Source organism: Dyella sp. BiH032 (genome assembly GCF_031954525.1).
Taxonomy (GTDB): domain Bacteria; phylum Pseudomonadota; class Gammaproteobacteria; order Xanthomonadales; family Rhodanobacteraceae; genus Dyella_D.
The window spans coordinates 4735131-4848352 of the sequence record NZ_CP134867.1; the positions used below are offsets into that span (position 1 = coordinate 4735131).

General features: G+C 67.8%; 94 protein-coding genes, 1 pseudogene and 1 riboswitch (1 of these 96 only partly in view). Of the genes and pseudogenes, 52 read left to right on the forward strand and 43 right to left on the reverse strand.

Annotated elements, in window-relative coordinates; all coding sequences use genetic code 11:
- Nucleotides 1-56 precede the first annotated feature (56 nt).
- The 6 genes from RKE25_RS20925 (at nt 57) to ppa (ending at nt 11213) form a co-directional block, all read left to right on the forward strand.
- Nucleotides 57-2108 carry a sodium-translocating pyrophosphatase gene (locus RKE25_RS20925; protein ID WP_311840010.1) on the forward strand — a complete coding sequence of 684 codons (2052 nt, stop codon included), beginning with the start codon at nt 57-59 and terminating at the stop codon, nt 2106-2108.
- Nucleotides 2109-2551: 443 nt separating this feature from the next.
- Nucleotides 2552-5689: a TonB-dependent receptor gene (locus RKE25_RS20930; protein ID WP_311840011.1), complete on the forward strand. Its 3138-nt coding sequence runs from the start codon at nt 2552-2554 to the stop codon at nt 5687-5689.
- Between the two features lie 183 nt (nt 5690-5872).
- Nucleotides 5873-7414, forward strand: a complete 1542-nt coding sequence (locus RKE25_RS20935; protein WP_311840012.1) for a TIGR00341 family protein — start codon at nt 5873-5875, stop codon at nt 7412-7414.
- 79 nt (nt 7415-7493) lie between these two features.
- The gene (locus tag RKE25_RS20940) at nt 7494-9596 is read left to right on the forward strand and encodes a prolyl oligopeptidase family serine peptidase (protein ID WP_311840013.1); all 2103 of its coding nucleotides are present in this window, start codon (nt 7494-7496) and stop codon (nt 9594-9596) included.
- A 111-nt stretch (nt 9597-9707) separates the two neighbouring features.
- The gene (locus RKE25_RS20945) at nt 9708-10544 is read left to right on the forward strand and encodes a 2OG-Fe(II) oxygenase (protein ID WP_311840014.1); all 837 of its coding nucleotides are present in this window, start codon (nt 9708-9710) and stop codon (nt 10542-10544) included.
- Nucleotides 10545-10673: 129 nt separating this feature from the next.
- Nucleotides 10674-11213: an inorganic diphosphatase gene (gene ppa, locus RKE25_RS20950; RefSeq protein ID WP_311840015.1), complete on the forward strand. Its 540-nt coding sequence runs from the start codon at nt 10674-10676 to the stop codon at nt 11211-11213.
- An 80-nt stretch (nt 11214-11293) separates the two neighbouring features.
- Here ppa and RKE25_RS20955 read toward each other — a convergent pair whose 3' ends face one another.
- From RKE25_RS20955 to RKE25_RS20970, 4 genes are all read right to left on the reverse strand, one after another.
- Nucleotides 11294-12085 (reverse strand): SDR family oxidoreductase, encoded by a 792-nt coding sequence (locus tag RKE25_RS20955; protein WP_311840016.1) that lies wholly within the window; start codon nt 12083-12085, stop codon nt 11294-11296.
- 28 nt (nt 12086-12113) lie between these two features.
- Entirely contained in the window at nt 12114-12827 is a 714-nt protein-coding gene (locus tag RKE25_RS20960; protein ID WP_311840017.1) for an SDR family oxidoreductase, read from the reverse strand.
- Nucleotides 12828-12840: 13 nt separating this feature from the next.
- Nucleotides 12841-13665, reverse strand: coding sequence for a polysaccharide deacetylase family protein (locus tag RKE25_RS20965; RefSeq protein WP_311842453.1), 825 nt, complete (start codon nt 13663-13665; stop codon nt 12841-12843).
- A 191-nt stretch (nt 13666-13856) separates the two neighbouring features.
- Nucleotides 13857-14420, reverse strand: coding sequence for an ester cyclase (locus tag RKE25_RS20970; RefSeq protein ID WP_311840018.1), 564 nt, complete (start codon nt 14418-14420; stop codon nt 13857-13859).
- A 204-nt stretch (nt 14421-14624) separates the two neighbouring features.
- Here RKE25_RS20970 and frmR point away from each other — a divergent pair, with 204 nt between their 5' ends.
- The 3 genes from frmR to RKE25_RS20985 all read left to right on the forward strand — a co-directional run bounded on the left by frmR (nt 14625) and on the right by RKE25_RS20985 (nt 16873).
- Nucleotides 14625-14900 (forward strand): formaldehyde-responsive transcriptional repressor FrmR, encoded by a 276-nt coding sequence (gene frmR / locus RKE25_RS20975; RefSeq protein WP_311840019.1) that lies wholly within the window; start codon nt 14625-14627, stop codon nt 14898-14900.
- A 47-nt stretch (nt 14901-14947) separates the two neighbouring features.
- Nucleotides 14948-16057, forward strand: coding sequence for an S-(hydroxymethyl)glutathione dehydrogenase/class III alcohol dehydrogenase (locus RKE25_RS20980; protein WP_311840020.1), 1110 nt, complete (start codon nt 14948-14950; stop codon nt 16055-16057).
- 96 nt (nt 16058-16153) lie between these two features.
- Nucleotides 16154-16873 (forward strand): hypothetical protein, encoded by a 720-nt coding sequence (locus tag RKE25_RS20985; RefSeq protein ID WP_311840021.1) that lies wholly within the window; start codon nt 16154-16156, stop codon nt 16871-16873.
- A 148-nt stretch (nt 16874-17021) separates the two neighbouring features.
- Here the strand turns inward: RKE25_RS20985 and RKE25_RS20990 are convergent, their stop codons facing one another.
- The 3 genes from RKE25_RS20990 to RKE25_RS21000 form a co-directional block, all read right to left on the reverse strand.
- Entirely contained in the window at nt 17022-17864 is an 843-nt protein-coding gene (locus RKE25_RS20990; protein WP_311840022.1) for a hypothetical protein, read from the reverse strand.
- A 612-nt stretch (nt 17865-18476) separates the two neighbouring features.
- Entirely contained in the window at nt 18477-19343 is an 867-nt protein-coding gene (locus tag RKE25_RS20995; RefSeq protein WP_311840023.1) for a hypothetical protein, read from the reverse strand.
- Between the two features lie 59 nt (nt 19344-19402).
- Nucleotides 19403-20311, reverse strand: coding sequence for a LysR family transcriptional regulator (locus RKE25_RS21000; RefSeq protein ID WP_311840024.1), 909 nt, complete (start codon nt 20309-20311; stop codon nt 19403-19405).
- Between the two features lie 133 nt (nt 20312-20444).
- On the opposite strand from RKE25_RS21000, the gene RKE25_RS21005 reads away from it, so the two are divergent.
- The gene (locus RKE25_RS21005; protein WP_311840025.1) at nt 20445-21182 is read left to right on the forward strand and encodes an SDR family oxidoreductase; all 738 of its coding nucleotides are present in this window, start codon (nt 20445-20447) and stop codon (nt 21180-21182) included.
- Between the two features lie 31 nt (nt 21183-21213).
- Nucleotides 21214-22110 carry an SDR family NAD(P)-dependent oxidoreductase gene (locus tag RKE25_RS21010; protein WP_311840026.1) on the forward strand — a complete coding sequence of 299 codons (897 nt, stop codon included), beginning with the start codon at nt 21214-21216 and terminating at the stop codon, nt 22108-22110.
- A gap of 88 nt (nt 22111-22198) precedes the next feature.
- Here RKE25_RS21010 and dkgB read toward each other — a convergent pair whose 3' ends face one another.
- The gene (gene dkgB, locus RKE25_RS21015; protein WP_311840027.1) at nt 22199-23002 is read right to left on the reverse strand and encodes a 2,5-didehydrogluconate reductase DkgB; all 804 of its coding nucleotides are present in this window, start codon (nt 23000-23002) and stop codon (nt 22199-22201) included.
- 28 nt (nt 23003-23030) lie between these two features.
- Nucleotides 23031-24248 carry an MFS transporter gene (locus RKE25_RS21020; protein WP_311840028.1) on the reverse strand — a complete coding sequence of 406 codons (1218 nt, stop codon included), beginning with the start codon at nt 24246-24248 and terminating at the stop codon, nt 23031-23033.
- A 100-nt stretch (nt 24249-24348) separates the two neighbouring features.
- Between RKE25_RS21020 and RKE25_RS21025 the strand changes: the two genes are divergently transcribed.
- Entirely contained in the window at nt 24349-25239 is an 891-nt protein-coding gene (locus RKE25_RS21025; RefSeq protein ID WP_311840029.1) for a LysR family transcriptional regulator, read from the forward strand.
- 163 nt (nt 25240-25402) lie between these two features.
- Here RKE25_RS21025 and RKE25_RS21030 read toward each other — a convergent pair whose 3' ends face one another.
- The 3 genes from RKE25_RS21030 to RKE25_RS21040 all read right to left on the reverse strand — a co-directional run bounded on the left by RKE25_RS21030 (nt 25403) and on the right by RKE25_RS21040 (nt 29330).
- Entirely contained in the window at nt 25403-26416 is a 1014-nt protein-coding gene (locus tag RKE25_RS21030) for a DUF2333 family protein (RefSeq protein WP_311840030.1), read from the reverse strand.
- A gap of 143 nt (nt 26417-26559) precedes the next feature.
- Nucleotides 26560-28440, reverse strand: a complete 1881-nt coding sequence (gene thiC / locus RKE25_RS21035; RefSeq protein WP_311840031.1) for a phosphomethylpyrimidine synthase ThiC — start codon at nt 28438-28440, stop codon at nt 26560-26562.
- 82 nt (nt 28441-28522) lie between these two features.
- Nucleotides 28523-28616, reverse strand: a riboswitch (TPP riboswitch).
- 63 nt (nt 28617-28679) lie between these two features.
- Nucleotides 28680-29330: a TetR/AcrR family transcriptional regulator gene (locus tag RKE25_RS21040; RefSeq protein ID WP_311840032.1), complete on the reverse strand. Its 651-nt coding sequence runs from the start codon at nt 29328-29330 to the stop codon at nt 28680-28682.
- A gap of 89 nt (nt 29331-29419) precedes the next feature.
- On the opposite strand from RKE25_RS21040, the gene RKE25_RS21045 reads away from it, so the two are divergent.
- The 3 genes from RKE25_RS21045 (at nt 29420) to RKE25_RS21055 (ending at nt 31931) form a co-directional block, all read left to right on the forward strand.
- The gene (locus RKE25_RS21045; RefSeq protein WP_311840033.1) at nt 29420-29755 is read left to right on the forward strand and encodes a hypothetical protein; all 336 of its coding nucleotides are present in this window, start codon (nt 29420-29422) and stop codon (nt 29753-29755) included.
- 168 nt (nt 29756-29923) lie between these two features.
- Nucleotides 29924-30583, forward strand: coding sequence for a protein-L-isoaspartate O-methyltransferase (locus tag RKE25_RS21050; RefSeq protein WP_311840034.1), 660 nt, complete (start codon nt 29924-29926; stop codon nt 30581-30583).
- Between the two features lie 31 nt (nt 30584-30614).
- Nucleotides 30615-31931, forward strand: a complete 1317-nt coding sequence (locus RKE25_RS21055; protein WP_311840035.1) for a TolC family outer membrane protein — start codon at nt 30615-30617, stop codon at nt 31929-31931.
- Between the two features lie 76 nt (nt 31932-32007).
- On the opposite strand, the gene waaA is transcribed toward RKE25_RS21055, so the two are convergent.
- Nucleotides 32008-33273, reverse strand: coding sequence for a lipid IV(A) 3-deoxy-D-manno-octulosonic acid transferase (gene waaA, locus RKE25_RS21060; RefSeq protein WP_311842454.1), 1266 nt, complete (start codon nt 33271-33273; stop codon nt 32008-32010).
- A gap of 92 nt (nt 33274-33365) precedes the next feature.
- On the opposite strand from waaA, the gene lpxL reads away from it, so the two are divergent.
- Nucleotides 33366-34292, forward strand: a complete 927-nt coding sequence (lpxL, locus tag RKE25_RS21065) for an LpxL/LpxP family Kdo(2)-lipid IV(A) lauroyl/palmitoleoyl acyltransferase (RefSeq protein ID WP_311840036.1) — start codon at nt 33366-33368, stop codon at nt 34290-34292.
- 85 nt (nt 34293-34377) lie between these two features.
- A complete protein-coding gene (locus tag RKE25_RS21070; protein WP_311840037.1) occupies nt 34378-35292 on the forward strand; it encodes a DUF535 family protein in 915 nt (304 codons plus the stop codon).
- On the opposite strand, the gene RKE25_RS21075 is transcribed toward RKE25_RS21070, so the two are convergent.
- The 4 genes from RKE25_RS21075 to RKE25_RS21090 all read right to left on the reverse strand — a co-directional run bounded on the left by RKE25_RS21075 (nt 35293) and on the right by RKE25_RS21090 (nt 38839).
- Nucleotides 35293-36078, reverse strand: coding sequence for a glycosyltransferase family 2 protein (locus tag RKE25_RS21075; RefSeq protein ID WP_311840038.1), 786 nt, complete (start codon nt 36076-36078; stop codon nt 35293-35295).
- Nucleotides 36068-37330: an O-antigen ligase family protein gene (locus tag RKE25_RS21080; RefSeq protein WP_311840039.1), complete on the reverse strand. Its 1263-nt coding sequence runs from the start codon at nt 37328-37330 to the stop codon at nt 36068-36070. The genes RKE25_RS21075 and RKE25_RS21080 overlap by 11 nt, the downstream gene beginning before the upstream one ends.
- Before the next feature lie 75 nt (nt 37331-37405).
- The gene (locus RKE25_RS21085) at nt 37406-38533 is read right to left on the reverse strand and encodes a glycosyltransferase (RefSeq protein ID WP_311840040.1); all 1128 of its coding nucleotides are present in this window, start codon (nt 38531-38533) and stop codon (nt 37406-37408) included.
- Between the two features lie 96 nt (nt 38534-38629).
- Nucleotides 38630-38839 carry a zinc-finger domain-containing protein gene (locus RKE25_RS21090; protein ID WP_311840041.1) on the reverse strand — a complete coding sequence of 70 codons (210 nt, stop codon included), beginning with the start codon at nt 38837-38839 and terminating at the stop codon, nt 38630-38632.
- A gap of 190 nt (nt 38840-39029) precedes the next feature.
- Between RKE25_RS21090 and RKE25_RS21095 the strand changes: the two genes are divergently transcribed.
- Nucleotides 39030-40232, forward strand: a complete 1203-nt coding sequence (locus tag RKE25_RS21095) for a Yip1 family protein (protein ID WP_311840042.1) — start codon at nt 39030-39032, stop codon at nt 40230-40232.
- Nucleotides 40233-40317: 85 nt separating this feature from the next.
- Here the strand turns inward: RKE25_RS21095 and RKE25_RS21100 are convergent, their stop codons facing one another.
- Nucleotides 40318-40902 (reverse strand): YceI family protein, encoded by a 585-nt coding sequence (locus RKE25_RS21100; protein ID WP_311840043.1) that lies wholly within the window; start codon nt 40900-40902, stop codon nt 40318-40320.
- Nucleotides 40903-40996: 94 nt separating this feature from the next.
- Nucleotides 40997-41593, reverse strand: a complete 597-nt coding sequence (locus RKE25_RS21105) for a malonic semialdehyde reductase (protein ID WP_311840044.1) — start codon at nt 41591-41593, stop codon at nt 40997-40999.
- 132 nt (nt 41594-41725) lie between these two features.
- On the opposite strand from RKE25_RS21105, the gene RKE25_RS21110 reads away from it, so the two are divergent.
- A complete protein-coding gene (locus RKE25_RS21110) occupies nt 41726-42703 on the forward strand; it encodes a mitochondrial fission ELM1 family protein (protein ID WP_311840045.1) in 978 nt (325 codons plus the stop codon).
- Nucleotides 42704-42708: 5 nt separating this feature from the next.
- On the opposite strand, the gene glnE is transcribed toward RKE25_RS21110, so the two are convergent.
- Nucleotides 42709-45567: a bifunctional [glutamate--ammonia ligase]-adenylyl-L-tyrosine phosphorylase/[glutamate--ammonia-ligase] adenylyltransferase gene (gene glnE, locus RKE25_RS21115; RefSeq protein WP_311840046.1), complete on the reverse strand. Its 2859-nt coding sequence runs from the start codon at nt 45565-45567 to the stop codon at nt 42709-42711.
- A 237-nt stretch (nt 45568-45804) separates the two neighbouring features.
- Between glnE and RKE25_RS21120 the strand changes: the two genes are divergently transcribed.
- A complete protein-coding gene (locus RKE25_RS21120; protein ID WP_311840047.1) occupies nt 45805-47727 on the forward strand; it encodes an LTA synthase family protein in 1923 nt (640 codons plus the stop codon).
- Nucleotides 47728-47935: 208 nt separating this feature from the next.
- Nucleotides 47936-48328 (forward strand): hypothetical protein, encoded by a 393-nt coding sequence (locus RKE25_RS21125; RefSeq protein WP_311840048.1) that lies wholly within the window; start codon nt 47936-47938, stop codon nt 48326-48328.
- A 233-nt stretch (nt 48329-48561) separates the two neighbouring features.
- Here the strand turns inward: RKE25_RS21125 and groL are convergent, their stop codons facing one another.
- Together groL and groES are read right to left on the reverse strand one after the other, a co-directional pair.
- A complete protein-coding gene (groL, locus tag RKE25_RS21130; protein WP_311840049.1) occupies nt 48562-50205 on the reverse strand; it encodes a chaperonin GroEL in 1644 nt (547 codons plus the stop codon).
- A 51-nt stretch (nt 50206-50256) separates the two neighbouring features.
- A complete protein-coding gene (groES, locus tag RKE25_RS21135) occupies nt 50257-50550 on the reverse strand; it encodes a co-chaperone GroES (RefSeq protein ID WP_311840050.1) in 294 nt (97 codons plus the stop codon).
- Between the two features lie 242 nt (nt 50551-50792).
- On the opposite strand from groES, the gene cutA reads away from it, so the two are divergent.
- Nucleotides 50793-51119, forward strand: a complete 327-nt coding sequence (gene cutA, locus RKE25_RS21140; RefSeq protein ID WP_311840051.1) for a divalent-cation tolerance protein CutA — start codon at nt 50793-50795, stop codon at nt 51117-51119.
- On the opposite strand, the gene RKE25_RS21145 is transcribed toward cutA, so the two are convergent.
- The 3 genes from RKE25_RS21145 to RKE25_RS21155 form a co-directional block, all read right to left on the reverse strand.
- Nucleotides 51080-51502 carry a cupin domain-containing protein gene (locus RKE25_RS21145; protein WP_311840052.1) on the reverse strand — a complete coding sequence of 141 codons (423 nt, stop codon included), beginning with the start codon at nt 51500-51502 and terminating at the stop codon, nt 51080-51082. The genes cutA and RKE25_RS21145 overlap by 40 nt on opposite strands.
- Before the next feature lie 21 nt (nt 51503-51523).
- The gene (locus RKE25_RS21150) at nt 51524-52537 is read right to left on the reverse strand and encodes a TlpA disulfide reductase family protein (RefSeq protein ID WP_311840053.1); all 1014 of its coding nucleotides are present in this window, start codon (nt 52535-52537) and stop codon (nt 51524-51526) included.
- A 91-nt stretch (nt 52538-52628) separates the two neighbouring features.
- Nucleotides 52629-54065, reverse strand: a complete 1437-nt coding sequence (locus tag RKE25_RS21155; RefSeq protein WP_311840054.1) for a PLP-dependent aminotransferase family protein — start codon at nt 54063-54065, stop codon at nt 52629-52631.
- 201 nt (nt 54066-54266) lie between these two features.
- On the opposite strand from RKE25_RS21155, the gene RKE25_RS21160 reads away from it, so the two are divergent.
- From RKE25_RS21160 to prmA, 8 genes are all read left to right on the forward strand, one after another.
- Complete coding sequence (locus RKE25_RS21160) at nt 54267-54968, forward strand: glutathione S-transferase N-terminal domain-containing protein (RefSeq protein ID WP_311840055.1); 702 nt, start codon at nt 54267-54269, stop codon at nt 54966-54968.
- Between the two features lie 70 nt (nt 54969-55038).
- Nucleotides 55039-55965, forward strand: a complete 927-nt coding sequence (locus RKE25_RS21165) for a DMT family transporter (protein ID WP_311840056.1) — start codon at nt 55039-55041, stop codon at nt 55963-55965.
- Between the two features lie 114 nt (nt 55966-56079).
- Nucleotides 56080-58281, forward strand: coding sequence for a protein-disulfide reductase DsbD (locus tag RKE25_RS21170; RefSeq protein WP_311840057.1), 2202 nt, complete (start codon nt 56080-56082; stop codon nt 58279-58281).
- A gap of 16 nt (nt 58282-58297) precedes the next feature.
- The gene (locus RKE25_RS21175; protein ID WP_311840058.1) at nt 58298-58843 is read left to right on the forward strand and encodes a TlpA disulfide reductase family protein; all 546 of its coding nucleotides are present in this window, start codon (nt 58298-58300) and stop codon (nt 58841-58843) included.
- A 153-nt stretch (nt 58844-58996) separates the two neighbouring features.
- Entirely contained in the window at nt 58997-59455 is a 459-nt protein-coding gene (gene aroQ / locus RKE25_RS21180) for a type II 3-dehydroquinate dehydratase (protein WP_311840059.1), read from the forward strand.
- Nucleotides 59456-59517: 62 nt separating this feature from the next.
- A complete protein-coding gene (accB, locus tag RKE25_RS21185) occupies nt 59518-59976 on the forward strand; it encodes an acetyl-CoA carboxylase biotin carboxyl carrier protein (protein ID WP_311840060.1) in 459 nt (152 codons plus the stop codon).
- A 20-nt stretch (nt 59977-59996) separates the two neighbouring features.
- On the forward strand, nt 59997-61367 hold the full coding sequence (accC, locus tag RKE25_RS21190; protein WP_311842455.1) for an acetyl-CoA carboxylase biotin carboxylase subunit: 1371 nt from the start codon (nt 59997-59999) through the stop codon (nt 61365-61367).
- A gap of 125 nt (nt 61368-61492) precedes the next feature.
- Nucleotides 61493-62395: a 50S ribosomal protein L11 methyltransferase gene (prmA, locus tag RKE25_RS21195; RefSeq protein ID WP_311840061.1), complete on the forward strand. Its 903-nt coding sequence runs from the start codon at nt 61493-61495 to the stop codon at nt 62393-62395.
- 39 nt (nt 62396-62434) lie between these two features.
- Here prmA and RKE25_RS21200 read toward each other — a convergent pair whose 3' ends face one another.
- Complete coding sequence (locus tag RKE25_RS21200; protein ID WP_311840062.1) at nt 62435-62965, reverse strand: hypothetical protein; 531 nt, start codon at nt 62963-62965, stop codon at nt 62435-62437.
- Nucleotides 62966-63168: 203 nt separating this feature from the next.
- Here RKE25_RS21200 and RKE25_RS21205 point away from each other — a divergent pair, with 203 nt between their 5' ends.
- The 4 genes from RKE25_RS21205 (at nt 63169) to purH (ending at nt 66577) form a co-directional block, all read left to right on the forward strand.
- Nucleotides 63169-63960 (forward strand): zinc-ribbon and DUF3426 domain-containing protein, encoded by a 792-nt coding sequence (locus tag RKE25_RS21205; RefSeq protein WP_311840063.1) that lies wholly within the window; start codon nt 63169-63171, stop codon nt 63958-63960.
- A gap of 168 nt (nt 63961-64128) precedes the next feature.
- Nucleotides 64129-64416: a helix-turn-helix domain-containing protein gene (locus RKE25_RS21210; RefSeq protein WP_311840064.1), complete on the forward strand. Its 288-nt coding sequence runs from the start codon at nt 64129-64131 to the stop codon at nt 64414-64416.
- A 42-nt stretch (nt 64417-64458) separates the two neighbouring features.
- A complete protein-coding gene (locus RKE25_RS21215) occupies nt 64459-64908 on the forward strand; it encodes a GNAT family N-acetyltransferase (RefSeq protein ID WP_311840065.1) in 450 nt (149 codons plus the stop codon).
- A 58-nt stretch (nt 64909-64966) separates the two neighbouring features.
- Nucleotides 64967-66577 carry a bifunctional phosphoribosylaminoimidazolecarboxamide formyltransferase/IMP cyclohydrolase gene (purH, locus tag RKE25_RS21220; RefSeq protein WP_311840066.1) on the forward strand — a complete coding sequence of 537 codons (1611 nt, stop codon included), beginning with the start codon at nt 64967-64969 and terminating at the stop codon, nt 66575-66577.
- Between the two features lie 277 nt (nt 66578-66854).
- Here purH and RKE25_RS21225 read toward each other — a convergent pair whose 3' ends face one another.
- The gene (locus RKE25_RS21225) at nt 66855-67856 is read right to left on the reverse strand and encodes a bile acid:sodium symporter family protein (RefSeq protein ID WP_311840067.1); all 1002 of its coding nucleotides are present in this window, start codon (nt 67854-67856) and stop codon (nt 66855-66857) included.
- A gap of 95 nt (nt 67857-67951) precedes the next feature.
- On the opposite strand from RKE25_RS21225, the gene RKE25_RS21230 reads away from it, so the two are divergent.
- Nucleotides 67952-68878 carry a LysR family transcriptional regulator gene (locus tag RKE25_RS21230; RefSeq protein WP_311840068.1) on the forward strand — a complete coding sequence of 309 codons (927 nt, stop codon included), beginning with the start codon at nt 67952-67954 and terminating at the stop codon, nt 68876-68878.
- A gap of 43 nt (nt 68879-68921) precedes the next feature.
- Nucleotides 68922-69626 carry a glutathione S-transferase gene (locus RKE25_RS21235; RefSeq protein WP_311840069.1) on the forward strand — a complete coding sequence of 235 codons (705 nt, stop codon included), beginning with the start codon at nt 68922-68924 and terminating at the stop codon, nt 69624-69626.
- 30 nt (nt 69627-69656) lie between these two features.
- Here the strand turns inward: RKE25_RS21235 and RKE25_RS21240 are convergent, their stop codons facing one another.
- Together RKE25_RS21240 and RKE25_RS21245 are read right to left on the reverse strand one after the other, a co-directional pair.
- Nucleotides 69657-70088: an EamA family transporter gene (locus tag RKE25_RS21240; RefSeq protein WP_311840070.1), complete on the reverse strand. Its 432-nt coding sequence runs from the start codon at nt 70086-70088 to the stop codon at nt 69657-69659.
- 13 nt (nt 70089-70101) lie between these two features.
- Nucleotides 70102-70575, reverse strand: coding sequence for a DUF2782 domain-containing protein (locus RKE25_RS21245; protein WP_311840071.1), 474 nt, complete (start codon nt 70573-70575; stop codon nt 70102-70104).
- 175 nt (nt 70576-70750) lie between these two features.
- On the opposite strand from RKE25_RS21245, the gene polA reads away from it, so the two are divergent.
- The gene (gene polA, locus RKE25_RS21250) at nt 70751-73486 is read left to right on the forward strand and encodes a DNA polymerase I (RefSeq protein ID WP_311840072.1); all 2736 of its coding nucleotides are present in this window, start codon (nt 70751-70753) and stop codon (nt 73484-73486) included.
- Nucleotides 73487-73821: 335 nt separating this feature from the next.
- The gene (locus RKE25_RS21255) at nt 73822-74856 is read left to right on the forward strand and encodes a LacI family DNA-binding transcriptional regulator (protein ID WP_311840073.1); all 1035 of its coding nucleotides are present in this window, start codon (nt 73822-73824) and stop codon (nt 74854-74856) included.
- A gap of 163 nt (nt 74857-75019) precedes the next feature.
- On the opposite strand, the gene RKE25_RS21260 is transcribed toward RKE25_RS21255, so the two are convergent.
- The 6 genes from RKE25_RS21260 to RKE25_RS21285 form a co-directional block, all read right to left on the reverse strand.
- Nucleotides 75020-76501, reverse strand: coding sequence for an MFS transporter (locus RKE25_RS21260; RefSeq protein ID WP_311840074.1), 1482 nt, complete (start codon nt 76499-76501; stop codon nt 75020-75022).
- A complete protein-coding gene (locus RKE25_RS21265; protein ID WP_311840075.1) occupies nt 76498-78693 on the reverse strand; it encodes a Six-hairpin glycosidase-like protein in 2196 nt (731 codons plus the stop codon). The genes RKE25_RS21260 and RKE25_RS21265 overlap by 4 nt, the downstream gene beginning before the upstream one ends.
- Nucleotides 78694-78739: 46 nt before the next feature.
- The gene (locus RKE25_RS21270; RefSeq protein ID WP_311840076.1) at nt 78740-80761 is read right to left on the reverse strand and encodes a glycoside hydrolase family 13 protein; all 2022 of its coding nucleotides are present in this window, start codon (nt 80759-80761) and stop codon (nt 78740-78742) included.
- An 85-nt stretch (nt 80762-80846) separates the two neighbouring features.
- Nucleotides 80847-83216, reverse strand: coding sequence for a TIM-barrel domain-containing protein (locus tag RKE25_RS21275; RefSeq protein ID WP_311840077.1), 2370 nt, complete (start codon nt 83214-83216; stop codon nt 80847-80849).
- A complete protein-coding gene (locus tag RKE25_RS21280; protein ID WP_311840078.1) occupies nt 83213-84793 on the reverse strand; it encodes an alpha-amylase family glycosyl hydrolase in 1581 nt (526 codons plus the stop codon). The genes RKE25_RS21275 and RKE25_RS21280 overlap by 4 nt, the downstream gene beginning before the upstream one ends.
- 170 nt (nt 84794-84963) lie before the next feature.
- Nucleotides 84964-87852, reverse strand: coding sequence for a TonB-dependent receptor (locus tag RKE25_RS21285; RefSeq protein WP_311840079.1), 2889 nt, complete (start codon nt 87850-87852; stop codon nt 84964-84966).
- 450 nt (nt 87853-88302) lie between these two features.
- On the opposite strand from RKE25_RS21285, the gene RKE25_RS21290 reads away from it, so the two are divergent.
- The 3 genes and pseudogenes from RKE25_RS21290 to RKE25_RS21300 all read left to right on the forward strand — a co-directional run bounded on the left by RKE25_RS21290 (nt 88303) and on the right by RKE25_RS21300 (nt 91605).
- Complete coding sequence (locus RKE25_RS21290; RefSeq protein WP_311840080.1) at nt 88303-89922, forward strand: alpha-glucosidase family protein; 1620 nt, start codon at nt 88303-88305, stop codon at nt 89920-89922.
- 74 nt (nt 89923-89996) lie between these two features.
- Entirely contained in the window at nt 89997-90215 is a 219-nt protein-coding gene (locus RKE25_RS21295) for a hypothetical protein (RefSeq protein ID WP_311840081.1), read from the forward strand.
- A 325-nt stretch (nt 90216-90540) separates the two neighbouring features.
- A pseudogene (locus RKE25_RS21300) lies at nt 90541-91605 on the forward strand (IS30 family transposase).
- 896 nt (nt 91606-92501) lie between these two features.
- Here RKE25_RS21300 and uvrD read toward each other — a convergent pair.
- Nucleotides 92502-94709 carry a DNA helicase II gene (gene uvrD / locus RKE25_RS21305; RefSeq protein WP_311840082.1) on the reverse strand — a complete coding sequence of 736 codons (2208 nt, stop codon included), beginning with the start codon at nt 94707-94709 and terminating at the stop codon, nt 92502-92504.
- A 169-nt stretch (nt 94710-94878) separates the two neighbouring features.
- Here uvrD and RKE25_RS21310 point away from each other — a divergent pair, with 169 nt between their 5' ends.
- Nucleotides 94879-95214 carry a hypothetical protein gene (locus RKE25_RS21310; protein WP_311840083.1) on the forward strand — a complete coding sequence of 112 codons (336 nt, stop codon included), beginning with the start codon at nt 94879-94881 and terminating at the stop codon, nt 95212-95214.
- A 21-nt stretch (nt 95215-95235) separates the two neighbouring features.
- Here RKE25_RS21310 and RKE25_RS21315 read toward each other — a convergent pair whose 3' ends face one another.
- The 3 genes from RKE25_RS21315 to RKE25_RS21325 all read right to left on the reverse strand — a co-directional run bounded on the left by RKE25_RS21315 (nt 95236) and on the right by RKE25_RS21325 (nt 98399).
- Nucleotides 95236-96495, reverse strand: coding sequence for a heme biosynthesis HemY N-terminal domain-containing protein (locus RKE25_RS21315; protein ID WP_311840084.1), 1260 nt, complete (start codon nt 96493-96495; stop codon nt 95236-95238).
- Nucleotides 96492-97583 (reverse strand): uroporphyrinogen-III C-methyltransferase, encoded by a 1092-nt coding sequence (locus tag RKE25_RS21320; RefSeq protein ID WP_311840085.1) that lies wholly within the window; start codon nt 97581-97583, stop codon nt 96492-96494. Before RKE25_RS21320 ends, RKE25_RS21315 begins: the two co-directional genes overlap by 4 nt.
- Nucleotides 97584-97652: 69 nt before the next feature.
- The gene (locus RKE25_RS21325; RefSeq protein ID WP_311840086.1) at nt 97653-98399 is read right to left on the reverse strand and encodes a uroporphyrinogen-III synthase; all 747 of its coding nucleotides are present in this window, start codon (nt 98397-98399) and stop codon (nt 97653-97655) included.
- Between the two features lie 186 nt (nt 98400-98585).
- Between RKE25_RS21325 and RKE25_RS21330 the strand changes: the two genes are divergently transcribed.
- The 3 genes from RKE25_RS21330 (at nt 98586) to RKE25_RS21340 (ending at nt 100061) form a co-directional block, all read left to right on the forward strand.
- Nucleotides 98586-99050: a YiiD C-terminal domain-containing protein gene (locus RKE25_RS21330; protein ID WP_311840087.1), complete on the forward strand. Its 465-nt coding sequence runs from the start codon at nt 98586-98588 to the stop codon at nt 99048-99050.
- A gap of 68 nt (nt 99051-99118) precedes the next feature.
- Nucleotides 99119-99526 carry a hypothetical protein gene (locus RKE25_RS21335; RefSeq protein ID WP_311840088.1) on the forward strand — a complete coding sequence of 136 codons (408 nt, stop codon included), beginning with the start codon at nt 99119-99121 and terminating at the stop codon, nt 99524-99526.
- Between the two features lie 91 nt (nt 99527-99617).
- Nucleotides 99618-100061, forward strand: coding sequence for a rhodanese-like domain-containing protein (locus tag RKE25_RS21340; RefSeq protein ID WP_311840089.1), 444 nt, complete (start codon nt 99618-99620; stop codon nt 100059-100061).
- Nucleotides 100062-100137: 76 nt separating this feature from the next.
- Here the strand turns inward: RKE25_RS21340 and RKE25_RS21345 are convergent, their stop codons facing one another.
- Nucleotides 100138-101196, reverse strand: coding sequence for a 2Fe-2S iron-sulfur cluster-binding protein (locus tag RKE25_RS21345; RefSeq protein ID WP_311840090.1), 1059 nt, complete (start codon nt 101194-101196; stop codon nt 100138-100140).
- A gap of 63 nt (nt 101197-101259) precedes the next feature.
- On the opposite strand from RKE25_RS21345, the gene RKE25_RS21350 reads away from it, so the two are divergent.
- Together RKE25_RS21350 and RKE25_RS21355 are read left to right on the forward strand one after the other, a co-directional pair.
- On the forward strand, nt 101260-101703 hold the full coding sequence (locus RKE25_RS21350; protein ID WP_311840091.1) for a hotdog fold thioesterase: 444 nt from the start codon (nt 101260-101262) through the stop codon (nt 101701-101703).
- 620 nt (nt 101704-102323) lie between these two features.
- Nucleotides 102324-103268: a serine/threonine protein kinase gene (locus RKE25_RS21355; protein ID WP_311840092.1), complete on the forward strand. Its 945-nt coding sequence runs from the start codon at nt 102324-102326 to the stop codon at nt 103266-103268.
- Between the two features lie 21 nt (nt 103269-103289).
- On the opposite strand, the gene RKE25_RS21360 is transcribed toward RKE25_RS21355, so the two are convergent.
- Entirely contained in the window at nt 103290-106286 is a 2997-nt protein-coding gene (locus RKE25_RS21360; protein ID WP_311840093.1) for a LysM peptidoglycan-binding domain-containing protein, read from the reverse strand.
- A 237-nt stretch (nt 106287-106523) separates the two neighbouring features.
- On the opposite strand from RKE25_RS21360, the gene RKE25_RS21365 reads away from it, so the two are divergent.
- The 4 genes from RKE25_RS21365 to RKE25_RS21380 all read left to right on the forward strand — a co-directional run bounded on the left by RKE25_RS21365 (nt 106524) and on the right by RKE25_RS21380 (nt 110117).
- A complete protein-coding gene (locus tag RKE25_RS21365) occupies nt 106524-107111 on the forward strand; it encodes a DUF1190 domain-containing protein (protein WP_311840094.1) in 588 nt (195 codons plus the stop codon).
- Nucleotides 107111-108292, forward strand: a complete 1182-nt coding sequence (locus tag RKE25_RS21370; RefSeq protein ID WP_311840095.1) for a glutathionylspermidine synthase family protein — start codon at nt 107111-107113, stop codon at nt 108290-108292. Before RKE25_RS21365 ends, RKE25_RS21370 begins: the two co-directional genes overlap by 1 nt.
- A gap of 156 nt (nt 108293-108448) precedes the next feature.
- Nucleotides 108449-108886: a hypothetical protein gene (locus tag RKE25_RS21375; protein WP_311840096.1), complete on the forward strand. Its 438-nt coding sequence runs from the start codon at nt 108449-108451 to the stop codon at nt 108884-108886.
- A gap of 55 nt (nt 108887-108941) precedes the next feature.
- Nucleotides 108942-110117, forward strand: coding sequence for a class I SAM-dependent rRNA methyltransferase (locus RKE25_RS21380; RefSeq protein ID WP_311840097.1), 1176 nt, complete (start codon nt 108942-108944; stop codon nt 110115-110117).
- Between the two features lie 75 nt (nt 110118-110192).
- Here RKE25_RS21380 and RKE25_RS21385 read toward each other — a convergent pair whose 3' ends face one another.
- The gene (locus tag RKE25_RS21385; RefSeq protein WP_311840098.1) at nt 110193-110846 is read right to left on the reverse strand and encodes a hypothetical protein; all 654 of its coding nucleotides are present in this window, start codon (nt 110844-110846) and stop codon (nt 110193-110195) included.
- 206 nt (nt 110847-111052) lie between these two features.
- Here RKE25_RS21385 and rmuC point away from each other — a divergent pair, with 206 nt between their 5' ends.
- Complete coding sequence (gene rmuC, locus RKE25_RS21390) at nt 111053-112495, forward strand: DNA recombination protein RmuC (RefSeq protein WP_311840099.1); 1443 nt, start codon at nt 111053-111055, stop codon at nt 112493-112495.
- Between the two features lie 574 nt (nt 112496-113069).
- Here the strand turns inward: rmuC and RKE25_RS21395 are convergent.
- On the reverse strand, nt 113070-113222 hold the 3' portion of the coding sequence (locus RKE25_RS21395; RefSeq protein WP_311840100.1) for a shikimate 5-dehydrogenase. The gene runs 663 nt beyond the window's last position; the window shows 153 of its 816 coding nt (coding positions 664-816); the start codon falls outside the window, past its right edge; its stop codon occupies nt 113070-113072.

Genomic DNA, 113222 nt, shown 5'->3' on the forward strand with positions numbered 1-113222 from the left:
ATACTCGCCGGAACCGCCTGCAACAGGCGGCCACTACAACCGATGGGGAGGCTCCGATGCTGCAGCAGTATGGCTTGTGGATCGTGCTCGCGTGTGCGGTCGTGGCAGTTCTGTATGGCGCGCTCTCGGTGCGCTGGATATTGGCGAAATCACCGGGCAATGAGCGCATGCAGGAGATCGCCGCGGCGATCCAGCAAGGTGCACGGGCCTACCTCAACCGGCAGTACACCACCATCGGCGTGGTCGGCGTGGTGCTCTTCATCGTCATTGGCCTCGCGCTGGACTGGGGCACGGCCATCGGCTTCGCCGTCGGCGCAGTGCTTTCCGGCGCCACCGGCTACATCGGCATGAACGTCTCGGTGCGCGCCAACGTGCGCACGGCGGAAGCGGCGCGCGGCGGCCTGGCCGCGGCGCTCAACGTCGCGTTCCGCGGCGGCGCGATCACCGGCATGCTGGTGGTCGGCCTGGCCCTGCTGGGCGTGGCGGCGTACTTCGCCGTGCTGCGCAGCATGGGCTACGAAATCATGCACGCCTTGCATGCACTGGTCGGCCTGGCCTTCGGTTCCTCGCTGATCTCGATCTTCGCGCGCCTGGGCGGCGGCATCTTCACCAAGGGCGCCGACGTCGGCGCTGACCTGGTGGGTAAGGTGGAAGCGGGCATTCCCGAGGACGATCCGCGCAATCCGGCGGTGATCGCCGACAACGTGGGCGACAACGTAGGCGATTGCGCCGGCATGGCCGCCGACCTGTTCGAGACCTATGCGGTGACCCTGATCGCCACCATGCTGCTCGGCGGCGTCATGGCCGAGCAGACCGGTAGCAACGGCGTGCTCTATCCGCTGCTGCTGGGCGGCGCCTCGATCATTGCCTCGGTCATCGGCACGTTCTTCGTACGCTCGCGACCAGGCGGCAAGATCATGAACGCCCTGTACGCGGGCGTGGCGGTCTCCGCGGTGCTGGCAGCGATTGCGTTCTGGCCGATCACCAGCCAGCTGATGTCCGAGTCGGCCTATGGGGTGGGCAAGCTCTACGGCTGCGCTCTCATCGGCCTCGCCCTCACCGGCGCCATGGTGGTGATTACCGAGTACTACACCGCGACCGAGTACGCACCGGTGCGACACGTCGCGCAGGCGTCCACCACAGGGCACGCAACCAACATCATCGCGGGCATCGGCGTGTCGATGAAATCCACCGCGCTGCCGGTGCTGGCGGTGTGCGCAGCGATCTGGGGCGCCTTCGCCCTGGCGGGCCTCTACGGCATCGCCATCGCGGCGACGGCCATGCTGAGCATGACCGGCATGGTGGTGGCGCTGGATGCCTACGGCCCCATCACGGACAACGCCGGCGGCATCGCCGAGATGGCCGAACTGCCGCCGGAAGTGCGCGGCGTCACCGATCCGCTCGACGCGGTGGGCAACACGACCAAGGCGGTGACCAAGGGCTACGCGATCGGTTCTGCCGGCCTCGCCGCCCTGGTGCTGTTCGCCGACTACACGCACAACCTGAGCCAGCACCTGGCGGTGAGCGACTTCCGCTTCGACCTGTCGAATCACTACGTGATCATCGGCCTGCTCATCGGCGGCCTGATCCCGTATCTCTTCGGTGCGATGGCGATGGAAGCGGTCGGCCGCGCGGCCGGCTCGGTGGTGGAGGAAGTGCGTCGCCAGTTCCGCGAGATCAAGGGCATCATGGAAGGCACGACCAAGCCTGACTATTCCCGCGCGGTGGACATGCTCACCAAGGCGGCGATCAAGGAGATGCTGGTGCCGTCCCTGCTGCCCGTGCTGGTCCCGGTGCTGGTGGTATTCGGCTTCAAGTGGCTGGGCGGCGCCGAGGCCGGCGCGCAGGCGCTCGGCGGCGTGCTGATCGGCACCATCGTCACCGGCCTGTTCGTGGCCATCTCCATGACCACCGGCGGCGGCGCCTGGGACAACGCCAAGAAGTACATCGAGGATGGCCACCATGGCGGCAAGGGTTCGGACGCCCACAAGGCGGCGGTCACCGGCGACACGGTGGGCGACCCCTACAAGGACACCGCCGGTCCGGCGGTGAATCCGCTGATCAAGATCATCAACATCGTGGCGTTGTTGCTGATCCCGTTGCTCTGACTTTGCTTAGCGAGTCGGAAACACCAGGCATCCATTTAGACGTCCAAATCTCTTCAAAGGCGGCCTTTTCAGGCCGCCTTTTTTTGTCCGTCACATTCGCGCAAGCGCCATGCAAGGCTGGCGCAAGTTTCAACGAAAGCCACGCCGGCGTTCGTGCGTACTTGCAGAGCCGCAAGTTCTTGAAGTGAAAGCGTTGTGAAAAATACCTAGAAATTCTCGTTAGAAATCGGTTGACGCGCCTTGGGGCAGTCGAATAGAAGCGCAGTAGGCCGGAAGTCATCCGGCCACAGGGGAAAACACGATCGACGCACGGCTCTGGTTCCTGGGGAGGAACCGGGACAGGTTCTTGCGGCCTGCGCCGACCCGGATCGTTTCTTCTTTCGACCGCGCGGCTCGCCCAAAAGCCGCGCTTTTTCGCTCAACTCCTGGGGGAGAAAGTTGTAATGACCATCACCAGCTTTACGGCGCCGCGTCTGCGCTATTCCGCATTGGCGCTCGCCATGGGGCTCGCGTTCGCCAGCACGGGCGCGCTCGCGCAGTCCAACACCACCGGCTCCATCTTCGGCCAGGTGGCCGCGCAGCCGGGCAGCACGGTCGTCGTCGAAAACACCGAGACCGGCTTCAGCCGCACCGTCACCGTAGACGAGAGCGGCCGCTATCGTTTCTCCACGTTGCCGGTTGGCAAGTACAAAGTGACGCTGCAGAACAACGGCAGCGCCGTCAGCACGCGCAACGACATCGTCGTCACGATCTCCGGCGGTACCGAGGTATCGTTCGGAGCCGCTGCGGCTGCCAATGATGCGAAGAACCTGGAAGGCGTCTCGGTGGTGGCCTCCGCGCTGCCGGCGATCGACGTGTCCTCGGTCGATACCCGCACCGTGCTCACCTCCGAACAGCTCAACAAGCTGCCGATCGCCCGCAGCGTCGGCGCCGCCGCCCTGCTCGCGCCGGGCGTGGTCGACAACTCCAGCTACAGCACCACCGGCTTCGGCAATATCCCGAGCTTCGGCGGCGCGGCTTCCTCGGAGAACGCGTACTACATCAACGGCTATGCGGTGACCAATCCGCTGCAGTCGCTCGGCTCGACCACTCTGCCGTTCGACGCGATCGACCAGGAGCAGGTGCTCACCGGCGGCTACGGCGCCGAGTTCGGCCGGTCCACCGGCGGCGTGATCAACATCGTCACCAAGCGCGGCTCCAACCAGTGGAAGGCCGGCGTCTACGCCATCCTGCGTCCGGAAGCGCTGCGCGCCAACCCGCGCAACAACTACTTCCCGAATACCGGCTTCTACGGCCCGAACACGGCGCAGCACACCGACGGCACGCTGTACTGGTACCGCAACAAGAACCAGTACTCGTACAACACCTACGGTGCCTATGCCAGTGGCCCGCTGATCAAGGACAAGCTGTTCTTCTACGTCGACGGCGAGATGACCAAGCAGAGCGGCAACTCGGTCGCATCGTTCTCCAACTCCTCGGCCCCCACGGCCAAGACCGGCTGGAACGACTACACCTACAAGATGCCGCGCTGGACCGCCAAGGTCGACTGGAACATCACCGACAGCAACATCCTTGAGCTGACCGGCGTCCAGGACAACATCGTCTACGATTCCAGCCGCTACTCCTTCAACTACAACAATCTCTCGCACGGCGACGTCAAGACCGGCGGCGTGCACCAGAAGGACGCCAGTCGTCTCTACATCGCCAAGTACACCGGCTACATCACCGACGACCTGACCGTATCCGCGCTGGTCGGCAAGCAGAACATCAAGCATTTGCAGGAGCCGTTCGGCTATGACCCGAGCTGCCCGTACATCTCGTCCACGGCCCTCGTACAGGCTCCGGGCCTGACCTATGGCGCCTGCCAGCAGGGCGCGGTGTCTTCGCTGCTGATTCCCGGCGCCAACGACAAGACCCATGGCTGGCGTCTGGACGTCGAATATCGCCTCGGCGACCACGACCTGCGCGCGGGTGTCGACGACCAGACCGCCCAGTCGCTCACCGGCCAGTCCTATCCCGGCGGCTACGCCTGGGTCTACGGCTGGCAGGCCAACCCGAATGTCGCCATCGACGCCAACGGCACCGGCACGCCGGCGTCTGGCGGCGGCCTCGGCACCAAGGGCTACTTCGTCTCGCGTGCCTACAACACGCAGAACGCCAAGGTGAAGACGGAACAGCAGGCCCAGTTCATCGAGGACCGCTGGCAGATCACCGACCGCTGGCTGCTGTCCATCGGCCTGCGTAACGAGCAGTTCACCAACTACAACGGCGACGGCAAGCCCTACGCCCGCCAGCGCCACCAGCTGGCACCGCGCATCGGCGCCGCCTGGGACGTGTTCGGCGATTCTTCGCTGAAGCTGTACGCCAATGCCGGCCGCTACCACCTGGCGATGCCGAACAACGTCGCGGTACGCGGCGCTTCCGGTTCGCTGATCACCAACGAGTACTTCACCTACACCGGCGTCGACCCGAAGACCGGCGCGCCGACCGGTCTTACTCCGATCGCCGTGGACCGCAGCCTGGGCCACGCTTGCGGCAATACCAACGCCGTCTCCACTAACCTGGAGTGCGGTACGGCACCGGATCCGCGCACGGTGGCGGCGAAGGGCCTGAAGTCGCACTACCAGGACGAATACATCGCCGGCATGGAGCAGCAGGTCAGCCCGACCTTTAACTGGGGTGCCAAGCTGACCTACCGCAAGCTGCGCAGCGCGATCGACGACACCTGCGCCCAAGCGCTGGGCGGCTCGTGCTTCCTGTTCAACCCGGGCGAGACCAATACCTTCCTGCAGGCGCAGGACGACGGCAGCTACAAGGAAGTGACCTACACCCGCCAGCAGCTGGGTCTACCGGAACTCAAGCGCAAGTACTACGCGCTCGACCTGTTCCTGGAGCATCCGTTCGCCGACAAGTGGTACGGCCGCGTGGACTACACGTTCTCGCGCAACTACGGCAACACCGAAGGCCAGCTGGCTTCCGACCTGGATACCGGCAACGGCGGCCAGGCCGACGTGTCCACCACGCAGGACTGGGACCTGCCGCAGCTGATGGTCGGCTCCAACGGTCTGCTGCCTAACAACCGCAAGCACCAGATCAAGGCGTACGGCTACTTCCAGGCCACCGAGGAATGGCGCTTCGGCGCCACGCTGGTCGCCGCCTCGGGTCGCCCGAAGAACTGCACCAGCCACTACCCGACGGCCGACGCCGGCCTTTACAGCGGCGCTGCGTACTGGTTCTGCGGCCTATCCGGCTCGGGCACGAAACCGGGTCAGCTGGATTCGAAGGGCAAGCCGATCACCTACGTCCCGGCCGCCGCCGACTACGCCTTCTCCCCGCGCGGCTCGCACGGCACCGCCCCGTGGACCTACCAGCTCAACCTCAACGTGGCCTATCAGCCGGCCTGGCTGAAGGACTTCACGCTGCAGCTGGACGTGATCAACGTGCTCAACCGCCAGGTGGCGACGGCCTACAACTATCGCTACGAAACCAGCGCGCGCAATACGCCGAACCAGCTCTACCTGCGTGAACTGAACGTGTCCGACCCGCGCTATTTCCGCATCACGGCGCGCTACGACTTCTGAGCACATCGCATTACACAACTACCGAGCCCGGCGCCAGCGGAACGGCGCCGAGGACCTCGGATCTCCCCAAGTGCCGCCGGTACCAACCGGCGGCTTTTTTGTGGGCCCGCATCTCAGGCCGGCGAGTAGCGGCGGCGCGGTTCCCCGGCATAATTCCCCCGTCAGAACACGCGAGGGACAGCCATGCTCGATGCCATCCGCCGCTGGTTAAAACGCACGGTCGCCACAGTCGATCGCGGCGCCATCGCCACCGACATCGATGACAACGGCGAGCTGGAGGGAAGCTACCTTTTCATGTGCGCGATGGCCGCTGGCATCGCCACCATCGGCCTGCTGTGCAACTCGGTATCGGTGATCATCGGCGCCATGCTGGTGTCGCCGCTGATGGGTCCGATCGTACGGCTGGGCCTGGGCATCGCCACGCTGGATATCCGGCGGGTGTTCCGCGCACTGGGCACGCTGCTGGCCGGCATGGGGTTGGCGCTGCTGGTGTCCATCCTGATCGTGCGCCTGTCGCCCCTGCGGGTGCCGACGCCCGAGATCCTTGCGCGGACCACGCCCAACCTCTTCGACATGATCGCCGCCACCCTCTCCGGCCTGGCCGGCGGCTACGCGATGATCCGCCAGCGCGGCGGCACTATCGTGGGCGTGGCGATCGCCACCGCGCTGATGCCGCCGATGGCGGTGGTCGGCTTCGGCCTGGCGGTGGCTCAATGGAGCATCTCGCAGGGCGCGCTGCTGCTGTTCGCCACCAACTTCGCCACGATCGCGCTCAGCGCCACGCTGATGTGCACCTGGTACGGCTTCAGCGGACGCGATACCCGCGCCGCGGTGGCTTGGCAGATGGTCGTCGGCTTCGCCGTACTGCTGCCGCTGGGCTGGCCGCTGGCGCACGCCCTGGGCGACATCGCGCGCCAGACCAGCCTGCTCGGCACCGTGCGCAGCACGCTCACCAGCACGCTCGGTGGACAGAGCGTGCGCGTCCTCGACCTGCAACTGGACAACCGGCAGCGTACGATCGAGGTCACGTTCGCCGCGCAACACTACGACAGGGACGATGACAGACGGCTGCACCAGGCGTTGGATGACGCGCTTCCCAAGGGCCTGGAATTGCGGCTGTCGCCAGTGATTACGGCGGACCCGGCGGCAACCGAGCTTCCGCGTTCGGCGCTGGGCGGCAATCTCAATGCGGTAGCTGCCGCACCCGGCCCCGGTGACGGCGCCGCCGCCGTGGTGGCGAACTTCCCCTTGCCGTTGCTGGGCTCGCACATCGATGCCGCCACGCGTCGGCTTACCCTTACCGTCGCGCCCGGCGCGGAGGCCTCGCTGGCTTCGCTCAGGCAGATGGAAGACATGCTGAGCACGCGCCTTGGCGGTTGGCAGGTAAGCATCGTGCCGCCACCGCACCCCCTGCCGCCGGTGCTCTTTCCGCGCGGCTCTGCCGAGCTGGGTGAATCGCAGCGCGCAACGCTGGCTGTGATCGATTGGGCCACGCAGCGCTGGAACACGCGCCGGCTGCTGCTGGAAGGCCGCGCCAGTTCCGACGGCGGCGGCACGCCCGCGCTGGCGGGGCAACGGGCCGATGCCGTTCGCGGCTGGCTGGAAGGCCACGGCCTGCAAGCCACCGTCGGCAACAGCTACCCCCTGCCAGCCCAGGCCCAGGCCGAGGCCGAACAAGGCGCGGATCCTTTCCGCAGCGTGTTCGTGCAGGTGATCGGCGAGTGAAGTCCCAGGCTCCCGCCGTTCCTGTTCGTGGCCAAAGCTGCTTGAATGCCCCGACTGCTTCCCTCAGAAGGAACTCCCGGTGAAGAAGCTTTCCCTGTCCCTGCTAATGGCCTTTTCGATGACCGGCATCACCCATGCAGCCACGTCGACCGTCCCCGGCGACGCACCCGACCCCAACCTCTGGCTCGAAAACATCGACGGTGCCAAGCAGCTCGACTGGGTGCGCGCGCGCAACGCCGAGACGGTGAAGCAATATGCGGAGACGCCCGACTTCAAGCTGCTGGATGCACGCATCCTCGAAGTGCTCGACTCCAACGCACGCATTCCGTTCGTGGCCAAGCTCGGCGACCACTACTACAACTTCTGGCGCGACAAGGAGCATCCGCGCGGGTTGTGGCGGCGCACCTCGCCGGCCGAGTACCGCAAGGCCCAGCCCGACTGGGAGACGGTGATCGATCTCGATGCGCTGGCCAAGGCAGAGAACGAGAACTGGGTCTGGCACGGCGCCGAGTGCCTTAAGCCGGACAACCGCCGCTGTCTGGTGATGCTGTCCCGCGGCGGCGCCGATGCCGACGTGATGCGCGAATTCGACCTGCCCACCAAGCAGTTCGTGAAGGACGGCTTCACCCTGCCCGAGGCCAAGACCCAGGTGTCCTGGAAGGATCGGGACGCACTCTACGTCGCCACCGATTTCGGCCCCGGCTCGATGACCGCGTCGAGCTACCCCCGCATCGTCAAGGAATGGAAGCGCGGCACGCCGCTGTCCACGGCGACCGTGGTCTACGAAGGCAAGCACGAGGACATGAGCATCTCGGCTTACCGCGACCACACGCCAGGCTTCGAGCGCGACTTCGTTCACCGCCAGATGGCCTTCTACGACAGCGAGAGCTTCCTGCGCAGCAAGGACGGCAAGCTGGTCAAGATCGACGTCCCCAGCGACGCGACCACCGACGTGCACCGTGAGTGGCTGCTGGTCACGCCGCGCAGCGACTGGAGCGTGGGCGGAAAGACCTACAAGGCCGGCTCGCTGCTCGCCGCGCGGTTCGACGACTACATGGCCGGCAAGCGGGAACTGCTGGTGCTGTTCGAACCCACGCAGACCACGGCGCTGGACGCCTATTCGTGGACGCGCCACCACCTCATCCTCAATGTGATGGACAACGTGGTGAACCGGCTGGAAGTCCTCACGCCACAGGCCGGCGCATGGAAGCGCGAGAGCCTGGGCGGTGCGCCGGCGCTGTCCACCATCGCTGCCGCCGGCGTCGATGCGGACGAGAACGACGAGTACTTCCTCACCGTCAGCGGCTTCCTGCAACCGACCACGCTGTACGCGGGCACACTGGGCCAGGGCGAGCCGCAGGCGATCAAGCACAGCCCGAGTTTCTTCGACGCATCCCGATACCAGGTGAGCCAGCACTTCGCGACGTCCAAGGACGGCACGCGCGTGCCCTACTTCGAGATCGCGCCCAAGGGCCTGAAGGCGGACGGCAAGAACCCCACTTTGCAGTACGGCTATGGCGGTTTCGAAATCTCGCTGCAACCGACGTACAGCGGCACCATCGGCCGCGCCTGGCTGGACAAGGGCGGCGTCTACGTCATTGCCAACATCCGCGGCGGCGGCGAGTACGGTCCGCGCTGGCACAAGGCCGCGCTCAAGGCCGAGCGCCTCCGCGCCTACGAGGATTTCGCCGCGGTCTCCGAGGACCTGATCAAGCGCGGCATCACCTCGCCGGCGCACCTCGGCGCCATGGGCGGCAGCAACGGCGGCCTGCTGATGGGCAACATGCTGACGCTCTATCCGCAACTGTACGGCGCCATCGTCAGCCAGGTGGCGCTGCTGGACATGCAGCGCTACACGCATCTTTCGGCCGGGGCCTCGTGGATCGCCGAGTACGGCGACCCGGACAAGGCCGAGGAATGGGCGTGGATCCGGACCTTCTCGCCCTACTTCAACGCAAAGGCGGGCCAAAAGTACCCGCCCGTGCTGTTCACGACGTCGACACGCGACGATCGCGTCGGCCCCGTGCACGCGCGCAAGATGTACGCCAAGCTGGCCGGGCTGGGTTACGACACGGCCTTCTACGAGAACATCGAGGGCGGCCATGGCGCCGCCGCGGACAACAAGCAATCGGCGTTCATGAACGCGCTTGGCTACACCTATCTCTGGGAACACGTGAAATAGGGCGAAGCGGGAACGGCAGTCGTGGACACCACGTAGCGCCCTTGCCGTTCCTTCCGCCAACCGCCCGATCGCCGCGTAAAGTATGGACCTCCCGCACTGCCGCCCCGTCCCATGAAGCACTTTCACAAAACCCGCCCCGAACTGCGCGAATGGATCCTCGCCACCGCGCGCGGCGGCCATGCGCCGCTGGACGTGGTCAAGTTGATGCGGGAGGCAGGCTACGACGCGCAGCAGAGCCATCGTGCCGTCTCCGAAGTGCTCGGCGTTCCGCTGGCGGCGCTGAACGCCACGCTGCCACGCGCCGGCGCCAGACGCACGCGGCATCCGGTGGCGCCGGTCTCCACGGTAGACGGCCACGCCGTGCGCGTCAGCGCCAGCCTGGACAGCCCGGCGGTGCGCGTCCTGGATGGGCTGCTTACCGCGGGCGAGTGCGACGACCTGATCGCCCTCGCGACGCCGCGCCTGGCGCGTTCGTTGACCGTGGACGAAAAAGGCCGCCACCAGACGGATGAGCGCCGCACCAGCAACGGCATGTTCTTTCGCATCGGGGAGACGCCGCTGATCCAGCGGATCGAGCAGCGCATCGCCGGGCTGGTGGACCTGCCGGTCGAACATGGCGAGGGCCTGCAGGTGCTGCACTATTTGCCCGGCCAGGAGTACGAGCCGCACTTCGACTGGTTCGATCCCACCCAGCCGGGCTTCACCGCCGTCACCGCGCGCGGCGGCCAGCGCATCGCCAGCATCGTGATGTACCTCAATACGCCGGACGAAGGCGGCGGAACCGGTTTCCCGGCCGCCGGCTTCACCGTCACCGCGCTGCGCGGTTCGGCCGTCTATTTCGCCTACGACACCGGCGACCAGAGCTCGCTACATGCCGGCCTGCCCGTGATCCGCGGCGAAAAATGGATTGCCACCAAATGGTTGCGCGAGCGCCCGTACCAGCGCTGAGCCCCGCCACGCACTGACGCGCCCCTGAATCCGCCGGCCCCGCCCGCTGCGGCGCAGCAAGCTTTGCCGTATGCTTTAGGGCTTTCCCCAAGCCTTTCCAACCCCACGCCTTCAAGTCAAGGAACCATCATGGGTCTGCATCTCGTCTCCGCCGGCCGCGACGTGCCGAACGAAATCAACGTCATCATCGAAATCCCGAAGGATTCCGAGCCGGTCAAGTACGAGGTGGAAAAGGAAAGCGGCGCGATCTTCGTCGACCGCATCCTGTCCACGCCCATGCGCTATCCCTGCAACTACGGCTATGTGCCGGGCACGCTCGGCGGCGACGGCGACCCGCTGGACGCACTGGTGATCCTGCCGCTGCCGCTGGTGCCGGGCTCGGTGATCCGCTGCCATCCGGTCGGCATGCTGAAGATGACCGACGAAGCGGGCAGCGACGAGAAGCTGGTGGTGGTGCCGGTGGCCAAGATCTTCAACGGCTACGCGCACATCAAGGACATCAAGGAAGTCTCCGGCCACTGGCTGGAGCGCATCGGCCACTTCTTCGAGCACTACAAGGACCTGGAGAAGGGCAAGTGGGTCAAGGTCGAAGGTTGGAGCGGCGCCGACGAAGCCAAGCAGGAGATCGTCGCCGGCATGGAACGTTACAAGACCGAAAGCAAGGGCTGAGCCTGGTCCTCGCGCTTGACGAAAAACGCCCCGCATCGCGGGGCGTTTTTTTGCTGCAGGAAATCGGAAGCAAGCCTCCGCTAGATCGTATCGACTACACCGCCGTCCACGCGCAGCGATGCCCCGGTCGTCGCCGATGCCTGCGCCGAGCAGACGTAGACCACCATGTTCGCCACCTCCTCGGTCGAGGCGATGCGCTGGATGATCGAGCTGCCGCGGTGCGCCTTCACGAACTCGTTGCCGATCTGCTCGTAGCTCTTGCCTTCGCGCTCGGCCTGCTCCCGCACCATATCCTTGAAGCCGTCCGACAAGGTCGGCCCCGGCAGTACGCTGTTGACGGTCACGCCCGTGCCTGCAGCCACCTTGGCCAGGCCGCGCGCGATGGAGAGTTGGGCGGTCTTGGTAAAGCCGTACTGCACCATGTCCACCGGAATATTGAGACCGGACTCGGAGGAGATGAACACCACGCGGCCCCAGTTCCGCTCCATCATCCCGCGCATGTAATGCCGCGCCAGCCGCACGCCGGACATGACATTGGTCTGGAAATAGCGCTCCCACTCCGCGTCGTCGATGTCGAAGAACGGCCTGAGTCCGAAGATGCCGGCGTTGTTGACCAGGATGTCGACGCTCGGCACTGCATCGACCACGGCCTTCGCGCCGTCGGCCGTCGACAGATCTCCCGCTACCCCCTCCACGCTTGCGCCGTGCAACTGCTGGTGAAGCTTGTCCACCACCTGTTTCACGGTGTCCGCGCTGCGCCCGTTGATCACCACGTGGGCGCCCGCGCGCGCCAGGCCGACGGCAATGGCCAGGCCGATGCCCGCGGTGGAAGCCGTGACGAGTGCGTTCTTGCCGGATAGATCGATGTGCATGCCATTCTCCAGGTGATAGTGAAAAGCATCAGGCGATGGCGCCGCCGCCATCCACCAGAACGGTTGATCCTGTCGCGAACGGCGTCGCGGCCAGGTAGACGATGGCGTTGGCGACGTCTTCGGGCTGTCCGACGCGGCGCGCGGGCAGGCGTTCCGCCGCATTCTGGAACATGCGCTCGCGCGCGTCGTCGGTCAGTTTCGACCAAAGCGGTGTGGCGATCAGCCCGGGCGATACGGTGTTCACGCGTACCGGCGCCAGTTCCAGGGCCAGGCCGCGGCCTAGCGACTCCAATGCGGCGTTGAGGGCTCCCTGGAGCACCGCGCTGCCGCTCGGCCGCGTCCCGAGAAAGCCGGAGACCAGCGTCAGCGAGCCTTCGGCCGCGATCCGGGCGAAACGTGCCACGTGGTACGCGCCCCAGAACTTGCTCTTCATGGCGGAGCGCGCTGCGTCCAGCCCCAGTTCGCGCAACGGACCGGAAGGCGTCTGCGCGGCGGATACCACGACGTGGTCGAAACGGCCATGCGCGGCGAAGAACGCCTCCACGGCGGATGCGTCGGTGATGTCCAGCGTCGCAGTACGGATGTCGCCACCGAGCGCCTCGGCCGCCGCTGTGAGCTTGTCCTCGTTGCGCGAAGCGATCGTCACCGTCGCGCCCACCGCCGCGAACGCTCGCGCCGCGGCCTGGCCGATGCCGGAACTGCCGCCGATCACCAATACCTTCTTGCCTTCGAAGTTCTTCATGCTTTCATTTCCTTCAGATGGTCTCGGTTTCGCGCACGGTGATCGGACTGCGCAGCGCATGGCGCGCGATGTCGTCCTTGCGCATGAAGGCCACGCCTTCGTGTTGCTTCGCATAGCTCAGGAACTCGTCCCACACGCGCACCATCTGCGGCGAACCGCTGATGCGGTCGTGCGCGCTGACGGACATCATGCGCCGGCGCGAGGCGCCCTCCTCGTACAGCTGATCGAAATCGCGCTTGATCTGGGCGAGGAAGGCGTCCGGCGAGTAGTTGCGGCCCTCGACGAGCAAGATGTCGTTGTTGCGCAACGTATACGGCACCACGACGAAATCCTTGCCATCGACCGTCTCGATGAAAGGTTCGTCGCGGCTCAGATCATCGATGTGATAGAGGTAGCCCAGCTCCTGCAGCAGCGACAACGTATGCGGGCCACGGCGCAACCAGTTGCAGTTGTAGCCGACCGGCGTCTGGCCCGTGACGTCTTTCACCATGTCGCGGGCGGCGATGAGGAAGCGACGTTCTTCCTCGCGGGCCATCGCGTACTGGGAACTCCAGCGCGGTCCGTGCCCGGCCGCCTCGTGGCCACGCGCGGCGATTTCGCGTGCCAGCGTCGGGTGGCGCCGGGCCGCCTCGCCGATCATGTGGGAGGTGACCTTCACTCCGTGCTTGTCCCACAGGTCGAGCATGCGCGGGATGCCCTCGCGATAGCCGTAGGCGAACCAGGTATTGGTGGCCGCGTCGGAAGGAACGCTGTCGGGGAAGTCCACCTTCGGGAACGGGCTGTCGGTGCCTTTCGGCGGCTGCCCGCCGGCCTCGAACTGCATGGAGATGGAGATCACCAAGCGCGCGCCGCCCGGCCAGAACTCGCCACGCGCTGCGCCTCCGGAAGCAGCCGGTGAGCGGGTCCCAGTCGCCTGGGCCGTTGCGGGTACTCCTCCGATCGCCACGCCCGCGGCCATGGCTCCGATGCCTATGCCAGCCTTGGCGAGAAACTCGCGGCGGCCGGGAACGGTTGCCATAGTCTCGCCGCTCACGATTTCTTCTCCGGCGACGGCGCGCTGCCCGTCCGTACCAAGCCCATCTGCCCCAGCAAGGTCAGGTTGTCTTCCAGGTGCCAGTTGTCGGTGATGCGGCCATCGGCAATGCGGTAGATGTCCGTGGCGATGAAGTCGATCGCCTGCCCCTGTCCCTGCGTGTCCTTGAAGCGCCCGGTGAAGTGCCCGCGGAAGCGCAGGTGCGTCACCACCCGGTCGCCGACCACCAGCATCTGCTCGACCTCGCAGCGGAGGTCGGGCACGGCGGCGCGCATCAGCTTGGAAACGGCGAGCGGGCCTTCGGGTCCCTGCGCGCGACCGGGCGGCAGGGTGCGATCGATGAAACCGGACGCCAGCGCGGCTTTCGCCAGCGCTTCCTCGCCCGTGCTCCAGAAGGTGTCGTAGCGACGTGCCGCCAGGATCTGTGCTTCGGCCTGCGTTTTCGGCACGCTGCCATCGACGATCAGGCTGCGCGGCTGCAGCAGCGGCGATTCGGCATGCGCGCCGGCGGCGAGCGAGAGTAGAACGGCCGCGGAAGCGGCGCGGACTGAAATGGACATGGAAAGCCTCGCAATGAACTCGCCGCCGCGGCATGCGGCCGGTCGATGAGGCATGCTAGCTTTCCGACAGAACAGCAAATAGCAGACAGAAACAGAGGCAGCTTTTCCAATTTCGAAAAGATGCCGGCAGACGGACCGCCGTCATTGACCCGTGGATGACGTGCCAGGATACTCTACCCCAGTATAGGTAGCCGCCAGCCCGCCATGCCCCACTCTCCCCAAGAAAAGAAGCGCGTCCTCGGCCGCGTGCGGCGTATCCGCGGCCAGTTGGAGGCCTTGGAACGCGCGCTCGAGGCCGGCGCGGACTGCGCGCCGGTAATGCAGCAGATCGCCGCCGTGCGCGGCGCGGTCAACGGCCTGATGGCCGAGGTGATGGAAGCGCACATCCGCGAGGAATTCGGCGCGCCGGCACCGTCCGAGGCGCGCCGCACCGAACGCGTGCGCGAAATGACCGAGCTGGTCCGCTCGTACCTGAAATAGGCGGGCGTCACGCCCCTCCTTTCCTTTGTCGTCTATCGGAGAAACACATGAAGTCACGTGCCGCCGTCGCCTTCGGGCCTGGCCAGCCGCTGGAAATCGTCGAGATCGACGTCGCACCGCCGAAGAAAGGCGAAGTGCTGGTGCGCATCACGCATACCGGCGTCTGCCACACCGACGCCTTCACGCTGTCCGGCGACGACCCGGAAGGCATCTTCCCCGCCGTGCTGGGCCATGAAGGCGGCGGCATCGTGGTCGAAGTCGGCGAAGGCGTCACCAGCGTGAAGCCGGGCGACCATGTCATTCCGCTGTACACGGCCGAATGCCGCGAGTGCAAGTTCTGCAAATCCGGCAAGACCAACCTCTGCCAGGCCGTACGCGCCACGCAGGGCAAGGGTCTGATGCCGGACGGCACCACGCGTTTTTCGTACAACGGCCAGCCCATCTATCACTACATGGGCACCAGCACCTTCAGCGAATACACGGTGGTGCCGGAAATCTCGCTCGCGGTGGTAAATCCCGCCGCGCCGCTGGAAAAGGTGTGCCTGCTCGGTTGCGGCGTCACCACTGGCATCGGTGCCGTGCACAACACGGCCAAGGTGAAGCCAGGCGACACCGTCGCCGTGTTCGGCCTGGGCGGCATCGGCCTGGCGGTGATCCAGGGCGCGGCACAGGCGAAGGCCGGCCGCATCATCGGCATCGACACTAATCCGGCCAAGTTCGCGTTGGCGCGCGACATGGGTGCGACCGACTGCGTGAACCCTAAGGACCATGCCAAACCCATCCAGGAGGTCATCGTCGAGATGACCGACGGCGGCGTGGAATTCAGTTTCGAATGCATCGGCAACGTCGACGTGATGCGTGCCGCGCTGGAGTGCTGCCACAAGGGTTGGGGCGAGAGCGTGATCATCGGCGTGGCCGGCGCGGGCCAGGAGATCCGCACGCGCCCGTTCCAGCTGGTGACCGGCCGCGTCTGGCGCGGCAGTGCCTTCGGCGGCGTGAAGGGCCGCACCCAGTTGCCTGGCATGGTGGAGCAGGCGATGAAGGGCGAGATCCGGCTCGACCCGTTCATCACGCACAACCTGCCGCTGGAGCGCATCAACGAGGCCTTCGACCTGATGCACGAGGGCAAGTCGATCCGCACCGTCATCCATTTCTGAGAACGCCAGCGCTTTCTGCCACGGCAGGTATCACGTTTTTCTGGCGGGCGGGGCCACAGGCTGTGGCCCCGCCCTTTTGCTTTCCAGGAGTCCGCGATGAACCTCGGCAGCCAGCGTTTTCTGGCGATCTACTCCGGCGTGCTCACCACCGTGTTCGCCGTCACCGTGTTGAGCGGTTTCGTGAACGCACCGAAGACGTTCTCCGTCGAGCAACTCGACGTCCAGCGCATCAACGTGCGCGAACCGGACGGCACGCTGCGCCTGGTGATCTCCAACACCGGCAAGGCGCCGGGCATCTACGTCAAGAACAAGGAGTACCCGCACCCCAACCGCAAGGTGGCGGGCATGATCTTCCTCAATGACGAGGGCACGGAGAACGGCGGCCTGATCTTCGGCGGCGAGAAGAGCGCGGACGGCACCGCGAGCAGCTACGGGCACCTCTCCTTCGACGGCTATGAGCGCGACCAGTTGATGGCTCTCGACGCCGGTCAGGCGGGCAAGGCCAGCAGCAGCCGGCTGCGGCTGATCGACCAACCGGATTTTTCGATCCTGGAACTCCTCACGCTGCTCGATCAGATCAAGGACCTGCCGCCGGAAGAACAGGCCAAGCGGCTCGCCGACTTCTACGCCATGCACGGCACGCCGAAGACGCGCCTGACCATGGGTCGCGGCGAGGACGATACGGTCGGGCTCGCGATCAACGACGCCGACGGCCGGCCGCGCCTGGTGATGATGGTCGCCAAGGACGGCACGCCGACCGTGCAGGCGCTGGATCAGAGCGGCAACGTGGTCGGCGAGCTCGCACCCAAGCGCTGAGGCGAACGTCGGCCGCCTAAGCGTCGATGGCGACCCACATGACCGGCCTCATCACGCGTGGCGATCTGCTGGCCGCGCACAGCCGCCGCATGTGGGGCACACACGTCGCGTGCAAGACGCTAGGGCGCCGCCCCCCGCTTCCCGAGGTCTATTCGCGCTTAGCTCGCCCGCACACCGGCGGCCAGGCTTCCTCACCGTTCGGCTGCCACACGAAGAACTCACCGGATGACGGCTCGCCGGTATCACGCGCGAACAGCAGCGATTTCCCGCTCGGCGAGAACAGCGCGCCGATCTCGCTGCCGTTGACGTTCACTTCAGGCCCGAGCTTCACCTTCTTCGACCATGCCTGACCTTCACGGTGCGATGCATACAGGCCACCATCCGCCATCACGATGAGGCGCCGGCCGTCGGGCGACGGCAGCGGCTCGTATTCGTCGCCGGGGGTGTTGATCGCGGGCCCGGCATTTTCCACTTTCCAGTGGCCCGGCTTGGTTTCTTTCGCGCGCCAGATGTCGTTCTTGCCCAGCCCGCCGGCCCGGTTGGAACCGAAATAGAGCCAACCATCTGGCGCCAGGCGGGGAAACCACTCCGCGTCACCGGAATTGACCGGCGCCGGCAACCGCACCGGCGCCTGCCAGCTTCCGTCCGCCGCACGATCGACACGCCAGATGTCCAAGTCCTTGCTCTTCATGCTCCCCGTCGCGCGCGTCGAGATGAAGTACAAGCTGCGCCCGTCCGGCGTGAACCAGGGGTCGGCTTCCGCACCCGGCGCGGCGAAGGGCGCCGGCACCGGCGCCGACCACTGCTTGCCGTCGCAATGCGAAGTGAGGATGCGCCAGCCCTTAAACTCCTTGGAGCTGCGAACGAAGTACAGATCGCCGGTGCGCGGGTCGAAAGCGGGATGGGATTCGAAGAGCTCGCTGGACACCCCGATCGGCGTCCACGGATGCACCGTCGACGGCGCATCCTGTCCGTACAGCCCGAGCGACATCGATACCGCGAGCAAGGCGAACAGCGAACGCTTCATGGCAGACACCGCTGGCTTCCAGGTGACGGGATGGTATGCGTTGAGGACCACCGATGCTGCGGTACTTTCGGCCTATCGCGACCAGTGCCCGCCAGCCGCCTCCTGCCACACGGCTACCCCAGGATGCGCAAGCCAAAGACGCTCCGCCCGCGAGCTCCTGCTCTTCGCTCTTGATCTCCCGGGTTCTCTTCGCGGCGGTGAGGGCTGGACGACCAGGCGGGCGGGGACAGGGATGTCCCCGCCTTTTCGATCAGGGCAGGATGCCCTGTCGAAAGCCCGGCCAGCCCTCAACGCACCCGGAGCAGCGTAGGCTGCGGAGGGCGCCGCGCAGGGGGCCCTTTCTTCTTGTTTACTTCTTCTCGAGGTCCCCCTTGAGGGGATTGGGCAAGCAAAGAAGAAGTAACTCGCTCTCCGGCAGTAGAGAGAAACCCTCGCCCCGCCAGGGGCGAGACACGACTGACCATAAGGCGACAACCAAGCGCTGTCGCCCCTGGGTTTCGGCCTGCGCCGGAATGACGAGTAGGTGAAGGCGAGGCGGCCCTTAGCAGCCGTTGGAGTTCGCAAGCTCACTCCAACCTACGCCCGGCGTGGCCCCACCGCGTCGCGTCCGCCCCCAAAGCCACTCACCTCGAACAACGCCACCCTGTCCTCACCCACCCCTGCGCCCCCGCGCAACCACGGCTCCGCCGCCACGACGCGCGTACACGGCCCGAACGTCGCGATGCGCAGCGCTCGCCGCGCTGCCTCCGCCCGGAGCGCGTCGAGCACGCTCCGCATCACGCTGCCGGTGAACGGCGTGTAGAGATAGAACAACGTGCCCTGCGTCAGGTCCGCCTCGCGCGCGTCGGCACACTCGAACGACGTGCGCGAAACGCCGAGGTGCTCCGCGCACCGCCGCGACGCATCGACATAGGCTTCCTCGCGCTCGACGCCGACAGTGCGCGCGCCCGTCGTCATCGCCACCAGCAGCGGCACGATGCCGAGGCCCGCGCCCAGATCCACCAGGACGTCGTCGTCGCCGAGCTTCGCCCTGCGCACCAAGTCGAACACATGGCGCGCGGGCGTCGGCTGATAGAACACCATGTCCGGCGGCAAAGGGCCTGCGTTCGCCGGCTCGTCCAATGCCAGGACGCCGCTGACCAGATCGTCACGATAGTCATAACCATCGCCGCCCGGTGAAGGCTCCAGGGCCTCGATCCATGGCGCAAAAGCGTTGCGGCCCGCACGGAGGTCCCGGCGCAGATCCGCATAGAGACGCTGGTTGATGGACTCCAGCTCCGAGCGCCGCGCCTGGAGCCGTGCCTGCAGCGCCGGGGCGTCGGCGCCATCGGCATAAAGCTCCAGCCGATCCAGCGCATCGAGCCGCTCACGCAACCGCGACGGTTCGCGCAGCAGAGCGTCGGCCTCGATGCGGTCGAGCCATTCGGGCAGGGCGCGTGACATGCGGAAACTCCGGACGAGGGCCGCCATCGTAGCGGTCTCGACGGGAGGCCGCGCGTCGCTCAGACGACGTCGCCGAACTTGTCCCGATACAACATCGCCGCCCAATCGATGAACACACGCACTCGCGGCGACAACTGCCGGTGATACGGATACATGGCCGACACCGGCAGGCCGGGCGAGGCCCAGGCGGTGAGCACTTCGACCAGACGTCCATCGTCCAGGTAGGACTGCGCGCGATATCGCGGCAACTGGATCAGGCCGCATCCCTGCGTGGCCGCCACCAGGTAGCTCGATGCGTCGTTGACCGACAGCCACCCGCCGAGCTCGTATTCGCGTACCTGGCCATCCACCACCAGTTCGAACGGATACGTACTGTCGCGCCCGCTGGCGAAGAAACCCACGGCCTGATGGCTCGCGAGATCGTCCGGATGCGCCGGGGTACCGTGGCGCGCGAGGTAGTCCGGGCTGGCGCAGATCGCTTCCGGCATCACCGCGAGGCGGCGCGCGACAAGCGTCGAATCCTTCGGCGCGCCCGCACGTATCACGCAATCGATGCCTTCGCGCACCAGATCCACCAGCCGATCGCCGCTGCTGATCTTCAGCTCAATGTGCGGATAGCGCGCGCGAAACTCATTGATCCGCGGCAACACGATGTGGGTGGCATGCGCGCCGTGCAGATCCAGGCGCAACGTGCCGCGGGGATTGCTGGCCAGGTGGCCGAGCGCGGACTCGGCATCGTCCAGCTCCGCCAGCAGGTGCACGCAACGCTCGTAGTAAGCCTGGCCGTCCAGCGTGGGCCGGACCTGGCGCGTCGTGCGCTCGAGCAGCCGGGCGCCGAGCCGCGCTTCCATCTCCTTGATGGCGTAGGTGGCGGTGGCGCGCGGCAGGCCGCGTTCGTCGGCGGCGCGGGAGAAGCTGCCGAGCTCGACGATCCGGGTGAACAGGCGCATGGCGTCCAGGCGATCCATGGGGCGGATTATTCAATGAGAGCGAATAGATATGCCAGTACCCGGCGATTTATCGCGAGAGGCCAATACAAAAGAATGCTCGCCATACCGACCCGGCCCGCCCATGGGCCATTACCCAACGGAGAGCATCCCCATGATTCAGCAGCAAAAGACGGCCCTGGTTACTGGCGCTTCGGGTGGCATTGGCCGTGCCGTGGCGCTTCGCCTGGCGGAAGACGGCTTCGCCGTGGCAGTCCATTACGCCGGCAACCCTGAAGCGGCCAAGGAAGTGGTGCGGGAGATCGAACAGGCCGGCGGCCGCGCCGTCGCGACGGGGGGCGACGTGGCCGAGCCGGCCGACGTTCGCCGCATATTCGACGAAACCGCTGCGCTGACCGGAACGATCGACGTGGTCGTGCACAGCGCGGGTGTCATGAGCAACATGCCCATCGCCGGCGGCGACCTCGCTACTTTCGACCGCATGATCCGCATCAATCTGCGCGGCGCTTTCGTGGTGCTCAGCGAGGCCGCGCAGCGTGCGCCGGCCGGTGGCCGCATCATCGCGCTCTCCAGCAGCACGGTCGGTCGCTCCTTCCCTACCTATGGTCCCTACATCGCCTCCAAGGCGGGCGTGGAAGGGCTGGTGCGCGTGCTCGCCAACGAAATGCGCGGCCGCAATGTGGCGGTGAACGTGATCGCTCCCGGCCCGGTCGGCACCGATCTTTTCTATCAGGGCAAGAGCGAAGAGCGGATTGCCGAGATCGCCAAGTTCGCGCCGATGGAGCGCATCGGCACGCCCGACGACATCGCCCGCGCGGTCTCCTTCCTGGCCGGCCCCGATGGCCAGTGGGTCAACGGCCAAGTGCTGCGCGTGAACGGCGGCATGGTCTGAGCTCGCCAACCCTTCGCACCGGAGACCGGACATGAAACAGATCATCCTCATCACGGGCGCCTCCAGCGGCTTCGGCGCCCTCGCCGCCCGCGCCCTGGCTCGCGCCGGCCACACCGTCTACGCCAGCATGCGCGATACGCAGGGGCGCAATGCGCCGCAGGTGGAAGCGGTCGACGCGTACGCAAAGGAACATGGCGTGGACTTGCGTAGCGTCGAATTGGACGTCCAATCCCAAGTGTCGGCCGATGCCGCGATCGCGCATATCGCCGCTGCGCACGGCCGCCTCGACGTGGTGGTACACAACGCCGGGCACATGGTGTTCGGCCCGGCTGAGGCGTTCACGCCGGAACAGTTCGCGCAGCTCTATGACGTGAATGTGCTGGGCACGCAGCGGGTGAACCGCGCGGCACTGCCGCAGTTGCGCAAGCAGGGCAAGGGCCTGCTGCTGTGGGTGTCCAGCAGCAGCACGCGCGGCGGCACGCCGCCTTACCTGGCGCCCTACTTCGCAGCCAAGGCGGCGATGGATTCGGTGGCGGTGAGCTACGCGGGCGAGCTGGCGCGCTGGGGCATCGAGACGTCGATCGTCGTGCCCGGCGCCTTCACCAAGGGCACCAACCATTTCGCGCATTCCGGCACGCCGGCCGACAAGGCACGCGCCGCCGAATACACGGAAGGCCCTTACCAAGGCTTCGAGGACGAGATCCTGCGGGGGCTGGCAGCGTGCGAACCGCCGGACGCCGATGTCGCCGTGGTAGCGGACGCCATGGTGGACATCGTGAACCTGCCCTTCGGCAAGCGCCCGTTCCGCGTGCATATCGACCCCTCGGACGATGGCGCGGCGGTCGTGGCCGCGGTCGCGGATCGCATCCGGGCCGAGTTCCTGCGGAGGATCGGCCAGGGAGCCTTGTTGTCGCCGCGCACGACGTGACGGAGCGGGCATGGAGTGGCGGACGTCGCTCCTGCGTCCCATATGCACCGCAACCCCTCTCCCAGCGGAGAGGGGTTTACGTGTCTGGCTAGTCCCAGGCGGGCGCGAGGCTGGCCGGATTGGCGAGACGTTCGCCGCGGTCCAGCGTCGCGATGCGGGCCATGTCCTCGTCGTCCAGCACCAGCTTCTGCGCCTCCAGGTTGCTGGCGAGGTTGGCACGCTTGGTGGACGACGGGATCACCGCGTAGCCCTCGCGCAACGCCCAGGCCAGCGCGACCTGCGCGGGCGTGGCACCGTGGCGGCGGGCGATGTCGACGATCACCGGGTCCTGCAGCACCTTGCCGTAGGCAAGCGTCATGTAGGAGGTGAGGTGAATGCCGTACTCCTTCGCGTATGCCGCGAGCTTGCGGTTCTGCAGATAGGGATGGATTTCCACCTGGTTGGTGGCGATGTTCGCGGCACCGGCCAGTTCGATGCTCTGGCGCAGCAGGTCGATGGTGAAGTTCGACACGCCGATCTGCTGCGTCAGCCCTTGGGTCTGAGCCTCGCGCAGGGCATCCAGCGATTCGCGCAGCGGTACTGCGCCTTTCGGTGAAGGCCAGTGGATGAGGGTGAGGTCGACATGGTCGGTGCGCAGGCGCTCGAGGCTCTCGCGCAGGCTCGGGATCAGCCGAGCCGGCGAAAGGTTGTCGGTCCAGATCTTGGTGGTGAGGAACAATTCGCTGCGCGGCACGCCACTGTCGGCCAGTGCCTCACCGATGTCGGCTTCGTTCTCGTAGATCTGCGCGGTGTCGATCGCGCGATAGCCGAGGTCGAGCGCGTCGCGCACCGAATCGATGACGGTCTGGCCTTTCAGGCGGAATGTGCCGAGGCCGAAGGCGGGGATGCTCATGGAATGGCTCCGTAATGAGGGAAGGGAATCAGTGGCCGCCGGCATAGACGGAAGCGCGCCCTTCGGGAGCGACCGCGGCGAATGCCGGATCGCGGCGGTCCAGGCGCCCGCTCCACGCGGTCAGCGCCAGCGCGCCCAATACCACCAGCGCGCCGATCCACGCCGTGTGGATGAGGCCGAGATGCGCCACGATCAAGCCGCCGCCCCAGGCACCGCCGGCGATGCCGAGATTGAACGCGGCGATGTTGAGGCCCGAGGCCACGTCCACCGCTTCCGGCGCGTAGCGCTCGGCCTGCTGCACCACGTAGACCTGCAGGCCCGGCACATTGCCGAAAGCGACGGCGCCCCAGGCCAGCACGGTGAGCAGCGCCAGCCACGGCACCTGCGCAGTGAAAGTAAGCACGGCGAGCACGGCGGCGAGGCCGAGAAAGATGCGCTTGAGTGCGCCGATTGGCCCACGGCGATCGGCCAGCTTGCCGCCCCACAGGTTGCCTACCGCCACAGACACGCCGTAGACCAGCAGCACCAGGCTGACAGCGCCTTCGCTGAAGCCGGTGATGCGCTGGAGGATCGGCGAGAGAAAGGTGAAGGCGACGAAGGAACCGCCGTAGCCCACTGCCGTCATCGCATAGACCAGCAGCAGCCGCGGCTGCCTCAGCACATTCGCCTGCTGCAGCAGCGAAGCGGGGCGCTGGTGCTGGATATCGCGCGGCACGAAGGCGAGGCTGCCGAAGAACGCGAGCACGCCCAGCGCCGATACGGCCAGGAAGGTCGCGCGCCAGCCGAAATGCTGGCCGATGAAGGTACCCAGCGGCACACCCGTCACCAGCGCCACAGTAAGGCCGGTGAACATGATTGCGATCGCGCTGGCGGCCTTCTCCTTCGGCACGAGGCTGGTGGCGATGGTCGAGCCGATGGAGAAGAAGACACCATGGGCGAGTCCGGTAAGTACACGTGCGATCACCAGCGACTCGTAGCCCGGCGCCTTCCAGGCCAGCAGGTTGCCGATGGTGAACAGCACCATCAGCGACAGCAGCAATGCCTTGCGCGGCACACGGCCGGTAAGCGCAGTGAGCAACGGCGCGCCGACGGCGACGCCCAGGGCGTACAGGCTGACCAGCAGTCCGGCGGACGGCAGACCGACGCCAAGGTCGCCCGCGATGGTGGGGATGAGGCCGACGATGACGAACTCCGTCGTACCAATGGCGAAGGCGCTGATGGTCAGCGCCAGCAAGGCAAGCGGCATGGCTGCGCTCCAGTCGAGAGGGAATGGGGCACAGTGTCGGCACGCGACTCTTTCAGAAAAACCTGCTAAACAGCGAAACAGTCTTGCCCGGGGATCAATAATGAGGACGAGCCTGGACGAACTGCAGACCTTCGTCACGGTGGTGGACACCGGCTCTATCACGGCCGCGGCGGAACAGCTGGGACAGACCGTGTCGGGCATCAGTCGCGCGTTGAGCCGCCTGGAAGGCAAGCTGGACACTACCCTGCTCCGCCGGACCACGCGCCGCCTGGAGCTGACCGAGGAGGGCCGGTTTTTCCTGGATCGCGCCCGTCAGATCGTGGGTTCGGTGGAAGACGCCGAGGACGAGATGACCGCACGGCGCCAGAAACCCGCCGGGCGGCTGCGCGTGAATGCCGCCGCGCCTTTCATGCTGCATGTGATCGTGCCGCTGGTCGGCGGCTTCCGTGCGCGCTATCCGGAGATCGAGCTGGAGTTGAATACCAGCGACCAGATCATCGACCTGCTGGAGCAGCGCACGGACGTGGCGATCCGCATCGGCGCGCTGCGCGATTCCAGCCTGCATGCACGGCCGCTGGGCCTGAGCCGCCTGCGCATTCTCGCCAGCCCCGCTTACCTCAAGGCGCGCGGACAACCCCGCCATGTGCGCGATCTGTCGCGGCACAGCCTGCTGGGCTTCACCTTCACCGAAACGCTCAACGACTGGCCGCTGCGGCACGCGCAGGGTGACACGCTGCGCATCGTGCCGAGCCTGCTCGCTTCGAGCGGCGAGACGCTGCGCCAGCTAGCGATCGCCGGCGAAGGCATCGCCTGCCTCGCCGATTACCTCACCGCGCAGGACCAGGCCGAGGGCCGGCTGGTGCAGATCCTCGCGCGGGACACGCTGGACGTACGGCAGCCGGTCAACGCGGTGTACTACCGCAATACCCAGTTGGCATCGCGCATCCGCTGCTTCCTCGACTATGTGGCCGAGACCATGGCACCTGGGTAGCGCTGGAACACGCTGAGGGCTTGCGCGTAAATCTGCTTGAACGAGAGGAAGCCGTGTCGCCAGTGGGCCGACGTCAGCTTGCGTCGCCACGTGGCGCAGTGACGGAGAGAGACGCGTTGCCGCGCTTGAAAAAGCTCGACGCCGGCTGTATCGAACCGCCGCATCAACCCTTACGCAGCTCCTCGCACAAATCGATGACCGCGTCGTCGATCCGCGAGACCGCGTCGGCGAGAGCCAGCGCCTGTGCCGGCAGGCGCAGCATCGGTGCTCCATCCAGCGCCAGTGGCGCGGCCGAGCCGGCCTGCAGCGCTTCGAGTTCGTGGATGGCTTCGCTCAGATCGCCCTTGGCCTGGTCGCTCTTGAGGACCGGGCCGAAGTCGTGCTGGAACGCCTTCATCTGGGCGAGCAGCGTCGCGGTATAACCGCGTGCCTCGTAAAGGGTCTCGTCGGCGTGGCGCCATGGCAGGCCGCCGCGACGCATGGCGATGGCGGAAGTGACGATCGGCCAGCGCGGCGGCGCAACCTCGCGCTGGTGCGGAGGCACCATGCCCGCGGCAAGGTGGTCCTGCAGCGTGTCGAGCCGGTCGGACACGAGCTGCAGGTAATCGGCCAGGCTCGCCGGGTCGACGTAGAAGTGCGCGTTATCCGGGTCGTCGTCGGTGAGGCGGTCCAGGTAGTCGAGCAGGTGGTCGGTTGCCTTGCGGTACTGGCTTTCCGCACTGTGCAGCGACAGGCCGCCCGGATGCCCTGACAGCAGCACATCCGCAGCGGCCAGATCCTTGTCTTCGACGAGGGGCGCGTGCGGGCGGGTGAAATCCGTGCGCAGCGCATGCAGCAGATCGCGCGAGGCGGTGAGGGAGCCGCGCTCCCAGCCGGGCGTGCCCTCCATCGCCGGGCCGGTCGGATGGTGGTGACCATGGAGGTTATGGCCCTCGCGGCTCCCGGCCAGGCCCTGAAGCGCGCGGATCACGCTGATGGTGGTCGCCGCGCCCGGCGTAACGGGGCGGCGCATGGCGACCTGCTCGGTCCGCGGCGGCACGGCCGGGTTGACGATGGTGGGCTCGCGGTCCCACCACCACAGCACGATGCAGGCGGCCAGCAGTGGCAGGGCCAGCGCGACCAGCGCCACGCGCAGCACGGCATGGCTCGGCACGGCGGTCGGGTCCTTCGCTTGCATCGAGAATTCCCAGGGCTCCGGTCACGTCGGAAACGCGCCTAAGGTAGCGCGGATGACGCGCGGCGAGCGCGGACCGCGCCGGCAACGGCAAAAAAAGCCGCGCGTCGCGGGCGCGCGGCTTGCCGTGCGGCGTGAGGCACCGCTCAGGCGCGGTGGTAGACCTCCGACCCCTGCTGGCGGAACTCGGCAGCCTTCTCCGCCATGCCCTCGCCCAGCGCGGCCGTTTCGTCCACGCCATGTTCGGCGGCGTAATCGCGGACGTCCTGGGTGATCTTCATCGAGCAGAACTTCGGACCGCACATGGAGCAGAAGTGGGCGGACTTGTGGGCGTCCTTGGGCAGGGTTTCGTCGTGGAATTCCTTGGCCTTTTCCGGATCCAGGCCCAGGTTGAACTGGTCGTCCCAGCGGAACTCGAAGCGGGCCTTGGACAGCGCGTTGTCGCGCACCTGTGCGCCGGGATGCCCTTTGGCCAAGTCCGCCGCGTGGGCGGCGATCTTGTAGGCGATGATGCCGTCGCGCACGTCCTGCTTGTTCGGCAGGCCCAGGTGCTCCTTCGGCGTGACATAGCAGAGCATCGCGGTACCGAACCAGCCGATCATCGCCGCGCCGATGGCGGAGGTGATGTGGTCATAGCCAGGCGCGATGTCGGTGGTCAGCGGCCCCAGCGTGTAGAACGGTGCCTCGTGGCATTTCTCCAGCTGACGCTCCATGTTTTCCTTGATCAACTGCATGGGCACGTGGCCGGGGCCTTCGATCATGGTCTGCACGTCGTGCTTCCAGGCGATCTGGGTCAGTTCGCCCAGCGTGTCCAGCTCGCCGAACTGCGCGGCGTCGTTGGCGTCCGCCACGCAGCCGGGGCGCAGGCCGTCGCCGAGGCTGAAGGATACGTCGTACGCCTTCATGATTTCGCAGATTTCCTCGAAGTGCGTGTAGAGGAAATTCTCCTTGTGGTGCGCCAGGCACCACTTGGCCATGATCGAGCCGCCGCGCGAGACGATGCCGGTGACGCGCTTGGCCGTGAGCGGCACGAAGCGCAGCAGCACGCCGGCGTGGATGGTGAAGTAGTCGACGCCCTGCTCGGCCTGTTCGATCAGCGTGTCGCGGAACAGCTCCCAGGTGAGTTCCTCGGCGACGCCACCGACTTTCTCCAGGGCCTGGTAGATCGGCACGGTGCCGATCGGCACGGGCGAGTTGCGGATGATCCACTCACGCGTCTCGTGGATGTTCTTGCCGGTCGACAAGTCCATCACCGTGTCGCCGCCCCAGCGGATCGACCACACCAGCTTTTCCACTTCCTCGGCGATGCCGGAGGAGACCGCGCTGTTGCCGATGTTGGCGTTGATCTTGGTGAGGAAGTTGCGGCCGATGATCATCGGCTCGCTTTCCGGGTGATTGATGTTCGCGGGAATGATGGCGCGGCCACGGGCAACTTCATCGCGCACGAATTCCGGCGTGATCAGCTTGGGCAGCGAGGCACCGAAGGACTGGCCGGGATGCTGGTTGCGCAGCGCGCTTTCGGCCAGCGCCTCCAGCTTCTGGTTTTCGCGGATGGCGATGTATTCCATTTCCGGCGTGACGATGCCGCGACGGGCGTAGTGCATCTGGGTCACGTTGGCGCCGGCCTTGGCGCGCAACGGCTGGCGCAGATGGTGACGGAAACGGATCGGATCCAGCTTGGCGTCGGCGGCGCGCTGGCGGCCGAAGTCGGAGCTGAGACCGGTCAGGCGCTCGACGTCGCCGCGCTCTTCGATCCACGCCGCGCGCAGGGCCGGCAGGCCGGCGGCCAGATCGACCTCGTAGCTCGGGTCGGTGTACGGGCCGGAGGTGTCGTAAACAGTGATGGGCGGGTTGTCTTCGCCGCCGAACAGAGTGGGGGTCTTCGCCTGGCAGATTTCGCGCAGCGGCACGCGCAGGTCGGGACGACTGCCCTGCACGTAAATCTTCCGCGAACCGGGGATCGGCCGGGTAACGGCCTCGGAGAGTTCCTGCGCGGCGCGCGCGAGATCGTTGGGCTGGGCATTCATCGGCGTGACGTCCTTCGTGAGGCGGGGGGACACGAAGCGGCGGCGCCGGACGCACGGGGAACCGGGGGTCGCGAGGGACCGGGGACCGTGCGGCGAAGCTCCCTACACCGGTGCTAACCGGATCAGGTTCGAAGGGACTCTCTCAGCCGGCCGAGCCGGCACCCCCGCTTCCGAAAGAGCTATTCAAGCACGAATCGCCGGATACGGGCGAGTACGCGCCGTGAAGGCCGGCGGGAAAGTCAGCGGGGAAGGTAGGCGCGCAGGAAGGTGGTCACGCCGGCGCGGGCGTTGGCTTCCATCTCGCTCGCGAAGGCGTCCTGGCAGCCATCGCAGCCGAACATGCGGCGCAGGACGAGATCGCCCTTGATGAGCGCGAGGAACTGGACGCTGGCCTGGGCGACGTTGTCGATCTCCAGCTTGCCATCGTCAACCGCCTGTTGCAGCAGGCGTTCCATCAGTTTGTGCGTACGGGTGGGGCCTTCTTCCCACAGCAGCTTGCCGTAGCGGGGGTTGCCCTGGCGGCAATCGCTGAGAATGGCGCGGAAGGTGCCGACGTTCTTCGGATCGCAGTCGATGTGGGCGTGGGTCATGGCCACATGCATCAGCACGTCGCGGATGTCGGCGCCCGAGTCGTACTGATAGGTGTCTTCCGGCAGCACGTCCTGGATATGCGCGCGAATGACTTCGCGGAACAGGTTGTCCTTGTCGCCGAAGTGGCTGTAGACGGTGAGCTTGGACACGCCGGCCTCGGCGGCCACGGCATCCATGCTGGTGCCGGCGAAGGCGTTGCGCACGAACAGCGCCTTGGCGGCCTCGAGGATCGCCGCGCGCTTTTCCATGTCCTTCGGGCGGCCGGGACCCTGAGGCTTGGTCTGCGCGATCGTGTTCATGCCGTTCTACACCTTCACAAAGGAATAACCGGGGTTTAGTATACGCGCCGGTTTACTTATTTTCCACCGCCGTCCCGGACGGCCGACCCATGACCTCTACTATCGCAGAACTCACCCTAAGCGCCCCTTACCGCCATGCGCAGCGGATCATGGCGGCCTGGCTGGAGCAGGGACAGGCCCTGGCGCGCCGGCGCGCCTTCGCCGTGCGCGTCGCGCTGGCCGCCCTGAACGCGGCGGAGCGTCACCGGCTGGCGCGCTGGCTCGCCTGGCTGGCGGTGGCTGCGGAAAGCCGGCGGCAGCCGCCCCTGCTCTCCCGTATCCGGCTGCTGGATGCCACGCTGGGCGAAGCCGCCGAAGATGCGCTCGCGCGGCTGCCGGTGGACATCGCATCCAAGCGGGCGGATAACCGTCGATTGACGGCATGAGTGTCCGCGGACACCGCGCTGCGCATGACTTCCGTCAGTTCGTCGCGGTGACTTCCGGCACTTCGTAGCGAAGCAGGCAACCCCCAGGCTTTTGAACATTGTCGGAGCAGGCCTAAGCGCTTATCCTTTTTGGCCTTTTTCGACTTTTGCACGGGACGTAGGCAGATCATGGCGATGAACTTCGAGCAGGCGCGTCAGAACATGGTTGAAAACCAGGTACGCCCCTGGGAGGTGCTGGACGCGCGCGTGCTCGACGTGCTCGGACGCGTGCGCCGCGAGGACTTCGTCGCGCCGGCCCATCGCCAGCTCGCCTTCGCCGACCTGAACCTGCCGATCGGCCATGGCGAAGTGATGATGAAGCCGGTGCTCGAGGGCCGCGTGCTGCAGGCGCTCGACCTGAAGAGCGGCGACCAGGTGCTGGAGATCGGCACCGGTTCGGGCTTCCTCACCGCCTGCCTGGCCAGCCTTGCCGGCCACGTCACCAGCGTGGACGTGCATGCGGATTTCATCGCCGCCGCCGGGCAGCGCCTGGCACAGGCCGGCATCGGCAACGTCAAGCTGGAAACCGGCGAGGCGGTCAACACCTGGCAGCCGGCCGGCCAGTTCGACGCCGTGGCGGTGACGGGTGCCGTGCATGAAATCCCCCAGCGTTTCCTCGGCTGGCTCAAGCCGGGCGGCCGTCTGCTGGCGGCGCGCGGCGAGTCGCCCGTGCAGCAGGTGGTGCTGATCACCCACGAAGGCGAAGGCCGCTACCGCGAGGAGAACATCCTCGAGACCGACCTGCCATACCTGGTCCACGCCGAGCCGCCTCGCAAGTTCGTCTTCTGACCCGATTTCCCATATCCCCAAGAGGCAACCCATGCGTTTGAAGCTTCTGACCCTCGCCCTGGCCCTGACGGCGCTCCCGTTGTCCGGCCACAGCGAGGATTTGCTGGATGCATACCGAGAAGCGCGCGCCAACGATCCGGTGCTGGCGCAGTCCGACGCGACCCGCCTGTCCACCGGCGAGGGCGTGACCCAGGCGCGTGCGCTGCTGCTGCCGCAGTTGAACGCCGGCCTGACGTTCAGCCAGTACAGCGGCAACAACAGCCAGGACATCAGCGGCGGCCACTCACGTAGCCGCGCCGAGTCGGCCACGTTGAACCAGAGCGTGCTGGATCTGAGCAAGTGGGCCGGCCTCAAGACCGCGCGCTCGCAGTCCGATGCGCAGGAACAGCTCTACCAGGCCGCGTTGCAGAACCTCTACGTGCGCGTGACCCAGGCCTACTTCGGCGTGCTCACCGCGCAGGATTCGCTGACCTTCAACAAGGCCAACGAAGAAGCCTATCGCCAGTCCTACGAGCAGGCGGACCAGCGCTTCAAGGTCGGCCTCGCGGCGATCACCGACGTGTACCAGGCCAAGTCGTACTACGAACTGGCCAAGGCGCAGACCATTGCCGCCGAGAACTCGCTCAACGACGCCAAGGAAGCGCTGCGCCAGATCACCGGCCAGCCGGTCGGCGAGCTGAAGAAACTGCGCGACGACCTGCCGATGGACGCGCCCACGCCCGCCGATCCGAACACCTGGGTGGAAGAAGCGCTCAAGCACAACCCGAACGTGCTCTCGCAGCAATACACCGTGGAAGCGGCCGAGCACAGCATCAGCGCCGCGCGCGCCGGCCACCTGCCGACCATCAACGCCACCGTCAGCCGCGGCCAGACCAGTGCCTGGACCGAGAATGGCGGCGTGGTGTTCCCCGGCAACGGCCGTTGGGGCACCACCGCCGGCCTGACCCTGTCGGTGCCGATCTTCGCCGGCGGCGGCACGCAGTCGCGCGTGCGCCAGACGATCTACGAGCGCGACGCGGCGCAGGATTCGCTGGAGTCCACCCGCCGCCAGATCTCGCGCGACACGCTGAACTACTACCGTTCGGTGGGCGCCGGCATCCTGCAGGTGCAGGCGAATCGCGCCTCGGTGGAGTCCGGCCAGAAAGCACTGGAAGCCACCCGCGCCGGTTTCGACGTCGGTACGCAGACCATGCTGAACGTGCTCAATGCGATTCAGACGCTGACCCAGGCGCAGAGCAGCTACTCGCAGGCCCGCCATGCTTTCATCCTCAACAAGCTGCAGCTGAAGCAGGCCGCCGGCACCATCGACATGCCGGACCTGGAAGCGGTCAACGCGTTGCTGCAGTAAAGCGGCACGCCGAAGTAGACACGAAAAGGCCGGGCAATCGCCCGGCTTTTTTGTGCCATCTCGGTCGGTGGAACGCTTATTCCTGCAGCTGGGTGTCGATCAACTCCATCACCCGCTGCACCGCGCCTCGCTCGCTGTCGAACACCACCTTGGCGTGCATGCCCATCGTCTTGCGGCGTTCGGCGTCGCGCAGCAGCTGCAGCACGGCACCGCCGAGCTCGCTCGGGTCGCCTAAGCGAATGCCCGCGCCCTCGCGGATGAGCGTCAAGGTGATCTCCTCGAAGTTGAAGGTATGCGGCCCGACCAGCACGGGGGTGGACAGCGCCGCCGGCTCCAGCACGTTATGCCCGCCGATCGGTACGAGGCTGCCGCCGACGAAGGCCAGGTCGGCCGCCGCATAGAACTGCATCAGCTCACCCATCGCGTCGATCACGAATACCTGGTGCGCCGCCGACGGCACGCGGTCCGCGCTGCGCGTGGCCGTGGTGAAACCGAGGCTGCGCACCGAGCTTTCCACCAGCTTGAAGCGCTCCGGATGACGCGGCGCGATCAGCAGGAGCGCGTCGGGCAGCCGCTTGAGCACCTGCAGGTGCGCCTCCAGCACCGGGAGCTCCTCGCCTTCATGGGTGCTGCCCGCGATCCATACCGGCCGCAGATGCCCCCATTGGCGGCGCAGCTCCTCGCCCGCCTGGATCGCCGCGTAGGGCACCGGCATGTCGAACTTCAGGTTGCCGCTGACAACGATGCGGGAAGGGTCCACGCCCAGCAGGCGGTAACGCGCCGCATCGGTACGCGACTGTGCCGCGATCTGGCGCACGCAGCCCAGGGCCGAGCGCACCAGCCCTTGCAACGGGCGATAGCCACGCAGCGAACGCTCCGACAAGCGCGCGTTGACGATCATGAGCGGGATGCCGCGCTTCTTGCAGGCAAAGTACAGGTTCGGCCAGATCTCCGTTTCCACGATGATCGCCAGCCGTGGCCGCACGCGCTTCATGAAGCGCGACACGGCGAACGGCAGGTCGTACGGCAGATAGACGTGGTACACGCTCTCGCCGAACAGCTGGCGTACGCGCTCGGACCCGGTGGGCGTCACCGTGGTCACGACCAGCGGCGCATTCGTGTAGGCCTCGCGCAGCGCCTTGATCAGTGGCTCCGCGGCATTCACCTCGCCCACAGAGACGGCGTGGACCCAGATGCTGCCGCGCAACGTCGGCCCCTGATAGAAACCGAAGCGCTCGCGCCAGCGCCGGTGGTAGTCGCGGTAGCGCACGCCGCGCGCCAGCAGCCGCATCACGATGATCGGCGTCACCAGGTACATCGCGAGGGTGTAGAGGTAGCGCAACGGCAAGGCTCTCGGGGCAGGCGCGGCAGTATAGCCAGTGACCCTCCGTACCGCAGGCCGCCGGGCGGGCCGCTTGCTACAATCCGCCGTCCATGCCCGGTGCCGCCCGTCCCTCTTTCGATCCCAAGCTGCTCTCGCCCGTCCACTGGCCGGCGTGGATCGGCGTAGGCGTGCTGAAACTCATCGCCCGCCTGCCGCGGCGCCTGCTGCTGGCCGTCGGACGCGGCCTGGGCGTGCTGGTCCAGCATTTCCCCTCGCGCCGCCGGCACGTGGCCGAGGTGAACATCGCCTTGTGCTTTCCGGAACTGTCGAAAACCGAGCAAGCGGCGCTGGTGAACGCGCATCTGCGCGATATCGGCCTGATGATGGTCGAATTCGCGCTCGGCTGGATGGGCACCGACCGCGCCATCGCGCGCACACCGGTGACGCTGGAGGGCATCGAGCATCTGGAGACCGCGCGTGCGCTCGGCAAGGGCGTGCTGCTGGTAGGCGGCCACTTCTCGCACCTGGAACTGTGCGCGCGCCTGGTGTCGCGCCACATCCGCATCGCCGGCATGTACCGGCGCATGGATTCGGCCGTGTTCGAGTGGGCCGTGCTGCGCGCGCGCCTCGGCTATGCGGACGCGATGTTCGACAAGGACGACATCCGCGGCACGGTGAAGTACCTGCGCTCCGGCGGCACGCTGTGGTACGCGCCCGACCAGGACATGCGCAGCAAGGACAACGTATTCGCTCCCTTCTTCGGCGTGCCCGCGGCCACCATCACCGCGACGCATCACCTGGCGCGCCTGTCCGGTGCGCTGGTGGTGCCGTTCTTCCATCGCCGCCGGCCGGACGGCCGCGGCTACGTGCTGCGGCTCGGTGCACCGCTGCAGGATTTCCCCAGTACGGATGCCGCGGACGACACCGCGCGCGTCAACGCGTGCATCGAACAGATGGTGCGGGAAGCGCCCGAGCAGTACCTGTGGGTGCACAAGCGGTTCAAGACGCGTCCGCCGGGTAGCCCGAACGTTTACTGAGCGCTGACCGTTTGCTGAGTGCTGACAGGCAGACGACAGAAAGCTCCAGTACAAAACCGCCGCGATTTCCCCATTCGTGCGCGCCATGTCCATTCGTTTGTTCTTGCGGTCGCTGCGCCGTCGTCACGACTGGCGCGGCTCGACTTTCAAACGCCTCGTGTCCGGGCTCAAATATCTGCTGCGCAGCGCCCGCATGGCGCGGCGCCAGTCGGCGTGGCTGCGGCTCGTCTATGGATCGCCGCGGCTCACGGCGATCCTTGCGCACGATCCGCGCCTGCTGGAGCGCTGGCATCACCACTACGTCAATCGCCAGTTCGGCCGGGCCAGAAGAATGGCGGTGATCGCCGATCACTTCCGCTTCGTCTTCGCACGGCTCCCGGAAGATGTTGTGGATGGCGTCTATCTGCGTGGCCGCCACCCTGCGGGCGCGCTGACGCTCAAGGACGGCAGCGAATTGCGCATCGAGCTGCGCCGCCCCATGGGGCGCAGCCGTGAGGGCGAGCTGGCACTGTGCCTGGCCAACAGCGAGGACCAGTTGCTGTCCTCGGCCGTGTTCACCGTGGCCGACGACGGCCGCGCGTTGCTGATCGGCTGCATGCAGGGCGCCGCGGCGGAACTCGGGCGCGACGCCGTGCGCGAACTCACCAAGCAATGCCACGGCCTGCGGCCGAAGAACTTGCTTTTCTCGCTGCTGCTGGCCTTCGCTGGCGAATACGGCATCGAGCAAGTGCGCGGCGTGGCCAACCTGGCGCATCCGTTCGCCGGCGAGGCGGACAAGATCAAGGCCGACTACGACAGCTTCTGGGAGGAATGCCAGGGCGAGCCGCTATCCGACGGTTTTTACGCCCTGCCTTCGCGCGAACCCGTGCGCGACGAGACCCAAGTGGAGAGCAAGCACCGCTCCGCCTTCCGCAAGCGTGAAACGCTGCGGCGCGAGGCTTGTGGGCTGCTGGTGTCCGTCCTGCGCGGGGAGCGTTGGCCCCTGGAACGCGCCGCCTAGTTACGGCACGCGGTTGGACGGAGGAATGCGCGTTTCGCTTTCCGCGCGCGAGGCCTCGTAAAGCTTGGCGTACTTCAGGAACGCGTAGAACGCATGGATGCGCGCGGCGATGAAACCCGCCCAGCCGGACCGGTAGTGCCCGCGCAGCAGGTAATAGCGGAAAAACGCCGCCGCGCCGTTGGTGAGCATGCGCAGACGCGCGCCGCGCGCGCCACGGCCGGCCAGGTCCGCCACCTGCATGCTGGAATAGCGATTGGCCTTGTCCACCCGTCCGGCGATATCGCGCTCGCCGTAGTGGTCCATCACCAGATCCAGCGCGCCGATGCTGCCGTCCACTTCGACCTCTTCGTGGACCCGGTGCGCGCTCATGCGCGCGCGCCGTCGGTCGAACAGGCGCACGTAGTGATTGAGGCGGCTGCGCGGCGCCTGCCAGCGCCAGAAGATCCATTCGCGCCGCCACATCCAGTAGCCGGCATGTTGCGGCCGCTCCAGCACGCGTCCGATGGCCTCGGCGGCGCCGGCCGGCATGGCTTCGTCGGAATCCAGCAGCAGGACCCAGTCGTGCCGGGCCAGATCGATCGCCGCCTGCTTCTGCGCGCTGTAGCCGGCGAAAGGCTGGGTCTCGATCCGCGCGCCGTAGTGGGCAGCGATCGCAGGCGTAGCGTCGGTCGAGCCCGAGTCCAGCACCACGAGCTCGTCCGCCCAGCGCACGCTGGCCAGGCAGGCATCGAGCGTGGCGGCGCTGTTGTAGCTGGTCACTACGACCGAGAGCGGTTCACGCGCCATCGGTACCCTCCACGACGTAAAGTGCCGCGCACCACAGGCCCAGCACCCAGGCGAACAACAGGCCCCACCAGGCGGAATAGAAGGCCAGGTGCGTGTTCAGCGGAAAGGTCATGACGCCCAGCGCCACGGTGGCAGGAAAAGCCCGCGCACGCGCAGACGGACCGACCGCGCGCCAATGACGCAACGCCAGCACCGCGGCGGCGAGCCACAGCAGCAGGCCGAGCGTGCCGGTCTCGGTGAGAACCTCCAGCACCAGCTGGTGCGCATGGCAGGCACCCTCGCCCACGCCGCAGGCTTCGCCGGTGACCACGAAGTGGTCATTGGGCGGCGCCACCTGCGGATATGCATAGCGATAACCGCGCACGCCGACGCCGTCGACCGGATGGGCCTCGAACATGCGCAGGCTGGTGCGCCAGATGTCCAGCCGGCCGCTGAGCGCCGTGTCGAGCGCCCGGTCCGAGCCCTGCAGCGCCACCAGAGTCTTCTCCATGCGTGCATGGAAGCGTTCGGAGGTGTGCCAGGCCAAGGTGCCGGCCGCCAGCGCGACGAGGGTGCCGGCACCGCAGATCAGCAGGAAGCGCCGGGGCGACGCTGCTTCGCGCCAGGCGAACGCGGCGACGACCAGCGCATAGGTCAGCCATGACGCGCGCGAGCCGGACAACAGCACCGGCCCGAGCAGGATCAAGCCGGCCGCAAGCAATCCGCGCCGGCCCCAGCGCCAGCGGGCCGTCCACAACGCGAACGGCGCAAGCACGGCCAGGGTCGGACCGAGCTTTAGGTTGTCGGCACCGAAGATGCCGGACACGCGCTCGGCCTCGGCATGGCCGCCGAGGCTCCAGCCGGTGAGCGCCTGCACCCAGGCGTCCACGACCCACAGCGCCAATACCGCGGCGACGGCCGCATAGAGTGCATGCAGCTTCGTTTCGCGGCGAATCGCGAAACAGGCGTACAGCCCCAGCGGCACGTAGCGCAGCAGCGCGGCTACGGTAGACCAGCTCTTGCCCGGAGCGATCGCGCCGAAGCACGACAGCAGCGCCGCACCGACGTAACCGCCCAGCAGCCACAGCAGCAGACGCGCGCCCGCATGATCGCTCAATGCTCTCGGCTGTCGCGCGAACAGCAGGATCACGCCGAGCAGGCAAAGGAACGTTCCCAGTTCCGCGCTGCGCCCGAACGGCAGCAGGGCGATCACCAGCCAGAACGGCAACAGCGGCGAGCGCAGGGCGGCCTTGAGCGCGGAAAGGACAGGCATGTACGGACCCGTTGAGGAAGCCGGGGCATTGTAGGCGAGCGCCCCGCGCCCGGGTCGATCCGTGGCGACGGCTGCTCAGCCGGCGACGACTTCCTCATACAGCGCCAGGGTGGCCTGCTGCATGTCGGACAGCCGGTAGCTCTGCAACATCGGGATCGGTGGCGCCACGCGCAACAGCTCGGCCGCGCGCTCGACCAGGCGCTCGCGGTCGCCCACCGGCACGCGTCCGGCCGGATACAGCTCGGCGAGTAGTTCGCCCACGCCGCCGTGTGCATAGCCCAGCACCGGGCGGCACAGCGACAGCGCCTCGACGACCGTACGCCCGAAGGATTCCGGCTTGTTGGACAGCTGCAGCACCAGGGCGGAGATGGCGTAGATGTCGCGCACGTCGTTGCGAGGCGGCGTGAGCACTACCTGGGACTCGATGCCGCGCGCACGGATCAGCTCGCGCAGCTCGGCCACATACGCCTCGCGGCCCTGCTCGATCACGCCCAGCAGCAGCAGGCGCGCGTCGATGCCGCGGCGCTTGAGTTCGGCGATCAGCTCAATGGCGTCATGGTGCCCCTTCAGTCGTGTGCCGCGACCCGGCAGGGTCAGCAGCGGCGCACCGGCGAGGCGGGGGAATTCGGTGAAGAAGGCTTTCTGCCAGGCGTCGTCGGGCCGGTGGCCATACGGGAACGCTTCCGGATCGATGCCGCGCGGGATCACCCGCACGCGCCCGGGCTCCAGCCAGCGGTAATGGCTGAGCACGTAGTCGCGCAAGGTCTGCGAAACAGCGATCACTCGCTCGCCACGCAGCAGGATCGCGCTGTAGCGACCAGGTGAATTGAGCCCATGCACGGTCGTAACGAAATGCGGGCGCTGCTTCAGGCCGCGTATCGCCCACCAGCCCATCCAGGCCGGCAGCCGCGAACGGGCATGGACGATGTCCGGCCGCAGCTCCGCCAGGATGCGGCGCAACGCGCCCACGCGCAGCAGGGTGCGCACCGACTTGCGGCCGATGTCCAGGGTGATGTGCTCGCTGCCTTCCGCCTGCAGCTGGCCGACCAGGCGCCCGCCCGCGGAGATCACCACCGACCGGTGGCCCGCCTGCACCAGCGCCCGTGCGACCTCCAGCGCCGACCGCTCGGCCCCGCCCGATTGCAGGGCCGGGATGAGCTGGACGACGGTCAGCGACCGGGCAGGTGCGGCGACAGCGGACATGAGCGATTCGGTCAGTGCCTTCATCCTTGGGGACAAGCAGCAATCGTGCCGAATGCCGCCGTGTTTTCGCTATGGGCCGACCCTGGCCCGGAGGGCTCAGTCGCGCAGGATGTAACGCGCGCCGCAGTAGGGACAGGTCGACTCGCCACCATCCTCGACGATCGGCAGGTACACCTTCGGGTGGGAGTTCCACAGTTCCATGCCGGGCAGCGGGCAGGACAGCGGGAGGTCCTTGCGCGTCACTTCATAACGATTTTCGGCATTGGCCGGGATCTGCCGTACGGACTCGGCGGGGGAACGCGGCATGGGGGCAAAGCTCCAGGCTGGACATCGGGCCGACAATGGTAGCAGGCTGCACCGCCCGGCCGCCTCGGCCGGATCAGGAAGATACCCTGCCGTCCGGGCCATCCCGGCCGGCGCCGATTGTCACAGGGCGGACCGACCATCCGCCCGCCGGCGGTCCGCCGCCGGACTCAACCAGCCCTAGGGGAGCAGCATGGACTTCGCAAAGATCACGGCCCGCGCGCGGGCGATCCTCGTCACGCCCAAGACCGAATGGCCAGTCGTCGCCGCCGAGCCCGCCACGGTCCAGGGGTTGTACACCGGCTACATCCTGATCCTGGCCGCCCTTCCGGCGATCGCCGGCTTCATCAAGAACAGCCTGATCGGCTTCAGCCTGCTCGGCGTCACCGCGCGTTCCTCGGTCGGCTCGGGCCTCGCCGGCATGGTGCTGCAGTACCTGCTGTCGCTGGGACTGGTGTACGTGCTGTCCCTGATCGTCAACGCACTGGCGCCTAGCTTCGGCGGCCAGAAGGACCCGGTGCAGGCGCTCAAGGCCGTCGCCTACGCCTGGACGGCCAGCTGGGTCGCGGGCGTGGCGGTGATCCTGCCCTGGATCGGCTGGCTGATCGCGCTCGCCGGTGGCATCTACGCGATCTACCTGCTCTACCTGGGGCTGCCCGCGACCATGAAGAGCCCGGCCGACAAATCGGCCGGCTATACAGCCGTCACTGTGATCATCGGCATCGTGCTGTCCTGGATCGCCGCGGCGATCGTCGGCGGCGTGGTGGGCACCGCGGCGCTGACCAGCGCGGCGGTCCACGGCGACCGCATCACGGTCACCGACGGCAGCGGCACGGTCACCGTGGACAAGGACAGCCCGATGGGCAAGCTCGCCGCCATGGGGCAACGGGCCGAGGAGGCCGGCAAGCAGATCGAAGCGACGCAGGCGTCCGGCGACGACGTGCAGTCGCTGTCGGCCGACCAGATCAAGGGCTTTCTGCCGGAGACCGCCGCGGGCCTGAAGCGCGAAAGCTTCTCGGCCGAGCGCAGCGCCGTCGGCGTGCAAGTCACCGTCGCGCGGGGCCAATATGGCGACGGCAACGGCCGCAGCATCGAACTGGAGATCTCCGACACCGGCAGCATGAAGGGCATGATGGCGATGGCCAGCGCCTTCGCCGCCGAGTCCGAACGGCAGACCGACAACGGCTACGAGAAGACCTACGCCCAGGACGGACGCCTGGTGCATGAGGCCTGGGACAAGACGACCAAGCACGGCGAGTACGGCGTAGTCCTCGGCCAGCGCTTCTCGGTGAAGGCCAGCGGCGACGCGGACGTCGACCAGCTCAAGGACGTGGTGAACAGCGTGGACCTGGGCAAGCTCGAATCGCTGAAGAACGAAGGCGTGTCGAAGCACTAATCCCGCTTCGCCCAAAGAAAAACCCGCGCCGGGTCGGCGCGGGTTTTTTGTTTCCGCCGAAGCGCCTGCGCGGCGCCCGCCGGGGTCAGTCGGCCTTCGGCACCGAAGCCTCGGTGGTGATGCGGATCTTGATCTCGTCGCTCACGTTCGGCACGTAGGCGCCCATGCCGAAATCGGAGCGCTTGACCGTGGTGGTGGCGTCGAAACCCACGGTCTGGACCTTCAGCATCGGGTGCACGCCGCTCTTGTTGAGCTTGGCGTCCAGCACCACCGGCTTGGTCACGCCATGCACGGTCAAGTCACCGGTGACCTTGTACTTGCCGCCGCCGAGCGACTGCACCTTGGTGCTCTTGAAGGTGACGGTCGGGAATTTGTCGGCGTCGAAGAAGTCCGGCTTCTTCAGGTGCTCGTCCAGCTTGGTGAGGTGCGAGTCGAGGTTGGCCAGCGGCAGGGTCACCTCGACCGAGGACTTGGCAGCGTCCTTCTCATCGAACACCAGGGTGCCCTCGCCCAGGCCGAGGTTGGCGGTCGGGTTGGAGAAGCCGAAATGGTTCCAGCTGAACAGCACGTTGGTGTGGCCGGGGTCGAGCTTGTAGGTGACCGGGTCGGCCTGGGCAGTGACAGCGGCGCCGATCAGACCGGCCAGGACGAGGTAACGAAGTGCACGCATGGGTATTCCTCCGTGAGAGAAGTAAACGTGGCGAAGAGAACGGCGACGTGGTGAGGTTGTTGCGGTACGACCTGGACGGGAATGACGCGCGCCGTCAGGCGATGCGGCAGGCCTCGTCGAACGACAGGCGCGGGCTGCGCGGGAACAGGTCGCGGCTGGCATCGCCGTAACCGAGGTTGATCAGGAAATTGGACTTGACCGCAGGCGCGTCGGCGAAGAACGCCTTGTCCACGCCGGCGTTGTCGAAGCCGGACATCGGACCGCAGTCCAGGCCCAGGGCACGCGCTGCCATGATCAGGTAGGCACCCTGCAGCGTGCCGTTGCGGAAGGCGGTGGTGTCGATCAGCGGCTGGTTGCCGACGAACCAGCTGCGCGCGTCGGCATGCGGGAACAGCTTCGGCAGCTTCTCGTAGAACTCGTGGTCGGTCGCCACGATGACGGTGACCGGCGCCGCCATCGTCTTGGCGCGGTTGCCCTCGGAAAGGAACGGCTCGAGCTTCGCCTTCGCCTCCTTCGACTTCACGAACACCAGGCGCGCTGGCGAGGCGTTGGCGCTGGTCGGACCGAACTTGGCCAGCTCGTACACCTGGTGCAGCAGTTCGTCGCTCACCGACTTGTCCAGGAACGCGTTGAACGTGCGGGCCTCGCGGAACAGCTGGTCGAGGGCGGTCTCGGAAAGCAACTCGCTCATGGTTATCCTTCGTGAAGCGCGCCGGTATGGCGCCGTGGGCCGCAAGTGTAAAGTCACGCAGCCGCGAACAGGACTCCGCCGGACAGAACGTACTGTGGCGATTATCGAAACAATCCCGGACCCGCGCCCCGCATGACGCGGCTGCGCGGCGAATGCTGGGTGGTCACCGACGGCCGCGCCGGCAACGATCGCCAGGCACTGGCCCTGGCCGACGCGCTGGGCCTGCCGTACCGGCACCTGGTCCTTGGCTTGCGCGCGCCCTGGTCGTGGTTCGCGCCGCGCCTGCTGCCGGGGGGACGCCTCGCCCTGCCCTCGGCCCAGCGCCGCGGCATCCTGGTACCGCCCTGGCCTGCCGTGGCCATCGGCTGCGGGCGCGCGGCGGCGTACTACACGCGGCTGCTGCGCCGGCTCTCCGAACAGGGCACGTACACCGTCCAGATTCTCGACCCGCGCGTCGACCCTGCGCACTGGGACACTGTCATCGCCCCCCGCCACGACGGGCTGCAGGGGCCTAACGTGCTCCATCCCATCGGCTCGCTCAACCCGGTGGACGAGGCCTGGCTCGCCGAGGGCCGCGAAGTCTGCCCCGCTTTCGGCGATCTGCCCGAGCCACGCGTGGCGGTGTTGGTCGGCGGCCCGCGCAAGGACATCGCCATCGATGCGGCCTATGCGGCCGAACTGGCCGATCGTCTCGTCGCGCAGCACCGGCGCGATGGCGGCAGCATGCTGGTCCTCGCCTCGCGCCGCACGCCGGCGGCCGTGATCGCCATCCTGCGCGAGCGCCTGGCCGGCATTCCCGGCGTGGTGTGGAGCAGCGAAGCCGAAGGCATCAACCCCTATCCGGCCGCGATGGGCTGGGCCGACCGCCTGGTGGTCACGCCCGATTCCATCAACATGCTGTCGGAAGCCTGCGCGGTGGGTCGCCCGGTGCAGACCTACGTGACCGGCCCGCTGCCGGGCAAGTTCGAACGGTTCCACCGCGCCTTGCGCGCCGCCGGCCTGCTGCGCGGCCTCGACGACCCCGTACCGGAACGCCAGACGCCGCTGCGCGAAACCCGTTCCATCGCCGACACGGTCAAGCAGCGCATCGTCCAGCGCCAAGGGGCCTGACGAAGCTAGACGACGGCTTTCGCCGCGAAATCGAAACCGAGGGCAGTCGTCACCTGTCGCACTTCGGCGCTCAACGAAGTCAGCGCGGGCTCGCGCGGCGCGATGCGCGAACGCAGATCCAGCGTGCAGGCCAGCGCACGACGCAACAGCTCGGCGTGCGCCCGCGCGAAGACGTCCGCCTGGGCTGCATCGAGCAATCCCGCGGCCCGGCAGGCTTCGATCAAGGCCGCGTTGGCGGTGGCCGAAAGCAGCGCGGGATGCTCCGCCGCGTGGGCCAGCACCAGCCCCTGCAAGGCGAATTCGATGTCGAGCAGGCCGCCATGGCCTTGCTTCAGGTCGAACTGGCTTTCGTCGGAGCGGTCGCGTTCGGCGCGCCAGCGGCGACGCATGTCGGCGACCTCGGCCAATACGCTGGCGCGGTCGCGCGGCGCGGCGAGGATCTCGCGCCGCACATCCATCAAGTCGGCGTTGAGCGCCCCGTCACCGGCCACCGGCCTGGCCCGCAGCAGAGCCTGGTGCTCCCAGGTCCAGGCACGGCCGCGCTGGTATTCGGCGAAGGATTCCAGGCTGCTGACCAGCAGTCCCTTGGAGCCGTCGGGCCGCAGCCGCGTATCGACTTCATACAGGCGGCCCGCGCGGGTGAGCACGGTGAGCCAGTTCATCACGCGCTGTGCCAGCCGCTGGTACCAGCGCGATCCTTCGACCGGACGCGGGCCATCGCTCATCGCATGCGCGCGATGGGTGTCGTAGACGAATACCAGGTCCAGATCCGAGGCGAAACCGAGCTCCTCGCCGCCCAGGCTGCCATAGCCGAGCACGGCGAAGCCGGTGCCCTCGCCCGGCAGGCGGCCGTGCTGCGCGACGAGTTCGCGCTCGGCCAGGGCGGTGACCGCGATCACCACTGATTCGGCCAGCGCGGCCAGGCGGCGCGCCGTCGCCACCGCATCGGCTCGCTCATCGTTGAAGGCCAGGCCCAGGCGAAACGCCGTGCTGGCCTTGAACTCGTTGATGCGTTCCAACTCCGCTTCGGCTTCGCGCTCGTCCAGCGTGGTCAGCACGCGGCTGATCTCAGCGCTGATGTCGGCGCGCTTGAACGGCAATTGATCGATGCGCGGATCGAGCACGTCGTCGAGCAGCAGCGGCTGCGCGATCACACGCTCAGCGAGAAACGCGCTGCGCGCGAACAAGTCGGCGAGGCGGCGCCGCGCGGCCGGCTGTTCTTCGAGCAGCGCCAGGTAGGAGGACCGTCGCGCCACGGCCTGTACCAGCCGGCATAGCCGCAACAAGCACGGCACCGGCGCCGAGCTGTCGCGCGCCAGCGCCAGCAGCTGTGGCATGAGCCGATCGAGCTGCTCGCGCGAGCGCGGCGACATCGCGCGCACCGCAGCGGCCTGCGGCAGTTTGATGAGCGCGTCCGCAGCCTCCGCTCCGGGCTGGAAGCCGGCCGCTTCCATCGAGCCGGGATCGATCTCGCCGGCACAGACGCGCTGCCAGAGCGCGGCGTCCTCCGCGGGCACGCTCGCCGTGCGCCCGCCTTGCGGGACCAGCACCTGGGCGAATTCCTCATTGACCACGGCGCGATGGCGGGCAAGCGCCTCGGCCAGCTCGTCCCAGGAGGCGTGCCCCAGCCCCAGCGCGATGCGCTCGCGGCTCAATGGATCTTCGGGAATGTCATGCGTCTGCGCGTCGCGCAGCATCTGCACGCGGTTTTCCACCCGGCGCAGGAACACATAGGCCTCGCGCAGCGCCTTGGCCTTGGCCGCGGCGATGTGGCCGCGCGCCTCGCACGCGGTCAGCGCCGGCAGCAGGCCGCGCACGCGCAGGCTCGGCTCGCGTCCGCCGCGGATGAGCTGGGTCAGCTGCACGACGAACTCCACTTCGCGAATGCCGCCGGGGCCAAGCTTCAGGTTGTCAGCCAGGTCCTTGCGCGCAACTTCCGCATCGATCAGCGCCTTCATTTCGCGCAGGCCGGCGAAGGCCGTGTAGTCGAGGTACTTGCGGTACACGAACGGACGCAGCAACTCCTGCAGCTGCTTTCCCGCATTGCGGTCGCCGGCCACCGGGCGAGCCTTTATCCATGCATAGCGCTCCCAGTCGCGGCCTTCGCTCTGGTAGTACTGCTCCATCGCGCTGAACGGAAGCGCCAGGCGCCCCGCGTTGCCGAATGGGCGCAGGCGCAGGTCGACGCGGGCGCAGATGCCGTCGACGGTCGGCTCGTTGAGCAACCGCACCAGCTGGCGCGCCAGGCGCACGAAATATTCGCTGTTGTCGAGCGGACGCGGGCCGTCACTCTGCCCGCCGCTGGGATAGGCCAGCACCAGGTCGATGTCGGAGGAAAAATTCAGCTCGCTGCCGCCCAGCTTGCCGAAGCCCACCACCACCATGCGCTGCGGCGAACCATCATGCCCGCGGCTCTGCCCGTAACGCGCCGTCATGGCGCGTTCGGACCACTTCAGCGCGGCACCCAGCAGTGACTCGTACAACACGCTGGTGGCCGACAGTGTTTCCGGCAATTCGTCCAGGCCGTTGACATCGCGGAAGACCAACCGCAGCGCCTCGGCGTGGCGGAAACGCCGAAGCGTAGCCATGCAGGCGGCCTCGTCGTCTTCCAGTCTCATCGCCTCGATCCGCGTGCCGGCATCGCCGCCGGCACGCAGACGCTCCAGCCCCTGCGGCGACAGCAACTGCGGCTGGCGGAACCAGATGTCGAAAGCGAAGTCGCTCGCCAGCAGCGTGCGGCGGATGCGCTCGGCCACGCCAGCGTCGTCGTGCAGCGCAACACCGGCGAGCCGGCAGCGGGCCACCAGCTCGGCGTAGCGGTCGTCGATCAGGGCGCGGAGCGCCGGGGATTCCTTGGCAGACATCGGGCCATTGTGCCCCAGAGCCCGCTCTGGCTGCCGCGGATGTGTCCCATACATGACCGCCACATGACCGCGAAAGCCTGCGCCCTGCCCGCCGGTGCACGTCCGCCGCGGCCATCACGTTGGTTCTGCTTCAAAAGGACGGAATGCCCACGAAGGGCGAACACTTGGTTCATGGCTGCATCGTTACATTCCGATGTCCGTGCCATGACAGCGCATCCCCCAAGGACTGCCATGACCATGCCTGTCTTCCAACATCCCGAATCGCCGGGACCCGCCCCTTCGGGCACCGGACAACCGTCGCTGCTGCGGCGCATCGGCCTGCCGGTCGCGCTGTCGCTCGTCTTCGTCCTGTTCACCGGCTGGCTCGACGGCGGCGAAGGCGTCGCTCCGCTGCAACTGCTTCAGCAACCGTGGTACCTGCTGGCCAACGCGCTGCCGGGGCTGCTGCTGGCGCTGCTGCTGCTGGTGCTGAGCCGGCGCCCCCTGCTTTCCTTCGGCCTCGCGTTCCTGCTGCAGGGCGTGCTCTACGGCGTCAACGCGCTGAAGGTGAAACAGTTGGGCACGCCGCTGATGCCGGCGGATTTCCGCATGGTCGGCCAGTTGCGCAAGGGCGGTCTGCATCTGCTCGGCGGGTACCTGCCCGCGACGCCATGGCCCTATCTCGCGCTGGCTATCGGCATCGCGCTGGTCGTGCTGGCGTGGCGCAAGGAATCGCCGATGTTCGCCCGCCGCACCAAGGGCAAACGCCTGCTGGCCGGCACCGCGGTGCTGCTGGTGCTCGGCTCGCTGCTTGGCGGCGCGCCGGCCTGGAGCCGCTTCTACGATGGCCAGACCTTGTGGATGGAGCCGTGGTCGGCGTCCTCCACCGCGCAGCACTCGGGCCTGGTCAGCTCGCTGATGATGTTCCACCTGCATTTCGGCCAGGAGCGCAAGAAGGCCGATCCGAATGCGGCCATGCAGCTCATCGGCGAGGCGGACGGCGCCCTGCGCGAGCGCCTGCGCGCCGCGCCCGACGACCCGGGCGCGATGCCGGACATCGTGGTGGTGCAGAGCGAATCGTTCTTCGATCCGGCCATCCTCAAGGGCTTCGAGAACCACGACCTCACGCCGAACCTGCACCGCCTCGCCAGGCAGGGCTACAGCGGCGCGCTGCACGTGCCGACGTTCGGCGGCGGCACCATCCGCACCGAGTTCGAGGTGCTGACGGGCTTGTCGCTGCGCTATTTCGAGGACCTGCAGTTTCCCTATCTGCAGCTCAACAGCAAGGTGGTCCCCGGCATGGTGCGCACGCTGCGCGCGCATGGCTATGAGACCATCGCCATCCACGGAAACAATCCTGCGTTCTGGAATCGCAATACCGCGTTCAAGGCGATCGGCTTCGACCGCTTTGTCTCGCAGTCCGGTTTCGTCAACGCCAAGGACCTGGACGGCCAGTACATGGCCGATCGCGCGATGACGGACGAAATCATGGCGCAGCTGAAGGACGCCGGTCCGCCGCAGTTCCTGTTCGCGATCAGCATCGAAGCGCACGGCCCCTATGACGTGCCGCCGGCGGACGCCGCCAAGCGCGACGCGATCGCCGTGCCCGACCGGCTCGCCGATGAAGACAAGACCGAGCTGCGCAACTACCTCTATCACATGCAGCACGCCGACGAAGAACTCGGCCGCCTCGCCGACCTGCTCGCCAAGCGCGAACGGCCGACCCTGCTGCTGTTCTATGGCGACCATCTGCCGGGACTCAGCGGTGCATTCGAGACACTGGGCTTCGTCGATGGCAAGGACATGCTCAGCGAGCCTGGCACCTGGCTGCTGGTGGATCCGCGCGGCCGGGAACAGGCACAGCGCGAGGATCTCGCCTCGTGGATGTTGCCGGGCAAGCTGCTGGAACGCGCGGGCATCCATGACGATGCCTACTTCGCGCTGACCCAGGTGCTGGCGCCGCAGCTTGCCGTGCTCACGCGCGCACCAGGCGCGCCGCCGCAAGCCGAGGACCACGCCGAGCAACGCATCGACCAGGCGATGGAAAGCGTTGCCCTGCTGCGCCTGAAGGGCAAGCTCGATCGCATGTTGCCGCGTCCGGATACGTTGCCGATGGCCGCTGGCTTCGTGCAGGAAGAAGTGCTGCCGGGCGCTGCCGCGGCGGCCGGCGCGCATCAGTGATGGTGCGGAAACCGCGACGTCACTAGCACTGCGAAGGAAAACAAGGGAGCAAAGCGCATGTCTCGCGCACGTGCATACCGGCGATTCAGTCAGATGTCCGCCGGCTTAAGACTCCTCGGAAAATTCAGGAATCAGCAGGCAAACGCGCTCTAGCGTGATCTCCACCGCGACACGTTGCGTCGCGGCACTCACATCGGAGGTTCACCTCATGCGTAAGACCCTGCTTGCTGCTCTCGTTGTCTCGGCCAGCGTGCTGACCGTTCCCGCCTTCGCCCAGGTCGCCGGCGGCGTCGCCACCAAGGTCGGCGCGAGCGTCAATGCCGGCGCGGCGGTGCAGGACGCGACCAAGGTCGCCGACGGCGCCACCAAGACCGCCGACCAGGCGGTGACCAAGACGGGTGAAACCGTGCACAAAGCCGGCCACAAGGCCAAGCATGCGGGCCACAAGGCGGCCGCGGCGACCGAGTCCGCCGTGAGCGACACGACCGCGGGCGCCGAAGGTGGCGCGTCGGTGAAGGCTGGCGCGAAAGTGGATACGCCGGTCGGCGGCGTGGAAGCCGGCGCGAAGACCGACGCCAAGGCGGAAGCCGGCGGCAAGTAAGACGCACAAAGCGAGGCGGCGCCAAGGGCGCGCCGCTCGTCACGAACCCCGGGAGGCGGACTCCCGGGGTTTTTCTTTTGGAGAACGAGATGCGAGATGCGAGATGCGAGATGCGAGATGCGGTAAAGCATCACTCGCTCTGGCTCGCATCTCGCTAGCCCTGTTCCGCTTTCAAAAAGAAAAACCCCGCACAAGGCGGGGTTCTTCTCGAAACGACAGCGCGAACGGAAGGATCAGAAATCCATGCCGCCCATGCCACCCATGCCGCCGGCCGGGCCGTGTGCATGGGCTTCTTCCTTCTTCGGCACTTCGGTCACGGCCGCTTCGGTCGTGATGATCGAGCCGGCCACCGACGCGGCGTACTGCAGCGCCGAGCGGGTCACCTTGGTCGGGTCCAGGATGCCGAAGGCGATCATGTCGCCGAACTCGCCGGTCGCAGCGTTGTAGCCGAAGTTGCCCTGGCCTTCCTTCACCTTGTTGGCGATGACGGAGGGCTCTTCGCCGGCGTTCGACACGATGGCGCGCAGCGGGGCTTCCAGGGCACGCAGGGTGATGTCGATGCCGTGCTTCTGGTCCGCGTTGGCACCCTTCAGGCCCTGCACGGCCTTCAGCGCACGGATCAGGGCGACGCCGCCGCCCGGCACCACGCCTTCCTCGACGGCTGCACGGGTAGCGTGCAGGGCGTCTTCGACGCGAGCCTTCTTTTCCTTCATCTCGACTTCGGTCGCGGCACCGACCTTGATGACGGCCACGCCGCCGGCCAGCTTCGCCACGCGCTCCTGCAGCTTCTCGCGGTCGTAGTCGGAGGAGGTCTCCTCGATCTGCGCCTTGATCTGGCTGATGCGGGCCTGGATGCGCTCGGCTTCGCCGGCGCCGTCGATGATCGTGCTGTTTTCCTTGGTGACCACGACCTTCTTGGCGCGGCCCAGATCCTGCACGGTGGCCTTCTCGAGCTGCAGGCCCACTTCCTCGGAGATGACCTGGCCGTTGGTGAGGATGGCCATGTCTTCCAGCATCGCCTTGCGGCGGTCGCCGAAGCCCGGCGCCTTCACGGCGGCAACCTTCACGATGCCGCGGATGGTGTTGACCACCAGGGTCGCCAGCGCCTCGCCTTCCACTTCCTCGGCGACGATCAGCAGCGGCTTGCCAGCCTTCGCCACGCCCTCGAGCACCGGCAGCAGCTCGCGCACGTTGGAGATCTTCTTGTCGTACAGCAGGATGAAGGGGTCATCCAGCTCGACCTGCTGCGACTGCTGGTTGTTGATGAAGTACGGCGACAGGTAGCCGCGGTCGAACTGCATGCCCTCGACCACGTCCAGCTCGTTCTCCAGGCCCGAGCCTTCCTCGACCGTGATCACGCCTTCCTTGCCGACCTTCTTCATGGCGGTGGCGATGATCTCGCCGATGGCCGAGTCGGAGTTGGCGGAGATGGTGCCGACCTGGGCGATCGCCTTGTCGTCGGCGGTCGGGTTGGAGAGCTTCTTGAGCTCTTCCACGGCGGCAACCACGGCCTGGTCGATACCGCGCTTGAGGTCCATCGGGTTCATGCCGGCGGCGACGGCCTTGAGGCCTTCCTGGATGAACGCCTGGGCCAGCACGGTTGCGGTGGTGGTGCCGTCACCGGCCACGTCGGAGGTCTTGGAAGCGGCTTCCTTGACGATCTGCGCGCCGATGTTCTCGTACTTGTCGGCCAGCTCGATTTCCTTGGCCACGGACACGCCGTCCTTGGTCACGGTCGGAGCGCCGAAGCTCTTCTCGAGCACGACGTTGCGGCCCTTCGGGCCGAGGGTGACCTTGACCGCGTTGGCCAGGGTGTTCACGCCCTTGAGCATGCGGGCGCGGACGTCTTCGCTGAAACGGACTTCTTTAGCTGCCATGTGTTTATTCCTTCAAATGCGTAAGTGGAGAAGAGTTGCGGGAGAGGCTGATCAGCCTTCGATCACCGCGACGATGTCGTCTTCCTTCAGGAAGACCAGCTCTTCGCCGTCGATCTTGATTTCCTGGCCGGCGTACTTGCCGAACAGGACCACGTCGCCTTCCTTCACCGACATCGGACGGACCTTGCCGTCTTCCAGGATGCGGCCGGCACCGGCGGCGATGACCTTGCCGCGGGTCGGCTTCTCGGTGGCGCTGTCGGGAATGACGATGCCGCCAGCGGAAACGCGCTCTTCCTCCAGGCGCTTGACGATGACGCGATCGTGCAGCGGACGCAGTTTGCTCATGGTTGGGCTCCAGCTTGGGTTTGTTGGACGAAAAGATGAAACGGAAAATGTGGTCCCCGGAACGGCGCCTGGCGGCGCTGTTAGCACTCCCGGAAGGTGAGTGCCAATTCTAGCGACGCAGGAATCCCCCGCAAGGGCCTTCGCCCCGAGGCTGGAAGGGCTAATGGGGAAGGCGCGGCGGGCTTTCAAGGGCAGCGCCGGCAAGTTCCGCCGGCCGGCACGCCACGCTAGGCTGCGGGGCCATGACCGACCCCGTCCTGCTCTGCTACTGCACTTGCCCCGATGCGGCCAGCGCCGCGCGGCTGGCCGAAACCCTGGTGGGAGAACGGCTTGCGGCCTGCGTGAACCGCCTGCCGGGGGTGGCCTCGACCTACCGCTGGCAAGGCGAGGTCACCACCGACAGCGAGGAATTGCTCCTCATCAAGACCACGGCCTCCCGCTTCGAAGCGCTCAAGGCGCGCCTGCTGGTTCTGCATCCCTACGAACTGCCGGAACTGATCGCCATCCCGGTGGAACACGGCCACTCTGCCTACCTGGACTGGGTGCGCGCCGGCGTCGCGGAAGGCTGATCCGGCACGCTCAGCCGCGCCCCCGGCTTGGCGACGAACACCACCAGGAACGTCGCCGGCTCGGTGGCGCTCACGTTCGCGGTGCCCAGATGGTGCGCCCCGGCCGGCTCGAACCAGCTTTCGCCGGGGCCATATTCCTTCGCGGGCTCGCCTTCGACCTGGCTGCGCACCCGCCCGGACAACATGTAGACATAGGCGTCGGCCTCATGGTGGTGCGGCCTCGACTGCTGGCCCGGCGCGAAGGTCACGGTCAGCGCCGTGAGCAGGCGCCCCGGTGCCTGCGTCAGCGGGGCGGACAGCAAGGAATGTTCCTCGGCGGCCTGCGATGCCGGTGTGGCGATGCCGAGCGCGAGGGCGAAAAGTGCGAGTGCGCATGTCTTCATGGTTGACTCCGGCGTGGATGATCAGCGCGCCGACAAAGCCCGCATCGCCTGTTCGAGCTTCGGGCCGGCCTCCTCGACGCGACTGGCGATGCGACCCTGCGCATCGATCAGCAGCACGGTAGGCACGTGCGTCACGCGGAAGCGACGGAACAGCGCGCCGGAATCGTCCAGCGTCAGCGGCATGCCGATGCGGTGCTCGTCGCGGTACTTGGCCAGTTCTTCGCGATTGGCCCACAGGCCCGAAGCCACCCCGATCCAACGCACCTTGGCGCCGGACGACGCCAGGGCACCGACTTTTTCGCGCATCGCGCGGCAGCTCTGCGCCAGGCCCGGCCGACTGGTGGCCAGATAGCTCTCGCACCACGGCGACAGGAACACCAGCGCCGTCGGGCGGCCGGCCTGCGGCAGCGAGAGATGCGTGCCATCCAGCATGGCGGCCTCGAAAGCGGGCACGCGGTCGCCGACGTCGTAGTGCGCCTCTTCTTTCGCGCCGGTCGCGGTGGCCCCGACCTGGCCCGGCGTGGTGCGGGCCGCCAGCAGCGCGGCGTCCAGCGCTGCATTCGCTTCGTGCCCGATGTAGAGAACGCGCCCATCGCGCCCGATCACCACATGCTGCGGCGTCACGCGCAGATGGAAAGCCTCGCCCAGGGAACCGTCATCGAACACCAGCGGCATCTTCAGGCCCAGCTCCTCGCGGTACTTGCGGACGTCCTCGATGGTTTCGTCGAAGCCGACACTGACCGCGATCACGGCCAGGTCCGGGCCGGCCTCGGCGAACGTCTTCTCCAGATGCGGCATCTGCTCGCGGCACGGCACGCACCAGGTGGCCCAGAACTTGATGTAGACGGCCTGCTTGCCGTAAAGCGCGCCCAGATCGATGGTCTGGCCATCGATGGTCTTCAGCGTGACGCGCGGCGCAGGCTTGCCGATCAAGCTCTTGCCGGCGGCTTCTGCGCGCTGCTGGCCGGATTCGGCCCAGGCCGGGCTCAGCGACAGGACGAACAGCAGGCAACACCAGAGAACATAACGAGACATGGACGTGGCTCCGTGGGGGAGAGCGCATGCTCGCGCCGCCGTGGTCCCGCTGTAAGGACCACTTTCCGGCAAAGTTGATGGACCAATCTGGTCAGCGCGGCAGCAACCGCACCACGCGCTCCACCGCTTCGCCGATGCGGCTGGCCTCGATCATCCCGTAGCCGAACACCAGGCCGCCCGGCACGCCGCGGCCGAACGTATAGCCGTCCAATCCTTCCAGGCGCACGCCCGCGGCAGCGGCACGCTCGATCAGCGGTGCGGTGCGGACCTCGCGCGGCAGCCGCGCCGACAGGTGCAGGCCGGCATCCGACGGCCACGCCGGCAGGCCATGGCGCGCCAGCGCGCCGAGCAAGGCCTCGCGCCGCTCCGCATAGACCTTGCGCATCCTGCGCACGTGACGCGCGAGATGGCCTTCGGCGATGAACGCGGCCAGCGTGTCCTGCGCCGGCACGTCGCAGTGCCAGTCGGCCAGCTCCTTGGCCATCGCCAATGCCGGCATCAACCACGGCGGCGCCACCAGGTAACCCAGACGCAGGGCCGGGAACAGGCATTTGGAGAAGGTACCCACGTAGCAGACCGAACCGTTGCGATCGAGCGTCTGCAGGGCATCCAGAGGGCGGCTGCCATAGCGGAATTCGCCGTCGTAGTCGTCCTCGATCACCACCGCGTTTCGCGCGGATGCGAACGCCAGCAATTGCGCGCGGCGACGCGGCGACATCGACATGCCCAGCGGGAACTGATGCGACGGCGTCACATACACCACGCGCGCCTCCGCCGGGATGCGTTCGACGACGACGCCTTCTTCATCCACCGGCACCGCTGCCACTTTCGCGCCGGCCGCCGCGAACGCGGCGCGCAGCGGCGGATAGCCCGGGTCCTCTACCGCGACCATGGTCCGGCCCGGCACCACCAGCACGCGCGCCAGCAGATCGAACGCCTGCTGCGCGCCGCTGGTCACCACCACGTCGTCCGGATCGCAGGCCACCGCGCGGGCAAACGACACGTGCCGCGCGATCGCCTCGCGCAAGGCCGGCCGGCCGCACGGGTAGCGATACATCGGCGGCCCTTTGGACAGTCCGCGCAGCGCCCGCGCCGACAAGCGGCGCCACGTGTCGAAGGGAAACAGCCGGTTGTCCGGACTGCCGACGCGAAAGTCATGGCTGAACTCGCGCGGCGGCGTGGACACCGGCGGACGCGCCTGGCGCCAGTACGGCGCCAGGCGCCGGTCACCGCCGGGCTCGGCCACCGCGTGGGCCTTTCCGCGCCGTTCGAGCAGATCGGCGACGTAGTTGCCCGCGCCGCGGCGGGCCACCAGGTAACCCTCACTCAGCAACAGGTCGTAGGCCGCCACCACGGTATTGCGGGAGAGCTGCAACGCCTGTGCGAGCTCCCGGGTCGCCGGCAGGCGCAGGCCAGCCTTCAGCCGTCCGTCCAGGATCGCCGCGCGCAGCTGGCCATGCAGCGCGGACAGCCGCTGGCGGGAGCCCTTGACCGGCAGCTCGATAGGAAATTCGAAGGGATGTTGCATGGCCAGCGCATCGCCGGAAATTGGACCTGCATAATTGCCAGGTTGTGGTTCTTTTTCCAGTCCATGGGGATCTCTACGCTGTGCCCACTCCCGCCCCTGGAGGCGAATGCCATGACTTCGCATGTGCCCAGCCACGACTCCCACCCCCAAGCGGGTGCGTCGACATGGGCGCCACCAGCTACTCATCAAGGAAACAGCGCCATGATCGACCTGTATTTCGCCGCCACGCCGAATGGCCTGAAAGCCCGCCTGTTCCTCGAAGAAGCCGGCCTGGCGTATCGCATCGTTCCCGTAAGCCTGAGCAAGGGCGAGCAATTCAAGCCCGAGTTCCTGGCCATCTCCCCCAACAACAAGATCCCGGCGATCGTGGACCACGCGCCCGCCGACGGCGGCGCGCCGCTGGCGCTGTTCGAATCCGGTGCGATCCTGCTGTACCTGGCCGAGAAGACCGGCCGCCTGATTCCCGCCGACGTCCGCGGCCGCACCGAGGTCACCCAGTGGCTGTTCTGGCAGATGGCCGGACTCGGGCCGATGGCCGGGCAGATCGGGCACTTCAACGTGTACGCGCCGGAGAAGGTGCCTTACGCGATCGAGCGCTACACCCGCGAGGTCCGGCGCCTGTACGGCGTGCTGGACCGCCGCCTGGAAGGCCGCGAGTTCATCGCCGGCGCGTTCTCCATCGCCGACATCGCCTGCTATCCGTGGATCGTGCCGCATGAAGCGCACGGACAGGACCTGGCGGAATTTCCGCAGTTGTCGCGCTGGTTCCAGGCGATGGCCGCACGCCCCGCCACCTTGCGCACCTACGAAGGCGTGGAAAACGCCTACGCACCGAAGCAGGCGCTGACCGAGCAGGAGCGGCAGGTGCTGTTCGGCCAGGGCAAGTCGCCTACGACCGCCTGAGACCTCTGCTGACAGGTCCTGTCACCGCTTCGCCTTAGCTTGAACGCACTTCCATGCCGGGCCCCATGCCATGAAGAAGTCCGACCTCGCTGCTCTGCTCCTGCTTGGTGCCCTGTGGGGCGCATCGTTCCTGTTCATGCGCATGGGCGCGGACCAATTCGGCCCCATGGCCCTGGCCGGCATGCGGGCAATCGGCGCGGCACTGTGTTCGCTGCCGCTGCTGGTCTCGCGCGAACGGCGCGCCACCATGCGGCGGCACGCCAAGGACATCGCGGTGGTGGGCATGGCCAACTCCGCCTTGCCGTTCGCCTTGTTCTCGTTTGCCGCCGGCAGCCTGCCGGCCGGCGTCTCGGCCATTTCCGACGCGATCGCGCCGCTGCTGGTCGCGCTCTCCGGCTGGCTGTGGCTGGGCGAGAAACTCGATGCCACCCGCGCGAGCGGCCTGCTGGTGGGCTTCACCGGCGTGGTGTGGCTGGTCGCCGGCAGCGTGGGCTTTGGCGGCTCGACAAGCGGCGCCGGCTGGGCCATGGCCGCCTGCGTGGGCGCCAATGTCTGCTACACCTTTGGCGCACACTACAGCCAGCGCCGGCTGCGCGGCGTGGCGCCGCTGGCGGTGGCGACGGGCAGCCAGCTGGCATCGGCGGTGGTGCTGCTGCCGTTCACCGTCTGGCTGTGGCCGGCGAAGATGCCCGGCGCGCAGGCCTGGCTGGCGATGTTCGGCCTGGCCGCGGCATGTACCTCGCTCGCCTACGTGCTGTTCTACCGGCTGATGGCGCGCATCGGTTCCGCGCGGACGCTGGCGGTGCTGTACCTGATTCCGGTCTTCGGCGTGCTGTGGGGACTGCTGTTCCTGCGCGAGCCGGTGACCTGGGCGATGGCTGGCGGCTGCGTGGTGATCCTCGCCGGCGTCGCCTTGACCACCGGCATGGTCCGTCCGCGCAACCCCGCGCCGGCAACGGCCGTGCCCACGCCCACGCCCACGCCGGAACAAGCCTGATCGTCCGAAGGTCTTTTCTTGCACGGTCTTCCCGCGGCCCGGTCCGCCGGGGCGGGCTGCGCCATAATCCGAGATCGCGGCGCTGCGGTGCCGGTTCTCCACGCTGGAGCTGCAATGCAATCGATCCGCCCCTTTCGACTGACGGCCCGCTTCGTCGCCCTGGCCTGCCTGTGGCTGCTGGCCGCCTTGAGCGCCACTGCTGCGTTCGCACAGGATGACGACGGCATCCTGCCGGTGACCGAGGCTTACAAGCTCTCGGCCGATGCTTCCACGCCCGGCGTGCTGAAGCTGCACTGGGAGATCGCTCCGGACTACTACCTCTATCGCGGCCGCATGAAATTCACCGGCGCGGAGGGCGCGACGCTCGGCGATGCCAAGCTGCCGGACGGCGAGAAGCATCACGACGAATACCTCGGCGACGTGGAGATCTACCACCACGCGGTCGAGGCGACGTTGCCCTACACGGTCGCGCCCGGGGCGCAGCGGCTGAAGCTTGCCGTCCGCTACCAGGGCTGCCACGAGGTCGAGCCGAAGATCTGCTATCCGCCGCACACCGAGCAGCTCGACCTGCCGCTGCCGGCCGGCGCGACGCAGGCCGGCACGGGGGCGCCCGGCAGCCTGGGCGCGGCGCTCGCCCAGATCGGCGGAACGTCCGCGGCACCGGCCACGCCGGGCACCGACGCCGCGCCACTGCCGGCCGAACAGGCCTTCCGCTTCGAAGCGCTGGCCAGCTCGCCCACGCAGCTGCTGCTGCGCTGGACCATGCCCAAGGGCTACTACCTGTATCGCGACCAGACCTCGCTGCATCTGAATGCCACCGGCCTGAGGCTGGGCAAGCCACAGTGGCCGCAGGGCGTGGCCAAGCAGGACCCGCACTTCGGCAACGTGACCGTGTACTTCGACCAAGTGGAACTGCCGGTCGCGATCGAGGGCGATATCGCCGGCCGCAAGCAGGTCGTCATCGAGGCCAGTTTCCAGGGTTGCCAGGACGGCGGCCTCTGCTATCCGCTGATGACCCGCGCCGCCACCGTGGACCTCGCCGGCGGTACGACCGCCACCGGCGAGACCGTGGCCGGCCCTGCGCCGGAGGCGCCGCCCGCACGCGCGCCGGCCGCCGCGCTCGACGTCAGCCTGTGGTCCGCTCTGCTGCTCGCGCTGGGCGGCGGCCTGGTGCTGAACCTGATGCCGTGCGTGTTGCCGGTGCTGTCGATCAAGGCGGTGGGCCTGATCGAAAGCGGCGAAAGCGCGACGCGGCGGCGGCGCCATGCGCTGGCCTATACCGCCGGCGTACTGATCAGCTTCGTGGTGCTGGGCCTGGTCATCCTCTCGCTGAAGGCGGCGTGGGGCGCGCAGCTGCAGAAGCCGCTGGTGGTCGGCGTGCTGGCCCTGGTGATGCTGGCGGTGGCGCTGTCGATGTCGGGCGTGGTGCAGTTCGGCGCCTCGCTGGGCAACACGGGCAGCGGCCTGGCCAGCCGCTCGGGCCTGGCCGGCGACTTCTTCACCGGCGTACTGGCGGTGGTGGTGGCCAGCCCGTGCACCGCGCCGTTCATGGGCACCGCGCTTGCGTACGCCCTGGCCGCACCGACCCTCCATGCGCTGCTGGTGTTCTTCATGCTGGGCCTGGGGCTGGCGCTGCCGTTCCTCGCGGTAGGTTTCGTGCCGGCGCTCGCGCGGCTGCTGCCGCGGCCGGGCGCCTGGATGGAAACCCTCAAGCAGGTGCTCGCCTTCCCCATGTACCTGGCCGCCGTATGGCTGGCCTGGGTGCTGGCCAATCAGCGCGGCGCCGACGCGGTGGGCCTGCTGCTGGTGGCCGGCGTGATGCTGGCGATGGCGCTGTGGTGGTTCGAGCGCGCCCGCTACCGCAGCGCCGGTGCCCGCACCTTGGCGTTGCTGCCGCTGCTGCTGGCGCTGGCGCCGCTGTACTACCTGGCACACCTGCCCGCTCCGGTGGCGGCGGCCGCCGCCGCTGAGGGCACGGTCGCCTACACGCCGGATAAGCTCGCCGAGCTGCGCAAGGCCGGCACCCCGGTCTTCGTCGACATGACCGCCGATTGGTGCATCACCTGCAAGGCCAACGAACACGCCGTGCTCAACACGGATGCCTTCCGCGACCTGCTCAAGCGCACCGGCGCCGTCTACATGAAGGGCGACTGGACCAACGAGGACCCGGCCATCACCGCCTTCCTGCAGCAGTACCACACGCCCGGCGTGCCGCTGTACGTGGTGTTCCCCAAGCACGGCGGCGAAGGCCGCAAGCTGCCGACCGTGCTCACCGGCGCGCTGGTCGAGGAAGCCCTCACCGAGGCCGCCAAGTGAGCACGCGGACGTACCGGTGCTGAGTCGCGGCAACTGGCTGATCCTCGGCGCCGCGGTGCTGGTCGCCGCCCTCGGCGGCTGGCTGCAGCACGCCAGCCGGCTGGCGCGGTCGCCGCACGGCGCGCAGGTGGCGAACGTCGGCGATCTTCGGCCGGACCTGGCCCTGGCCGGTCTGGATGGCCGCGAGCATCGCCTGTCCGAGTTCCGCGCCCGGCGCGTCCTGTTGAACTTCTGGGCCAGCTGGTGCGGCCCCTGCCTGGACGAGATGCCCGCGCTGGCGAAGGCCCAGGCGAAGTTCGGCGAACAGGGCGCGATCGTCGTCGGCATCGCCATGGACGATCCCGCCCACGCCCGCGCCTTCCTGGCCGCCCATCCGGTGAACTACCCCATCCTGCTCGGCCGGCTGGAGAGCCCCAGCACCTCGCTGCGCCTGGGCAACGCCGGCGAAGTGCTGCCCTACAGCGTGTTGCTGGATGCGGAAGGCCGGGTCCTCGAGACCCGGCGCGGCACGGTGGACGCGGCCACGCTGGAGCGATGGCTCGCGCCGCGGGCCGCGCCGTGACGCGATTCTTCCGACACATACGGCTCCGCACGTTTTAACGCGGACTTCTCCGTCGAACATCGCCGAACTGCGCCGAACTGGACAACATTGCCGAGTGCGCGCACACTCCCGCCGGTCGCCGGGGTACCCCCGGCCCCCGTTGAAGGTTCCGACGTGGCGAAGATCCTGGTCCTGCATGGGCCCAACCTCAATCTGCTGGGTGCGCGCGAGCCCGACATCTACGGCCGCACCACCCTGGCCGACATCAATGCCGCGCTGGCGGCCCGCGCGCAGGCCGCCGGCCATCACCTGGCCTGGTTCCAGCACAACGCGGAACACGAGCTGGTCAACCGCATCCACCAGGCCCGCGACGAAGAGGTGGCGGCGATCCTGTTCAACCCCGGCGCCTTCACCCACACCAGCATCGCCCTGCGCGACGCGCTGGCGGCGGTGGCGATCCCGTTCGTAGAGGTGCACTTGTCCAACGTGCATGCCCGCGAACCGTTCCGCCGCCACTCCTACCTGGCCGACATCGCCGTGGGCGTGATCTGCGGCTTCGGCGCGGACAGCTACCGGCTGGCCCTGGAAGCGACGATCGCCCGCCTGGAACGGCCAGCGCCAGGCTTGCCCTGAGCGGCGCGCCCCGAATTTCCCTTCCTGCCGCTGCGGCGGCACCAACGAAAAGGTTTTGACCGATGGACCTGCGCAAGATCAAGAAACTGATCGACCTGCTCGAGGAATCCAACCTCGCCGAGCTCGAGATCAAGGAAGGCGAGGAAGTGGTGCGTCTGTCGCGTGTGCCCAAGGGCGGCGTGACGGTCGCCGCCGCGCCCGTCGCGGTGCAGGCCGCCCCCGCTCCGGTCGCGGCGCCCGCTCCTGCGCCCGCCGCCGAGGTCGCTCCGGCCAACGCGCTGCCGGCCGGCCACGTGGTGAAGGCGCCGATGGTCGGCACGTTCTACGCCTCGGCCAGCCCGGGCGCCGCCGCGTTCGTCAAGGTCGGCCAGCAGGTCAAGGCCGGCGAGACGCTGGGCATCATCGAGGCAATGAAGATGTTCAACCAGATCGAAGCCGACGTGGCCGGCACCGTCCAGGCCATCCTGGTCGAGAACGGCCAGCCGGTGGAATTCGACCAGCCCATGTTCGTGATCGCCTGAGCGGGCTGACCACCATGCCCATGCTGGAAAAAGTCGTCATCGCCAACCGCGGCGAAATCGCCCTGCGCGTGCTGCGCGCCTGCCACAGTCTCGGCATCAAGACCGTGGCGGTGCACTCCACCGCGGACCGCAACCTCAAGCACGTCGGCCTGGCCGACGAATCGATCTGCATCGGCCCGGCGCCGTCGGCCGACAGCTATCTCAACATCCCGCGCATCATCGCCGCGGCGGAGATCAGCGACGCTCAGGCCATCCACCCGGGCTATGGCTTCCTCTCCGAGCGCGCCGATTTCGCCGAGCAGGTGGAGCAGTCCGGCTTCATCTTCATCGGCCCCACCGCCGAGGTGATCCGGTTGATGGGCGACAAGGTAGAGGCGATCCGCGCCATGAAGGCCGCGGGCGTGCCCTGCGTGCCCGGCTCCGGCGGTCCGCTCGGCGACGACGTGGATGAGAACATCCGCATCGCGCGCGACATCGGCTATCCGGTGATCATCAAGGCCGCCGGCGGCGGCGGCGGTCGCGGCATGCGCGTGGTGCGCACCGAGGCGCACCTGGCCAACGCCATCACCATGACCAAGCAGGAGGCCAAGGCGGCCTTCGGCAACGATCAGGTGTACATGGAGAAGTTCCTGGAGAACCCGCGTCACGTGGAGATCCAGGTGCTCGCCGACGGCCAGGGCCACGCCATCCATCTGGGCGAACGCGACTGCTCCATGCAGCGCCGTCACCAGAAGGTGGTGGAAGAGGCGCCCGCGCCGGGCATCACGCCGGAACTGCGCGCGCAGATCGGCAAGGTCTGCGTGGACGCCTGCTTGCGCATCGGCTATCGCGGCGCGGGCACGTTCGAGTTCCTGTTCGAGAACGGCCGCTTCTACTTCATCGAGATGAACACCCGCATCCAGGTGGAGCATCCGGTGACCGAGCTGATCACCGGCATCGACCTGGTGCGCGAGCAGCTGCTGATCGCCGGCGGGGAGAAGCTGTCGATCCGCCAGGAAGACATCAAGATCCACGGCCACGCGATCGAGTGCCGCATCAACGCCGAAGACCCGGACAACTTCCTGCCTTCGCCGGGCACGGTGAAGCGCTTCGAAGCCCCGGGCGGTCCCGGTGTGCGCGTCGACACGCACCTGTACGACGGCTACCGCATCCCGCCGAACTACGATTCGATGATCGGCAAGCTGATCGTGCACGGCCCCGACCGCGAGACCGCCATCGCGCGCATGCGCCTGGCTCTGGCGGAGACCGTGATCGAAGGCGTCAAGTGCAACATTCCGCTGCAGCAGCGCATCATGGCCGACGTCGGCTTCCAGCAGGGTGGACAGAACATCCACTACCTGGAAAAGCGCATGGCGGAACAGAAAGACCAGCAGCACCCGCCCGCGCACTGACGCCGGCGGGCTCGCATAGCGGGGCGCAGGTTCGCGGAACTTGCGCCCCGCTGCCGTTTTCGCCCATGGCGCCTGCCTATACTCGACCATCCGGCCGCGCGCGCGGCCCTACTTCGCCCGTTCCCATGCCCTTCCTCGAACTGACCCTCACCCTCCGCTCCGAACAGCAGCCGCGCGCCGAAGAAGCGCTGGAGGATCTCGGCGCGCTATCCGTCACGCTGCAGGACGCCGACGCGGAAACGCCGGACGAGCAGGCGATCTTCGAGCCGGGCGTGGGCGAACTCCCGCTATGGCCGACCATCACGCTCAACGCGCTGTTCGATGCGGACACCGACCGTCGCGGCTTGACCGAAGCACTCGGCGACCTGCTGCCGTGGCTGGAGCCGGACCAGGTGCTGTACCGCGACGTCGCCGACGAGGATTGGGAGCGCGCGTGGATGGACCAGTTCAAGCCGATGCAATTCGGCCGGCGGCTGTGGATCTATCCGTGGAACATCGAGCCGCCGCAGGACGGCGACAGCGTGGTGGTACGCCTCGATCCCGGCCTGGCCTTCGGCAGCGGCACCCACCCCACCACCGCGCTGTGCCTGGAATGGCTCGACGCACAGGACCTGAAAGGCAAGACGCTGATCGACTATGGCTGCGGCTCCGGCATCCTCGCCATCGCGGCGCTCAAGCTGGGGGCGGCGAGCGCAGTGGGCGTGGACAACGATCCGCAGGCACTGACCGCCTCGGCCGACAACGCCGAGCGCAACGAGGTCGCCGGACGACTGGCCCTGTTCCTGCCGGAGGACCTGGACGCAGAACCCGCCGAGGTCTTCATCGCGAACATCCTCGCCGGCCCGCTGGACGAGCTCGCCCCGAGCTTCGCGGCAGCGGCCAGGGCGGGCGCGCCCTTCGCCATTTCCGGCATCCTCAAGGGCCAGGAAGGTGAGCTGCTCGAACGCTACGCCGAATGGTTCGACGAGTTGCGCGTGGATACGCGCGAGGACTGGGTGCGCATCAGCGGACGACGCCGCGCGGACTGAAGGTCTGAGCCCTGACCGCGTCGGCGCGTCCGCCGCCGTTTACTGCGCCTTGCCGGCGTACAGCTTCTGCACGGCGCCGAGATCGTATTTGCAGCCCACCAGGTAATAGCGGCTCTTGCCGCCGGATTCGCCCGGCATGGCCACGAGTTCGCCCTCGGGCGCCTGCTTGCCGTACATCGGCCAGTCGGGGCCGAGGCTGTCGTCCTTCTGCAGTCCCTGCCTGGCGGCGAACGCGGCCATCTCCTCGAGCGGTTTGTCGCTCTTGATCACCAGATAGATCTCGTTGCGCGCGTAGAAATAGACGTACGAGGAGCGCACGCCGAAGGCTTCGACCGGCTGCGCGGACTCGCGGATGAAGCCGCTGTCCAGGCCGGCTTTCTCCGGCGCCTTCAGGAAAGGCATGAAACTTTTGTCGTCGACCGCGCGATTGGCACCGGCCATGGCGCTCACGCCTTTGCAGGTGATGGCGTCCGCCACGGCGGCGACGCGGGCGTCCGCGGCCGACGCCTGGAACGTGGCGATGCCGGCCAGGCAGGCGAGGCTGAGGCTCGCGCGTAGAAGTCGGGTCATGAGGTAGTCGTCCTTATCCATGGCACTGCGTTCTCCAGAGGCGGGCAGCACCGGAACCGCCGCCGGACGTGGACGCCGGCGGCGCGATCATACGCCAGGCGGTGACGTCGTTCGCCGCCGCGCAAAACGCGATGGCGTTCCACATTCCGCCGCGCTTTGCGCTTACCCTTGCAGGCCGCCGCGCGAACGACTCTACTTGCCGCATGTACGCCCAGTGTCCCGACTGCCTCACCGTGTTCTCGATGGACGCGGAACTGCTCGCGCAGGCGCGCGGACACGTGGTCTGCGGGCATTGCCAGGTAGAGTTCGATGCGCTGCTGAGCCTGAGCAGCCAGCTGCCGCCGGAACCGTTCCAGTACCTTCCCTCGCGCGAGAACTCCGGCCGTTTGCCCCGCGCCGACGCCGCTGTCTACCGGCCGCGGCCCGAACAGGTTTTCGCGCCGGCATCCACGCCGGCCGCGGAAAACGGAGACTTCTCCCAGCTGGTGTTCTCGCCGCGCTTCGCCCGGGAAGCCAAGTCGTCGGCGGGCCGTCGCTGGCCATGGCTGGTCGCCTGCCTGGTGCTGTTGCTGCTGTTGTGCGCGCAGCTGGCGTGGGCCAAGCGCGACGTGCTGATTGCCGACGCGACCGCCGGCTCCTGGCTGCGCCAGGCATGCACCGGGCTCGGCTGCCGCCTGCCTTTGGTCCAGGACGTGCATCGGCTGCGGCTGCTGGCGCGCGACGTGCAGGCGCACCCGTCGGTGCCGGGCGCGCTGCTGATCAGTGCCACAGTGCGCAACGACGCGAGCTTCGACCAGCCCTGGCCGGTGGTGTCGGTCACCCTCTCCGACGTGGACGGCAAGCGGATCGCCATGCGGCGCCTGCAGCCCGCCGAATACCTTGGCGATAGCGCCGCCCTGGAACGCGGCCTTGCAGCCGGCGGCAACGCCGCCCTGGTGCTGGAGGTGGAAGACCCTGGCAACAAGGCCGTGGCCTTCGAGATCGGCTTCGAGTGAAGCCCAACTCTTTCCTAAGAAACTCAGTACTTAAAATTCTCCGGTCGCGAGGGTAAACTCTCACCCCTTCGTCTGCTGCATCCGGCGTTCCATGCGAGCCGCCGCCCGCGGTACCAGCCAAAGCAACATGCGGCGACCCATGCAGTCGCTGCGAAGAACGTGAGGGAGATGCCCGTGAACGCCGTCAGACTGCCTGCTGCCGAGGCCGCCAAGGAGACCTCGTCGCAGAGCGCGTTGAGCGAATGCGTTACCCGCACCGTCCGTCGCTATCTCGCCGACATCGGCGACACGGAATGCGCGGAAGGCCTGCATGCGCTCGTCATTCGCGAAGTCGAAGGCCCGCTGCTGCGCGAAGTCCTGGCATGGCACGACGGCAACCAGAGCCGTGCCGCCGCCGCGCTCGGCATCAATCGCGCCACCCTGCGCAAGAAGCTCGCCGTCCACGGCCTGCTCTGACATCGCGGCGCAGGATGCGCCCGCTCCGACCGGGAAGTCGCCATGTCCTCCGCATTCATCGTCCGCCCCGCCACTGCCGCCGACCACGCGCGGATCGCCGTGGTGTGGGAAGACGCCGTGCGCGCGACGCATGACTTCCTCGCCGAGGAAGACATCCTGTTCTTCCGCGGCTTCCTTCCCGAGATATTTGGACGTCTGGACGTCCGCGTCGCCGACCGGGGCGGCGATATCGGCGGTTTCGTCGCCACGGCCGAGCGGCATGTCGAAGCCCTGTTCGTCGCGCCGGCCCTGCACGGCCAGGGGCTGGGCCGCAAGCTGCTGGACCACGTCATCGGCGACGATCCGAGCACGGCCTGGACCGTGGACGTGAACGAGCAGAACCCCGGCGCCACCCGCTTCTACGAACGCTACGGCTTCGTGCAGGTCGGCCGCTCGGAGCTGGACGCGAGCGGACGTCCCTTCCCGCTGCTGCATCTGGCGCTGCGCCGCTGAGCGCCTCGGCGGAACGCCTGGGTTTATAATCCCGGCCTTTCCCGCAGGAACCCGCCTCATGTCCACGGCCTCCCTGGCGCCGGTCCGCCGCGCCTTGCTCAGCGTTTCCGACAAACACGGGCTGATCGACCTCGCCCGCCGGCTGTCCGCCAAGGGCGTCGAACTGCTGTCCACCGGCGGCACCGCCAAGGCGATCCGCGACGCCGGCCTGCCGGTGAAGGACGTGAGCGAACTGACCGGCTTTCCCGAGATCATGGACGGCCGCGTCAAGACGCTGCACCCGAAAGTCCATGGCGGCCTGCTCGGCCGCCGCGGCACCGACGACGCGGTGATGGCCGAGCTGGACATCGCGCCGATCGACCTGCTCGTGCTCAACCTCTACCCGTTCGAAGCCACCGTCGCGCGTCCCGACTGCAAGCTGGAACAGGCCATCGAGAACATCGACATCGGCGGTCCTGCCATGCTGCGCTCCGCGGCGAAGAACTGGAACGACGTCGGCGTGCTGACCTCGCCCGACCAGTACGAGGACGCGGTCAAGGAGATCGAGGAACACGGCGGTCTCGCGCGCGCGACGCGCTTCAAGCTCGCCGTCGCGGCGTTCAATCGCGTCTCCAACTACGACGGCGCGATCAGCGATTACCTGTCCGCGCTGCGCCTCAATGAGACGCAGGACGGGATCGCCGGCCACGACCTGTTCCCGGGCCAGGCGAACGGCCGCTTCGTGAAGATGATGGACCTGCGCTACGGCGAGAACCCGCACCAGCATGCCGCGTTCTACCGCGATCTCCATCCCGCACCCGGTACGCTGGCCACCTTCCGCCAGATCCAGGGCAAGGAGCTGTCGTTCAACAACATCGCCGATGCCGACGCGGCGTGGGAATGCGTGCGCAGTTTCACCAAGCCCGCCTGCGTGATCGTCAAGCACGCCAATCCGTGCGGCGTGGCGGTGAGCCTTGAGGGCGTGGGCCGCGCCTACGACCTGGCGTACCAGACCGACCCCACCTCCGCTTTCGGCGGCATCATCGCTTTCAATCGCGAGCTGGACGGCTCCACCGCGCGCGCCATCGTCGAACGCCAGTTCGTCGAAGTGGTGCTCGCGCCCGCCTACGCGGAGGACGCCCTGCTGGCCTTCGCCAAGAAGGCCAACGTGCGCCTGTTGCTGATCCCGCCGCCGGCCGACGGCGATCTTTCCCGCGCCCACCCGGGCAATGACGTGCGCCGCGTGGGCTCGGGCCTGCTGATCCAGACCGCTGATCGCGGCATGGTCACCGCCGAGGATCTGAAGGTGGTGACGAAGCGCGCGCCGACCGAAGCGGAGATCCACGACCTGATCTTCGCCTGGAAGGTGGCCAAGTACGTCAAGAGCAACGCCATCGTCTACGCACGCGACCGCCAGACCATCGGTATCGGCGCCGGCCAGATGAGCCGTGTCTACAGCGCCCGCATCGCCGGCATCAAGGCGGCGGACGAGAAGCTGGAAGTGCGCGGCTCGGTGATGGCGTCGGACGCGTTCTTCCCGTTCCGCGACGGCATCGATGCGGCGGCGCAGGCGGGCATCACCGCGGTGATCCAGCCGGGCGGCTCGATGCGCGACGCCGAAGTGATCGCCGCCGCCGACGAGCACGGCATGGCCATGGTGTTCACCGGCATGCGCCACTTCCGCCACTGAACCCTCGTCGCCGCGGTCGCGAGAAGGCCGCGGCGATGGAGCATCCAGACCGAAACACCGGCACGGTTTGATGCTGCAGCCTCCGCGGCGTGCCGGACAGCGTTTACGGATTCCTGCCGTCTAACGGCTACCGGAAAGTAATCGACGCTTCGGTCGATAGCCTGGCACGCGGCTACCGGACACGATGTCCGCCGATGCCACGCAACGCCAGCGCTGCGTTGGCGTCCGGCCTATGGACACGCTACGCACCGATCGGATGGCACAACCCTGCCGCCGATCAGCGCCGTGCAGGCGCGGGCTCGCCGGCATGCACTTCCACCGGCCGCGCCGCATAGCGGCGCGCCAGCACCGCGCAGGTCATCAGCTGGATCTGGTGGAACAGCATGATCGGCAGCACGATCGCGCCCAGCGGATGGCCGGCGAACAGGACCTTGGCCATCGGCACGCCACTGGCGAGGCTCTTCTTGGAACCGCAGAACACGATGGTGATCTCGTCCGCGCGGCCGAAGCCCAGCGCGCGGGCGCCATAGCGTGTGGCCAGCAGCGCGATCGCCAGTAGCACGATGTTCACCAGCAGCAGCCCGCCGAGCACCGGCAGCGGCACCTGCTTCCACAGACCCTGCAAGACCGCCGCGCTGAAGGCGGTGTAGACCACCAGCAGGATCGAGCCCTGGTCCACGTAAGCCACCAGGCCGCGATGCTTCGCCACCCAGCCGCCGATCCAGCGCTGCGCCACCTGCCCGACCACGAAGGGCACCAGCAGCTGCAGCACGATCGCGCCGATCGCATCCCACGACATGCCGCCCTGCCCATGCGACTCCAGCATCAAGCCCACCAATAGCGGCGTGAGGAAAATGCCCAGCAGGCTGGACGCCGACGCCGAACAGATCGCGGCGGCGACGTTGCCGCGCGCAATCGAGGTGAATGCAATGGACGACTGCACGGTGGAAGGCAGTGCGCACAGGAACAGCACGCCCAGGTAGAGATCCGGCGTCACCAGCGGCGCCAGCAACGGGCGCAGCAGCCAGCCCAGCAAGGGGAATAGCACGAAGGTGCTGGCCAGCACCGTCAGGTGCAAGCGCCAATGGGTCGCTCCGGCCACCACCGCCTCGCGCGACAGCTTGGCGCCGTGCAGGAAGAACAGCAGCGCGATGGCAAGGTCGGTCAACACCTCGAACACGTCGGCGGCTGCACCGCGGCACGGCAAGACCGTAGCCAGGGTCACGGTGGCGACGAGCGCGCAGGTGAAACGGTCGGGCAGGAAGCGGCTCAGGGACATGGCGGCAGGGGGCAAGAGGCTGGGGGCGGCTCATTCCAGCGCCCGGCGATTGATAAATCAAATCGTTTTAACTTATTCATTGATACGATTTGCGCATGAACGTCAGCCTGCGCCAGCTCCGCGCCTTTCTCGCCGTCGCCCACGCGCGGCATTTCCGGCGGGCGGCCGAGAGCCTGCATCTCACCCAGCCGGCGGTCAGCCGCCACATCGCCGACCTGGAGGCGGAACTGGGCGTGCGGCTGTTCGACCGCAACACGCGCGAAGTCGTCCCCACCGAAGCGGGGCGCTACCTGCAAGGCGCCGTGGAGCGGCTGCTCGATGAACTGGAAGGCGTGCTGGCCCACGTCCACACGGAAAGCGAACGGCGCAGCGGCAAGGTGCGCGTGGCCGCGGTGCCGACCTTGTCGGCCGGCCTGATGCCCCGCTGCATCGCCGCCTGCGCGCGCGACTTTCCGCAATTGACGGTGCAACTTCATGACCAGGCGCAGACGCTCGTACTCGACAGCGTCCGCAACGGTGAGGTGGATTTCGGCCTCGCCATCGAGCCGGCGGACCGCGAATCCTTCGAGATCGAAACCATCCTGCATGACCCGTTCGTGCTCGTCTGCCGCACCGACCACCCGCTCGCCGCGCTGGCGCAGGTGCCATGGAAGAAGCTCAAGGACCAGCCGCTGGTGCTGCTGGACCAGACCTCCGGCAGCCGACGCCTGATCGATCGGCAGCTGGCTGCGCAGCGCATCGAGGGGAATGTGGTCCAGCAGGCCGGCCATCCGTTGACCGCATTCCGCATGGTGGAAGCAGGCCTGGGCGTGAGCGTCACGCCGCGGTTGTCGTTGCCCGCACCCGGCGCGCTGGTGACGCGGCCTCTCACGCCGACGGCAGAGCGTGCCGTCACGCTGATCCGTCGCCGGCACCGTTCGCTGTCGCCCACGGCGCAGCTGGTGTGGAACAGCATCCGCGACACCGCCGCCGCGTGGGCGAACACGGATACAGCGAAACGTAGAACGATCACGCCGCGTTGAACCGCGCGCGCCTAGCGTGGAGCGGCTACGCAGGAGACCCGCCATGCGCTATCAGCTCTACTACTGGACCGGCATCCAGGGACGCGGCGAATTCGTGCGCCTCGCGCTGGAGGACGCCGACGCCGATTACGTGGACGTGGCCCGCGAGGAGGGCGATGAAGCGATCATGCCGTTCCTGCGCGGCGAGCGGCCCGGCGCGCGGCCGTTCGCTCCGCCGTTCCTGAAAGCCGGGCGCCTGGTGATCGCGCAGACCGCGGAAATCCTGCACTACCTCGGCCCGCGCCATGGCCTGGTGCCGAAGAGCGAGGCGGCGCGGCTGTACGCGCATCAGCTGCAGCTCACGCTCTCGGACCTGGTGGTCGAAGCGCACGACACGCATCATCCGATCGCCAGCGGCCTTTACTACGAAGACCAGCGCCCTGCCGCTAGACAGCGCGCGGAAGATTTCCGCAAGACGCGCATTCCCAAGTTCCTCGGCTACTTCGAGGACGTGCTCGACAAGGCCGGCGGCCGCCACGCGCTGGGCCGGCATTCGTACATCGACCTCTCGCTTTTCCAGGTGATGAGCGGACTTTCCTACGCCTTCCCGAAGGCGATGAAGCGCATGCGCAGGAAACTGCCCCGCTTGAACGCACTTGCCGACCGGGTGGCCGGGCGGCCGCGGCTGGCCGCCTACCTGGCATCGCCGCGGCGCATCCCGTTCAACGAGATGGGCATCTTCCGGCATTACCCTGAGCTGGACGACTGAATCAGAGCACGCTCAACCAGAGCACGCTTTTCAAAACACCGCGATCACGATCGCGCCGGCCAGGATCAACGCGCCGCCCACCAGCGTCGGCCACGCCGGGCGCTCGCCGAGCACCGCGATGCCCAGCAGGATCACCATCGCCACGCTGAGCTTGTCGATCGGCGCCACCTTGCTCAGCGGCCCCAGCTGCAGCGCGCGGTAGTAGCAGAGCCACGAAAGGCCCGTGGCGATTCCCGACAACACCAGGAACAGCCACGCTTGCGACGACAGGTTCGCCGGCCGCGCCCATTCGCCACGCAGGCTGAGGATGCCGGCGGTCACCAGCAGGATGACGATGGTGCGGATGAATGTGGCGAGATTGGAATTGATGCCCGCCACACCGATCTTGCCGAACAGCGCGGTGAGCGCGGCGAAGAACGCCGAGCCGAGTGCGAACAGCAGCCAGCTCTCGCGCGGGTTCATGGCGTGCGCCGGCTTACTGCCCGCAGGAGGGTTGATCCTCGGCCGGACGGCTCTTGCCCCACTCCAGCACCTTGTACATCACCGGCTTCACCGGCTCGCGCGGGCCGCTCTGGCTGACCTGGCTGTAATTGCCCTTGGCGTCGACCAGGTAGACCTGCTCCGGCCCGACCTTGGGCTTCACCACCACCTGGTACAGCGCGCCGCTGCGACGGTATTCCTGGATGGTGTTGTCTTCCTTTTGACATTCGGTGATCTGCGCATCGGACGTCTGGCCCGATGCGCCGGCCGTGGCGGCGGTCGCCTTGGCGGGTGTGCTCTGCGCGGTGGCCGGCTTGGGCGGCTGCGTCGCCTTGACGCCCGGATCGTTCATGCCCGGCGGCGGCGGGGCCGGCGGCAGCGAGCGCGTGGACTGTGCGAAAGCCGGCGCGGCGGCGGAAACGGCCAGGGCGGCGACACCCAGGGCGACGGCTAGGACGGCAGGTTTCATGGCGGATCTCCTCGCGATGGGGCCGAGCATAGCAGCGCCGCCTCCCGGCTCCGTGAAGCGCGGCAACATGGCGCCCTGCTCCCGGCGAGGCCGGCGCATCGGCGTTACACTCGCCCTTCCTCCCGGCCGGCGCACCCGCGTCCCGGCCCCACCCTTCGCGGTCTCCCTGGCTTCCATGTCCAAGCTCATCCTCATCGACGGCTCTTCGTATCTCTATCGCGCGTTCCACGCGCTGCCTCCGCTGACCAACACCCACGGCGAGCCCACCGGCGCGCTGTTCGGCGTGGTGAACATGCTGCGCGCGACGCTGAAGGCGAAACCGGAATACGTGGCCTTCGTCAGCGATGCGCCAGGCCCCACGTTCCGCGATGCGCTGTACGACCAGTACAAGGCGAACCGCCCGCCCATGCCGGACGACCTGGGCGCCCAGGTGGAACCCATGCTGGCGATCGTGTCCGCGCTGGGCTTTCCGATCCTGCGCATCACCGGGGTGGAAGCGGACGACGTGATCGGCACGCTGACCGAGCAGGCGCATGCGCAGGGCATCGAAGTGGAAATCTCCACCGGCGACAAGGACCTCGCCCAGCTCGTGCGGCCCGGCGTCACCCTGGTCAACACCATGACCAACACCACCATGGACGATGCCGGCGTCATGGAGAAGTTCGGCGTGCGTCCGGATCAGATCGTCGACTACCTGGCCCTGGTCGGCGACAGCGTCGACAACGTGCCCGGCGTGCCCAAGTGCGGCCCCAAGACGGCCGCGAAGTGGCTGGCCGAGTACGGCACGCTCGACGGCGTGATCGCCAATGCGGACAAGATCGGCGGCAAGATCGGCGAGAACCTGCGCGCGGCGCTCCCGCAGCTGCCGTTGTCGAAGGAACTGGTGTCGATCCGCCTGACCGTGCCGCTCGAACAGGGCGTCACCGACCTGGTGCTGCGCGACCGCGACGTCGAGCGCCTGCGCGAGCTGTACATCCGCTACGAGTTCAAGGCGGCGCTGAAGGAACTGGACGGCACCGCCGAGGTCGCCGCGCCGACGCCGGCAGCGCCGGCCGCCGCCGCTGTTGCGGTGCCCGCGGCCCATCCCGCGGGCGACCTGAGCGGGCCGGGCCGCTACGAGCTGGTCACCACCGAGGCCCAGCTCGACGCCTGGCTGGCGAAGCTGCGCACCGCCGAACTGATCGCCTTCGACACCGAGACCACCAGCATCGATTCCATGCAGGCGGACATGGTGGGCCTGAGCCTCTCGGTAGAAACCGGCGAGGCCTGCTACGTGCCGCTGGCCCACGATTACCCCGGCGCGCCGCCGCAGCTCGCGCGCGACCACGTGCTCGACCGGCTCAAGCGGATCTTCGAGGACCCGTCGCGGCCCAAGCTCGGCCAGCACGCGAAGTACGACATCAACATCCTTTCGCATTACGGCATCGCGGTGCAGGGGCTCAAGCACGACTCCATGCTGGAGTCGTACGTGTGGAACGCCACCGCCACGCGTCACGACATGGATTCGCTGGCGCGCAAATATCTCGGCTACGAGACGGTGAAGTACGAGGAAGTGGCCGGCAAGGGCGCCAAGCAGATCTCCTTCTCGCAGGTCGACGTCGACACCGCCTGCCGCTACGCCGCCGAGGACGCCGACATCACCCTGCGCCTGCATCGCGCGCTGTGGCCGCTGCTGGAGAGCGAGCCGAAGCTGCGCAGCGTGTACGAGGACATCGAGATCCCGCTGGTGCCGGTGCTCGCCGGCATGGAGCAGCGCGGCGTGCTGATCGACGTGCCCAACCTGCGCCTGCAGAGCCAGCAGCTGGGCAAGCGCATGTTCGACCTGCAGCAGCAGGCCTGGCAGGCCGCAGGCCACGACTTCAACCTGGACTCGCCCAAGCAGCTGCAGAGCGTGCTGTTCGACGAACTGGGCCTGCCGGCCAAGCTGCGCACGCCCACCGGGCAGCCGTCCACCAACGAGGAGGCGCTGGAGGCGATCGCGGAGGAGCACCCGCTGCCGCGCCTGATCCTGGACTACCGCGGCCTGGCCAAGCTGCGCTCGACCTACACCGACAAACTGGCGGAGATCGTCAATCCGCGCACCGGCCGCGTGCACACCAGCTACCACCAGGGCGCGGTGGCCACCGGGCGCGTGTCGTCGTCCGACCCGAACCTGCAGAACATCCCGGTGCGCACCGAGGAAGGCCGGCGCATCCGCCAGGCCTTCATCGCACCGGATGGCTGGGTGGTCATGGCCGCCGACTACTCGCAGATCGAGCTGCGCATCATGGCCCACCTGTCCGGCGACGAGGGCCTGCTGCGCGCCTTCCAGGAAGGCGGCGACGTGCACCGCGCCACCGCCGCCGAAGTGTTCGGCCTGCCGCCCGAGGAAGTCAGCGCCAACCAGCGCCGTGCCGCCAAGGCCATCAACTTCGGCCTGATGTACGGCATGAGCGCGTTCGGCCTGGCGCGCCAGCTGGGCGTGGACCGCGGCGAAGCCAGCGACTACATGGCCCGCTATTTCGCCCGCTACCCGGGCGTGCACGCCTTCATGGACGCCACGCGCGAGCAGGCGCACCGCGATGGCTATGTCGAGACCATCTTCGGCCGCCGCCTGTACCTGGAGAACCTCAAGTCCCGCAACCAGGCTTTGCGCGCCGGCGCCGAGCGCGCGGCGGTGAACGCGCCCATGCAGGGCAGCGCCGCGGACATCATCAAGCGCGCCATGATCGCGGTGGCCGAGTGGCTCAAGCCGCGCGACGACGCCCACATGCTCATGCAGGTGCACGACGAACTGGTGTTCGAGGTGCGCGAGGACGCGGTCGACACGGTTCGCGCCGCCGTGGTCGAGCGCATGTCCGGCGCCGCCCAGCTGCGGGTGCCGCTGCTGGTGGAAGCCGGCGTGGGCGCCAACTGGGACGAGGCGCACTGAGGCAGCGTCATTTGGAATTTCCAAATGAATCGACAATGAATTTTTGCCGGAATCTTGCTGCAACTTTTCCAGCCTCGGACGTTCTATAGACACGGACGCACGCAACGGCGTCCGCGGCTCACCACCTCCCTGGATGAGCCATCGGCAAGGCGGACCTTCCCCTGGGATCCGCAGCCCCGCCCCGAGGGTTCCCCCCTAACCCTCGGGGCTTTCTTTTGCCCGCTTTCCGCCCCCTATCCCGACCCCGGAAAGACGGCTGACGGCCAAAGCCGCTAGCATCCCCGCCTGACCCGGCCCCGGGTGTCCGGACCGGCTGCAGCAAAAGGTCGCGCCACGTGCAGAAGAAAGGCAAAGCCACTTCCTTCGACATCGCCCACCTGGCGGGCGTCTCCCAGTCCACCGTGTCCCGCGCGCTGCGCGGCAGCCCGCTGGTGAGCGAGGAAACCCGCCTGCGCATCCAGGCCGCGGCCAACCAGCTCAAGTACAAGGTCGACAAGAACGCCTCGAACCTGCGCACCCGCCATTCGGGCACGCTGGCCCTGCTGCTGTTCGAGGACCCGACGGCGGACGATTCGCACATCAATCCGTTCTTCCTGTCGATGCTCGGCTCGATCACCCGCGCCTGCGCCCAGCGCGGCTACGACCTGCTGGTCTCGTTCCAGCAGCTCTCCCACGACTGGCACGCCGACTACGCGGACACCCGCAAGGCCGACGGCATCATCCTGCTGGGCTACGGCGACTACCTCGCCTACCGCGACAAGCTGGAGAAACTGGTCGCGCAGGGCACGCACTGCGTGCGCTGGGGCGCGGTGCTGCCGGACCAGCCGGACGTTTCCATCGGCTGCGACAACTTCCGCGGCGGCCAGGACATCACCACCCACCTGCTGGCGCAGGGTTGCCGCCGCATCGCCTTCCTCGGCGACGCCTCCAGCCACTACCCCGAGTTTTTCGAGCGCTACCGCGGCTATGCGGACATGCTGGAGAAATCCGGCCTGGCCGCCGACCCCGCGCTGCAGGTCAACGGCGAAAGCACCGAGCAGTCCGGCTATACGGCGCTGGAAACGCTGCTGGCGCGCGGCGTCGAGTTCGATGCGATCTTCGCCGCCAGCGACCTGATCGCGATCGGCGCGATGCGCGCGCTGACCGACCACGGCATGAACATTCCCGCCGACGTGGCCGTCGCCGGCTTCGACGACATCCCGATGGCCAGCTTCGTCAACCCGCAGTTGACCACCGTGCGCCAGGACACGCGCCAGGCCGGCGAAGCGCTGGTCGAGAACCTGCTGCGGCTGATCCGCGACGAACCGGCGGAAAGCGCGATGCTGCCGGTGAAGCTGGTAGTGCGGAAGTCGAGCCTGCGCGGGCGTTGAGCGATGCCATCCTTTCTCCCCTCCGGGGAGAAGGTGCCCCGTAGGGGCGGATGAGGGGGGTGCTCGCGGAAGAGCCTCTACGGAGCGACGCGTGCTGTTGACCTTCCCTCATCTCCGCTCTCACCCCAGCCCTCTCCCCGCAGGGGAGAGGGGGCAGGCCCGATCAGGTCGCTACGGGAGCCATGACCGGCTCACGCACCCGCAACACGCACAAGCCCGACACGAACAGGCTCGCGCCGCCGAGCACCAGCGCATAGATCGGCTGGCCGTGGAAGAACGCCCGCAGCAGCAGACCGAGCACGCTGGCCGCGAGCAGCTGCGGGATCACGATGAAGAAATTGAAGATGCCCATGTACACGCCCATCTTCCGCGCCGGCAGGTTGTCCGACAGCAGCGCATAGGGCAGCGACAGGATCGAGGCCCAGGCGAAACCCACGCCCACCATCGACGCCAGCAGCCAGCGCGGATCGCGCACCAGCAGGAACGACAGCAGGCCCGCGCCGCCCAGCCACACGTTGACCAGGTGGCTGATGCGCAGCCCCCAGCGCTTCACCATCCACGGGATCACCACGGCCGCCAGCGCGGCAAAGCCGTTGTACGCGGCGAACAGCACACCCACCCAGTTGGCGCCCTCGTTATAGGCGGCCGAGTGCGTGTCGGTGGTGCCGTAATGCACCTGGGTCACGCCCGCGGTGGTGTAGATCCACATCGCGAACAGCGCGAACCACGAAAACAGCTGCACCCAGGCCAGCTGGCGCATCGCCTCCGGCATCCCGAACAGATCGCCCAGCACCTGGGCGGCTGGCCCGCGGCTGGCGGTCCGGCCCAGCCACAGCAGCGCGATGCCGAACACCATCATGCCGCCGGTCAGCAGGTACAGCTCCTTCTCCAAGTGCTGCAGCGCGACGCCCAGCGTGAGCGCCGCGCCGGCGACCAGCCAGAGCAGCCCCCAGCGCGACGCAGCCGGCCGATCGACCGCCCCGTCCACGACCGGCGCGGTGTCGAACGCTTCGAGCGTCTCCGGCGGATACTCGCGTGTCGAGCACACGGTCCATAGCACCGAACCGAGCAGCACCGCGCCGCCGGCGTAGAAGGCGTAGCGCACCGTGTCGGGAATGCCGCTGGCACCCGGCGCATTGCTCACGCCCAACCGCGCCAGCATCCACGGCAGGGCCGAGGCCACCACCGCGCCCAGGCCGATGAAGAAGCTCTGCATGGCGTAGCCCAGCGGCCGTTGCCGCGGCGGCAGCTGGTCGCCCACGAAGGCGCGGAACGGTTCCATCGAAATGTTGATCGACGCATCCATGATCCACAGCAGGCCGGCCGCCACCCACAGAGTGGGCGAATTGGGCATCCACAGCAGCGCCAGCGTGGCCAGCACCGCGCCGATCAGGAAATAGGGCCGCCGCCGTCCCAGCCGCGTCCAGGTGCGGTCCGAGAGGTAGCCGACGATCGGCTGCACGATCAATCCGGACAACGGCGCGGCCACCCATAGCATCGGGATGTCGTTCACATCGGCGCCGAGCGTCTGGAAGATGCGACTGACATTGGCGTTCTGCAGCGCGAAACCGAACTGCAGGCCGAGAAAGCCGAAGCACATGTTCCAGATCTGCCAGAACGACAGCGCGGGTTTCCTGCTCGTCATGGCGTGGTGCTTCCAGCCGTCGTGGGGGCGATCAGCATATCGCCGACCTCGGCTTCGTTGAGCGGCCCGCCGGCGCCGCCCTGGCCGCCGGTGTAGTGCGCGAAGTGGCTGAGATAGCTCATGTTGAAGCCCGGCGCCAGAGCGACGGTGCAGTGCCGGCCCGCCTTCGCCTGGAAGCTTCCGCTGGTGGAACGCTGACGGCCGACGCTATGCGGCAGGGTCAGCACCACGGATTGCGGCGCCATGCCCTCACAGCGCACCGTCGCGATCTGCACCGCAGCGGTGATGCCGGTGTTGATCGGCCCGTGCGCATTCGCGTACTCCGCCGCCAGCTGGTAACGGCCATCGCGCGGCGCCGTCCACACGCGCGGCCAGGCCCCGCCGATGCGCGCCTCATCGCCCTTGCAGACCGTGGGGCTATGCAGGGATTCGACACCCTGCGCATCCACGCGCGTCACGCTGAAGCACTGCTGCGCGGCGCGGCGCTCGATGCTGGCCGCGCCATGCATCGGGCCGTGCCGCTCGCCGTTGACGTACAGCACCAGCTCGCCGTCGCCCTGCACGCGCCAGCGCTTGCCGTCCTCGCTGACGACGGGCGCCGCAGGCGTGGCCGGCGCGTACATCGGCGCGTTCTTGCGCAGCGGCGGCGCATCGACCTTCAGGGCCTTGAGCATGACCTCGATGCGCCTGCCCGCCTGCTTCTGTCCGCCGGCCACCAGCAGATTGCCGTCCAGCTCGGCCGGACGCACCAGCACGATCTCCTTGTCTCCCAGGTCCAGGCTGATGCGCTGCGCGTCGCCGAACAGCATCGGCACCAGCGACACCGGAAGCTTGGGCACGACCTTGCCGTCCTCGCCCAGGCCGAACACGCCCTGGATCACCATGTCCAGGTAACCGGCCACCGACCACAGCTGCCGCGGCGAATCGACCACCGGCCCGCTCAGCGCGCCGTCCTCGACGTGCACCGACTGCGTGGTCAGCTCGAAGTTCTCCATGTTGGAACCGGCCAGCGCCGCTCCGCGCAGCAGCGAGCGCAGTTCGTGCGCGATGCGCTCCGGGTCGTCCGTGGCGCGCGCGGCACGCAGCGCGTAGGCGCTGACGAACGGCCAGATCGCGCGGTTGTGGTAGATCGGCACGTCCTTGCGCTCCGGCCAGATCACCGGGCTGCCCGCCTCCCACGTCGGATATGCCGCCAGCGCCTGGCGCGCGCGTTCCGGCTCGGCCACGCCGCTGGTCACGGCCAGCGCGATGCCCAGCAGATCGTAGGCCTCGTACGGCACCGGATGATCGGCGCCGCCGATGTAACTCATGTACGTGCCGCGGTCGGCCCGCCAGAAGCGCTCGTTGATCGCCTGCTTCAACGCCTCGGCCTGCGCCGCGTACGGCGTGGCGGACTGGCCGTGCTTCGCCGCGAGCGCCGCGGCGAGGCGCAGCGCCTCGTAATGCAGCACGTTGGTGGACAGGGCGAACGACTGGCCGATGAAGGCCACGTTGTCCTTGGTCCAGCCCGGATAGGTCTGCTCGCGCCAATCGAGGAAGGACGTCTCGCCGCGGTACAGGCCAAGCGTCTCGTCGAAAGCGTACTGACGGTCCTGCGCCAGCGTGTCGGCCAGCGCACGCCATACCTCGCGGGCGAAGGCGGGGTCGTCCAGCAGATGGCGCGCGCCCAGGAACCACACGATGCGATCGGTGCTGATCGGCCAGCTGCCGCCGGAGCCAGTGTCCTGCATCGGATACAGGCCGGCCGGCACGCCCGGTGCGCGCACGTCCGACAGCTTGAAACGCAGCGACGCGCGCGAGCGGGCCGGATCCAGCCGCCACAGGGCCAGGTCCACCGAGTACGAGAGATCGCGCGTCCACACGTAATGCCACTTCTCGCCCGTCTCGAAACAGGCGCAGGGAATGGCCTGGCCATGATCGAAGGCGTCGTCGCGGATGGCCGCCACCGAATCCAGGCGCAGGTCGTCCTGCGCCATCGCGAACAGGCCGTCGAACAGCGGGCTGGCGGTATGCGCCGCCAGCCGCTGTGCGCCGATGCGGCGCTCGCCGGAAGGCCCGTGCAGCACGAACCCTCCGCCGGAGGCGGCCGTGACGGCCGCCTCCCTGCCTTGCCATGACAACCCGCCGCGCCAGTCGGCGGCGTTCCCCGGGCCGGCGGCCAGCATGCCGGCCAGCAACGTGGCGGTCAGCATGCGCGCACCGTGCGCTTGGCTTGCTTGGTCATGCCCTATCTTCCCCTCATTGCGCGAGGATCGCGCCGTAGTGGCCGTTCACCGCGAGCGTCACATTACCCCCGCTCACCGTATAGGTGTTACCGCTGAGCAGGTCGGTCACGGTACTGCCGTTGGTCATGCTCAGCTGCCATACCGGCACCGTGACAGTGTGCGACGTGCTGTCGTTGTTAAGCGCCACGGCGATGCGGTGGCTCTGGTCGAAGCGGCCGTAGGCGTAGAGCTTATTGGTGTCATCCGTGAGCAGGCTCATGAAAGAGCCGGTGCGCAAGGCCGCGTACTGGTTGCGGATGGCGATCAGCTTCTGCGTCAGCGCCACCGCCGCATTGGTCGTCGTGCCCTGGGTCCAGTCGAAGGTGCGGCGGTTGTCCGGGTCGTTGCCGCCCTGCATGCCGTACTCGTCGCCGTAGTAGATGGTCGGCGTGCCGACGTAGGTCATCTGGAAGATCAGCGCCAGGTAGGTCTTCCAGATGTCGCCGCCGGCCCGCTGGCCGAAGCGCTGGATGTCATGGCTGCTGAGGAAGTTGGCCATCGTCTGCTGCACGTCGGTCGGGTAATTGGCCCGCGTACCGTGCAGCCAGCTGTCGAACTGGCTCACCGGAATCGACGCCGCGTTGCCGCTGTAGTCGTAACCCGTGATCCACTCCGATACCGGCTGAGTGAAGCCGTCGTAGTTGAGCGCGCTATCCCATTCCTTGCCGTTGGACGTCCATGGATTGGCGTTGCCCCAGAACTCGCCGAGGATCTCCGCGTTCGCATTCACCGACTTCACGGCGGTACGCAGCTCGGCCATGATCTGGTGATTGGTGGCATCGCTGCCGCCGTTGCCACCCGCGTCGATGTACTGCGGCGCATCCAGGCGCCAGCCGTCGATGCCGTACGGCGAGGCGAGCCAGGTCTTCACCACCGAGCTGGCGCTGCCGTAGATCTGGTTGCGCACCGCCGACCCGCTCGCACCGTAGTCGAGCTTGGGCATGGTCGAGTAGCCATAGAAGCTCGAATAACTGTTCGGCCACTGCTGGAAGGTGTAATAGCCGTACCACTGGCTGGACGTGGACTCATACGCGCCCTGCGTGCTCCACCAGTTGTAGCGGTCGAACCACTGGCTGGTGTCGCCCGTGTGATTGAACACGCCATCGAGCAGGACGTAACCCTTCGGCCCATTCGTCGTGCTGTGCACATCGGCGATCAAAGTCTGCAATGTCGCGTTGCTGCCGAAGGCCGGATCGACGTGGTAGTAGTCCTCGGTGTCGTACTTGTGGTTGGTCGGCGAGGTGAACACCGGGTTGAGATAGACGATGTTCGCGCCCAGCGTCTGCTTGATGTAGCCCAGCTTCTGATCCACGCCGGCCAGATCGCCGCCAAAGAACACCAGGTTGTTGGAACCGCCGCCAGTGGCGAACACGCTGCCGCCCCATGCCACTTTCTGGGTGGACTGGCCGCCATAGGTGTACTGCCCCGTCTGCACGTCGTTGCTGGTGTCGCCGTTGTAGAAGCGGTCCAGGAAGATCTGGTAGATCACGCCGTTCTTCATGAAGTCCGGCGTCTTGAAGCCCGGAATGATGTAGAAGTCGCCCGACGACGGCTCGCTGCTGGTCGTACCCGCTGCGTTGTACCAGGCGGTCGAGCTGCCGTCGTTGATCTGGAAGCGGTAGTACTTCTCGGACGCGCTGGCCGGCACCGTGCCCTGCCAGTAGTCGAACGTGCCGGTGGCGTCATTGGATGCCCAGTGCATCGCCACCCAATGGAAGGCGCCGTCGGCACTGTCGTAGTACTTGATGTTGGCGCTGCTGATGTCTCCCTTGTAGGTGCGGAACGTCAGCGTGACGGCCTGGCTGGCCGTCGGCTCCGGTGCGTTGTCGAACAGCGGCCCCTGGTCGTGGAACAGGCCGGCCCACTCCACGTTGTTGTCGTTGGTGGCGGCCAGCGCCGATGCCCATGGCAGGGCCAGGATGGCGCTGGCGAGCGCGGCGAGCGCGACGCCGCGGACACGCGGTAAACGGTGCATCACTTCCGTCGAACGAATCATGTTGCCCCTCTCTTCGGTGGATGGAACAGCCCCCTTTCACGCGGCCCGCTCCGCTCCCCTTCGTTCGGAGCCACCGCCGATTCGCTCACGGCGCCTGCGTCAGCGCGATGCGCAGCGCTTGTCCGGCCGGCACGCGCACCCAGGTGACCGGCCCGAAGCGGTCGCTGCCGCGCGCCCAGCCAGCGCCTTCGTGCTTGCGCAGCGCCTCCACACTGGCCACTTCAGGCCACGCCTGGCCGCCGCCGCTCACGCTGCCGGCAGCCATGCCGTGCACCTTCACGAGATACCAGGCCAGCGCCGGACGGAAACTGCCCGAGGGCGCAGCGGTCTCGACACGCACTTCGCGATCGTTCCGCTGCGCGTCGAGCGTCTGCAGGAAGTAGCCGCCGCGCTCGTAGGCATAGGTGTCGCCGTCATCGTCGTAATACGGGAAGCTCGTCTTCAGCGTGGCGGGGAAGACGTCCACCTCGACCTCGCGCAGAGGACGTTCGCCCACGTAGTCCATCGGCGGCTGTGACGGCAGGATCGCGCCCTCGCGGATGAACAGCGGAACGTCCGACCAGGCCTTCGCGTCCAGCGCGTAACGGATGGAGCGGCCACCTTCGTAGACCCTGCCCGACGCGTAGTCCGTCCAGCGCCCCGCCGGCAGATAGATGTCCTTCGTGGCCTGACCGGCTTCCACCACCGGCGATACCAGCAGATAGTCGCCGAACATCCACGCGTCCACGTCCTCGCGCACGTTCGGATCGTCCGGCCAGTCGAACAGCAGCGGCCGCACCAGACCCACCCCAGTGACACGGCGCTGGTATTCGTAGCTGTAGATGTACGGGATCAGCGAATAGCGCAGGCGGATGGCATCGGCAGCGGCCTTCTCCGCCACCGCGCCATAAACCCACGGCTGGCGCTTGATGCCCAGCTCGCCATGCACGCGGAAGATCGGCGTGAACGCGCCGAACTGGATCCAGCGCGCATAGTTTTCCGGCGTCAGTCCGCCGGTCGCCGGATCGGCGCCGGTGCCGCTCTTCTTGAACCCGCCGCCGTCCATGCCCCACTGCATCGCGCCGACGTTGATCGCGCTGAGCATGCGCTGCCGCTGCGCCTTCATGCTGGCGAAACCGGTGGCGATGTCGCCGGACCACAGTCCGTAGGCGTAGCGCTGCGAGCCCAGGTAGAAGTTGCGATTGATCGACCACACGCGCCGGTCGCTGTAGGCGCGCTGGCCGTCATACAGCGCGCGCTGCATGTCGAGGAACTGCGTGTCGCTGTCGAGCGTGTCCGCTTCGTCGTTCCACCAGCCGGCGATGCCGGTATCGAAGGAACGCTTCAGCGCATCGTTGAAGAACCAGGCGCGCGTGGCCGGCTTGTCGAAGTCCACGTCGCGCACGGTCTTGTGCGAGAAATAGTCCGGCGCCGGCTTGCTCGCCGCCGACCACAGGCCGTGTTCGCTGGCATAGCGCCCTTCGACGGTATCCACGTGCAGGCGCGGCTTCATGATGCCGGTGAGGTGCACGCCTTCGGCATCGAGTGCGGTCTTCAGGCTGCCGTCGGGGCCGCCGGGAAATTTGTCCGCGTTCCAGCGGAACTCGCCGTAGTTGTCTTCGCCCCAGGCCTTCCAGTCGAAGTCCAGCGTGAAGTTGTCGATCGGGATGTGCTTGGCGCGGTAGGTGTCCACCAGCTGCAACAGTTCGCGCTGGTCGATGCCCCACTGGCTGTTGGTGAAACCCATCGCCCACTTCGGGAACAGCGGCGTGCGGCCACTGATCTGCGCCAGCGCGGCGAACACTGCCTTGGGCGGGCCCAGCAGCACGTAAACGTCACGGATCGCCTGCCCTTGGCGACCGTGCACGCGGATGTTGCCGCCATCCAGGTCGAAGCGCGCGCCTTCGGCATCGGCCAGGAGGCCGTAGCCTGCCGTACTCCATACGAATGGCGCGCCGGCGAAACCCTGCTCCCCCGCCTTGGCCACCTGGCGACCGGCGCGGCGCAAACCGCCGTCGGCGCGTTCGAAAGCGTCATAGCCATGAATGCCATACAGCGCATCGGCAGCATCGTGATGGGCCAGCACTTCGCCCCGTCCAAGCGCGGCGATGTCGACGCTCAACACCTGGCGGCCGCCCTTGCGGGCAACCAGTTCGCCATGGATGACTGCCCAGCGGATCTCCACGTTGCCGGCGTTCCCGCGCTGCTCGGCCCCCTCCCCCGATGCCAGGGCATCGAAAGCCGGATCGACCACCAGCGTGGGCGCCGCCACCGCGCCTCCGTTCGGGACGAAGTAGAGCCTGACGATATCGGGCGTCAGCTGGCGCAGCGTTACCCTGCCCTGCGCGACGGGAAATTCGGCGAGAGGCCCCGGCCCCGGTCCGCGTTCCGCATCCGTCTGCGCATGCGCCGGCAACGCCAGCGCCACGGCACAGGCGAGCCAGCCCAGCAACGACACGCGCCGCCGTGCCTTCACTGCAGCACCACCGTGGCATAGGCCGGCAGCGTGAGCTTGCCCTGCGCCAGGGTCGCCCCCGGCGCGCTGTGCAGGCGGATGGCTGAGAACGCCTTGGCGCTCTCCGCATCGAGCTTGAAGCTCGCCGGCTTGCCTGAGAGGTTGTGCACCACCAGCGCACGGCCATCGGACGCGGCGCGCTCATAGGCCACCAGGGCCGGGCTGCCGGTCGCGATGACGCGTAGCGCGCCGTCCCGCAGCGCAGGCACCTCCACGCGCCAGTGGATCAGCGTACGGTAGAAGTTGAGCAGCGAATCGGGACGATCCTGCTCGGCCTGCACCGAGACGTCGCCGCCCTGCTTCACGCTGGATGCCTTCCAGCGGCTGTCGCCCGGCGCGCCGGGCGTGCGCTGCCAGCGCATCGGCTCGCGCAGGTTCTCGTCCGGCTTGCGGCCGAGCATGCCGATCTCCTCGCCGTAGTAGATGTACGGCCGGCCGGGCAGGGTCAGCAACATCGCCGCCGCCGTGCGCATGTGGTGCAGATCGCCGCCGAGCTGGCTGAGCACGCGTTCCTGGTCGTGGTTGGACAGGAATGGCGCGTCCGCATAGTCCTCGCCCGCGGCGGCCTGGAAGGCGGCATACGTGGCGGTAAGCAGCGACGGCAGGTCGCCGGCCTTTTCCTGCTTCGCGCTGGCGATCAGCTGCTCGGCGAGCGGGAAGTCGAACACCGAGCCCAGCGCCGGGAGATACGGCGCCAGCTCGTCCGGCTGCTTCGCCGAAACCTCGCCGACCAGGTAGACGTCCGGACGGACCTGGCGCAGGCCTTGGCGGAACTCCGTCCACCACTGGGCGTTCTTGCGGATCACCGCCGGCTGGCCGTTGTCGCTCTTCAGGTCGTCGTAGATGTGGCGCGCGGCGTCGAGGCGGAACCCGTCCGCGCCCTTGCCCAGCCAGAACTTGCCGATCGCGATCATCTCGCGGCGCACCGCCGGCTCGTCGTAGTTGAGGTCGGGCATCGCACCGGTGAAATCGCCCAGGTAATGCTGCTTGCCGTTGGCGTGCCAGGCCGGCCCGTCGACCGCGCTGATCGCCTTCAGGTCGGTGCCCGCGCCGGCCCAGGTGTACCAGTGGCGGTACTTGCTTTGCGGATCGAGCGCCGACACGAACCATGGATGTCGGTCGCTGGTGTGGTTGATCACCAGGTCGATGATCACCTCGATGCCGCGCTTGTGCGCCTCGCTCACCAGCCGCTCGAAGTCGGCCATGCTGCCGTACTGCGGGTTGATCGCTTCGTAGTCGGTGATGTCGTAACCGTGATAGCTGGGCGACGGGTTGATCGGCATCAGCCAGATGCCGCTGACGCCCAGCGATTGCAGATAATCGAGCTTGGCGGTGACGCCGTTGAGGTCGCCGATGCCATCGCCATTGGTGTCGTACCAGGCGCGCACGAAGATCTCGTACCACACGCCCGAGCCCTGGGTCTTCGCGGCAGTGGGCGGCGCGGTGTCGCCATCGGCGGGCAGCGCGCAGGCGACGGAGCTGCCGAGCGCGGCGGCGAGCAGGAAGGGAAGAGAACGAAACCGGCGGGACAGGGACATGCGTTGCTCCATTCGATGGTCGCTTGGCCTTCGATGGAACGGTGCGCCGGGCGGGATGTGCCGGGCTGGGGATCCGCTACGCCGGGCCTCGCGGGTGCCGGTGCTCGCGGACGAGACACCTTTGAAACACCGCGCCGGCGCTCCTTTCGGGGCGCCGGCGCGCTGGTCGGTTACAGCTTGAACTCGACGCCCAGGTAGCTAGTGCGGCCGAAGTACTGGATGGTGCCGGTCTGCGAGGGATCCGCGCCGAAGTACGTCTTGGTCGGCTGGTCGCTGATGTTGAGCATCTGGTAGACGATACGCCACTGCTTGTTGACGTCGTACGAGGCCTGCAGGTCGTACACCGTCTCGGCGGCGAACGTCACCATCTGGTTGGTCACCGACATCTGCGTGTCCGAGGCGAACTTCGAGCGGTAGTTGCCGGACAGGCGGGCCGAGAACGGGCCGTTGTCGTAGAACACCGCCAGGCTGGCGACGCGCTTGGACAGGCCCGGCAGGCCAATGTACGAAGTGGCGCCGCCCAGCGTGGTCGGATTGCTGACCGTGCTGTCGGTGTAGGCCACGTTGGCCTGCACGCCCAGGCCCTTCCACACGCCCGGCAGGAAGCCGGTCTTGGAGAAGGACGCTTCCACGCCGCGCACGATGCCGCCCTTGGCGTTGTAGGCCGTCTGGTACTGGCCGTTGAGATACGGCTTACCGGTAGTCGGATCGGTCGGCACCGGAATGCCGGCCGAGGCGAAATCGAAGTTGTTGTAGGTGACCGCCTGGATGAACGACTTGATCTTCTTGAAGAACACGCCGCCGCTGATCACGCCGGTCGAGTCGTCGAAGTAGTGCTCGAAGGTGGCGTCGTACTGGGTAGCACGCAGCGGGTCCAGCTTCGGGCTGGTGCCGCCCCACACGTTGTAGTGGCCGTTGTCCACCCACGAACCGGAGCCGGCCATCATCTGGTTGATCGGCGGGCGCGCCAGCACCTTGGCGGCCGAGACGCGCGCCTGGTCGTCGTCGGTGAAGTGGTAGATCAGGTTCAACGACGGCAGCCAGTCGTGATACTTCTTGCCCACGGTCAGCGGCGCATAGTCGTAGCTGGTCACGCCATTGCCGTCGGTGATCGGCACGCCGGCGCCGTTGCCCACCTGCTGCAGGCCATAGCTGGTCTGGTTCTGGCGCGAGTAACGCATGCCGATGTTGCCGGTCAGGTCGTGGCCGAACAGCTGCGTGGCGATGTCGGCCATGAAGTACAGGTCGCGCGTGTGCTCGTCCACCTGGCCGCTCTGGATCATCGACCAGCTCTGGTCGGTGATGTTCTTCACCGGGTTGGCGGTGATGCCGTGCGCGGCGAGGATCGCCGGCCCGTTGAGCTGCATGAAGCACGGGAAGCCGGAGAACTTGCCCTTCCAGCAGGTCACCTTGGCCGCGCTGGACGGAATGGTCAGCGGCACGCCCTTGCTCTGGTCGGTGCCCCACTCCGAACCGTAGACGAACACCTCGCGGTCGGCGTTGTAGGTGTGGTTGTTCGCGTAGACGCCGAACTCCAGCGCCGAGAAGAGCGAGCTGTTGGGCAGGTCGTACTTCACGTCGGTGCGGAACGCCTTCATCTTGTCGTGATAGATGTAGGGATACACGCCATAACGCGACAGGCCCAGCGTGCTCAGGTCGGTGTACTGGCCGGGATTGGCATACGACACGTCGCCGATCTGGCGGCCGCGCAGCTGATAGGTGACCGACTGCGCCGCCAGCGCCGGGTTGGCGGTGCCCAGGCCGACGTACGGATCGGCCGTGGTATCGACATTGATCTGATTGCTGGAGGCGCGCGACAACGACACGTCGGAATTGACATGCCAGTTGCCGTGGTTCCACGCCAGGTTCAGGCCGCTGGTGAACACGCTGGTGTTCGTCGTGTAGTTATCGGCCGTGGTCTCGTTGGAGAACTGCTGGCTGCCACCGGTGCCGGTCACCGTGCCGCCGGTCATCGTGCCGTACGGGCCCAGCACCGCATTGGTGACGGTGGCGCCGCTCTGGTAGATGTTCTGCGTGCGGAAGCCGTAGCCGAACGAGGTGTTCTTGAACTTCGAATAGAACGCGTCGCCGCTTAGGGTTAACTCGTCGGTGGCTTTCCACACGATGGTGGCAACCTCGCCGGTACGCCGCTCGGTGCCGCCGTTCTGCTGCAGCTGCAGGCCCTGGGTCAGGTAGGCCTGGCGGCCGTCGGACAGCGTGTACTTGTTGCCGTCGGAAGCCTCGCCCACGAACTGCTCGGCCACGTGCGGCTGGTACATCTGCGCCACGCCCAGGCCGACGCCCAGCGTGTTGTCGAGGAACTTGCCCTGGTAGGCCGCGCTCAGGCGGTAGCCGAGCGAACTGGCGCCGGCCACGTCGTTGGCCAGGCTGTTGTAGCTGCCGCGGGCGTCGACGTTGAGGTTCTGCTCCTTCGGCGCTTCCAGCGGATTGGCCGTCTGCAGGCCGATGGTGCCGCCCACGCCGCCGGTGATCAGCGACGCCTGCGAAGACTTGTACACCGTCGCCATATTGATCAGCTCGGACGGGTACTGATCGAACTGGATGTAATTGCTGCCGCTGGTGGACGGCTGCTCGCGGCCGTTCAACGTGGTCTGGATGAAGTTGCCCGAGAGGCCGCGGATGTTCACCTGCGATGCCTGGCCGGCGATGCGCTCGGCGGACACGCCCGGCAGGCGGGTCAGCGCGTCGGCGATCGACTGGTCCGGCAGGCCGCCGATGTCGGCCGAGGTGATCACGTTCTGGATCGTGTCGGCGTAGCGCTGGTAGTCGATCGACTTCTGCACACTGTTGCTGTAGCCGGTCACGGTGATGCCGGCCAGGCTCTTGGCGAGCTGCTCTTCGTTGCTCTTCTTGCGTCCGTCCTGCTGCTGATCGGACGACGGCGTCGAGCCGGTCTGCGCCTGGCTGGACTGCGCGTCCTGGGCCGGTGCCGCGGCGGCGCCGTTCTCCGTGCCGGCCGGGGCCGCATGGATGCCGACGGTGAAGCACAAGCCGGCCGACGCCAGCGCCATGGCCAATACGTTGCGTTTCAGGATCACCTTGTCCCCTCCCCAGGGCTTGCTGTCACTACGGCGCCGGCTTGTCCGCCCAGGTGGCGGGGGCCGGCTTGTCTATGGGTCGCGCTTATCGCGTGGCGCAGATGGTAGGCCCGTGCTTCCGAGGGGGTGTCGGTTATGCATACGTATTCATCCCGGGGTTTTTTTGTGCACTCGTGACAAAAACGGCGTGCATCGTCAGCGTGCGCGATGCTCCGGCGAGCCTGTTCCCGTTTCGCCGCGAAAGCCGCGCCAGTGCCACCTGCCACGATTCAAGAACCCGGTCCGCACAGGCGGCGCCGAACCCATCGCGCACACTGTTGCGCTGCAAAATCCTCATTTCTTGAATACGTATGCATGAACGGCATGCGCGTCGCAGGCTGCGTTTAAGCTGCCCCGCACCCTGCGGACCGCCTCGTGGCGCGTGCGCTAGAAAGCCTCGGGATACGGGACATGAGTGAAGCACCCTGGTGGCGCGGAGCCGTCATCTATCAGATCTACCCCCGCAGTTTCCTGGACACCAACGGCGACGGCGTGGGCGACCTGCCGGGCATCGTCGAGCGCCTGGACTACGTCGCCGGCCTGGGCGTGGACGCGATCTGGATCGCGCCGTTCTTCCGCTCGCCGATGGCGGACTTCGGCTACGACATCGCCGATTACCGCGCGGTGGATCCCCTGTTCGGCACCGTCGAGGACTTCGACCGGCTGCTGGCGAAGGCCCACGACCTGGGCCTCAAGGTGATGATCGACCAGGTGCTCAGCCACACTTCCGACCAGCATGCGTGGTTCAAGGAAAGCCGGACCAGCCGCGACAACGCGAAGGCCGACTGGTACGTGTGGGCCGACGCGAAACCGGACGGCACGCCACCCAACAATTGGATGTCGCTGTTCGGCGGCGTGGCCTGGCAGTGGGAGCCGCGGCGCGGGCAGTACTACCTGCACAACTTCCTGACCTCGCAGCCTGACCTCAACTTCCACCATCCGGACGTGCAGCGCGCAGTGCTGGACAACGTGAAATTCTGGCTGGACAAGGGCGTGGACGGCCTGCGCCTGGACGCGATCAACTTCTGCTTCCACGACCGCCAGCTGCGCGACAACCCGCCCAAGCCGGAAGCCATGCGCGTGGGCCGCGGTTTCAGCCCCGACAACCCGTACGCATTCCAGTACCACTACTACAACAACACGCAGCCGGAGAACCTCGCGTTCCTGGAGCAGCTGCGCGACTTGCTCGACCGCTATCCCGGCGCGACCGCGCTGGGCGAGATCTCCTCCGAAGACTCGCTCGCCACCATGGCCGAATACACCCGCGGCCACCGCCTGCACATGGGCTACAGCTTCGAACTGCTCACCGACGATTTCAGCGCGGGCTACATCCGCGGCACAGTCGAACGGCTCGAAGCGCAGATGACGGAAGGCTGGCCCTGCTGGGCCATTTCCAACCACGACGTGGAGCGCGTGCTGAGCCGCTGGGGCAACGGCGATGCGTCCGTGCGCCTGGCCAACCTGCTCACGGCGATGGTGTGCTCGCTGCGCGGTTCGGTCTGCGTGTACCAGGGCGAGGAGTTGGGGCTGACCGAGGCGGACGTACCGTACGAAGCATTGCGGGATCCCTACGGCATCGCCTTCTGGCCCAACTTCAAGGGCCGCGACGGCTGTCGGACGCCGATGCCGTGGAACGAGAACGAGCATGCGGGCTTCAGCAGCGGCGCGCCCTGGCTGCCGGTGCCCGACGATCACCGCGCGCTGGCGGTGTCGCGCCAGGAAGCCGATCCCGCCTCGGCGCTGCACGGCTTCCGCGACTTCATGCAATGGCGCCACGCGCAGCCGGCGCTGCGCTGGGGCGACATCCGCTTCCTGGATACGCCGGAGCCGGTCCTGGCCTTCACCCGCACCTACCAGGGCGAGACGGTGCTGGCGGCGTTCAACCTCGGCATCGAGTCGGTCGAGCTCACGCTGCCGGCAGGCGGCGAACGCCTCAGCGGCCACCACCTGGCCGAAGGCACGCTGGACCACAACCGCCTGCGCCTGCCGCCGCACGGCCTGCTGTTCGCACGCCTCTCGACCGCCGGCTGACTGGCGCGGCGCCCGCGGCTTTTGCTCGGGTCCGGTCGCACCTATGATCGGCCGGCCATCGAAAGGAGAAGCACATGCGCGCCATTCTCATCGTCATCGGCCTGGTCCTGGTCGCCGCGGGGATCTGGGTCCTGGCCGGCCAGGCCACTTATCAGCAGACCGATACGTTGGTGCAGGTGGGGTCGGCGAAGCTTACGGCGACGCATGACAAAGCGGTGCCGACTTGGGCGGGGATCGCGGGTATTGCTGTTGGGGCGTTGTTGGCGATTGGTGGTTTTTTGCGGAAGGGGTGATGGTGGCTGGTGGTTTCGTCTGCTGCCGCTGAGGGTGGTCGCTGGTGTTGTCTCGACCCTCGGGGCGAGCGGCGTAGGTTGGGGTGAGCTTGCGAACCCCAACCGGCGCTGAGGGGCGCCTCCCACCCACCTACTCGTCATTCCGGCGTAGGCCGGAGGCCGGTGACGACATCGCTCGGTTGTCGCCTTATCGCCAGTCGTGTCTCGCCCGAAGGGCGAGGGTTTCGCTCTCCTGCCGGAGAGCGAGTTACTTCTTCTTGCTTGCCCAAGAAGAAGTAAGGCGGTCTCTAACATCAAGTGCACCACCCCCACGACACGGTGATGCATGGGACAGCATTACAGCCATCTGAGCGCCGAAGAACGGGGCGCGATCATGGTGGGCAAGGCACGCGGCGAGAGCGCTCGGCAGCTGGCACGGCTGCTAGGCCGTTCGGCTAGCACGATTTCCCGGGAATTGGCGCGTAATGGGCACCGCGAACCGGCGGAGCGTCCGCGCATGGGTCGTCCGACACTTGGCTATGACGCCCGCCGTGCCGGTGCGCGGGCTCGACGGCTCGCGCGCAAGGCACGCCGACGGCGCAAGCTACATCGTGATGGGGCCTTGTGGCCCCTGGTGCGCCAGCTGTTAGCGCGCCGCTGATCACCGCAAGAAGTGAGCCGCACACTGCGCCGGCAGCATCCTGACGAGCCGGCCAAACACGTGTCCCATGAGACGATCTACACCGCGATTTATGCCATGCCGCGTGGCGAACTGCGGCGTGAGCTGGTGGCCTTGCTGCGCCAACACAAGTGCGCACGCCGTCCGCGTGGCCAAGGGGCGAACCGGCGCGGCCGCATGCAGGATCTGCCGAGTATTCATGACCGCCCGCCGGAGGCCAACGAGCGCCTGTTACCAGGCCGTTGGGAAGGCGACTTCCTCAAGGGGGCGCGTAACCGATCGTCGGTGGGGGTGCTGGTGGATCGACGCACTTTGTTCCTGAAGCTGGTCAAGATGAAGGGGTGTTCGGCCCAGGAGGCGCTGGAGGGCTTCAGTCGCGCCTTCCAGGGCGTGCCGCCGGAGCTTCGCCAGACACTGACCTATGACCAGGGCAAGGAAATGGCGCTGTACAAGACCTTGTCCGAACGTACCGGCTTGAGCATTTATTTCGCCGATCCGCGCAGCCCCTGGCAGCGGGGCATCTGCGAAAGCACCAACGGCCTGCTGCGGCAGTACCTCCCTAAAGGCACCGATCTGTCCGTGCATAGCCAGCGAGCGCTGGATGCCATCGCTCAGGAGATGAACCTTCGGCCCCGAGCCACCTTGGGCTACCACTGTCCGGCGGAGATGTTCATGCGTGCCATGGGGCACGATGACCTCGCTCAGGCCATCGATGATGCACTTCTAGATTGACACCGCCTAACCAAGAAGAAGGGCCCCCTGCGCGACGCCCTCCGGTGGCCTTCGCCACCTCCGGGTGCGTTGAGGACTGGCCGGGCTTTTCGATCTGGCATCCCTGCCCGAATCGAAAAGGCGGGGACGTCCTGTCCCCGCCCGCCTGCGGCGGCCTGATCGTCCAGCCCTCACCGCCGCGAAGGGAACCCGGGAGATCAAGAGCATCACGGAGCGTCGCTTCGCTCGCTCTTGTTTTTGTTTTTCTTGCCGCGGTCCTGCACTTCTCCTTCTCCCCTCCGGGGAGAAGGCGGGATGAGGGGCGGGGGCTGGCGGGAACGCCGCTAGAGCCATAGCGCCCATGCAAGTTGGACGAGCTACCAGCAGCCCCGGGGCAAGACACAGGGGAAGGCTTTGGAGTGCACTCACGGCACTCTTGCACTAGGGATGGATCGAAGGTCTCGCTCCGTAGGACCCCTCACCCCGCCCTCTCCCCGGAGGGGAGAGGGAGAAGTGCGGTGCTATCGCCAGAACGCTACACGCCAGCGCAACACATCCCGTCCTCTCCGCTTCGGCGCCTCGAAGTCCCCTCCACGTACCTCAGTTCCTCTTCGAGTCGCGCGGTCCAGCAGCCGAGAAAACATCACGTGCTCTCCCAACCCCCGCCGCGAGCCTTTGACTTGAGGCCATTTCTCTTTGGTTACTTTCTCTCGAGGCCCCCCTTGAGGGGGTTGGGCCAGCAAAGAGAAAGTAACTCGGGCGCCGGCAGGCGTCCGACATGCCCGCTGCATAAGCGGCCAGGTTGCGAAAACGCAACCTTAGTGCGAACGACGAAGAACAGCCCCGCCGACCGGCGAGCCCCCAAAACACCCGCCGCACAAGTGACCAAGTCGCGAAACCGCCGCCCAGTGCCCCGCCTAAATCGCAGTCAAATTCGCATACGCCGCCACCAACCACTTACTCCCCGCCGCCTCGAAGTTCACCTGCAGGCGCGTATGCGCGCCGCTGCCCTCCGCGCTCACCACCACGCCTTCGCCGAAGCTCGGGTGGCTCACTCGCTGGCCGAGCTTCACCGGCAGGTCTTCCTTCAGCGAGGGCGCGGGTTCGGCGAAGCGGCCGGCGTACAGTGGGCGTGACACCTGCACGCGCGGGCGTACCTCGTCGACCAGGTCCGGCGGGATTTCGGCGAGGAAGCGCGAGGGGCGCGCCAGCATCTCCACGCCGTGCATGCGGCGCGATTCGGCATAGGTGATGACCAGCCGCTGCCGCGCGCGCGTGATGCCGACATAAGCGAGGCGGCGTTCTTCCTCCAGGCGGCCTTCGTCTTCCACCGAGCGCTGGCTGGGGAACAGGCCTTCCTCCATGCCCACCAGGAACACCACCGGGAATTCCAGGCCCTTGGCCGAGTGCAGCGTCATCAGCTGCACGCAGTCGTCCCAAGCTTCGCCCTGCCCCTCACCGGCTTCCAGGGCTGCGTGCGAGAGGAAGGCGGACAGCTCGCTCAGGCCGGCTTCGACATCTTCTTGCGTGGGCTCGAAGCGGCTGGCGACGTTGACCAGTTCGTCCAAGTTCTCCACGCGCGATTCGGCGTTGCCGCGGCTGTCTTTCTCGTAGAAGTCGCGCAGGCCGGTGTGGGTGATGGCGTGTTCGATCTGTTCGGCGAGCGCGAGGCTGGTCGCTTCGACCTCGTCGCCGGTGCGGCCGGAAAAAGTGCGCGCCATGTCGTCGATCATCGCCAGGAACGCTTTGACCGCGTTCTTCGCGCGACCGGCGAGTTCGCGGCCGACGCCCAGCTCGTTCAGCGCGGCCTCCCACAGCGACGTGCCCTCGCCGCGCGCGCGTCGCCGCAACGCGTCGAGCGTGCGGTCGCCGATGCCGCGCGGCGGCGTGTTCACCGCGCGCTCGAAAGCCGCATCGTCGTGGTGGTTGGCGCACAGGCGCAGATAGGCCAGCGCGTCCTTGATCTCCGCGCGTTCGAAGAAGCGCAGCCCGCCGTAGACGCGGTACGGAATGTCGCGCTGGATGAGCTGCTCTTCGAAGTTGCGCGACTGCGCGTTGGAGCGATACAGAATGGCGCAGTCGCGCGCGTCGCCATGCTCGGCGATGTACTCGCGGATGCGCTCGATCACGAAGCGCGCTTCGTCCTGTTCGTTGTAGGCGGCGTACAGCGAAATGCGCTCGCCGTCCTCGCCCGCGGTCCACAGCTGCTTGCCCAGGCGGCTGCCGTTGCACGCGATCACCGCGTTGGCCGCCTTGAGGATGGTGGAGGTGGAGCGGTAGTTCTGCTCCAGCTTGATGGTCTTGGCGCCGGGGAAATCGCGCAGGAACTGCTGCACGTTCTCCACCTTCGCGCCGCGCCAGCCGTAGATCGCCTGGTCGTCGTCGCCCACCACGAAGACCTGGCCCGTGCTGCCGGCCAGCACGCGGATCCACGCGTACTGCAGCGTGTTGGTGTCCTGGAACTCGTCGATCAGCAGATAGCGCCAGCGCTGCTGGTAGTGCTCCAGCACGGCAGGGTGCTTCAGCCACAGCTCGTGCGCACGCAGCAGCAGCTCGGCGAAATCGACCAGCCCGGCGCGACGACAGGCGTCCTCGTAAGCCTGGTAGATCTGCACGAAGGTGCGCGTGACTGGATGGTCGCGGTGCTCGATGTTCTCCGGGCGCTTGCCTTCGTCCTTCCAGCTGTTGATCTGCCAGGTGGCCTGGCGCGGCGGGAACTTGGCCTCGTCCAGACCGAGCCCGGCGACCACGCGTTTGACGATGCGCTGCTGGTCGTCGGCGTCGAGGATCTGGAAACCCTCCGGCAATTCCGCCTCGCGCCAGTGCCGGCGCAACAGCCGATGGGCGATGCCGTGGAAGGTGCCCACGGTGAGGCCCTGCGTGCCGCCGCCGATGAGCTGGTCCAGGCGGCCCCGCATTTCGCCAGCGGCCTTGTTGGTGAAGGTCACGGCCAGGACCGCCCACGGCGGCACCTGCAGCACCTGGGTGAGCCAGCCGATGCGGTGGGTGAGTACACGGGTCTTGCCGGAACCTGCGCCGGCCAGCACCAGATAGTGGCCGGGCGGCGCGCAGACGGCTTCGCGCTGCGCGTCGTTGAGCTTGTCGATCAAATGCGAGACATCCATCGGGGGATTGTAGCCGGGGCGGGTCTCAGGGACGGCAACGGGATGCCGAGGCGTGCCGAGGCCGGGCACGCGGCGCGCTTCCCGTTTCTCCGCTGAACGCAAGAACCTGTCCGCGAACCGAGGCCGCGCGGCGCTGGTCTCCAGCTGGCCCGCATCCTCGAGTTGCACCATGAACTGGTCGCCCAAGACGAAACCGCTGGACCACGACATCTGCGTCCATATCTTCACCGCGTCCGCCGCGATGGTCGGCGTGTGCATCACGGTCATCGGCATCCTGCGCGTGGCGGTGTCGATGCGGCGCGCGGACCTGATCGGCAACGACCTGCTGGCGGTGAACACCATCCTCTATCTGCTGGCCTGCCTGCTGTCGTATTGGGCACTGCGCACGCGCAGCCTCCGCCGCAACCACCGGCTGGAGCGAATCTCCGACGCATTGTTCCTGCTGGCGCTGACCCTTACCACGGTCAACGCCGCCTTCCTCACCTGGGCGGTGTCGAAAGGTTGAGGCGCGGGGCCTGCCCGGGGCTCATTCGCGCAGACGCGGCACGCCGTGCTCGCTGCGCTCCTCGACCGCCACCGGGCGCGTGTCCAGGCGCGGACCGTGCAGCTTGTCCTGCGGCAGCGGCGTCACCGTGGCGCCGCGATGGAAAGCCAGCGCGTTGCGATAACACTGGCGCGCCAGCGCATCGTCGCCTTCGCCGGCATAGGCGTCGCCCAGCGCTTCCCAGGCCTCGGCGGTGGGCTTGAGCGCGAGCGAGCGCTCCAGGTACGGATGCGCCTTGGACCACAGCTTCAGCCGCACGCACATGCGGCCCAAGGTGATCAGCAGGTAGGGGTCGTTGGGATGGGTGTCGAGCCAGGCTTCGGCGCGGCGCAGGCGTGCATCGAGATTGTCGTCGCCGAGCATGCCGTAGGTTTCGATCAGCTGCGGCGACCACTCGCGGCGCAGGGCCGACTCCACTTCGTCCATCGCCGGCAGCACCATGCCGAAACCGGCCGCGGCGCGTGCGTAGGCGTCGATGGCGGCCGGCGCGCGGCGCTGCGTCTTGGGCAGCTGCGACCACAGCTGGTTGAGCACGGCGCCGTCCGGCGCGGCGCGCAGCGAAGCGGCGAGCACCTGGGCTTCCAGCGCGGCATAGTTCTTCGCGCCGAGCGCGCCGCTCTTCTGGATCGGTTCCAGCGCCTCGCGCGCGCGGCGGTAATCGCCGGTCGCCAGCGAGGCGATGGCCAGCTCGCGCCAGCCGCCGGGGCTGAGCGTGCCGGCGTCGGCCTCGGGCGCCAGCAGCGCCACCGCTTCGGCCGCCTTGCCGTCGCGGCGCAGCACGCGGGCGCGCAGCACCCGCGCGGCGCGCGGTGCGGACTGGCCGGCTTCGGCCAACGCTTCGAGTGCACGGCCATGCTCGCCGCGCCGCGAGGCCGCTTCGGCCGAGGCGAGCAGCGCGGGGCCGCGCAAGGTATCGAGCCGCGAGGCCCGGTTGAGATCGCGTTCCGCGTCGCCATGCCGCCCTTCCATCAGCGCGACCAGGCCGTCGCCCAGGCGCTGCCGGCTGACCCGGCGATGGCGGCGCGACAACGCGCCAAACGGCCAGCGCGCGAGACGCCACGCGGCGGTGAGCACACCCCAGGCGACCAGCAATGCCACGGTGGCCGCCACGACCGACATCTCGGCCTGCCAGCCGCGCAGCTGGATCAGCACGTAGCCCGGGTCCTCCGCCACCCAGTGCCAACCGAACGCGGCGATCGCCGCGACGGCCACCAGCAACAGGATCCAGCGCCACAGGTTCATGGCTTGGCCCCGGCTTCCGGCTTGGCTTCCGGCCGGGCTTCCGCGCCCGCCGGTCGCAGCACGTGCACGGCACGCAGGTTACGCAGCTCGGCGAGCGCGGCTCCCAGCTCGACCGGCGCGGCGGCCGGCAGCTGTTTTTCCAGTTCGGCGAGCCGGGCGCGGGCCTGCTGCACGGCCGGGGCGTTTGCATCGAACTGCGCCGCGAGGTTGGCGTCGGCGCGCTTGAGCGCCGCGGCATAGCCCTCGGCGTCATAGGCGAGCAGCGCGGCTTGCGCCTGCGCCAGGTCCAGCCCCACCAGTTCCCGCGCGAAACGCGCGTCGGCCATCGACAGCGGCGCGCCGTTCACGCGCTGCACGCGGATCACGTCCACCAGCGAGCGGCGCACGCGCGCCCATGCGGTGTCGGCGGCCGCGTCTTCGGTGCGGTCCAGCGGCTTGAGCGGCCACTGCGCCGAGGCTTCGCGCAGACGGTTGAGCCCATCGAGCGCAGCGGCCTGGGTCGCCGGCTGGCTCTTGGCCAGCGCTTCGCGCTCGGCGTTGATGCTCTGGCGCAGGCCGGAGAACGCACCGTCGTTCACCGCAGCGAGCGTCTGGTCTGCCAGCGCATAAGCGGCCGCGGCGCCCTGTGCATCGCGGAACAGCGCATAGCGTTCCTTGGCCATGCGCAGCAGCGTTTCGGTTTCGTCCAGCAACATGCCGTCGTGGCCGGAGAGCGTCTTTTCGGACAGCTTGGCGACCGCGTCCTCCAGATTGCGCGTGCGCTCGGCCTGGCCGAGCAGTTCCTCGCGCAGGGAGCGGTTGACCTGGTCGGCGTCGCCCAGGCGCTGGCGCAGCAGCCCGCGCTCGTTGTCGAGCGCGTCGAGGGTGCGTTCCATGTTGGCCACACGCGCCGTCAGGCCTGCCGCGGTCTGCGCCGCCCCGCGCACGCTGCTCTCCTGCACGTACTGGCGCCAGCCCACATAGCCGGCGCCGCCGATGGCGACCACCGCAAGCAGCGTGGCGAGGGCAATGGTGCCGCCGCGACGCGGCGCGGCGGAGGGGGCGGGCGCCTTCACGGCGCCGTCTGGCGTAGCGGTGTCCTGGCTCATGCGCGCCATGCTAGCAGCCCCCGCGCGAGGCTTCGCATCAAGCGGGCGTGAAAGCGCGGAGAAACGGCGTTATCGGCGCGCGGCTTCGTCCAGCAGGTCGGCAGCGAGCGCCGATGCGGCGATGCGCACGCGGCCGAAGCCCGCCGCGCGCGCGGCCTGGGCCAGGCGCTCGCTGCTGGCAATGGCCGTGGCCGCGCACAGGCGCGCCCATGCGGACGGCGGCAACTGCGCGCGCAGGTGGTCCAGGGCTTCGGCGCTGGAGAGCAGCACACGAGCCGAACGCGGCAAGGCGACGACGGCGTCGAGGTGCGTACGACGCAGGCGCGGCGCCACCCGCTGGTACACGTGCAATTCGCGCAGCGACGCGCCGCGCGCAGCGAACTGTTCACGCAGCAGCCCGCGGCCGCCCGCTGCACCGATCAGCGCGACGCGGCGGCCGCGCAATTCGCGCAACAGCGGATGCGCCAGCAGGCCCTCGCTGTCCTGGCGCTCCGGCGCGTGCGCGGCGATGCCATGCCGGCGCAGCGCGCGCGCCGTCCCCTGGCCGACCGCCAGCACCGTCGCGCGCGTGCGCAGCGGAGCGAGCCGCGCGGCGAAGCGCACCGCCGCCGGACTGGTGAACACCAGCAGGTCGTCGCGCAGCGCTTTGCGCAAGGCCGCGGTGGCGCCTGGCACGTCATCCACGCCACGCAGCGACAGCCCCGGCAGCGCCAGCGGCTCGCCGCCGCGCGCACGGACCTGCCGCGCGACCGGCGCGGCCGTGCCGGCCGGGCGCGTGATCACGACGACGCGGCCGGCGAGCGACTTCGGGGGCATGGCGCGATCCGGTGCCATCGGGATGTCCGCGGGGAGAGGCCTGCAGTGTAGCCAGTGAGGGCGACGGCAAAGCGGGCTCGTCGCGCGGGATCGCAAGAACGCATGGCCCGGCGAGCCCTCGTCCCGCCTCCGGCGGGCGGCTACACTTTCCGGCTCCCCATCCCCCGCAGATCCCGTACGCCCCGCATGAACTCCGCTACGCCCGCCCAGGATCTGATCGATTTCATCCGCGAGTCGATCCCCCTCGCCCGCAGCATGGATCTGCGCCTGCACAGCCATGACGATGCGCACCTGGCCATCGCCGCGCCGCTGCCGCCCAACATCAACGACAAGGGCTGCGCGTTCGGCGGCAGCCTGGTCAGCCTGATGACGCTCAGCGGCTGGGGCCTGGTAGAGCTGGAGCTGCGCCGGCGCGACTTCGACTGCGACGTGTTCGTGGCCGAGTCGACCGTGCAGTACCTGGCGCCGGTATGGGACGACTTCCTCAGCGAAGCGCGCCTCGCTTCCGGGGCGGATTGGGACACCTTCTTCCACACCTTGCGCACGCGCGGCCGCGCGCGGGTGGAAGTCGCCTGCCACGTCCCCGGCGAAACGCCGGACAAGCCGGCCGCCACGCTGAGCGCGCGCTTCGTCGCAAAACGCCGCGACTGACGCCGGCGGCGGTGCCGCGGCGCGACGCTTGCGGCAGAATGGGCCGGTCTTCACCGGGGGAACCGCCCATGCGCCGCCTGCTCGTCCTCGCCCTGCTCACGCTGCTGCTCGCCGGTTGCGCGTCCGACCGCCGCAACCAGGCGCTCACCAACACGCTCAACGCGTATGCCGGCGTGGTCCGCTGGGGCGACTTCGGGAGCGCGCTGCAATTCGTCGATCCCAAGCTGCGCGCCGAGCATCCGCCGAGCGCACTGCAGATGGCCCGCTACGAGCAGTTCCGCGTCACCGGCTACGACGATGGCCAGGGCCCGGCGCCCGGGGCCGAGAACGAGGTGCACCAGGTGGTCGCGATCAGCCTGGTGAACAACAACACCCAGGCCGAGCGCACGGTGATCGACCGCCAGACCTGGCACTACGACCCGGCAACCAACCATTGGTGGCTGGTCTCGGGCCTGCCCGACATCACCGCGCAGTAGCCGCCGGGGCCGCGCGCGGGGGCCGGCGCTGCCCGTATAATCGCGGGTTCACTCCATCGCGCGGCCGGTCCGCGCCCGCGGAAACCATCGAATGAACGACTTCCTGCACAAGCTGCCCGAGTTCATCGGCAACCATCTCGCGCTCGCCGCGCTGTTCGTTATCCTGTTCGTGGCGATCATCGTGCTGGAGATCCTGCGCCTGATGCGCAAGTACAAGGAGCTGACGCCGGCCGGCCTCACCCTGCTGATCAACCGCGAAAGCCCGTTGCTGATCGACCTGTCCGCCTATGCGGACTTCGAGAAGGCGCACGTCCCGGGCGCCAGGCACGTGGCCACGAGCCAGTTCGATCCCGAGAACAAGGACCTGGCCAAGGCCAAGGATCTGCCCGTGGTGCTGATGGACAAGGACGGCCGCGGCGTGGACAAGGCCGCGCAGCGGCTGGTCAAGGCGGGCTTCACCAAGGTCCACACCCTGGGCGGCGGCGTGCTCGCCTGGCAGCAGGCGCAGTTGCCGGTGGCCAAGGGCAGCAAGTAAGCGCCTTCCGGAACCCCGACGCTCCACCGTATTCGCGCGCCGCCCGGCGCGCGATGCGTTTCAGCGGTGCAGCAAGTCAGAGGTGCACCAGGCCGGCGCGGCCGGCCAGAATCTGCGCCAGCACGTCGGGCGCGTAGTCGAACGAGTCGTAGTAGAGCCGGTCCTCCGGCAGGCCGGCGTCCAGGAACAGCTTGCGGCCCGCATCGATCATCGCCGGCGGCCCGCTCATGTAGACGTCATGGCCCGAGAGGTCGGGCAGGTCTTCCAGTACCGCCTCGTGCACCAGCCCCATGCGCAATCCGCTCGCCGCGGCCTGCTCCGGGTCGGACAGCACCGGATGGAAGTGCAGCGCGTGCGCCGCATCTTCCCAGCCGCGCGCCATGTCCAGCAGATACAGATCGGCCGCGCTGCGCGCGCCCCAATAGACCTCCATCGCCCGCCGCGTGCCGAGCGCGATGAAGTGCTCGACGATCGCCTTCACCGGCGCGAAGCCGGTGCCGCCGGCCATGAAGACCATCGGGCGTTCCGAATCCTCGCGCGGCACGAAGGTACCGAGCGGCCCTTCGATGCGCAGCCGGTCGCCGGCACGCAGACCCTCGGCCACCCATGAGGTGAACCCGCCGCCGGCCACGTGGCGCACGTGCATCTCGATCGTGCCGTCCGGCCGCGGCCCGCTCGCGATGGAGAACGGACGGCGCCGGCCGTCTTCCAGCAGCACGTCCAGATATTGCCCCGGCAGCCAGTTCAACCGCGCCTCGCCCGGCGCGGGTGCGAGGCGAAGGCCGACGACGTCGGGCGCGAGCGCCACCTTTTCAGCGACCACGACGTCCAGCTGCCGGCGCGCGATGTCCTCCACCGAGGTCACTTCGCGCGCGGCGATCACCAGGTCCCCGCACGGCACTGCCTGGCACAGCAGCACCGCATGCTGCGCCGGCGACGTGCCGCTCAATGCCAACGGCGGGTTGCGCGGGTATTGGCAGCGCCCTTCGAGCAAGGTGGCCTTGCAGCTTCCGCACACCCCCGCACGGCACGAATACGGCAGTGCGATGCCGGCGCGCTGCGCGGCTTCCAGCACGGTTTCGCCGGGCGCGACCGGGAAGCGGCGGCCGGATTGCTTGAGGGTGACGGTGAACACGAATCGATTGTCGCGGCGAAGGCGGTCGACCGACAATGCGGCCAGCCACTCGGAGTATCAACCATGACAGCCATCTGGAAACAGGACACCGACCTCGCGCGCCTCAACGCCTGGAGCGCGAACACCATGATGGAAACCCTCGGTATGCGCCTCACCGCCGTCGGCGACGACTGGCTGCAAGGCACCATGCCCGTGGACCACCGCACCCACCAACCCTATGGCCTGCTCCACGGCGGCGCCTCGGTCGTGCTCGCCGAAACCCTGGGCAGCACCGCCGCCATGCTCACCCTCGACCCGTCGCAGGAAGCCGCCGTCGGCCTGGACATCAATGCCAACCACATCCGCGGCGTGCGCGAAGGCATCGTGACCGGCACCGCGCGGAAGGTGCACATCGGACGCAGCACGCAGGTGTGGGAGATCCGCATCGAGTCGGAGAAAGGCGAATTGGTGTGCATCTCGCGCATCACCATGGCGGTGATTCCGGCGCGGGCGGTGGGGTTGAAGTAGGCGGGCGGCAGGCGAGCCAAGGCATGCTTGCGACGTGCGCTTCGTGTGAGTACCGGGACTTCGCCTGGATGCTTCGGCCCTCCGTGGGTTGAGTGCGTTTCTTCGGCCTAAGCGTCATCGCGAGCACCCGCCCCTCATCCCGCCTTCTCCCTGGAGGGGAGAAGGAGAAGTGCAGTACCGCGGCAAGCAGCCAACGACCCAACAAGAGCGAGCGAAGCGACGCTCCGTAACGCTCTTGTTCTCCCGGGTTCCCTTCGCGGCGGTGAGGGCTGGACGATCAGGCCGCCAAAGGCGGGCGGGGACAGGACGTCCCCGCCTTTTCGATCAGGGCATGGATGCCCTGTCGAAAAGCCCGGCCAGCCCTCAACGCACCCGCAGCAGCGAAGGCTGCGGAGGGCGCCGCGCAGGGGGCCCTTCTTCTTGGTTACTTCTTCTCGTGGTCCCCCTTGAGGGGATGGGCAAGCAAGAAGAAGTAACTCGCTCTCCGGCAGGAGAGCGAAACCCTCGTCCCGCCAGGGGCGAGACACGACTGGCGACCACGCGTCGCGACAACCACCCCATGACGCCACCAAATTCGGCGGCCACGCCCCCCCAGGCGGGCCACCGGCCATAATCCCCCCATGCCCCCCTACTCCACCCTCACCCCCGACCACGTCCTCGACGCCGTCACCGCCTGCGGCCTCTACCCCGACGGCCGCCTCCTCGCCCTCAACAGCTACGAAAACCGCGTCTGGCAAGTCGGCATCGAAGATGCGTCGCCGATCATCGCCAAGTTCTATCGTCCGGCGCGCTGGAGCGACGCGGCCATCCTCGAGGAACAGGCGTTCGCGCTCGAGCTCGCCGATGCCGAGCTGCCCGTCGTCGCCCCGCTGCCGTTCGGCGGACGCACCCTGCTTCACCATGCGGGCTTCCGCTATGCGCTGACTCCGCGGCGAGGCGGTCGCGCACCCTCGCTGGAATCGGCGGACCAGCTCGAATGGCTGGGGCGGTTGATCGCGCGCATCCACCTCATCGGCGCGCGCACGCCGTTCGCGCATCGCGGCCGCCTCGATCGCGCCACGCTGATCGAACAGCCGATGCAGGCGGTGCTCGGCTCGTCGCTGCTGCCGCCGCATCTTTCGTCGCGCTATCGCGTCGCCGCGCAGCGCGTGAACGAGATGGTGGCCGCGCGGATGGAAGCGGTCGGGCCGGTGCGCTCGCTGCGCCTGCATGGGGATTGCCATCCCGGCAATGTGCTGTGGACGGATCACGGCCCGCACTTCGTCGACCTCGACGACGCACGCATGGGCCCGGCGGTGCAGGACCTGTGGATGCTCGCCAACGACGACGCCGGCATGGAGGCGCTGCTCGCCGGCTATGAACAGTTCCGCGAATTCGACCGCGCGGAACTGGCCCTGGCGCCGGCGCTGCGCGCGATGCGCCAGGTGCACTACGCCGGCTGGATCGCCGCGCGCTGGGACGATCCCGCCTTCCCTGCCGCGTTCCCTTTCGCGGCCGAGCCCCGCTGGTGGGAACAGCACGTGGACGATCTCCACGAACTGGCGGATGGGCTGGGCGCCGGTTGACGGCACCCGCCCTTCAGCGGATCACGAGTACGCCGGCGGATCGACGCCGAGCACGTTCTTCAGTACCACATCCAGCTGGTGCGCCGAGCCGGGCTTCTCTTCCACGTTGAGCGGGAACATGTTCCCGGGGATCGAGGTGCCGCGCAGGAGCACGCCGGGGCCGCTGCCGAACAGGCCGTGGTCGACGTTGCCGGCGAGCAGGTCGCCATGCTTGGCCATATCGTCCCAGTTGCCGTCGTTGCGGTCGGTGCGCTGGAACTTGGAGGCGTCGCCGTCGACGGTGTCGAGCGCCGACACCATCGCGCCGGCGAAAGTCTTCTGCTGTTCCGCACCCAGTTTGTTGAACCAGTCCATCGACTGCTGCGGATTCATGCCATGCAGTTCGCCGTAGCGCACCAGCATGTTCACGGCCGGCTGGTCGCCGTCGCTGTGCCACGCCGCCAGCGCCTTCGACGCGCTCTCGGTGTAGCCCAGCCCCTGCAGGAAGGCTTCGCGGCCCGGCACGGCCTGGTCGTTCTCCTTCTTGCTCTGGTAGGCGATCAGGCCGACCGTGCCCAGCGCCACCAGGCCGATGCCGATCGGGCCGGCCCAGCTGCCCAGGCCCGACGCGCCGCCGAGCGCGGCGCCGAGCATGCCTTCGCCGGACACCGCGGCGTTGCCCGCCGCCCACATGATCGAACCCACGCCGGTGGTCGCGTACAACGCGCCTTCGGTGTTGTCGCCCTTGCCGAACGCATCGGAGGCTTTCCACAGGTCGATCCCGCCGGACAGGATGTTCACCCAGTGGTCCACCGAGCGCTTGCCCACGGTGCCCCACAGGCTTTCCTTGGGCGCCCAGCCGACGCTGGTGACCAGGCCGGCGGTCTTCTGGCTGAAGCCAGCGGCGCTGATCAGCGCGGACATCTCGTTGCGCAACTCTTCCGTGCCGGTCTTGCCGGTGCCGAGCTTGTCGGTGGCATTGGCCAGGCTCAGGCCCGCGGCGCCGACGCTGAAGGCGCGGAACAGCGTGCTTACCGGCGTGCCATTGTCGAAGCCCTTGATCTTGCCGAGCTTGCCGTCGGCGTCCTTCAGGCCGTCCTGCAATGACTGCGTGAGCGCTTCGGGGGTCTTGGCGTCTTTGGCCAGCGCGTCGAAGTCGTTGAGGTTGTTCTTCAGGACGTCGGTGGCCTGCTTCAGGCTGCCCACCTTGTCGCCGTCCAGGCCCAGCACGACGGCCAGCGACTTGTTGTTGCCCAGGTCGTCGAGCTGCTGGATGACCTTGGTGCGCGTGGCGACGTCATCGCTCTTCGCGAGCTGCTCGCGCAGGTCGTCCAGGCGGCCCTTCACGTAGTTGGTGCCCAGCTCCTGGGTCAGCTTGCGGCCAGCCTGGTCGGCCACCTTGCCGTACTGCGCCCACTGGTTGAGCAGCGCCTGGCCCTGCTCGCCCTTGAGCACGGTCGGGTCGTTCTGCACGGCCAGGCGCATCGCCGCGGCATTGTTCTCGCTGCCGAGGATCTTGCCGAGCGTGTCGTTCACCGCCTTCTGGTCGCCCGGATGGCCGGCTGCCCATTGGGCCAGCGCCGCCTGCTGCGACAGCAGCAGCTTGCCGTCGTCGGCGATGCGCTGCTGCGCATCGGCCACCTGCTGCTCCCACTCCGGCCCCTTCTTCGCCTTGTAGTTGTCGATCGCCGCCTTGAGCTGATCGGCGGTCATCGACTTGCCTTCCTTGGCGATGAGGCTGTTGAGCTCGCCGGTGAGCTTGACGTACGACTGCACGTCGTTGTCCACGCGGTAGTGCGTGTTCTCCACCGTCTTGAACAGCTCGGCCATGGTCTGCTCGCACCACGGGCCGGTGATGCGCTCGTAGCCGCCGTTGCGCACCTTGTCCACGAAGGCGAACGCCAGCGTCGGGTCGCCGGACTGCTGCGCCATCGACGTCAGCATCGACTCCGTGGTCATGCCGCTGGCCACGATGCGCGGATCGGGCAGCTGGCCGGCGAGGTCGTTGGCGAGCGATTGCGCGGCATTCGGATCGCTCTGCCGCAACGTGCCGACCACGGTCGAGAGGCTGTCGAGGATGTTGCCGGAGTGGCGCTGCTCGTTGTTGTAGAAGAACGCGAAATGCGTGAGCTGCTCCATCTGCGTCCGGCCCTCGGACGCGATGGCCGCGCGCGCGGCCGGCGAGGACAGGCCCGCCATCAGCTCCGCATAGCGCCCGGCCGATTCCTCCGCCTGCTTGGCCTTGGGCTCGACCTGGTTGCTGTTGGTGAGCTGCTCCTCCTTGTAAGGCTGCGCGGCCCAGTTCGCGGCATCCTGCACGGTCTTGGCGAAGGCGGGATCCGCCTCGGCCAGCGAGCGCACCTGATCGGAGCTGGCGTTCTTCAGCGCGGTGTCGAGCGCCAGCAGCTTGTCCTTGGGCGAGGTGTAGCCGGCGTTGGCGTTGCTGGCGAGGAGGCTGCCGGCCTCCTGCTTGTCCACGGCATGCTGGATAGCCGCGTCGCCGTTGTAGCGCTTGAGGACGTCCGCGCGCGCAGCCTTCTCGCGGTCGGCCAGGCTGGGCGGCTGTTCGCCCAGCTGCTTGCGCTGCTGGGGGGTGAGGCCATCGTTTACCGGCTCCTTCAGGCGCGCCTGCACTTCGGCGTTCACCGCCTGGTCGAGCTTGTCCTGCAGGCCGGCGAGGTCGTCCGCCGCGCCGCGGTCGCCGGGCTGCCGGTTGGCGGCGGCCTGGCGGTAATCGTTCAACGCCTTGTCCACCTGCTGCTGCGGCGTGAGCGCGGGCGCGTCGGCCTTGGCCGGAGTTCCCGCCAAAGCCTGGGTCTTCACCGCGGGAATGGTCAGCACGTCGCCGGCCATGATGCGCGAGCCGGACAGCGACGGATTGGCTTGGTGCAGCGCGTCTACCGTGGTGTTGAATTTCTGCGCGATGCTCTCCAGCGTATCGCCGTGCTCCACGCGGTAGGGCTTGGGCTTTTCCGGCGGTGGCGGCGGAGGCGGCGGCGGGGTGTAGGTCGAGACGCCGAGATCGCGCGGGATCGCCATGGTCGTAAGCCTTTGCGGGGAACGAGGAGGCGTTATTGGACGGTTCCGCGCGGGCGGGCGCCTACTGGGGCTATCCCTAGGTCGGGCCGGCGGAAACCGCGGCGCCACGCCGTCGTCATGTCGGCTCGCCCTTTATGACAGCCGTGTGGCGAGCCCGGTCCGGCACGCTTCCCTGCCGGCGCCCGGGCGTGCATTCTTGCGATCTGATTCACGAAAGCCGGCTGTGCGAGGAACGCCATGAAACGCTCAAGGACCGCCGCCCTCCTGCTGATGGGCAGCATGCCGCTCTACCTGACGGCCTGCGGCGACGACGAAGCCACCCGCGAGGGGCTGTACACCTCGGTGGAGTCCTGCGCGGCGCAGACGGGCGACCGCGCCACCTGCGACCAGGCCTTCGCCAACGCTGCCTCGGAGGCCGCCGAGAAGGGCCCGCGCTTCGAGACGCGGAGCGAGTGTGCGACCACGTACGACTGGGACCGCTGCGAGGAGCGCCACGACAGCGGCGGGCACTCGTTCTTCGGGCCGATGATGACCGGCTTCTTTCTGTCCCAGATGCTGCGCAATGGCAGTCCGATGGCCGGCTTCACCGCCGGCCCCGCGTTCCGCGACGCGCACGGGCAGTGGGGACGCCCCGATCCGGCCGCCGCGCCGGGCTCCGCGGATGACCGCCGCCGGCGCAGCGAAGCCGGCGGTGGCGGCTACTACGGTTCGAGCTATCGCAGCGGCTCCACCGCGCTGGTGCCGATCAACACGGCGCCCGACCGCGCGGTCACGGTCAGCCGCGGCGGCTTCGGCAGCTCGTTCCGCGGCCGGGCCGGCGGCTGATGCGCCGCATCGCGATCCACGAGCGCCCGGACTGGCGCGAGCGCGCGGCCGAGTGCGGCTTCGTGTTCCACACCATCGACGGCGAGCCTTATTGGGACGAGTCGGCGTACTACGCCTTCAGCCTGCGCCAGATCGAAGACGACATCGAAGCGCCGACGGAAGATCTGCATGCGATGGCCCTGGATCTGGTCGACGAGATCGTCGGCAGCGAGCGGCGCATGGAGCAGCTGGCGATTCCCGAGCCGTTCTGGGATTGGATCGCGCGCAGCTGGCGCGAGCGCCAGCCGCATCTCTACGGCCGCATGGACTTCGCCTACGACGGCTGCGGGCCGGCGAAGCTCTACGAACTGAATTACGACACGCCCACTTCGCTGTTCGAGGCGGCGTTCTTCCAGTGGCAATGGCTGGAGGACCAGCTTGCGCGCAACGGCCTGCCCGCCGCCGCGGACCAATTCAATTCGATCCAGGAAGCCCTGGTGGAGGCCTTCGGCGCGATCGCGCGGGACATCGCGCGGCCGTTCCTGTTCGCCGCGCTGCGCGAATCCGCGGAGGATCAGGGCACCATCGCCTATCTGCGCGATTGCGCGTTGCAGGCGGGCATCGACAGTGGCGTCATCGCCATGGAAGACCTCGGCATCGGCGCGGACGGCCGCTTCACCGATCTGGACGACCGCGTGATCGGCGCCCTGTTCAAGCTGTATCCGCTCGAAGACATGTTCCGCGAGGAGTTCGGCCGTCACCTGCCACGCTCGGGGCTGCAGCTGATCGAGCCGCCGTGGAAAGCCGTGCTCAGCAACAAGGGCATCCTGCCGCTGCTGTGGCAGAAACATCCCGGCCATCCGAACCTGCTGCCGGCGGTCTTCGACGAAGAGGGCGAGCTGCCGCGCGGCTGGGTGCGCAAGCCGATGCATTCGCGCGAAGGCGCCAACGTGTCCATGCACTTGCCCGACGGCCGCCGCATCGAGACCGGCGGGCCTTATCGGGATGGCCCGTGCATCCGGCAGGCGTGGCATCCGCTGCCCGACGTCGGCGGCGCCCATCCGCTCATCGGCAGCTGGGTGGTGGCCGATCGCGCCTGCGGCATGGGCATCCGCGAAGATCGCTCGCCGGTGACCCAGGACACCGCGCGCTTCGTGCCGCACGCGATCCTCGATGAGCCGCGGGCCGTGCTGCTGGCCTGACGCACATCGCCTGGTGCCGGGCGAGGTGAGCCGCGAGCAATCTGCGATGGACCTTCGCTGTACCGCACCCCAAAAGCGGGGTCCGGCGCGTCCGGGTCCGCCTACGCCCGGGCGCGCGCACCCGCTAAGCTTGCGGCTTTTGGACGGACGGACCGCGTGCGCAGTTTTCTCTTCCGCCTGATCGGCATCCTCGAAGTGGCCGGTGGTTTCTACGGCCTGGTGACCATGCTGCGCCGCTTGCTGCCGCTGGGTTCCACCCACGATTCCATCGTCGCGGTGATCGGCCTGGCCCTGTACGCCTTCGTACTGGTGGCCGGCTTCGAGCTGCTGGGCAACACCGAGCGCGGCGTGAGCTTCTCCCGCATCGCGCAACTGCTGCAGCTGCCGCTGGTCGCCACGCCGGTGCTGAGCTATGGCCTGCACTGCGGCGCCTTCGTCAACATCTTCGCCACCTTGCAGGCCACGCCGCACCTGGGGCTGGACTGGCACGTGGGCTCGCAGGGCTTCGTGCTGGCGGTCGCCGGCCCCTCGGTCTCGCGCCTGGGCATCAACCTGCTGGCGCTGCTGTCCTGGCTGGCGCTGCGGCTACGCTGAGCGTTTTTCGCCGCAAAAAGGCGGGGCGGCGCGGCGCAGCCGGTATCATGCGCGGATGAACAGTCCCGCTTCCGCCCTCCCCGTCATCCGCCTCAAGTCCGACCGCACGCCCGGCCACCCCTGGGTGTGGTCCGCCCAGGTGCACAAACCCGAAGAGCGCCTGCCGCCCGGCAGCGTGGTGGAGGTGGTGGACGCCAAGGGCCGCTTCGTCGGCCGCGGCTTCTGGAACGGCCACGCGCGCATCGCGCTGCGCCTGCTCACCGCCGACGCGGACGAGACCATCGATGCCGGCTGGATCGCCGCGCGCATCGCGCGTGCCGTGCAGCTGCGCCGCGACTGGCTGCAGTTGGACCGCGCGACCGACGCCTGGCGCGTGGTGCACAGCGAGGGCGACGGGCTTTCCGGCCTGATCGTCGACCGCTATGCCGACATCCTGGTGATCGAATACTTCGCCGCCGGCATGTGGAAGTTCCGCGAGGCAATCCATGCCGCGTTGCTCGGGCACTTCCCCGGCGCGCGCCTGTACTGGTTCGCCGAAACGCATGTGCAGAAGCAGGAATCCTTCGACTGCCGCGCCGCCGAAGCGCCGGCGCCAGTCGAAGTGCACGAGCACGGCCTGCGCTTCCACGCCGCGCCGGGGCTGGGCCACAAGACCGGCTTCTTCGCCGACCAGCGCGACAACCGTGCCCGCTTCGCCGAGCTGGCCCATGGCCGCCGCGTGCTGGACCTGTGCTGCAACGCCGGCGGCTTCGCCGTGCACGCGCTGGCCGGCGGCGCGCGCGAGGCCACGGGCGTGGACATGGACGCAGGCATCCTCGAAGTAGCGCGCGCGAACGCCGCAGCCAACGGGCTGGATGCGCGCTTCGAACAGGCCGACATCTTCGACTGGCTGCGCGCCGCCATCGCGCGCGGCGAGCAATACGACGCCGTAGTGCTCGACCCGGCCAAGCTCACCCGCGACCGCAACCGCGTGGTCGATGCGCTCAAGAAATACTTCGCCATGAACCGCCTGGCGCTGGACGTGATTCCGCCCGGCGGCCTGCTGCTCACCTGTTCCTGCACCGGCCTGGTGAGCGAGGCGGATTTCCTGGAGATGCTGCGCCGCGTGGCGCTCAATGCCGGCCGTGAAATCCAGGTGCTGGAATCGCACGGCGCCGGCCCGGATCACCCGGTGCGCAGCGACGTGCCGGAGGGGCGGTATCTGAAGGCGGTGTTCTGCCGGGTGTGGTGATACCGCCCCGGCGTCCGGCCGCCTCGAATACGCCCCATCGGCCGCGCACACAGCGGCCGATGGGGCGCCGAAGCATCAGAGCTTCCCTTGCGTCTTGAAGGTCACTTCCTTGCGGTATGCCTCCAGCGCCTTGTCCACGACCTCGACCCACGCGCCTTCCGTAGCCGCCCCGTGCGCGTCCTCGACGTGCACGCTCACCGTGGTCGGCATGGCCGCGCCGCCGATGGACAGATCGGTCGCCACGTCGCTGTTCAGCGTGATGACCCACATTCCTGGCTGGAACCACGCCCAGAATTTCTTGATATGCACGTCCACGACGATGGCCGATGCATCTGCCTGGGCCGCGTCCTTCACTTGATACCCCGCCTGCTGCAGCGCCGCGGCCAGGTTCTCGCGAACGACACCCGTGACGGTCTGGCCGTTCTCTAGCAGCACGTCGCCCAGCGCCTTGCCGAAGCCATTGCGCTTGCGGCCGATCGCGCGCGCCTTGATGCCGTCGCCGCTCTTGTTGGCGCCGCCGAAGCCCAGCGAAGGCGTGGAAGGCTCGGAAGGCGCTTCTTCGAAAGCGCGTTCGTCCGTCACCGAGCGAATGACGACGACCTTGGCCGAGCTGGACGGCGCCACTGTCGGCGGGCTCTTGAGACGGACTTCGCTGCGCGAAGTGGCGCAGCCGGCGAGCAGCGCGCACGCCAGTAGCACGGCAAGCCGGGCATGCCTGATCAAAACCATTCGATTGTTCCCCTGTGGTTAACGAATACCGCCGGAAGCGAATCCGGCAGTTCCCTGTCCACGCCATGCCATTGCGACCGGCGCCGCCGGATTCTGTCATCGGGTCGGCAGGCTGTCCACGGCATCCGCCGGGCCGGTTACCCAGGCCATCCCAGCACCTGAGACGCGGACGCGTACACTTACGCCCCAAGCCTTACGGAACCGCCATGTCCCTCGTCGAAGTCCTGCTTCTCGCCCTCGTCCTTCTCGCCGTTGCCGTGCTGGCGTTGCAGGTGATCCTGCTGCGCGGACGCCATGACGGCGGCGTGCACGCGCGGCTGGACGCCATCAAGGACGACGGCGAACGCCTGCAACGCACCCTGCGCGAGGAACAGCGCGCCGGCCGCGAAGAACTACAGCAGGGCTTCGACCGTTTCCGCTCGCACGTAGGCGAACAGCTCGGCGGCATGAGCGCGCACCAGGCCGAGCGCATCGAAGGTTTCGGCCAGCGCCTCAACCTGCTCACCGAGCGCACCGATACCGGCTTGCAGGCGCTGGCGCAGCGACTGGCCGAGGATGCGCGCCACAGCCGCCAGGAAGTCACGCTGGCCTTGAACCGTTTCGGGGAACAGCAGCAGCAGCGCCTGGCCGCACTCACCGCGGACAACGAAAAACGCCTGGGCGAGGTGCGCGCCACGCTGGAAAGCCAGCTGCAGGCCATCCAGCTGGACAACGCCGCGAAGCTGGAACAGATGCGCGCGACGGTGGACGAGAAACTGCACAACACGTTGGAGACGCGCCTGGGCCAATCGTTCCAGCTGGTCTCCGAACGCCTGGAAGCGGTGCAGCGCGGCCTCGGCGAGATGCAGAGCCTGGCCACTGGCGTGGGCGATCTCAAGCGCGTGCTGACCAACGTGAAGACGCGCGGCACTTTCGGCGAAGTGCAGCTGGGCGCGCTGCTGGAGCAGATCCTGATCCCCGACCAGTACGCCGCCAACGTCGCCACCATCCCCGGCTCCGCCGAACGCGTGGAGTACGCCATCCGCCTGCCCGGCAGCAGCGGCGACCAGCCCGTATGGCTGCCGATCGATGCCAAGTTCCCGGTGGAGGACTACCAGCGCCTGCTCGATGCGCAGGAAGCCGCCGATGCCGACGCCGCGCTGGCAGCGGGCCGCGCGCTGGAAACGCGCGTGCGCGAAGAGGCCCGGCGCATCCAGAGCAAGTACGTCGCGCCGCCGCACAGCACCGACTTCGCCATCCTGTTCCTGCCCACCGAAGGCCTGTACGCGGAAGTGATCCGCCGCCCCGGCCTTTCGGATCTGCTGCAACGCGACTACCGCATCACCCTCGCCGGCCCCACCACCCTCACCGCCCTGCTCAACAGCCTGCAGATGGGCTTCCGCACCCTGGCGATCGAAAAGCGCAGCAGCGAGGTATGGCAGCTGCTCGCCGCCGTGAAGACCGAGTTCGGCAAATTCGCCGGCGTGCTGGAAAAGACACGCAAGAAGCTCACCGAAGCCAGCAACGTAATCGACCAGGCCGGCGTGCGCACCCGCGCGATCGAACGGAAGCTGCGGCATGTGGAGACGCTGCCGGGTGAACAGGTTCAGCAGTTGCTTGGGCCGGCGACGGGTGGAGAGATCGAGGAAGAGGATGAAGCGGGAGAGTGAGGGCCGCGGCGGAGCTGGCTCGTGAGCTTTTGGTGTTCGCGGCGGTGAAGCTGGGCCTACCCGGTTTTGGCCATAGAAAAGTTTGTCGCGAGCACCCGCCCCTCATCCCGCCTTCTCCCCGGAGGGGAGAAGGAGAAGTGAATACCGAGGCAAGCAAAACAAAAACAAGAGCGAGCGAAGCGACGCTCCGTGTTGCTCTTGATCTGCCGGGTTCCCTTCGCGGCGGTGAGGGCTGGACGATCAGGCCGCCGCAGGCGGGCGGGGACAGGACGTCCCCGCCTTTTCGATTCGGGCAGGGATGCCCGATCGAAAAGCCCGGCCAGCCCTCAACGCACCCGCAGCAGCGAAGGCTGCGGAGGGCGCCGCGCAGGGGGCCCTTCTTCTTGGTTACTTCTTCTCGTGGTCCCCCTTGAGGGGATGGGCAAGCAAGAAGAAGTAACTCGCTCTCGGCAGGAGAGCGAAACCCTCGCCCCGCAGGGGCGAGACACCACTGGCGACCACATCGCGACAACTGAGCCGTTACGCCGGACAAAAGTGAGAGAGAGAGGCGCCAACCTGCGCCCAACAAGCACCACTACCCCAACGCATGCGCCGCCGCCTCCTCCACCAACGCCCCCTCCGGCCGCACCCCCGTGTACAACACAAACTGCTCCACCGCCTGCAAGACAATCACCTCCGCCCCGGTGATGACGGGCTTGCCCAACTTCCGCGCCAGCCGGATCAACGG

What these genes read in the sequence shown, in the direction of transcription:
- RKE25_RS21100 (WP_311840043.1), bottom strand. Translation starts at nt 40,902, where the DNA reads ATGCGTGCACTTCGTTACCTCGTCCTGGCCGGTCTGATCGGCGCCGCT.
- RKE25_RS21160 (WP_311840055.1), top strand. Translation starts at nt 54,267, where the DNA reads ATGATCGACCTGTATTTCGCCGCCACGCCGAATGGCCTGAAAGCCCGC.
- groES (WP_311840050.1), bottom strand. Translation starts at nt 50,550, where the DNA reads ATGAGCAAACTGCGTCCGCTGCACGATCGCGTCATCGTCAAGCGCCTG.
- RKE25_RS21380 (WP_311840097.1), top strand. Translation starts at nt 108,942, where the DNA reads ATGAACAGTCCCGCTTCCGCCCTCCCCGTCATCCGCCTCAAGTCCGAC.
- RKE25_RS21080 (WP_311840039.1), bottom strand. Translation starts at nt 37,330, where the DNA reads ATGCCTGTCCTTTCCGCGCTCAAGGCCGCCCTGCGCTCGCCGCTGTTG.
- RKE25_RS21230 (WP_311840068.1), top strand. Translation starts at nt 67,952, where the DNA reads ATGAACGTCAGCCTGCGCCAGCTCCGCGCCTTTCTCGCCGTCGCCCAC.
- RKE25_RS20935 (WP_311840012.1), top strand. Translation starts at nt 5,873, where the DNA reads ATGCTCGATGCCATCCGCCGCTGGTTAAAACGCACGGTCGCCACAGTC.
- RKE25_RS21330 (WP_311840087.1), top strand. Translation starts at nt 98,586, where the DNA reads ATGAACTCCGCTACGCCCGCCCAGGATCTGATCGATTTCATCCGCGAG.
- RKE25_RS21360 (WP_311840093.1), bottom strand. Translation starts at nt 106,286, where the DNA reads ATGGCGATCCCGCGCGATCTCGGCGTCTCGACCTACACCCCGCCGCCG.
- RKE25_RS20955 (WP_311840016.1), bottom strand. Translation starts at nt 12,085, where the DNA reads ATGCACATCGATCTATCCGGCAAGAACGCACTCGTCACGGCTTCCACC.
- RKE25_RS20925 (WP_311840010.1), top strand. Translation starts at nt 57, where the DNA reads ATGCTGCAGCAGTATGGCTTGTGGATCGTGCTCGCGTGTGCGGTCGTG.
- RKE25_RS21225 (WP_311840067.1), bottom strand. Translation starts at nt 67,856, where the DNA reads ATGTCCCTGAGCCGCTTCCTGCCCGACCGTTTCACCTGCGCGCTCGTC.
- RKE25_RS20970 (WP_311840018.1), bottom strand. Translation starts at nt 14,420, where the DNA reads ATGTCCATTTCAGTCCGCGCCGCTTCCGCGGCCGTTCTACTCTCGCTC.
- RKE25_RS21240 (WP_311840070.1), bottom strand. Translation starts at nt 70,088, where the DNA reads ATGAACCCGCGCGAGAGCTGGCTGCTGTTCGCACTCGGCTCGGCGTTC.
- RKE25_RS21090 (WP_311840041.1), bottom strand. Translation starts at nt 38,839, where the DNA reads ATGCCGCGTTCCCCCGCCGAGTCCGTACGGCAGATCCCGGCCAATGCC.
- RKE25_RS21315 (WP_311840084.1), bottom strand. Translation starts at nt 96,495, where the DNA reads ATGAACCTGTGGCGCTGGATCCTGTTGCTGGTGGCCGTCGCGGCGATC.
- RKE25_RS20980 (WP_311840020.1), top strand. Translation starts at nt 14,948, where the DNA reads ATGAAGTCACGTGCCGCCGTCGCCTTCGGGCCTGGCCAGCCGCTGGAA.
- RKE25_RS21215 (WP_311840065.1), top strand. Translation starts at nt 64,459, where the DNA reads ATGTCCTCCGCATTCATCGTCCGCCCCGCCACTGCCGCCGACCACGCG.
- RKE25_RS21040 (WP_311840032.1), bottom strand. Translation starts at nt 29,330, where the DNA reads ATGAACACGATCGCGCAGACCAAGCCTCAGGGTCCCGGCCGCCCGAAG.
- RKE25_RS21350 (WP_311840091.1), top strand. Translation starts at nt 101,260, where the DNA reads ATGACAGCCATCTGGAAACAGGACACCGACCTCGCGCGCCTCAACGCC.
- RKE25_RS21320 (WP_311840085.1), bottom strand. Translation starts at nt 97,583, where the DNA reads ATGAGCCAGGACACCGCTACGCCAGACGGCGCCGTGAAGGCGCCCGCC.
- RKE25_RS20995 (WP_311840023.1), bottom strand. Translation starts at nt 19,343, where the DNA reads ATGTCACGCGCCCTGCCCGAATGGCTCGACCGCATCGAGGCCGACGCT.
- RKE25_RS21010 (WP_311840026.1), top strand. Translation starts at nt 21,214, where the DNA reads ATGAAACAGATCATCCTCATCACGGGCGCCTCCAGCGGCTTCGGCGCC.
- RKE25_RS20985 (WP_311840021.1), top strand. Translation starts at nt 16,154, where the DNA reads ATGAACCTCGGCAGCCAGCGTTTTCTGGCGATCTACTCCGGCGTGCTC.
- accB (WP_311840060.1), top strand. Translation starts at nt 59,518, where the DNA reads ATGGACCTGCGCAAGATCAAGAAACTGATCGACCTGCTCGAGGAATCC.
- RKE25_RS21030 (WP_311840030.1), bottom strand. Translation starts at nt 26,416, where the DNA reads ATGCAAGCGAAGGACCCGACCGCCGTGCCGAGCCATGCCGTGCTGCGC.
- RKE25_RS21095 (WP_311840042.1), top strand. Translation starts at nt 39,030, where the DNA reads ATGGACTTCGCAAAGATCACGGCCCGCGCGCGGGCGATCCTCGTCACG.
- RKE25_RS21005 (WP_311840025.1), top strand. Translation starts at nt 20,445, where the DNA reads ATGATTCAGCAGCAAAAGACGGCCCTGGTTACTGGCGCTTCGGGTGGC.
- RKE25_RS21210 (WP_311840064.1), top strand. Translation starts at nt 64,129, where the DNA reads ATGCCCGTGAACGCCGTCAGACTGCCTGCTGCCGAGGCCGCCAAGGAG.
- RKE25_RS20945 (WP_311840014.1), top strand. Translation starts at nt 9,708, where the DNA reads ATGAAGCACTTTCACAAAACCCGCCCCGAACTGCGCGAATGGATCCTC.
- RKE25_RS21370 (WP_311840095.1), top strand. Translation starts at nt 107,111, where the DNA reads ATGCGCCGCATCGCGATCCACGAGCGCCCGGACTGGCGCGAGCGCGCG.
- RKE25_RS21260 (WP_311840074.1), bottom strand. Translation starts at nt 76,501, where the DNA reads ATGACGAGCAGGAAACCCGCGCTGTCGTTCTGGCAGATCTGGAACATG.
- thiC (WP_311840031.1), bottom strand. Translation starts at nt 28,440, where the DNA reads ATGAATGCCCAGCCCAACGATCTCGCGCGCGCCGCGCAGGAACTCTCC.
- RKE25_RS21025 (WP_311840029.1), top strand. Translation starts at nt 24,349, where the DNA reads ATGAGGACGAGCCTGGACGAACTGCAGACCTTCGTCACGGTGGTGGAC.
- RKE25_RS21280 (WP_311840078.1), bottom strand. Translation starts at nt 84,793, where the DNA reads ATGTCCCTGTCCCGCCGGTTTCGTTCTCTTCCCTTCCTGCTCGCCGCC.
- RKE25_RS21290 (WP_311840080.1), top strand. Translation starts at nt 88,303, where the DNA reads ATGAGTGAAGCACCCTGGTGGCGCGGAGCCGTCATCTATCAGATCTAC.
- RKE25_RS21020 (WP_311840028.1), bottom strand. Translation starts at nt 24,248, where the DNA reads ATGCCGCTTGCCTTGCTGGCGCTGACCATCAGCGCCTTCGCCATTGGT.
- RKE25_RS20990 (WP_311840022.1), bottom strand. Translation starts at nt 17,864, where the DNA reads ATGTCGCTCGGGCTGTACGGACAGGATGCGCCGTCGACGGTGCATCCG.
- frmR (WP_311840019.1), top strand. Translation starts at nt 14,625, where the DNA reads ATGCCCCACTCTCCCCAAGAAAAGAAGCGCGTCCTCGGCCGCGTGCGG.
- RKE25_RS21165 (WP_311840056.1), top strand. Translation starts at nt 55,039, where the DNA reads ATGAAGAAGTCCGACCTCGCTGCTCTGCTCCTGCTTGGTGCCCTGTGG.
- RKE25_RS21365 (WP_311840094.1), top strand. Translation starts at nt 106,524, where the DNA reads ATGAAACGCTCAAGGACCGCCGCCCTCCTGCTGATGGGCAGCATGCCG.
- RKE25_RS21045 (WP_311840033.1), top strand. Translation starts at nt 29,420, where the DNA reads ATGACCTCTACTATCGCAGAACTCACCCTAAGCGCCCCTTACCGCCAT.
- RKE25_RS21075 (WP_311840038.1), bottom strand. Translation starts at nt 36,078, where the DNA reads ATGGCGCGTGAACCGCTCTCGGTCGTAGTGACCAGCTACAACAGCGCC.
- RKE25_RS21120 (WP_311840047.1), top strand. Translation starts at nt 45,805, where the DNA reads ATGCCTGTCTTCCAACATCCCGAATCGCCGGGACCCGCCCCTTCGGGC.
- RKE25_RS21235 (WP_311840069.1), top strand. Translation starts at nt 68,922, where the DNA reads ATGCGCTATCAGCTCTACTACTGGACCGGCATCCAGGGACGCGGCGAA.
- cutA (WP_311840051.1), top strand. Translation starts at nt 50,793, where the DNA reads ATGACCGACCCCGTCCTGCTCTGCTACTGCACTTGCCCCGATGCGGCC.
- RKE25_RS21335 (WP_311840088.1), top strand. Translation starts at nt 99,119, where the DNA reads ATGCGCCGCCTGCTCGTCCTCGCCCTGCTCACGCTGCTGCTCGCCGGT.
- RKE25_RS21385 (WP_311840098.1), bottom strand. Translation starts at nt 110,846, where the DNA reads ATGGTTTTGATCAGGCATGCCCGGCTTGCCGTGCTACTGGCGTGCGCG.
- RKE25_RS21085 (WP_311840040.1), bottom strand. Translation starts at nt 38,533, where the DNA reads ATGTCCGCTGTCGCCGCACCTGCCCGGTCGCTGACCGTCGTCCAGCTC.
- lpxL (WP_311840036.1), top strand. Translation starts at nt 33,366, where the DNA reads ATGCCCGGTGCCGCCCGTCCCTCTTTCGATCCCAAGCTGCTCTCGCCC.
- RKE25_RS21340 (WP_311840089.1), top strand. Translation starts at nt 99,618, where the DNA reads ATGAACGACTTCCTGCACAAGCTGCCCGAGTTCATCGGCAACCATCTC.
- ppa (WP_311840015.1), top strand. Translation starts at nt 10,674, where the DNA reads ATGGGTCTGCATCTCGTCTCCGCCGGCCGCGACGTGCCGAACGAAATC.
- RKE25_RS21050 (WP_311840034.1), top strand. Translation starts at nt 29,924, where the DNA reads ATGGCGATGAACTTCGAGCAGGCGCGTCAGAACATGGTTGAAAACCAG.
- RKE25_RS21150 (WP_311840053.1), bottom strand. Translation starts at nt 52,537, where the DNA reads ATGTCTCGTTATGTTCTCTGGTGTTGCCTGCTGTTCGTCCTGTCGCTG.
- accC (WP_311842455.1), top strand. Translation starts at nt 59,997, where the DNA reads ATGCTGGAAAAAGTCGTCATCGCCAACCGCGGCGAAATCGCCCTGCGC.
- polA (WP_311840072.1), top strand. Translation starts at nt 70,751, where the DNA reads ATGTCCAAGCTCATCCTCATCGACGGCTCTTCGTATCTCTATCGCGCG.
- RKE25_RS21125 (WP_311840048.1), top strand. Translation starts at nt 47,936, where the DNA reads ATGCGTAAGACCCTGCTTGCTGCTCTCGTTGTCTCGGCCAGCGTGCTG.
- RKE25_RS21295 (WP_311840081.1), top strand. Translation starts at nt 89,997, where the DNA reads ATGCGCGCCATTCTCATCGTCATCGGCCTGGTCCTGGTCGCCGCGGGG.
- rmuC (WP_311840099.1), top strand. Translation starts at nt 111,053, where the DNA reads ATGTCCCTCGTCGAAGTCCTGCTTCTCGCCCTCGTCCTTCTCGCCGTT.
- RKE25_RS21245 (WP_311840071.1), bottom strand. Translation starts at nt 70,575, where the DNA reads ATGAAACCTGCCGTCCTAGCCGTCGCCCTGGGTGTCGCCGCCCTGGCC.
- RKE25_RS21325 (WP_311840086.1), bottom strand. Translation starts at nt 98,399, where the DNA reads ATGCCCCCGAAGTCGCTCGCCGGCCGCGTCGTCGTGATCACGCGCCCG.
- dkgB (WP_311840027.1), bottom strand. Translation starts at nt 23,002, where the DNA reads ATGAGCATCCCCGCCTTCGGCCTCGGCACATTCCGCCTGAAAGGCCAG.
- RKE25_RS21145 (WP_311840052.1), bottom strand. Translation starts at nt 51,502, where the DNA reads ATGAAGACATGCGCACTCGCACTTTTCGCCCTCGCGCTCGGCATCGCC.
- RKE25_RS21265 (WP_311840075.1), bottom strand. Translation starts at nt 78,693, where the DNA reads ATGCTGACCGCCACGTTGCTGGCCGGCATGCTGGCCGCCGGCCCGGGG.
- RKE25_RS21355 (WP_311840092.1), top strand. Translation starts at nt 102,324, where the DNA reads ATGCCCCCCTACTCCACCCTCACCCCCGACCACGTCCTCGACGCCGTC.
- prmA (WP_311840061.1), top strand. Translation starts at nt 61,493, where the DNA reads ATGCCCTTCCTCGAACTGACCCTCACCCTCCGCTCCGAACAGCAGCCG.
- RKE25_RS21270 (WP_311840076.1), bottom strand. Translation starts at nt 80,761, where the DNA reads ATGATTCGTTCGACGGAAGTGATGCACCGTTTACCGCGTGTCCGCGGC.
- RKE25_RS20960 (WP_311840017.1), bottom strand. Translation starts at nt 12,827, where the DNA reads ATGAAGAACTTCGAAGGCAAGAAGGTATTGGTGATCGGCGGCAGTTCC.
- glnE (WP_311840046.1), bottom strand. Translation starts at nt 45,567, where the DNA reads ATGTCTGCCAAGGAATCCCCGGCGCTCCGCGCCCTGATCGACGACCGC.
- RKE25_RS21110 (WP_311840045.1), top strand. Translation starts at nt 41,726, where the DNA reads ATGACGCGGCTGCGCGGCGAATGCTGGGTGGTCACCGACGGCCGCGCC.
- purH (WP_311840066.1), top strand. Translation starts at nt 64,967, where the DNA reads ATGTCCACGGCCTCCCTGGCGCCGGTCCGCCGCGCCTTGCTCAGCGTT.
- RKE25_RS21055 (WP_311840035.1), top strand. Translation starts at nt 30,615, where the DNA reads ATGCGTTTGAAGCTTCTGACCCTCGCCCTGGCCCTGACGGCGCTCCCG.
- RKE25_RS21070 (WP_311840037.1), top strand. Translation starts at nt 34,378, where the DNA reads ATGTCCATTCGTTTGTTCTTGCGGTCGCTGCGCCGTCGTCACGACTGG.
- uvrD (WP_311840082.1), bottom strand. Translation starts at nt 94,709, where the DNA reads ATGGATGTCTCGCATTTGATCGACAAGCTCAACGACGCGCAGCGCGAA.
- RKE25_RS21200 (WP_311840062.1), bottom strand. Translation starts at nt 62,965, where the DNA reads ATGACCCGACTTCTACGCGCGAGCCTCAGCCTCGCCTGCCTGGCCGGC.
- RKE25_RS21105 (WP_311840044.1), bottom strand. Translation starts at nt 41,593, where the DNA reads ATGAGCGAGTTGCTTTCCGAGACCGCCCTCGACCAGCTGTTCCGCGAG.
- RKE25_RS21310 (WP_311840083.1), top strand. Translation starts at nt 94,879, where the DNA reads ATGAACTGGTCGCCCAAGACGAAACCGCTGGACCACGACATCTGCGTC.
- RKE25_RS21000 (WP_311840024.1), bottom strand. Translation starts at nt 20,311, where the DNA reads ATGGATCGCCTGGACGCCATGCGCCTGTTCACCCGGATCGTCGAGCTC.
- RKE25_RS20930 (WP_311840011.1), top strand. Translation starts at nt 2,552, where the DNA reads ATGACCATCACCAGCTTTACGGCGCCGCGTCTGCGCTATTCCGCATTG.
- RKE25_RS21170 (WP_311840057.1), top strand. Translation starts at nt 56,080, where the DNA reads ATGCAATCGATCCGCCCCTTTCGACTGACGGCCCGCTTCGTCGCCCTG.
- RKE25_RS21205 (WP_311840063.1), top strand. Translation starts at nt 63,169, where the DNA reads ATGTACGCCCAGTGTCCCGACTGCCTCACCGTGTTCTCGATGGACGCG.
- groL (WP_311840049.1), bottom strand. Translation starts at nt 50,205, where the DNA reads ATGGCAGCTAAAGAAGTCCGTTTCAGCGAAGACGTCCGCGCCCGCATG.
- RKE25_RS21155 (WP_311840054.1), bottom strand. Translation starts at nt 54,065, where the DNA reads ATGCAACATCCCTTCGAATTTCCTATCGAGCTGCCGGTCAAGGGCTCC.